The organism is Deferribacter autotrophicus, assembly GCF_008362905.1.
In the GTDB taxonomy this organism is placed as follows: Bacteria; Chrysiogenota; Deferribacteres; order Deferribacterales; family Deferribacteraceae; genus Deferribacter; species Deferribacter autotrophicus.
In genome coordinates this window covers 170495-285837 of sequence record NZ_VFJB01000004.1, presented here as the reverse complement: position 1 = coordinate 285837, position 115343 = coordinate 170495, and the positions used below count along the sequence as shown (strand labels likewise).

General features: G+C 34.1%; 115 protein-coding genes (2 of these 115 running past the window's edge). 56 read left to right on the top strand and 59 right to left on the bottom strand.

Going from position 1 to position 115343, the window contains the following annotated elements:
* The 3 genes from FHQ18_RS05495 to FHQ18_RS05485 all read left to right on the top strand — a co-directional run.
* Positions 1 to 2918: the 3' portion of an efflux RND transporter permease subunit gene (locus FHQ18_RS05495; RefSeq protein WP_149266164.1), read on the top strand. 358 nt of this gene lie to the left of the window's left edge; 2918 of the gene's 3276 nt are visible here — the last part of the coding sequence; its start codon lies off the left edge, out of view; it ends in the stop codon at positions 2916 to 2918.
* Between the two features lie 3 nt (positions 2919 to 2921).
* On the top strand, positions 2922 to 3113 hold the full coding sequence (locus FHQ18_RS05490; protein ID WP_149266163.1) for a YgaP family membrane protein: 192 nt from the start codon (positions 2922 to 2924) through the stop codon (positions 3111 to 3113).
* A 399-nt stretch (positions 3114 to 3512) separates the two neighbouring features.
* A complete protein-coding gene (locus FHQ18_RS05485; protein ID WP_149265152.1) occupies positions 3513 to 4526 on the top strand; it encodes an IS110 family RNA-guided transposase in 1014 nt (337 codons plus the stop codon).
* A gap of 330 nt (positions 4527 to 4856) precedes the next feature.
* On the opposite strand, the gene FHQ18_RS05480 is transcribed toward FHQ18_RS05485, so the two are convergent.
* Positions 4857 to 6173 carry a CCA tRNA nucleotidyltransferase gene (locus FHQ18_RS05480; protein ID WP_149266162.1) on the bottom strand — a complete coding sequence of 439 codons (1317 nt, stop codon included), beginning with the start codon at positions 6171 to 6173 and terminating at the stop codon, positions 4857 to 4859.
* A gap of 61 nt (positions 6174 to 6234) precedes the next feature.
* Here FHQ18_RS05480 and FHQ18_RS05475 point away from each other — a divergent pair, with 61 nt between their 5' ends.
* Positions 6235 to 6717 (top strand): metallophosphoesterase family protein, encoded by a 483-nt coding sequence (locus FHQ18_RS05475; RefSeq protein ID WP_149266161.1) that lies wholly within the window; start codon positions 6235 to 6237, stop codon positions 6715 to 6717.
* A 10-nt stretch (positions 6718 to 6727) separates the two neighbouring features.
* On the top strand, positions 6728 to 8071 hold the full coding sequence (locus FHQ18_RS05470; protein ID WP_149266160.1) for an NAD(P)/FAD-dependent oxidoreductase: 1344 nt from the start codon (positions 6728 to 6730) through the stop codon (positions 8069 to 8071).
* A 218-nt stretch (positions 8072 to 8289) separates the two neighbouring features.
* Here FHQ18_RS05470 and FHQ18_RS05465 read toward each other — a convergent pair whose 3' ends face one another.
* Together FHQ18_RS05465 and FHQ18_RS05460 are read right to left on the bottom strand one after the other, a co-directional pair.
* Positions 8290 to 8727, bottom strand: a complete 438-nt coding sequence (locus FHQ18_RS05465) for an ATP-binding protein (RefSeq protein ID WP_149266159.1) — start codon at positions 8725 to 8727, stop codon at positions 8290 to 8292.
* Positions 8717 to 9061 (bottom strand): STAS domain-containing protein, encoded by a 345-nt coding sequence (locus tag FHQ18_RS05460; RefSeq protein ID WP_149266158.1) that lies wholly within the window; start codon positions 9059 to 9061, stop codon positions 8717 to 8719. Before FHQ18_RS05460 ends, FHQ18_RS05465 begins: the two co-directional genes overlap by 11 nt.
* A gap of 136 nt (positions 9062 to 9197) precedes the next feature.
* Between FHQ18_RS05460 and FHQ18_RS05455 the strand changes: the two genes are divergently transcribed.
* Positions 9198 to 10859 carry a putative manganese-dependent inorganic diphosphatase gene (locus FHQ18_RS05455; RefSeq protein WP_149266157.1) on the top strand — a complete coding sequence of 554 codons (1662 nt, stop codon included), beginning with the start codon at positions 9198 to 9200 and terminating at the stop codon, positions 10857 to 10859.
* Positions 10860 to 11095: 236 nt separating this feature from the next.
* Positions 11096 to 11548, top strand: coding sequence for a universal stress protein (locus tag FHQ18_RS05450; protein ID WP_149266156.1), 453 nt, complete (start codon positions 11096 to 11098; stop codon positions 11546 to 11548).
* A 52-nt stretch (positions 11549 to 11600) separates the two neighbouring features.
* On the opposite strand, the gene FHQ18_RS05445 is transcribed toward FHQ18_RS05450, so the two are convergent.
* Together FHQ18_RS05445 and FHQ18_RS05440 are read right to left on the bottom strand one after the other, a co-directional pair.
* Entirely contained in the window at positions 11601 to 13634 is a 2034-nt protein-coding gene (locus tag FHQ18_RS05445; protein WP_149266155.1) for a TRAP transporter permease, read from the bottom strand.
* A 76-nt stretch (positions 13635 to 13710) separates the two neighbouring features.
* Positions 13711 to 14706 (bottom strand): TAXI family TRAP transporter solute-binding subunit, encoded by a 996-nt coding sequence (locus FHQ18_RS05440; RefSeq protein WP_149266154.1) that lies wholly within the window; start codon positions 14704 to 14706, stop codon positions 13711 to 13713.
* 192 nt (positions 14707 to 14898) lie between these two features.
* On the opposite strand from FHQ18_RS05440, the gene uvrC reads away from it, so the two are divergent.
* Positions 14899 to 16707, top strand: coding sequence for an excinuclease ABC subunit UvrC (uvrC, locus tag FHQ18_RS05435; RefSeq protein ID WP_149266153.1), 1809 nt, complete (start codon positions 14899 to 14901; stop codon positions 16705 to 16707).
* Between the two features lie 361 nt (positions 16708 to 17068).
* Positions 17069 to 18082 carry an IS110 family RNA-guided transposase gene (locus FHQ18_RS05430; RefSeq protein WP_149265152.1) on the top strand — a complete coding sequence of 338 codons (1014 nt, stop codon included), beginning with the start codon at positions 17069 to 17071 and terminating at the stop codon, positions 18080 to 18082.
* A 180-nt stretch (positions 18083 to 18262) separates the two neighbouring features.
* Here the strand turns inward: FHQ18_RS05430 and FHQ18_RS05425 are convergent, their stop codons facing one another.
* From FHQ18_RS05425 to FHQ18_RS05410, 4 genes are read right to left on the bottom strand one after another with little or no spacing between them, the layout of a single operon-like run.
* Positions 18263 to 19402, bottom strand: a complete 1140-nt coding sequence (locus FHQ18_RS05425; RefSeq protein WP_223144586.1) for a M20 family metallopeptidase — start codon at positions 19400 to 19402, stop codon at positions 18263 to 18265.
* Positions 19395 to 20951 carry a KamA family radical SAM protein gene (locus FHQ18_RS05420; protein ID WP_149266151.1) on the bottom strand — a complete coding sequence of 519 codons (1557 nt, stop codon included), beginning with the start codon at positions 20949 to 20951 and terminating at the stop codon, positions 19395 to 19397. The genes FHQ18_RS05425 and FHQ18_RS05420 overlap by 8 nt, the downstream gene beginning before the upstream one ends.
* Before the next feature lie 11 nt (positions 20952 to 20962).
* Positions 20963 to 22348 (bottom strand): ATP-grasp domain-containing protein, encoded by a 1386-nt coding sequence (locus FHQ18_RS05415; protein ID WP_149266150.1) that lies wholly within the window; start codon positions 22346 to 22348, stop codon positions 20963 to 20965.
* Between the two features lie 15 nt (positions 22349 to 22363).
* Positions 22364 to 23005 carry a GntR family transcriptional regulator gene (locus tag FHQ18_RS05410; RefSeq protein WP_149266149.1) on the bottom strand — a complete coding sequence of 214 codons (642 nt, stop codon included), beginning with the start codon at positions 23003 to 23005 and terminating at the stop codon, positions 22364 to 22366.
* 613 nt (positions 23006 to 23618) lie between these two features.
* On the opposite strand from FHQ18_RS05410, the gene FHQ18_RS05405 reads away from it, so the two are divergent.
* On the top strand, positions 23619 to 24833 hold the full coding sequence (locus FHQ18_RS05405; protein ID WP_246798654.1) for an ATP-binding protein: 1215 nt from the start codon (positions 23619 to 23621) through the stop codon (positions 24831 to 24833).
* Between the two features lie 58 nt (positions 24834 to 24891).
* Here the strand turns inward: FHQ18_RS05405 and FHQ18_RS12610 are convergent, their stop codons facing one another.
* The 15 genes from FHQ18_RS12610 to FHQ18_RS05340 all read right to left on the bottom strand — a co-directional run bounded on the left by FHQ18_RS12610 (position 24892) and on the right by FHQ18_RS05340 (position 36998).
* Positions 24892 to 25044: a hypothetical protein gene (locus FHQ18_RS12610; RefSeq protein WP_188020349.1), complete on the bottom strand. Its 153-nt coding sequence runs from the start codon at positions 25042 to 25044 to the stop codon at positions 24892 to 24894.
* A 33-nt stretch (positions 25045 to 25077) separates the two neighbouring features.
* Positions 25078 to 25212, bottom strand: coding sequence for an AAA family ATPase (locus FHQ18_RS12950; protein WP_425457883.1), 135 nt, complete (start codon positions 25210 to 25212; stop codon positions 25078 to 25080).
* Between the two features lie 9 nt (positions 25213 to 25221).
* On the bottom strand, positions 25222 to 25947 hold the full coding sequence (locus FHQ18_RS05400) for a septal ring lytic transglycosylase RlpA family protein (protein ID WP_149266148.1): 726 nt from the start codon (positions 25945 to 25947) through the stop codon (positions 25222 to 25224).
* Positions 25892 to 26974 carry a tRNA 2-selenouridine(34) synthase MnmH gene (gene mnmH / locus FHQ18_RS05395; protein WP_149266147.1) on the bottom strand — a complete coding sequence of 361 codons (1083 nt, stop codon included), beginning with the start codon at positions 26972 to 26974 and terminating at the stop codon, positions 25892 to 25894. The genes FHQ18_RS05400 and mnmH overlap by 56 nt, the downstream gene beginning before the upstream one ends.
* The gene (locus FHQ18_RS05390) at positions 26974 to 27867 is read right to left on the bottom strand and encodes a selenium metabolism-associated LysR family transcriptional regulator (RefSeq protein WP_149266146.1); all 894 of its coding nucleotides are present in this window, start codon (positions 27865 to 27867) and stop codon (positions 26974 to 26976) included. Before FHQ18_RS05390 ends, mnmH begins: the two co-directional genes overlap by 1 nt.
* Before the next feature lie 139 nt (positions 27868 to 28006).
* Positions 28007 to 29497, bottom strand: a complete 1491-nt coding sequence (locus FHQ18_RS05385; RefSeq protein WP_149266145.1) for a leucyl aminopeptidase family protein — start codon at positions 29495 to 29497, stop codon at positions 28007 to 28009.
* The gene (locus FHQ18_RS05380) at positions 29497 to 30333 is read right to left on the bottom strand and encodes a hypothetical protein (protein WP_149266144.1); all 837 of its coding nucleotides are present in this window, start codon (positions 30331 to 30333) and stop codon (positions 29497 to 29499) included. The genes FHQ18_RS05385 and FHQ18_RS05380 overlap by 1 nt, the downstream gene beginning before the upstream one ends.
* Positions 30330 to 30557: a hypothetical protein gene (locus FHQ18_RS05375; RefSeq protein WP_149266143.1), complete on the bottom strand. Its 228-nt coding sequence runs from the start codon at positions 30555 to 30557 to the stop codon at positions 30330 to 30332. Before FHQ18_RS05375 ends, FHQ18_RS05380 begins: the two co-directional genes overlap by 4 nt.
* Positions 30557 to 32200, bottom strand: coding sequence for an acetate--CoA ligase (locus FHQ18_RS05370; protein ID WP_149266142.1), 1644 nt, complete (start codon positions 32198 to 32200; stop codon positions 30557 to 30559). Before FHQ18_RS05370 ends, FHQ18_RS05375 begins: the two co-directional genes overlap by 1 nt.
* A gap of 40 nt (positions 32201 to 32240) precedes the next feature.
* The gene (meaB, locus tag FHQ18_RS05365; protein ID WP_149266141.1) at positions 32241 to 33149 is read right to left on the bottom strand and encodes a methylmalonyl Co-A mutase-associated GTPase MeaB; all 909 of its coding nucleotides are present in this window, start codon (positions 33147 to 33149) and stop codon (positions 32241 to 32243) included.
* A gap of 2 nt (positions 33150 to 33151) precedes the next feature.
* Positions 33152 to 33793: an enoyl-CoA hydratase/isomerase family protein gene (locus tag FHQ18_RS05360; protein WP_149266140.1), complete on the bottom strand. Its 642-nt coding sequence runs from the start codon at positions 33791 to 33793 to the stop codon at positions 33152 to 33154.
* Positions 33790 to 34194 carry a cobalamin B12-binding domain-containing protein gene (locus tag FHQ18_RS05355; RefSeq protein ID WP_149266139.1) on the bottom strand — a complete coding sequence of 135 codons (405 nt, stop codon included), beginning with the start codon at positions 34192 to 34194 and terminating at the stop codon, positions 33790 to 33792. The genes FHQ18_RS05360 and FHQ18_RS05355 overlap by 4 nt, the downstream gene beginning before the upstream one ends.
* Before the next feature lie 10 nt (positions 34195 to 34204).
* Positions 34205 to 34990, bottom strand: a complete 786-nt coding sequence (locus tag FHQ18_RS05350; protein ID WP_149266138.1) for an enoyl-CoA hydratase/isomerase family protein — start codon at positions 34988 to 34990, stop codon at positions 34205 to 34207.
* Between the two features lie 158 nt (positions 34991 to 35148).
* Positions 35149 to 36468, bottom strand: a complete 1320-nt coding sequence (locus tag FHQ18_RS05345) for a TRAP transporter large permease (protein WP_149266137.1) — start codon at positions 36466 to 36468, stop codon at positions 35149 to 35151.
* Positions 36465 to 36998: a TRAP transporter small permease subunit gene (locus tag FHQ18_RS05340; protein WP_149266136.1), complete on the bottom strand. Its 534-nt coding sequence runs from the start codon at positions 36996 to 36998 to the stop codon at positions 36465 to 36467. The genes FHQ18_RS05345 and FHQ18_RS05340 overlap by 4 nt, the downstream gene beginning before the upstream one ends.
* 179 nt (positions 36999 to 37177) lie before the next feature.
* Between FHQ18_RS05340 and FHQ18_RS05335 the strand changes: the two genes are divergently transcribed.
* The 15 genes from FHQ18_RS05335 (at position 37178) to FHQ18_RS05265 (ending at position 50633) form a co-directional block, all read left to right on the top strand.
* Entirely contained in the window at positions 37178 to 38899 is a 1722-nt protein-coding gene (locus FHQ18_RS05335; protein WP_149266135.1) for a proline--tRNA ligase, read from the top strand.
* Between the two features lie 144 nt (positions 38900 to 39043).
* Positions 39044 to 40642, top strand: coding sequence for an ABC transporter substrate-binding protein (locus FHQ18_RS05330; RefSeq protein WP_149266134.1), 1599 nt, complete (start codon positions 39044 to 39046; stop codon positions 40640 to 40642).
* A gap of 187 nt (positions 40643 to 40829) precedes the next feature.
* A complete protein-coding gene (locus FHQ18_RS05325) occupies positions 40830 to 41834 on the top strand; it encodes an ABC transporter permease (protein WP_149266133.1) in 1005 nt (334 codons plus the stop codon).
* Positions 41834 to 42700 carry an ABC transporter permease gene (locus tag FHQ18_RS05320; RefSeq protein WP_149266132.1) on the top strand — a complete coding sequence of 289 codons (867 nt, stop codon included), beginning with the start codon at positions 41834 to 41836 and terminating at the stop codon, positions 42698 to 42700. The genes FHQ18_RS05325 and FHQ18_RS05320 overlap by 1 nt, the downstream gene beginning before the upstream one ends.
* A 1-nt stretch (position 42701) precedes the next feature.
* Positions 42702 to 43676, top strand: a complete 975-nt coding sequence (locus FHQ18_RS05315) for an ABC transporter ATP-binding protein (RefSeq protein WP_188020348.1) — start codon at positions 42702 to 42704, stop codon at positions 43674 to 43676.
* Positions 43676 to 44632 carry an ABC transporter ATP-binding protein gene (locus FHQ18_RS05310; protein WP_149266130.1) on the top strand — a complete coding sequence of 319 codons (957 nt, stop codon included), beginning with the start codon at positions 43676 to 43678 and terminating at the stop codon, positions 44630 to 44632. The genes FHQ18_RS05315 and FHQ18_RS05310 overlap by 1 nt, the downstream gene beginning before the upstream one ends.
* 37 nt (positions 44633 to 44669) lie before the next feature.
* Complete coding sequence (locus FHQ18_RS05305; protein WP_149266129.1) at positions 44670 to 45026, top strand: gamma-glutamylcyclotransferase family protein; 357 nt, start codon at positions 44670 to 44672, stop codon at positions 45024 to 45026.
* Positions 45027 to 45050: 24 nt separating this feature from the next.
* The gene (gene gatB / locus FHQ18_RS05300; protein ID WP_149266128.1) at positions 45051 to 46487 is read left to right on the top strand and encodes an Asp-tRNA(Asn)/Glu-tRNA(Gln) amidotransferase subunit GatB; all 1437 of its coding nucleotides are present in this window, start codon (positions 45051 to 45053) and stop codon (positions 46485 to 46487) included.
* A gap of 86 nt (positions 46488 to 46573) precedes the next feature.
* Complete coding sequence (gene mce, locus FHQ18_RS05295) at positions 46574 to 46981, top strand: methylmalonyl-CoA epimerase (RefSeq protein ID WP_149266127.1); 408 nt, start codon at positions 46574 to 46576, stop codon at positions 46979 to 46981.
* On the top strand, positions 46965 to 47600 hold the full coding sequence (locus FHQ18_RS05290) for a carbonic anhydrase (protein WP_149266126.1): 636 nt from the start codon (positions 46965 to 46967) through the stop codon (positions 47598 to 47600). The genes mce and FHQ18_RS05290 overlap by 17 nt, the downstream gene beginning before the upstream one ends.
* A gap of 212 nt (positions 47601 to 47812) precedes the next feature.
* Entirely contained in the window at positions 47813 to 48247 is a 435-nt protein-coding gene (locus tag FHQ18_RS05285) for a hypothetical protein (protein ID WP_149266125.1), read from the top strand.
* A gap of 115 nt (positions 48248 to 48362) precedes the next feature.
* Entirely contained in the window at positions 48363 to 48833 is a 471-nt protein-coding gene (locus tag FHQ18_RS05280) for an RNA polymerase sigma factor (RefSeq protein WP_149266124.1), read from the top strand.
* Positions 48830 to 49402 (top strand): glycogen-binding domain-containing protein, encoded by a 573-nt coding sequence (locus FHQ18_RS05275; protein WP_149266123.1) that lies wholly within the window; start codon positions 48830 to 48832, stop codon positions 49400 to 49402. The genes FHQ18_RS05280 and FHQ18_RS05275 overlap by 4 nt, the downstream gene beginning before the upstream one ends.
* Complete coding sequence (locus tag FHQ18_RS05270; RefSeq protein WP_149266122.1) at positions 49402 to 49728, top strand: early set domain-containing protein; 327 nt, start codon at positions 49402 to 49404, stop codon at positions 49726 to 49728. Before FHQ18_RS05275 ends, FHQ18_RS05270 begins: the two co-directional genes overlap by 1 nt.
* A 56-nt stretch (positions 49729 to 49784) precedes the next feature.
* Positions 49785 to 50633 carry a hypothetical protein gene (locus FHQ18_RS05265; RefSeq protein ID WP_149266121.1) on the top strand — a complete coding sequence of 283 codons (849 nt, stop codon included), beginning with the start codon at positions 49785 to 49787 and terminating at the stop codon, positions 50631 to 50633.
* Between the two features lie 33 nt (positions 50634 to 50666).
* Here the strand turns inward: FHQ18_RS05265 and FHQ18_RS05260 are convergent, their stop codons facing one another.
* The 5 genes from FHQ18_RS05260 to FHQ18_RS05240 all read right to left on the bottom strand — a co-directional run bounded on the left by FHQ18_RS05260 (position 50667) and on the right by FHQ18_RS05240 (position 55949).
* Positions 50667 to 52145: a hypothetical protein gene (locus FHQ18_RS05260; RefSeq protein WP_149266120.1), complete on the bottom strand. Its 1479-nt coding sequence runs from the start codon at positions 52143 to 52145 to the stop codon at positions 50667 to 50669.
* Positions 52146 to 52244: 99 nt separating this feature from the next.
* Entirely contained in the window at positions 52245 to 53453 is a 1209-nt protein-coding gene (locus FHQ18_RS05255) for a rhodanese-like domain-containing protein (RefSeq protein WP_149266119.1), read from the bottom strand.
* Between the two features lie 124 nt (positions 53454 to 53577).
* Positions 53578 to 54375: a metal ABC transporter permease gene (locus tag FHQ18_RS05250; RefSeq protein WP_246798668.1), complete on the bottom strand. Its 798-nt coding sequence runs from the start codon at positions 54373 to 54375 to the stop codon at positions 53578 to 53580.
* Positions 54368 to 55147 carry a metal ABC transporter ATP-binding protein gene (locus FHQ18_RS05245; RefSeq protein ID WP_188020346.1) on the bottom strand — a complete coding sequence of 260 codons (780 nt, stop codon included), beginning with the start codon at positions 55145 to 55147 and terminating at the stop codon, positions 54368 to 54370. The genes FHQ18_RS05250 and FHQ18_RS05245 overlap by 8 nt, the downstream gene beginning before the upstream one ends.
* The gene (locus FHQ18_RS05240) at positions 55137 to 55949 is read right to left on the bottom strand and encodes a metal ABC transporter substrate-binding protein (protein ID WP_149266116.1); all 813 of its coding nucleotides are present in this window, start codon (positions 55947 to 55949) and stop codon (positions 55137 to 55139) included. Before FHQ18_RS05240 ends, FHQ18_RS05245 begins: the two co-directional genes overlap by 11 nt.
* Before the next feature lie 65 nt (positions 55950 to 56014).
* Between FHQ18_RS05240 and nikR the strand changes: the two genes are divergently transcribed.
* Positions 56015 to 56416, top strand: a complete 402-nt coding sequence (gene nikR / locus FHQ18_RS05235; protein WP_149266115.1) for a nickel-responsive transcriptional regulator NikR — start codon at positions 56015 to 56017, stop codon at positions 56414 to 56416.
* A 375-nt stretch (positions 56417 to 56791) separates the two neighbouring features.
* On the opposite strand, the gene FHQ18_RS05230 is transcribed toward nikR, so the two are convergent.
* The gene (locus FHQ18_RS05230) at positions 56792 to 57979 is read right to left on the bottom strand and encodes an IS110 family RNA-guided transposase (protein ID WP_149265355.1); all 1188 of its coding nucleotides are present in this window, start codon (positions 57977 to 57979) and stop codon (positions 56792 to 56794) included.
* 456 nt (positions 57980 to 58435) lie between these two features.
* Positions 58436 to 58930 (bottom strand): TlpA family protein disulfide reductase, encoded by a 495-nt coding sequence (locus tag FHQ18_RS05225; RefSeq protein ID WP_149266114.1) that lies wholly within the window; start codon positions 58928 to 58930, stop codon positions 58436 to 58438.
* A gap of 99 nt (positions 58931 to 59029) precedes the next feature.
* On the opposite strand from FHQ18_RS05225, the gene FHQ18_RS05220 reads away from it, so the two are divergent.
* Genes FHQ18_RS05220 through thiI form a run of 4 tightly spaced genes read left to right on the top strand, consistent with a single transcriptional unit; the run spans position 59030 to position 63235 of the window.
* Positions 59030 to 60706, top strand: coding sequence for a molybdopterin-dependent oxidoreductase (locus FHQ18_RS05220; protein ID WP_149266113.1), 1677 nt, complete (start codon positions 59030 to 59032; stop codon positions 60704 to 60706).
* Positions 60703 to 60960: a hypothetical protein gene (locus tag FHQ18_RS05215; protein WP_149266112.1), complete on the top strand. Its 258-nt coding sequence runs from the start codon at positions 60703 to 60705 to the stop codon at positions 60958 to 60960. The genes FHQ18_RS05220 and FHQ18_RS05215 overlap by 4 nt, the downstream gene beginning before the upstream one ends.
* Complete coding sequence (locus tag FHQ18_RS05210) at positions 60957 to 62063, top strand: cysteine desulfurase family protein (RefSeq protein WP_149266111.1); 1107 nt, start codon at positions 60957 to 60959, stop codon at positions 62061 to 62063. Before FHQ18_RS05215 ends, FHQ18_RS05210 begins: the two co-directional genes overlap by 4 nt.
* Complete coding sequence (gene thiI / locus FHQ18_RS05205) at positions 62060 to 63235, top strand: tRNA uracil 4-sulfurtransferase ThiI (RefSeq protein WP_149266110.1); 1176 nt, start codon at positions 62060 to 62062, stop codon at positions 63233 to 63235. Before FHQ18_RS05210 ends, thiI begins: the two co-directional genes overlap by 4 nt.
* 89 nt (positions 63236 to 63324) lie before the next feature.
* Here the strand turns inward: thiI and FHQ18_RS05200 are convergent, their stop codons facing one another.
* Together FHQ18_RS05200 and eno are read right to left on the bottom strand one after the other, a co-directional pair.
* Positions 63325 to 64254 (bottom strand): M23 family metallopeptidase, encoded by a 930-nt coding sequence (locus FHQ18_RS05200; RefSeq protein WP_246798652.1) that lies wholly within the window; start codon positions 64252 to 64254, stop codon positions 63325 to 63327.
* An 80-nt stretch (positions 64255 to 64334) separates the two neighbouring features.
* Positions 64335 to 65624, bottom strand: a complete 1290-nt coding sequence (eno, locus tag FHQ18_RS05195; RefSeq protein WP_149266108.1) for a phosphopyruvate hydratase — start codon at positions 65622 to 65624, stop codon at positions 64335 to 64337.
* 124 nt (positions 65625 to 65748) lie between these two features.
* Here eno and FHQ18_RS05190 point away from each other — a divergent pair, with 124 nt between their 5' ends.
* From FHQ18_RS05190 to FHQ18_RS05175, 4 genes are read left to right on the top strand one after another with little or no spacing between them, the layout of a single operon-like run.
* The gene (locus FHQ18_RS05190) at positions 65749 to 67044 is read left to right on the top strand and encodes a radical SAM family protein (protein ID WP_246798650.1); all 1296 of its coding nucleotides are present in this window, start codon (positions 65749 to 65751) and stop codon (positions 67042 to 67044) included.
* Between the two features lie 2 nt (positions 67045 to 67046).
* Positions 67047 to 67769 (top strand): hypothetical protein, encoded by a 723-nt coding sequence (locus FHQ18_RS05185; RefSeq protein ID WP_149266106.1) that lies wholly within the window; start codon positions 67047 to 67049, stop codon positions 67767 to 67769.
* Positions 67770 to 69320 (top strand): L-aspartate oxidase, encoded by a 1551-nt coding sequence (nadB, locus tag FHQ18_RS05180; protein ID WP_149266105.1) that lies wholly within the window; start codon positions 67770 to 67772, stop codon positions 69318 to 69320.
* Positions 69292 to 69987: a tRNA (5-methylaminomethyl-2-thiouridine)(34)-methyltransferase MnmD gene (locus FHQ18_RS05175; protein WP_188020345.1), complete on the top strand. Its 696-nt coding sequence runs from the start codon at positions 69292 to 69294 to the stop codon at positions 69985 to 69987. The genes nadB and FHQ18_RS05175 overlap by 29 nt, the downstream gene beginning before the upstream one ends.
* A 278-nt stretch (positions 69988 to 70265) precedes the next feature.
* Here FHQ18_RS05175 and FHQ18_RS05170 read toward each other — a convergent pair whose 3' ends face one another.
* Positions 70266 to 70748 carry a cyclic nucleotide-binding domain-containing protein gene (locus FHQ18_RS05170; RefSeq protein ID WP_149266103.1) on the bottom strand — a complete coding sequence of 161 codons (483 nt, stop codon included), beginning with the start codon at positions 70746 to 70748 and terminating at the stop codon, positions 70266 to 70268.
* Between the two features lie 62 nt (positions 70749 to 70810).
* Between FHQ18_RS05170 and FHQ18_RS05165 the strand changes: the two genes are divergently transcribed.
* Positions 70811 to 72190, top strand: a complete 1380-nt coding sequence (locus FHQ18_RS05165) for a class II fumarate hydratase (RefSeq protein ID WP_149266102.1) — start codon at positions 70811 to 70813, stop codon at positions 72188 to 72190.
* Positions 72191 to 72201: 11 nt separating this feature from the next.
* Complete coding sequence (locus tag FHQ18_RS05160; RefSeq protein WP_149266101.1) at positions 72202 to 73533, top strand: NAD-dependent malic enzyme; 1332 nt, start codon at positions 72202 to 72204, stop codon at positions 73531 to 73533.
* A 26-nt stretch (positions 73534 to 73559) separates the two neighbouring features.
* Here the strand turns inward: FHQ18_RS05160 and ppdK are convergent, their stop codons facing one another.
* Both ppdK and glyS read right to left on the bottom strand, forming a co-directional pair.
* Entirely contained in the window at positions 73560 to 76184 is a 2625-nt protein-coding gene (gene ppdK / locus FHQ18_RS05155) for a pyruvate, phosphate dikinase (RefSeq protein WP_149266100.1), read from the bottom strand.
* Positions 76185 to 76207: 23 nt separating this feature from the next.
* Positions 76208 to 78259: a glycine--tRNA ligase subunit beta gene (gene glyS, locus FHQ18_RS05150; protein ID WP_149266099.1), complete on the bottom strand. Its 2052-nt coding sequence runs from the start codon at positions 78257 to 78259 to the stop codon at positions 76208 to 76210.
* 446 nt (positions 78260 to 78705) lie between these two features.
* Here glyS and FHQ18_RS05145 point away from each other — a divergent pair, with 446 nt between their 5' ends.
* Positions 78706 to 79719 carry an IS110 family RNA-guided transposase gene (locus tag FHQ18_RS05145; protein ID WP_149265152.1) on the top strand — a complete coding sequence of 338 codons (1014 nt, stop codon included), beginning with the start codon at positions 78706 to 78708 and terminating at the stop codon, positions 79717 to 79719.
* Positions 79720 to 79953: 234 nt separating this feature from the next.
* Here FHQ18_RS05145 and leuD read toward each other — a convergent pair whose 3' ends face one another.
* A complete protein-coding gene (leuD, locus tag FHQ18_RS05140; RefSeq protein ID WP_149266098.1) occupies positions 79954 to 80556 on the bottom strand; it encodes a 3-isopropylmalate dehydratase small subunit in 603 nt (200 codons plus the stop codon).
* 72 nt (positions 80557 to 80628) lie between these two features.
* Complete coding sequence (gene leuC, locus FHQ18_RS05135) at positions 80629 to 82041, bottom strand: 3-isopropylmalate dehydratase large subunit (RefSeq protein ID WP_188020344.1); 1413 nt, start codon at positions 82039 to 82041, stop codon at positions 80629 to 80631.
* A 220-nt stretch (positions 82042 to 82261) separates the two neighbouring features.
* Here leuC and groES point away from each other — a divergent pair, with 220 nt between their 5' ends.
* Together groES and groL are read left to right on the top strand one after the other, a co-directional pair.
* On the top strand, positions 82262 to 82555 hold the full coding sequence (groES, locus tag FHQ18_RS05130; protein WP_149266096.1) for a co-chaperone GroES: 294 nt from the start codon (positions 82262 to 82264) through the stop codon (positions 82553 to 82555).
* A gap of 28 nt (positions 82556 to 82583) precedes the next feature.
* Positions 82584 to 84212, top strand: a complete 1629-nt coding sequence (groL, locus tag FHQ18_RS05125) for a chaperonin GroEL (protein ID WP_149266095.1) — start codon at positions 82584 to 82586, stop codon at positions 84210 to 84212.
* A gap of 808 nt (positions 84213 to 85020) precedes the next feature.
* Here the strand turns inward: groL and FHQ18_RS05120 are convergent.
* The 4 genes from FHQ18_RS05120 to FHQ18_RS05105 are packed head-to-tail and all read right to left on the bottom strand — an operon-like array spanning position 85021 to position 88779.
* Positions 85021 to 86250: an NAD(P)/FAD-dependent oxidoreductase gene (locus FHQ18_RS05120; protein WP_149266094.1), complete on the bottom strand. Its 1230-nt coding sequence runs from the start codon at positions 86248 to 86250 to the stop codon at positions 85021 to 85023.
* 1 nt (position 86251) lies between these two features.
* Positions 86252 to 86491 (bottom strand): hypothetical protein, encoded by a 240-nt coding sequence (locus FHQ18_RS05115; RefSeq protein ID WP_149266093.1) that lies wholly within the window; start codon positions 86489 to 86491, stop codon positions 86252 to 86254.
* 10 nt (positions 86492 to 86501) lie between these two features.
* Complete coding sequence (locus tag FHQ18_RS05110) at positions 86502 to 88298, bottom strand: aldehyde ferredoxin oxidoreductase family protein (RefSeq protein WP_149266092.1); 1797 nt, start codon at positions 88296 to 88298, stop codon at positions 86502 to 86504.
* Position 88299: 1 nt separating this feature from the next.
* Entirely contained in the window at positions 88300 to 88779 is a 480-nt protein-coding gene (locus FHQ18_RS05105; protein ID WP_149266091.1) for a 4Fe-4S dicluster domain-containing protein, read from the bottom strand.
* Positions 88780 to 88836: 57 nt separating this feature from the next.
* Between FHQ18_RS05105 and FHQ18_RS05100 the strand changes: the two genes are divergently transcribed.
* Positions 88837 to 89541, top strand: a complete 705-nt coding sequence (locus FHQ18_RS05100) for a hypothetical protein (RefSeq protein WP_149266090.1) — start codon at positions 88837 to 88839, stop codon at positions 89539 to 89541.
* A 76-nt stretch (positions 89542 to 89617) separates the two neighbouring features.
* Here the strand turns inward: FHQ18_RS05100 and rpsI are convergent, their stop codons facing one another.
* From rpsI to FHQ18_RS05020, 16 genes are all read right to left on the bottom strand, one after another.
* On the bottom strand, positions 89618 to 90007 hold the full coding sequence (gene rpsI, locus FHQ18_RS05095) for a 30S ribosomal protein S9 (RefSeq protein WP_149266089.1): 390 nt from the start codon (positions 90005 to 90007) through the stop codon (positions 89618 to 89620).
* 10 nt (positions 90008 to 90017) lie between these two features.
* Positions 90018 to 90443, bottom strand: a complete 426-nt coding sequence (gene rplM, locus FHQ18_RS05090) for a 50S ribosomal protein L13 (protein ID WP_149266088.1) — start codon at positions 90441 to 90443, stop codon at positions 90018 to 90020.
* Positions 90444 to 90457: 14 nt separating this feature from the next.
* Complete coding sequence (rplS, locus tag FHQ18_RS05085; protein WP_149266087.1) at positions 90458 to 90805, bottom strand: 50S ribosomal protein L19; 348 nt, start codon at positions 90803 to 90805, stop codon at positions 90458 to 90460.
* Between the two features lie 11 nt (positions 90806 to 90816).
* A complete protein-coding gene (trmD, locus tag FHQ18_RS05080) occupies positions 90817 to 92082 on the bottom strand; it encodes a tRNA (guanosine(37)-N1)-methyltransferase TrmD (protein ID WP_149266086.1) in 1266 nt (421 codons plus the stop codon).
* The gene (rimM, locus tag FHQ18_RS05075) at positions 92069 to 92581 is read right to left on the bottom strand and encodes a ribosome maturation factor RimM (protein WP_149266085.1); all 513 of its coding nucleotides are present in this window, start codon (positions 92579 to 92581) and stop codon (positions 92069 to 92071) included. Before rimM ends, trmD begins: the two co-directional genes overlap by 14 nt.
* Positions 92582 to 92620: 39 nt before the next feature.
* Positions 92621 to 92851 (bottom strand): KH domain-containing protein, encoded by a 231-nt coding sequence (locus FHQ18_RS05070; protein WP_149266084.1) that lies wholly within the window; start codon positions 92849 to 92851, stop codon positions 92621 to 92623.
* Between the two features lie 15 nt (positions 92852 to 92866).
* On the bottom strand, positions 92867 to 93145 hold the full coding sequence (rpsP, locus tag FHQ18_RS05065) for a 30S ribosomal protein S16 (protein ID WP_149266083.1): 279 nt from the start codon (positions 93143 to 93145) through the stop codon (positions 92867 to 92869).
* Positions 93146 to 93159: 14 nt separating this feature from the next.
* Complete coding sequence (ffh, locus tag FHQ18_RS05060) at positions 93160 to 94503, bottom strand: signal recognition particle protein (protein WP_149266082.1); 1344 nt, start codon at positions 94501 to 94503, stop codon at positions 93160 to 93162.
* A gap of 68 nt (positions 94504 to 94571) precedes the next feature.
* Complete coding sequence (locus FHQ18_RS05055; protein WP_149266081.1) at positions 94572 to 96116, bottom strand: ATP-dependent DNA helicase; 1545 nt, start codon at positions 96114 to 96116, stop codon at positions 94572 to 94574.
* Between the two features lie 9 nt (positions 96117 to 96125).
* Positions 96126 to 97310 (bottom strand): M24 family metallopeptidase, encoded by a 1185-nt coding sequence (locus FHQ18_RS05050; protein ID WP_149266080.1) that lies wholly within the window; start codon positions 97308 to 97310, stop codon positions 96126 to 96128.
* Entirely contained in the window at positions 97307 to 98212 is a 906-nt protein-coding gene (locus FHQ18_RS05045; RefSeq protein ID WP_149266079.1) for a sigma-70 family RNA polymerase sigma factor, read from the bottom strand. Before FHQ18_RS05045 ends, FHQ18_RS05050 begins: the two co-directional genes overlap by 4 nt.
* Positions 98209 to 98649 (bottom strand): TIGR00725 family protein, encoded by a 441-nt coding sequence (locus FHQ18_RS05040; protein ID WP_149266078.1) that lies wholly within the window; start codon positions 98647 to 98649, stop codon positions 98209 to 98211. Before FHQ18_RS05040 ends, FHQ18_RS05045 begins: the two co-directional genes overlap by 4 nt.
* Before the next feature lie 62 nt (positions 98650 to 98711).
* On the bottom strand, positions 98712 to 99314 hold the full coding sequence (locus FHQ18_RS05035; RefSeq protein ID WP_149266077.1) for a protein-L-isoaspartate(D-aspartate) O-methyltransferase: 603 nt from the start codon (positions 99312 to 99314) through the stop codon (positions 98712 to 98714).
* Entirely contained in the window at positions 99311 to 100192 is an 882-nt protein-coding gene (argB, locus tag FHQ18_RS05030; RefSeq protein WP_149266076.1) for an acetylglutamate kinase, read from the bottom strand. Before argB ends, FHQ18_RS05035 begins: the two co-directional genes overlap by 4 nt.
* 18 nt (positions 100193 to 100210) lie before the next feature.
* Positions 100211 to 101689, bottom strand: a complete 1479-nt coding sequence (locus FHQ18_RS05025) for a mechanosensitive ion channel family protein (protein WP_149266075.1) — start codon at positions 101687 to 101689, stop codon at positions 100211 to 100213.
* Positions 101682 to 102188 carry a nitroreductase family protein gene (locus FHQ18_RS05020; protein WP_149266074.1) on the bottom strand — a complete coding sequence of 169 codons (507 nt, stop codon included), beginning with the start codon at positions 102186 to 102188 and terminating at the stop codon, positions 101682 to 101684. Before FHQ18_RS05020 ends, FHQ18_RS05025 begins: the two co-directional genes overlap by 8 nt.
* An 89-nt stretch (positions 102189 to 102277) precedes the next feature.
* Here FHQ18_RS05020 and FHQ18_RS05015 point away from each other — a divergent pair, with 89 nt between their 5' ends.
* From FHQ18_RS05015 to def, 6 genes are all read left to right on the top strand, one after another.
* Positions 102278 to 103339 (top strand): DUF362 domain-containing protein, encoded by a 1062-nt coding sequence (locus FHQ18_RS05015; RefSeq protein WP_149266073.1) that lies wholly within the window; start codon positions 102278 to 102280, stop codon positions 103337 to 103339.
* Between the two features lie 542 nt (positions 103340 to 103881).
* Positions 103882 to 104196: a 50S ribosomal protein L21 gene (gene rplU, locus FHQ18_RS05010; protein WP_149266072.1), complete on the top strand. Its 315-nt coding sequence runs from the start codon at positions 103882 to 103884 to the stop codon at positions 104194 to 104196.
* Between the two features lie 10 nt (positions 104197 to 104206).
* Entirely contained in the window at positions 104207 to 104467 is a 261-nt protein-coding gene (rpmA, locus tag FHQ18_RS05005) for a 50S ribosomal protein L27 (protein ID WP_149266071.1), read from the top strand.
* A gap of 83 nt (positions 104468 to 104550) precedes the next feature.
* Entirely contained in the window at positions 104551 to 105564 is a 1014-nt protein-coding gene (gene obgE / locus FHQ18_RS05000; protein WP_149266070.1) for a GTPase ObgE, read from the top strand.
* A complete protein-coding gene (locus tag FHQ18_RS04995; protein WP_149266069.1) occupies positions 105551 to 106003 on the top strand; it encodes a DciA family protein in 453 nt (150 codons plus the stop codon). The genes obgE and FHQ18_RS04995 overlap by 14 nt, the downstream gene beginning before the upstream one ends.
* A gap of 48 nt (positions 106004 to 106051) precedes the next feature.
* Positions 106052 to 106570 (top strand): peptide deformylase, encoded by a 519-nt coding sequence (gene def / locus FHQ18_RS04990; RefSeq protein ID WP_149266068.1) that lies wholly within the window; start codon positions 106052 to 106054, stop codon positions 106568 to 106570.
* 2 nt (positions 106571 to 106572) lie between these two features.
* Here the strand turns inward: def and FHQ18_RS04985 are convergent, their stop codons facing one another.
* Entirely contained in the window at positions 106573 to 106917 is a 345-nt protein-coding gene (locus FHQ18_RS04985) for a response regulator (RefSeq protein WP_149266067.1), read from the bottom strand.
* A 69-nt stretch (positions 106918 to 106986) separates the two neighbouring features.
* Here FHQ18_RS04985 and FHQ18_RS04980 point away from each other — a divergent pair, with 69 nt between their 5' ends.
* The 10 genes from FHQ18_RS04980 to FHQ18_RS04935 all read left to right on the top strand — a co-directional run.
* Positions 106987 to 107592, top strand: a complete 606-nt coding sequence (locus FHQ18_RS04980) for a LolA family protein (protein WP_149266066.1) — start codon at positions 106987 to 106989, stop codon at positions 107590 to 107592.
* Positions 107593 to 107776: 184 nt separating this feature from the next.
* Positions 107777 to 108208 carry a 23S rRNA (pseudouridine(1915)-N(3))-methyltransferase RlmH gene (locus FHQ18_RS04975; protein ID WP_149266065.1) on the top strand — a complete coding sequence of 144 codons (432 nt, stop codon included), beginning with the start codon at positions 107777 to 107779 and terminating at the stop codon, positions 108206 to 108208.
* Between the two features lie 10 nt (positions 108209 to 108218).
* Positions 108219 to 108581: a TraR/DksA family transcriptional regulator gene (locus tag FHQ18_RS04970; protein WP_149266064.1), complete on the top strand. Its 363-nt coding sequence runs from the start codon at positions 108219 to 108221 to the stop codon at positions 108579 to 108581.
* 1 nt (position 108582) lies between these two features.
* Positions 108583 to 110106 (top strand): 2,3-bisphosphoglycerate-independent phosphoglycerate mutase, encoded by a 1524-nt coding sequence (gpmI, locus tag FHQ18_RS04965; RefSeq protein ID WP_149266063.1) that lies wholly within the window; start codon positions 108583 to 108585, stop codon positions 110104 to 110106.
* Complete coding sequence (locus FHQ18_RS04960; protein ID WP_149266062.1) at positions 110096 to 110761, top strand: ComFC family protein; 666 nt, start codon at positions 110096 to 110098, stop codon at positions 110759 to 110761. Before gpmI ends, FHQ18_RS04960 begins: the two co-directional genes overlap by 11 nt.
* Positions 110758 to 112095, top strand: coding sequence for a PAS domain-containing protein (locus FHQ18_RS04955; protein WP_149266061.1), 1338 nt, complete (start codon positions 110758 to 110760; stop codon positions 112093 to 112095). The genes FHQ18_RS04960 and FHQ18_RS04955 overlap by 4 nt, the downstream gene beginning before the upstream one ends.
* On the top strand, positions 112073 to 113071 hold the full coding sequence (gap, locus tag FHQ18_RS04950; protein ID WP_149266060.1) for a type I glyceraldehyde-3-phosphate dehydrogenase: 999 nt from the start codon (positions 112073 to 112075) through the stop codon (positions 113069 to 113071). Before FHQ18_RS04955 ends, gap begins: the two co-directional genes overlap by 23 nt.
* Positions 113072 to 113125: 54 nt before the next feature.
* Positions 113126 to 114277: a phosphoglycerate kinase gene (locus FHQ18_RS04945; protein WP_149266059.1), complete on the top strand. Its 1152-nt coding sequence runs from the start codon at positions 113126 to 113128 to the stop codon at positions 114275 to 114277.
* 116 nt (positions 114278 to 114393) lie between these two features.
* Entirely contained in the window at positions 114394 to 114816 is a 423-nt protein-coding gene (locus tag FHQ18_RS04940; protein ID WP_149266058.1) for a F0F1 ATP synthase subunit B, read from the top strand.
* Positions 114817 to 114825: 9 nt separating this feature from the next.
* A protein-coding gene (locus FHQ18_RS04935) for a F0F1 ATP synthase subunit B (RefSeq protein WP_149266057.1) crosses the window boundary here: on the top strand, positions 114826 to 115343 show its 5' portion. Its footprint extends 43 nt past the window's final position; only the first 518 of its 561 coding nucleotides appear in the window; it begins with the start codon at positions 114826 to 114828; its stop codon lies off the right edge, out of view.

The window sequence follows — 115343 nt, the reverse complement described above, 5'->3', positions numbered from 1 at the left end:
GTATGGTGGTTGTAAGGTTTAAAGTGGGTGAAGATGAAGAAAAAAGTATTACAAAACTAAAAACTAAAATAGATTACAACATGGACAGGATGCCGCAAGGGGTAATGCCACCTATCATTAAAAAACGCTCCATTGATGATGTGCCTCAGGTGGCATTGACTTTGTGGTCAAAGGAGTATGATTCTTATACACTTAGAAGAATTGCTGTGGAGGTGGAGCAGCAGCTAAAAGAGATTCCTGATATATCAGAAACGACGATTATAGGTGGATACAAAAGGGTTGTAAGAATTGAGCCTGATATTGTAGCACTCAAATCATACAATCTTGATCTGTTTAGATTGTATGGTGCTCTCAATATGTCAAATCAGTCTTTAAACTCAGGCGAAATCACTCACAATAACAAAACCTTTTATATTAAAGCAGGTGGTTTTTTCAAAGATGTGGAAGATGTAAAAAATCTTGTAGTGGGTGTTTATCAGGGGAAACCGGTTTATCTGAAGGATGTAGCTAAAGTAATGGATGCTCCTGAAGTGCCTGAAAATTACGTATTAATCGGTTTTAATGAAAAAATATCTCCTAACCTTTATAATGCAGTAACAATATCAATTTCTAAGAGAAAAGGGAGTGACTCGGTTGTTGTAGCTGAGCATATATTGAAAAAGCTCGAAGGTCTTAAAAAGACAATTATTCCTGAAAGTGTAAATGTAACAATAACAAGGAACTACGGTGAAACAGCTTATGATAAGGTGAAAACCCTTATTGAACACCTGCTTGGAGCTATTTTAGCGGTTATTATAGTAATGACCATTACTATGGGGTGGCGAGCAGGGTTAGTTGTGTTTGTGGCATTGCCTGTGACTTTTGCTCTTACCTTGTTTGTTTACTATATGTTTGACTATACATTGAATAGAGTAACTCTTTTTGCTCTTATATTTGTAGCTGGTTTGGTGGTGGATGACGCCATTATCGTTGTGGAAAATATGGAACGGCACTTTAAGATATCAAAGACTAATCTGTTAAAACGGGCAATATTAGCTGTTGGAGAAGTGGGTAACCCTACAATTCTTGCAACAATCACAGTAATTGTGGCCATTTATCCAATGGCTTTTGTTAGAGGTTTGATGGGACCATATATGAAACCTATGCCTATTGGAGCATCATTGGCAATGATTTTCTCACTGCTTGTGGCTCTTATCATCACTCCATGGCTATCGTACAAACTTCTAGCAGGCCATACCAAAGTAGAAAAGGATGTGGACGAAGAAGAATATATCAAGACCACAAAGCTGTATAAAATTTACAGTAACATACTTGTACCATTGATAGATAAACTTTCTTTGAGGATTTTGTTAGCGTTTGTGATGATTGGACTTTTTATCGGTGCATTTATGTTTATCCCAACAAAGCTTGTGGTAATGAAAATGCTTCCGTTTGATAATAAAAATGAACTACAAGTAATTATCGATATGCCTGAAGGAACACCTCTTGAGGAAACAACAAGGGTGGCATCAGAGATTGGTAATTATCTTGCAACGGTAAAAGAAGTGGAAAATTATGAAATTTATGCCGGTATTGCCGCTCCATACAATTTCAACGGTCTTGTAAGACATTACTTTTTAAGACGAGGCAACAATGTAGCGGATATTCAGGTAAATTTTGTGGATAAAACTGCAAGGAAATTAAAAAGCCATGACCTTGCGAAACTCATACGTGAGCCTATTCAAAGGATTGCCAAGAAATACAATGCAAATGTGAAAATTGCGGAAATTCCACCTGGTCCTCCAGTGTTATCTACTTTAGTAGCAGAAGTTTATGGACCAAATGAAAAGGCAAGGCTTGAGGTAGCTAAAAAAGTGAAAGAGATTTTCGAGAAGACCGAAGGCGTGGTGGATGTGGACTGGTATGTGGAAGATGATATGAAGGAGTATGTCTTTGAAGTGGATAAAGAAAAGGCTGCTTTAACAGGTATTTCTACGGAAATGATTGCAAAGACAATGTATATGGCATTGAAAGGGATGAAAGTGGGCAGAATCCATACCGGTTTTGATAGAGAAGATGTGGATATTGTATTGAAATTACCTGAGAGTGAGAAAAATATTCTGGAAAATATTAAAAATATTAATTTAATTTCAATGGCAGGAAAACCCGTGCCATTAATTGAGCTTGTTCATTTGAAAGAGAAAATAAAAGATAAAGCCATATATCATAAAAATCTTCAGCCTGTGGTTTATGTTACAGGAGATGTGGCAGGAAAAGAAGAGAGCCCTGTTTATGCGATTTTAAAGATGAATAAGGATATCAAAAATATTACTTACAATGGAGAGCAGGTTAAATTGCTTTGGACACATCAACCTGAGACTACAGATCATGTAAGTATTAAATGGGATGGAGAATGGCAGATTACTTATGAAGTGTTTAGAGATCTGGGACTTGCATTTGCTGCAGTACTGATAATTATGTATTTTGTACTTGTGGCATGGTTTAAGTCATTTATGACTCCAATAATTATGATGATACCTATTCCTTTGAGTTTGCTTGGTATAATTCCAGGACATTACCTTTTTGGAGAGTTCTTTACAGCTACAAGTATGATAGGATTCATTGCTCTTGCCGGTATTATGGTAAGAAATGCTGTGTTGCTCATCGACTTTACTGAGGCAGCCTTGGAGAAAGGAAAGAATATAAAGGAAGCGGTGGTGCAGGCAGGAGCCATCAGAACAAGGCCTGTGGTGCTTACCACAGTGGCAGTTATTACAGGTGCACTGTTTATGTTGCCTGACCCAATCTTTGCTGGGCTTGGGGTTTCTCTGATTACAGGTGCTGTGGTATCCACAGTATTGACTCTTGTAATTATACCACTTACCTATTACTTTTACTATAAAGTGTTTGAAAGATTTATAAAAAAAGCGGAGGTATAAAAAATGACTGTTAAAAGACTTATGAGAATTATCCCAGGGTTATTTGTTACAATTAGTGTAATTTTAGGACTTACGGTAAATAAGTGGTGGTTTGCTTTTACCTTATTTGTTGGTTTGAATCTATTTCAGTCTGGATTTACAAACTTTTGTCCTTTGGAGAAAATTCTTATCAAACTTGGTATCCCAGAAGAATAAAAAAAGCCCCGAAAGGGGCTTTTTTATTATTTATAACAGATTTATTTTCAAGCTTCTCCGCTACTGGAGTCACCCCATTTTTTTAAGCTTATAGAAAATTGTTTTTCATTATAAGGTAGTTATACTTACTTAGTTTAGGAAAAACATTTTTCTCATCGTATATTAGAAATATGGAATAAACAATTAACAAAGAGTTAAAAAAAGGTTATGTAATGTATGGAGCACTGAAGGTGAACAAGGACATTTTTCTCATTGGTTGTAAGAAACCGTTGAGAATGTTGTCCCCACCTTCAGCTTTCCAAATACTGGACGGAACATTAGGCTACGAGCCTGTATTATGTTGCGATGATAGTATAAAGGGAAGCAAAGCTCAAGAAAAAATATAGGAGACATTATAAAATGAGAAGATTTGAAAATGTGGTAGGTATTGATGTATCAAAGTCGACATTGTCAATAAGTTTTTATGATGGATCTACGCACAAGTATTACGAGACGAGCAATAGTGTAAGATCTTTTACTAAAGATTTTCTTAAGAAAGTAAAAGGAGTAGATTGGTCGAAAGTACTTTTTATGATGGAAAGTACAGGAGTATATCATTTAAAATTAGCCACCCATTTGAGTAGGGAGTTAGGTTACGAAGTAAGTGTAGCTAATCCGATGTCAATAAAGAAATATTCAGATATGAATTTAAGGAAGGCAAAGACAGACAAATCGGATTCCAAATTGATAGCGGAATATGGGCTGGAATATGGTTATAAATGGAGATTTAAACCTAAGGATGAATTATATTATGAGATAGATAGTCGTTTAAAAGCAATAGAGGATTTTCAATCTCAGATAAATAGATTGAATAATCAGATAGAGGGATTTAGCCAATTGCCATATGAACAAGAAGAGGTTATATCGTGTTATAAAGATGTAATTTCCGCCTATAAGAGCAAGATTAAGAAATTGGAGCAGGAACTAGAGGTTTTGTTGAAAAGTCGTTATAGAGAGGAATATGAGTTAGTTATGAGTATTCCTGGAGTAGGTATGAAGTTAGCGTCGATAGTGTTGGGCAAATTGGAGTGTTTTCGTAATTTCAAGAGGGCGAAGGAGGTTGTTAGTTATATAGGTTTGTGTCCTTCTATTAGGGAATCTGGGACATCTGTAAGGGGAAGGGGACATATATCAAGGAGAGGAAATGCTTATATAAGGAAGATATTGTTTGTATGTTCATTGTCAGCGATACGGTATAATAAATTTTGTTCAAATTTGTATAGAAGGCTTTTATCATCAGGTAAAGCGAAGAAATTGGCGATAATAGCAGTAGCGAATAAATTGATAAGGCAAATATTTGGTGTATTAAAAAACGGTAGGCCATATGATCCAGAATATTTAAAAAATTTAACAGAGGTTACAGAAAATGGTTGACAATTAACACGGAACATTCTCGCAAAACGTCCCGTTTTGCTCCGAGGCAGGTTTCTCAAAAATCGCCATCCATGGCGATTTTTTGGAAACCTGAAGCCGAAAAATGTTTTTCCTAAACTCTATAGAATTAGGATTTTGCAAAAAATGGGGTGACTCCAGTATCCGCTAATACAAAAGCAATCTTTAAAAGCAACAATTGAGATTGCTTCGCTAACGCTCGCAATGACGGAATACGGATAGTCATTGCGAGGAGCGAACGAAAGTGAGCGACGAAGCAATCTCAGGGAACAGAGTGCATCGACCAAAATGTACAACGTAAGCATTCGGTATTCAAGATTGTTTTTGTATAATATATTGAGATTTAATATATTTTATTGCTTCATCTTTGCTATTTAAAACACCTATTACCAGTTTTTCATGAACATCATTTAGGATGGTTGAAAACATTTTTTTGTCTTCTATAGGTAGTTGCATCAAATCGTGCCCTGTAATTAAATTTTTCCTTTCCCAGTGCATCAGTTTTGCAAACTCTCGAATTCTGATAATAGTTTGATAAATCGGTTCCATGGATTTTCCTTTGGTAAGGTTATCTGCCAATGTGAAAAGTATCAATTCTTCCAAATATGGATAATGTTTATAAATAAATTTTTTCAGGGTGTTGTCTCTTGCAGTTTCAGTGGAATAGATTCTTATTTTTGTGTGGTTTTCAATTAGAAGTAATATTGTGTTAATCTGATTTTTATTGATGGGGTATTTTGTTAAATACTTTTTTGCTATTTTAACGCTTTCTATTTCATGTCCAATAAAATTTTTATAGTTGTTTTTTTCACCGGTAAACCCTTTTCCTACGTCATGAAACAAGGCAGTAAGTAGGAGAATATTCTTTGTTTGGTCAGAAAGATTCAATTTTTCAGCCATAAATTGCATTAATTCTACTACTTTAAATGTATGTGTAAGAGCGCAATCTTTATGGTATTTCCCTTGGGGTAAACCTTCGATTTTTTTAAACTCCGGGTAAAGAATAAATAGAACTTCGCTCTGTTGCATCATTTTCAAGGCGTTGAAATTATAATTTCTTTTTAATAGTTTAATTATTTCGTCATAAATTCGTTCATTCGGTGCATTTTTAAGAAGCTCTTTTTCATGATATATTTTGTTCAAAGTTTCTATATCAATTTGAAAACCGAGCTGTGAGGCAAACCTGAAAGCTCTTAAAATTCTTATGGGGTCATCTTGGAAAACTTCTTCATACACATGTTTAATCAATCTCTTATCAATATCTGTTGTATCTCCGATGATATTGCCATTTTTATCCATTGCCAGGTTGTTAATGGTGAAATCTCTTTTTTGTAAATCATCTGATATGGTTTCTCCTCTTGGCTTTGATACATCAATAACAGTATTATTAACATAAAGTCTGACATTATCTTTAAAAGGTACTGCAGATGCATTTAGTTTTTTCTTCAAAATCTTTGAAAATTCTCTGTAATCGATTCCAAAAGGGACGATATCGATATCATGCGATTTAATGCCTAAAATCGTATCTCTGACACATCCTCCCACGAAATAAATATCTATGTTGATTTTTTTGGAAAATGAAATTATTTGATAAATTAAGTTGTCATTAAGGAATTTATTTAAATTCATTTTGATTTTTTAAACCAAAAAGCGATTGATTTCAATGGTTGAGTATATATAATACTTTTATATGAAAATTGTGGTGATTTCGGATACGCATACGGATGATATTGGTAAACTGCCATCGGCGTTGATTACCGAATTTAACGATGCTGATGCCATATTGCATGCTGGAGATATTGTGGGGTATAGACTTATACATCAAATTGAGCATATAAATCCAAATGTATACGCTGTAAAAGGGAATATGGATCCTTTTTTTGATGAGAAGCTGTTACCTAAAAAGAGGGTAATTAAGTTTGATGAGGTGAATGTGGGACTTATTCATGGATATGGAGCACCTTTTGGTTTAGAAAATAGACTTTTGTATGAATTTGAGGATGTGGATATTATTGTTTATGGTCATACTCATAAACCTTTTTGGGGTGTTTTGGGTGATGTTCACTTTTTAAACCCAGGCAGTTCAACTAATAATCGTTATACATTATTTAATTCGTATGCCCTTCTTTTCATAGAAGGTAAAAACTTTGATGCAAAAATAGTTCAAATTTAGGAGGCAAATAATGAAAGTAGCTATCATTGGTGCTGGAAGCGCCGGTATGTTTGCGGCTTACAAATTGATGCAAAATAAAAATATAACAATAGATATTTATGAAAAAGGTAAAAGTATTGTTGAAAGAACACGAAAAGATGTTATGAGTGGTTTTGGGGGTGCCGGTGCATTTTCTGATGGCAAACTAACTCTTACCACAGAATTTGGTGGCTGGCTTACTGATTATATCAGTGAAACAGAGCTTGAGAAACTCATTGATGAGGCAGACGATATATGGGTTAAGTTTAGCGGTGTGACTGAGCTTGATACAAAAAGAGATTATGAAAAGATAAAAGATCTTGAGTATCAGTGTAGTAGAAATAAACTTAGACTTTATGCTGCAAAAATAAGGCATCTTGGCACTGATAACTGTCTTTTGGCTATTAAAAAAATATTTGAAGTTTTTGAAAATGCTGAAAATGTAAATTTGTACTGTGAATCTCCTGTGGCAGATTTGATTGTGGAAAAAGATAAGGTTGTGGGGCTTGTTACGGATAAAGGTGAGAAAAGGTTTTATGATAAAATTATTGTCGCTGTAGGTAGAAGTGGAAATGCATGGATGCAGCAGATTGCAGAAAAATACGGTATTGACTCTGATATTAATCCTGTAGATATAGGGGTAAGAGTAGAGGTCCCAAGGGCTGTCACTGACCATTTTACTAATTACCTATATGAATTTAAAATCAAATATTACACTTCTGAGTTTGAAGATGAGGTAAGGACATTTTGTGTAAATCCAGGAGGTTTTGTAGCAATTGAGAGAAATGATGGAAATATTTTGACAGTGAATGGACACTCCTATAAAAATAAAAAGAGCAACAATACAAACTTTGCTCTTCTTGTTTCCACAAAGTTTACTGAGCCTTTCAGAGAACCTGTGAAATATGGACGTTATATTGCAAATCTAGCCAATATGCTAAGTGGAGGAAGTGTTATTGTGCAGCGTTTTGGGGATCTTATGAGAGGAAGAAGATCCACCCACAAACGAATTGAGAAAAACTTTGTGACTCCTACATTGGAAAATGCAATGCCTGGTGACTTATCATTTGTCCTGCCGTACAGATATATTACAGATTTGAAAGAGACAATCTTACAGCTTGATAAAGTAATGCCAGGAATGGCTGATCCTAATACACTGATGTATGGTGTGGAAGTGAAGTTTTATTCTCTTAGGATTAAAGTGGATAAAAATATGAGATCGCTCAATATTGATAATTTATACTGTGTTGGAGATGGTGCAGGTATCACAAGAGGTATTATCCAAGCTAATGCATCAGGTATAATTGCTGCAAATGATATTTTGACATTAATTTAGTTGTTTTTGAAAACTCCTTTTGTTTGTCGGCTGCTGGGTTTGTCAACTGGCAAGACGGAGAGACTTTGCCGTCTTTGAGCGTGATTGGCTGAATCCATCCGACCAGCTTGTTCGACGATGGTTGGAATGTTGGACACTGAAAAATTGCTGGTGGAATTTTATCTTTATTTTTTGGTGAAATACTTATTTAGTGATTAGTTAGCACTGAAAAGTGCTAACTAATTACAATTTTTAATAGGAGGTTTGGAGTTTTTAATATTTTTTTTGATAATAACTTTTTTGCGTTCATCTTTTTTTATATAAAGTTCATCTACAAGCTGTTTTACAAGATACAGCCCCTTACCACATTCCGTAAGAGGATTTAATTTCTCAGGGAGTTTTATGTCAAAAATTTCTCCTTCGTCAGACACTTCGATAATTAAAATGTTATTGTGTAGATGAACTGTTATATCGACAGTTTTATTTTTGTCATTATTATTACCATGAATTATAGCATTACTTACTAGCTCGGATAGAACAAGTTCTAAATAGAAATATTCCTCTGGAGTCTTATAAATATTTTTTTTCTTTAAAATAGTTGTAATATAAATGATAGTTTCTTGTAAAAGATTTAAATCTGATTGTATAGAGACATTAGCCAGTAAATTAGGTTGCATTACTTAATTCGTTGATTGCTTCTGTTAAATCTTTAGAAATCTCAAGGGCTCTTATCAATCCTGTGGTAATAAAAATGGATAATACTTTTTCGTTATTAGTCACAATTCTGAACTTCGCATTTTTCTTTAAAGCTTCTTTGTGAAAGAACACCAAAACACTTAATGAGGTACTATCCATATAATCCACTGAACTTAAATCAAGAAGTATTTTGGCTCCTTCTTTAATATCAGGTACTATTTTATCCTTTAAATCGTTTACATTTGTTGAGTCTATTCTAAAGGTATTTATTTTATAAATGATAAGATCATTCTTTACTTCTTTGCTAATTTTCATAGAATGCTCCTTTTTGTAACTTTTTGTTTAACTATCAATAATTATATCAGTTTATAGTACAATATTCAATATTAATTAGTCATGTAGTTGCGCGTGAAGCTAAAATGAATTAATATAGATTATTTAGGAGGTGTGTATGGAAAAAGTATATGTGATTGGTCATAAGAATCCTGATACGGATTCAATATGTTCTGCTTACTGTTACGCTAATTTAAAAAATCAGATTGATAAGCAATTTAAATATATTGCTGCAAGATGTGGTAATTTGAATAAACAGACGAAGTATATTTTTGAAAAGCTTAATATCGAGCCACCTATATTTTTAAAAGATGTTTATCCAAAGGTTTCTGATGTGATGACAAAGAATGTTATTTATTCTTTAGAAAATGACCCTATTTACAATGTAATGATGAATATTAACAAATTGAAGATTAGGCTAACTCCTGTATTAGATAACAATAGAAAGTTGAGCGGTATAGTAAGTATTCTTGAAATGACAGATTATTATATGGGTGAGGAGGATATTGATAAAAGGCCATCGTATCTTTTGAGATGTGAAAATATTAAGCAAATAGTTAAGGGTGAAACGATTCAAGATGGGGATAAAGATGAGTTCCTATCCTATTTAATTGTGGGAGCTATGCCATTTGACAGATTCAAAGAGCGCTTTGATAAGATGGACTTAGATAAAATTACCCTTATTGTGGGTAGAAGGGTTGATATAATTGAGTATGCGGCAGAAAAAGGTGTGCCAGCTATTATTGTTACAGGTTTAAAGAGTAAAGATGAGATGGCAGGCATTGATTTGGGAGATTATAAAGGGTTTGTTTATATGTCTTATCATGACACTGCCGAAACGTTGAGAAGATTGTTAATGAGTGTACCTGCGAAGTTTGTAATGAGTAGAGAGTTTCCTGTTTTGTCATCTGATACGTATCTTGAAGAGGCAAAGGACGTTCTAATTAATGAAAATAGAAGAGGTTTGCCAGTCGTTGACAGTGAAAAGAGATTGATAGGGATAATTACTAGGTCTGATATGTTGAAAAAATATAAAAACAAACTGATACTGATGGATCATAATGAACTTGAGCAGGCAATAGATGGTGCTGAAACTGCTGATATTTTGGAAATTATTGATCACCACAGGCTTGGCACTATTAAAACGAATACTCCTATTTTCTTTTATGCAAAGCCACTTGGTAGTACTTGTACCCTTGTTTACGAACTTTATAAGCATTATGGCATAAAAATTGATGAAAATATAGCTGTCCTTCTTCTGTCAGGGATTCTGTCAGATACTGTAATTTTGAAATCACCTACCACCACAAAATGGGATATCGATGCAGCAAATAATTTAGCTCAAATTGCTGGATTAGATATAAGTTCTTATGGTCAGGAAATATTTTCTGTAGCAGAGAGTCTTAAAACAAGGGATTTTAAAGAGGTTATTAATGCGGACTTTAAGGTTTATAATGAGTTTGGTGTAAAATTTGGTATTGGACAGGTGGAAGTGGTTACACTGGAAGACTATAAAGAGGTATATCGTGATTTATTAAATGAACTAGAAAAAACAAAGAATGATAAAAGGCTAGATTGGGCAATGTTACTTGTTACTGATATAGTAAGTGAAAACAGCTATCTTTTATCAACAGGTTTTGAACCGGTAGAAAAATTAATGATTTATAGGAAGATTATCGATAATACATTTTATCTTCCTAAAGTGCTTTCTAGAAAGAAGCAGCTCTTACCTGAGTTGCTTAGAGCATTAGAAGAATATCATTTGTCAATGAAAAAATAATTTTGGAGTCACCCCACTTTTTATTAGCTGGGGGATTATATTATGGTTGTCAATGGAAGTAAGAGTTGTAATGGTAAAAAGGGAGATAGGGAAGTAGAGTATGTTTGAATATTTCCTACTTCCCATTTTCCTATTCCTTTACTTTTCCTCAACTTATGTGAATAGGGTTGTTAGCGAAAATTGTGGTGACGCCAGAAAGATAATATGTTATATTATAAGTAAATTGGAGGTGTTATATGACAGAATGTATTTATAAACATATTTTGGTTATGACAGATTTCAGTGAAGATTCATTGAATGCTGTGAGGGTAGCAGCAAATATTGCGAAATTTTGTGGCAGCAAAATTACAATTTTACATGTAGCTCATGATGAAAGTCAGATAAAGCTGTATTTAAATACTTCTGAGTATGAGAAAGTAAGAGAAAAAATTGATATAGAAATCGAAGAACAGTTACAGGAAATTCATAAGGAAGTTCCAGCACTTGATGAGTTGAATGCAAAACATGTGATACGTAGGGGCATCCCTTATGTGGAAGGGTTGTTGGAAATTGAAAAAGGGGACTACGATTTAGTTGTTATAGGTTCACATGGTAAAACAAGTATTAAAAAGTTTTTTTATGGAAGTACAGCAGAGAAGATTGCTAGAAGAGCCCCTATAAGTGTCTTGGTAACAAGAATAAAACAGTAGTATTGGATATTTGTAGATAAAAAAAAAAGGGTGGTTTGTAACCACCCTTTTTTTATGCTAATTTTTCTCTAATTTTTTGCTCTATTACTACAAACATAAAGAGTGCAAGCCCTGGAATATACATATAATACTTATAAGCTGGGCTTAACTTTAAATAGTGAACAAGTATTTCTGGATTAAAAAGGATTAATGCTGATGCAAGTAAAAATGGAATTTCAAACCATTTATTACTTGTAATAAGCCATCCTTGAAGTACACTGGTAAATGCAAAAGCAGCAAATACGGCCATAACAAAGATTAAAATACCTAATGGCCAGCTATAAACTTGGTGTAAGATAAGATCTGGGTTAAACACAAACATAAAAGGTATAATAGCTGTTCTCATATCATAAAGGAATCCTTGCAAACCTGTTGGAATAGGTTCAGAATCTGCTAAAGCAGCTGCTGCGTATGATGCAAGTCCCACAGGTGGTGTATCGTCAGCGAGAATACCAAAGTAGAAACAGAAAAGATGTGCAGCCATTAATGGTACGAAGAATCCGTATTTAGCACCGACTTCTACTATAATAGGTGCTGTTAGTGATGCCATAACTATATATGTAGCAGTAGTTGGAAGTCCCATACCTAAAAGCAAACTTGCTATAGCAGTAATTGCTAATAGTAAGAAAATATTCCCTTGTGAAAGGTTTTCAACAATCTCGGTAATCATACTACCGATACCTGTATTAACAAGCCCCACGATGATGCCTGCTGAAGCAGTAGCAAGGGCAACTGATACCATGTTTCTTGAGCCACCTACAAAACCACTTTTAATTATATTCAATGCATTTTTAAGCCAATTTTTATCTTGACTATCTTTACTTCTAGATCTGAAAAATTCTTGAATAAAAATCATCACTGTAAGAACAATGATAGCTCTAAATGCTGCAAGTTCGGGTGAATGTCTTAATACAACTAGTTCATATACAAGCATACCGATAGGTATGGTGTAGTGTATACCGTTTTTTAATGTTTTAAAAAAGTTAGGCAATTGTTCTTTTGGTAATCCTTTTAAACCGAGCTTACTTGCTTCAAGATGTGTAACGAAAAATAGGGCGAAATATGAAACAAAAGCTGGTATAGCTGCAGCTTTGACAACCTCGATATATGGTACATTTACATATTCGGCGATAATAAAGGCTGCTGCGCCCATAATTGGAGGCATAAGCTGACCATCAGTACTTGCAGCTACTTCTGTGGCTGCGGCTTTTTTAGCCGGATAGCCAACACTTTTCATAAGAGGAATAGTAAACGTACCTGTGGTAACAATGTTAGCAATACTAGAACCTGAAACTAAACCTGTTAAAGCACTGGAAACAATGGCAGCTTTTGCAGGTCCGCCCTTATATTTACCGAGAAGAGAAACTGCTAAATCGATAAAAAATTTACCTGCTCCTGCTTTGTCAAGCATCGAGCCTAAAAGAACGAATAAATAAACTATAGAAGCGGATACTCCTAGAGGAATTCCAAAAATTCCTTCGGTTGATAATGATATCTGGTTTACATATTTGGTAAGTGAGACTCCTTTATAAGCAAGTACTTCCGGCATGTAAGGGCCCAAAAAAGCATAAAGGGAGAAAGCTATTGCAATCATTGATAGAGCAGGCCCGATAGAACGTCTAGTGGCTTCTAAAAGTAAAATTATTAAAAGTAAGCCAAATACAACATCTCTGGTAAGGGGGCTACCTGCTCTCATTGCTATACCATTATAATCGATAACTATGTATAGAGCAGCAATGATACCTGCAATTGTAAAAATATAGTCAATGAGAGGTATTTTATCAGTGACACTTAAAAATCTTAGTACTTTTTTAGGTTTTTTGAAAAAAGGTATTGAAAGAAATACTAAAGCTAAAGCAAATGCCAAATGTATAGCTCTAACGTAGGTGCTATTTAATATTAAAAAACTAGCTAAAGCTAGCTGGAAAAAAGCCCATCCAATAGCTATTGAGTCAAAAATTATTTTTTCGTGAGGTCTAAATTCCCTTAACTCACCTGTTTCTTCTTTTAATATTTCTTGTGCTTTTTTTATATTTTCTGAGCTCATGGTACCCCCATTTATACATAAAAATAGGAGAGGGGTTTACCCTCTCCTGTGTATTTTTGGCAAAAACTTGATGATACTACTGAATGAGGTCTTTTCTGATGTATTTTATTAAACCAGCTTCTTTGTAGTATTTTAAAGCACCTTTGTGAATAGGAGCTGTTAAACCTTGAAGCATGTTTTCTTTTGTAAGCACAGAGTATGCTGGGTGAAGTTTTTTAAACTTATCAAGGTTATCGAAAACTTCTTTAGTGATAGCATAAACTATTTTAGCGTCAACATCCTTTGATGTTACGAATGTAGCTTTAACACCAACAGATGGTACATCTTCTTTATTAACAGCATTTGGATAGAATTTTACAGGGATTATTGATTTTGCATAGTAAGGATACTTAGTAACAAGTTTTTCAGCACCTTCCCCTGCGATTGGAACTAGTTTTACCTTAATTCTACCGGATGTAGCTTCTTTAATATTACCGTTTGGATGACCAACTGTGTAGAAGAAAGCATCGATTCTTTCGTCTTGAAGAAGACCTGGTGCTTCAACAGCTTTTGCGTATTCAGCTTTTATATCATTTTCACTAAGACCAAAAGCTGCAAGAACGTCTTTTGAGTTTTGAAGCTGACCAGAACCTGGGTTACCAATGTTTACTCTTTTACCTTTAAGATCTGCAGGTGAATTAATTCCTGCATCAGCTCTAGCAATTAATGTAATAGATTCTGGGTGAATAGAGAAAACACTTCTTAAAGCTTTTTGTGGACCTTTGTCTTTCCATTCAGCAAGTCCATACCAAGCTTGATACTGTCTGTCAGACTGTGCGATACCGAATTCAAGGTCGCCGCTTAATACAGCGTTGATGTTGTAAACTGAGCCACCAGTGGACTCAACGGTTACTTTAAGACCATAAACTTTAGACTTTTTGTTAACAATACGACCAATAGCGCCACCTGTAGGGTAGTAAACCCCAGTTACACCACCGGTCCCGATTGTCACAAATTTCATCCTACTGAAAGCATCTGGTGAAAGTGATGCAACAAATAGAAAAATTGCAATAATTGATAAAAGTTTTTTCATACCTACCTCCATGGGAATTTTGAAATCAATATACATAATTTTGTTTGATTGTCAAGTTGGTGTTAACCATAGGTAAAATGAACAAATTTCAGTATCTTGAAATACCTAATAAATAAAGAGAATTGCCAAAGTAGGGCCGAACAAAAAAAGTTAATATTTACTTTTTAAGAAATTTTGTTAGTTTTTAACGCTATGAAAAAAATAAAATTAGATGTTATTCCTGCACTGCCTGGTGTGTATATTTTTCTTGATGAAAAGAACCAACCTATTTATGTGGGTAAAGCTAGAAATATCAAAAAGAGAGTGAGCTCTTATTTTACTAAAGGAACCCAGACTATAAAAACTAAACTGATGTTAGAAAAGGCAAAAGATTTAAAATTTATTGTTACATCCAATGAAGTAGAGGCATTACTACTTGAGGCAAATCTCATTAAAAATGAAAAACCAAAATATAATATTTTATTAAAGGATTCAAAGAGTTATCCATATTTGAAAATTACAACTCATGAATATCCAAAAATTATTATTTCAAGAAAAATTGATAAAGATGGTAAATATATTGGTCCATTTGTAAATGTGGGCGATGTTAGAGGGTTACTCAAAGAAATATTAAAGCTTTTTCCCATAAGGACATGTAGTGAGGCAACGTTTAAAAAGGGTAAAATATGCATAAATTATCAAATTAAAAGGTGTAGTGGCCCTTGCGAGAAACTTATATCTAAAAGTGATTATCTGAAGAATGTGGAGAATATAGTTAAGGTTTTTAGTGGGCAAATAAAAGAAGTAGAAGATTATTTACGGGAAGAAATGCTTAAGGCGTCAAAAAAGCTTGAATTTGAGAAGGCGGCTGAGTTGAGAGATAGAATTGAAGGGCTAAAAAAATTATCAGTGAAACAGATTGCTGTTCTAAATGAGAATGTAAATATTGATATTTTTTATTTTAAAAACATGAAAGAAAATATATTTGGAATAGCGTATATTTTTGTAAGAGGGGGAAAGATTATTGGAGTTGATAAGAATTTTTTAGAGGAGAATTTGGAAGAGGATGATATTATAAGTTTTGTGAGTCAATACTATTACAAAAAATGGAGCAAACCTGAGAAGTTTGTAGTTATTTTCAATAATGAGGTGGTTTATTCTGATGTCTTAGAATCTGCAATGAAATCACTTTTTGAAGATAGCAAAATAAAGATGATGAAGAGAATAAAAAGAGAGATAATAGGTTTTGCTGAAAGAAATATTGAGGTTGCTTTCAAAAACTTTTATGAAGCAAAGTTAACTGATAAAGATTTATTAAATAGGTTAGCTAAAAGGTTTAGTTTGTCAAAAGTTCCCAACTTAATTGAATGTGCTGATATTTCACATTTAGGTGGAGAGTATACGGTAGGTGTTTCTATCGCCTATGAAAATGGAAAATTTAATAAAAGTGGATATAGAAGATATAAAATCAAAACTGTAGAAAATGATGATTTTGCAGCAATGTATGAGCTTTTTTACAGGAAGGGGCTTAGAATTAAAGAAGGAAAAGAACCTTTAGCTGATTTGTATATAATTGATGGAGGAAAAGGGCAGCTTTCAAGTGCCATAAGAGGATTTGAAGATGCGGGAGTGCAAGGAAATTTTATCGCAATCGCTAAGGGTAGGTCAAAAAAAGAAGATTTAAAAAGTCTGGTTTCAAAAGAAGAAGTGTTTTTGCCCGAAAGAAAAAATCCGATTACATTTCAAAGGGATGACAGTATACTTCTTTTTGTGCAGAAATTAAGGGATGAAGCTCATAGGTTTGCCATTGAATATCAAAGAAAGTTAATGCTGAAGAATATTAAAGAATCACCTTTAATAACAATAGAAGGAGTTGGAGAAAAAACAGCAAAAAAAGTTTTAAAAGCTTTTCCTGATATATATGTTAATAAAAATATTTCTTCAGAAGATTTGATAAACAAGTGTAAAATTCCTCAAAAGATTGCGGAAAAAATAATCGATTTTGTAAGAAATAAATCTTAAGTATGGAAAAACATCTTTAACAAACTGGCGTCACCCCATTTTTTATGAATTAAAAGAAGATTATTTTAATTTATCAATTAGTTATAGTGTAATAGTTTAGGAAAAACATTTTTCTCATCGTATATTAGAAATATGGAATAAACAATTAACAAAGAGTTAAAAAAAGGTTATGTAATGTATGGAGCACTGAAGGTGAACAAGGACATTTTTCTCATTGGTTGTAAGAAACCGTTGAGAATGTTGTCCCCACCTTCAGCTTTCCAAATACTGGACGGAACATTAGGCTACGAGCCTGTATTATGTTGCGATGATAGTATAAAGGGAAGCAAAGCTCAAGAAAAAATATAGGAGACATTATAAAATGAGAAGATTTGAAAATGTGGTAGGTATTGATGTATCAAAGTCGACATTGTCAATAAGTTTTTATGATGGATCTACGCACAAGTATTACGAGACGAGCAATAGTGTAAGATCTTTTACTAAAGATTTTCTTAAGAAAGTAAAAGGAGTAGATTGGTCGAAAGTACTTTTTATGATGGAAAGTACAGGAGTATATCATTTAAAATTAGCCACCCATTTGAGTAGGGAGTTAGGTTACGAAGTAAGTGTAGCTAATCCGATGTCAATAAAGAAATATTCAGATATGAATTTAAGGAAGGCAAAGACAGACAAATCGGATTCCAAATTGATAGCGGAATATGGGCTGGAATATGGTTATAAATGGAGATTTAAACCTAAGGATGAATTATATTATGAGATAGATAGTCGTTTAAAAGCAATAGAGGATTTTCAATCTCAGATAAATAGATTGAATAATCAGATAGAGGGATTTAGCCAATTGCCATATGAACAAGAAGAGGTTATATCGTGTTATAAAGATGTAATTTCCGCCTATAAGAGCAAGATTAAGAAATTGGAGCAGGAACTAGAGGTTTTGTTGAAAAGTCGTTATAGAGAGGAATATGAGTTAGTTATGAGTATTCCTGGAGTAGGTATGAAGTTAGCGTCGATAGTGTTGGGCAAATTGGAGTGTTTTCGTAATTTCAAGAGGGCGAAGGAGGTTGTTAGTTATATAGGTTTGTGTCCTTCTATTAGGGAATCTGGGACATCTGTAAGGGGAAGGGGACATATATCAAGGAGAGGAAATGCTTATATAAGGAAGATATTGTTTGTATGTTCATTGTCAGCGATACGGTATAATAAATTTTGTTCAAATTTGTATAGAAGGCTTTTATCATCAGGTAAAGCGAAGAAATTGGCGATAATAGCAGTAGCGAATAAATTGATAAGGCAAATATTTGGTGTATTAAAAAACGGTAGGCCATATGATCCAGAATATTTAAAAAATTTAACAGAGGTTACAGAAAATGGTTGACAATTAACACGGAACATTCTCACAAAACGTCCAGTTTTGTTCCGAGGCAAGTTCCTCTAAAACCGCCGTCCATGGCGGTTTTATGGGAACTTGAACCCGAAAAATGTTTTTTCTAAACTTATTAAATTAAGGTTCTTGCAAAAAATGGGGTGACGCCAGTTAACAAATTGTTGAAAACTTTTATTGTTTTAAGTTACTATAGCATTTTAAAAGAGCGTTTGCGGTAAGTAAGATTCTATCTTTTAAAGAATCCTTTAAGATGTATTCTTTATCGCTGTGATCATTGCCACCGATGGGGCCAAAGCCATCCAAAACGGGCGTACCTACTTCTGCAATAAAGTTTGCATCGGATACGCCATTGCGAAATTCTTCTTTGACTTTCATTTTTATATCTGTTGTAGCTTCTGTAACAATTTGAAATAGTCCAATATTGTTTTTTCTTTCCATACAAGGGCGCTCAGATGTTTTTATCAGTTGAAATTTTACGCCTTCTACATGGGTTGTTCTTGCAATATCTTTTATTTTTTCATTCAACGCCTTTGCATCTTCATTACAGGTGTATCTAATATCAATAAGGATTTCACAGTAATCCGGCACGGTGTTGGCACCTGTTCCACCTGTTATTTTTCCTACATTACATGAGATGTTTTTTTGGGAATCATTAAGGTGTTCAAATTGTATAATTTTGTAAGCCATTTCTAGGACTGCGGACTTTTTACCTTCAATTATAAAAGCAGCATGTCCTGCTTCTCCTTGAGTAATTCCTTTTAGGCCTATTTTACCTTTTCTTCCCGTAACTATTTCACCGTTTATTCCTCCGCCTTCAAATACAAAGGCAAACAGAGCGTCTTTTGCCATTTCTTGAATGATTTTTTTAGAATTTAATGAACCGATCTCTTCATCAGAGTTTATTAGAAAACGAACCGGAATATCATTTAATAAGTCCATATTATGTAAAAATTTTAAAGCATAAAGGACAACAATAAGTCCGCCTTTCATGTCATAGGTGCCTGGACCTTTAATCAAATTTCCATCAATGATAAAATTTTGAAAGTGAGAACTTTCCGGGAAAACGGTGTCCATATGGCCCATTAAGAGAACATAATTCTTCTCAACCTTTTTATTGTAAAGTAAAAGACAATTGTTTTCCAAGTGTGTTGTTTCAAGAAAAGGTGAAGCAGTCTGTCCAAATAAATCAAGACAGGTTTTAATTCCGGTAGAATTATAACTGTAAGAATTCGTTTCCACTAATTGTTGAAAGAGCATGAGCATTTCCTGCTCATGCTCCGTGTAAAATTTTTCAAATTGTTCTCTATTCATAATATTTCTTGAATGCAAATTTATCGTCATTGTAATACATATCAGGATTTGCGTCAGGATATTTCACTTCTTCACCGCTCCAAGGTTTTCTCAGAATAATTTCACCATTAACTCTATCTACAACATTTGTCCTATGAAGAGGTATTTTTCCACCTGCTGTGGCTATATATCTTGGGATGGCATCACCTGAAATATTTCCGTACATACCTTCAATAATATCCTGTCCCACTTCTATTGGCACTCTCATATGAGCAAATTGTGGGTTTCTATAACTACAGTTAAATACATAATATGGCCTTACATATGCTTCCTGAATTGTTTCACAAAGTTTCCACATTTTTACTTTTGTATCATTGATTCCTTTGAGAAGCACTGCCTGATTTAATACAGCAGAAACTCTCTTTGAAATCTGTTTAAATGCTTCTCTTGAAACTGGAGTAATTTCTTGTGCAGTATTAATCTGTGTAACTACTCTGAGAGGTTTTTTATCATTACTTTCTTCTAAAATATCAAGCAATTCATCATCAATTCTTTGTGGTGTTGTAACAGGAATTCTTGTCCCAATTCTTTTCATTTTTACATGTTCAATACTATCAAGTTCATCCAAAAGCCATTTTAAAAGCTTATTGGGCAGTACAAATGCGTCTCCACCTGTGACAAGGACATCTCTGATGTACTTATTATTCCTTATATAATTCAGTGCTTCTTCGTAAGCCTGTTTATTATAAATTCTGTCTTTTTTGCCAATATGGGCAATTCTTAGACAGTGAGTACAGTACATTGCACACATATTTGTGGATTTAATGGTTACAACTCTTGGATAAAATTGGTCGATGAGTCTTGCGGGTGAGTGGTCAGCTGCTACTGGAGGTATTTCTACACCGACATTGTCCACCATCTCACCTGTTGGAACTGACTGCAGGAGAACTGGATCATTTATGTTACCTGGCATTATTAAACTTGCATAGTATGGGGTGAGTCTCATTCTATAGTTTTGAGTAACTCGAAGGACATCTTTTATAGCTTTTGCGGGCAAGTCGATTATCTTTGATAAAGTTTCCACATCTTCAATGGCGTATTTCAATTGTCCTGAATAAGTGTTCCATTCTTCATTTGATATTCCTAATATCTCTTGTATTTTTTTCTTGTTTTCAACAATTTGATCCCAAAGTTCTATACCGCTTGGAGCTTCTGTATCTTTTTTTGCAAGATATTCTGCAACTCTGCTGTTTGCTTCTTCTACAATAGGCAATGCTCTAAGAACTCTACCTCCAACAGTAACGCCGTGCTCATCAATTTGACGATGTTTTTCTGCCAATTCAAACAGTTGTTCTTTTGTAAAGCCGAAGGATTCGGCAGAAATATTATCCATTTCTCTGTATTTTAACAATTTTCTAAAAAGCTCTACGATAGGACCTGTAAAATTTTCTTCCTTAGCTTTCTTATAAAGTTCATCAATTTCAATTTTTAGGAAATTGTAAACAGACTTTTTTTCTCCACTAAAAAGTTTTTCAAAAAGCTCCTTGGTAAACGAATCTTGAAAATTCATTTTTTCCTCCTTCAAAGTATAAAAATTGTATTTTCTACAAGTTTTTTCCCAAAATCGATACCTTCGGCCATATCTTCCCTGTTTTGGGCTACAGAGACGATCCTTGCCAAAAATGTTCCTGAGGTAATGATGAAATCATTTCCGATATGCTCCAATACCACATAATCTTTTTTCAATTTTCCTTGAGCAACTTTCTTAAATACTTCTCTTTCATCTTTAAATTGCGGGATATAGCCATCTGTGACGGTATTGGAAGGTACTTTAAAATTATAAGTTCCCCAATGGATATCTTTACAGTCTCTTTTTTCCACAGTGTTTTCAGGGAATTTGTTGTGCAAAACTGCATAAAGTTCCAATTCCGGCAGGTTGGGTGCATCCTTTGGAAGGCAATTTTCCAAAGTACAGCAAAATTCCAAAGTTGTTCCCTGCTTTCTTGCATTGATTTCTACAAAGTAGATATTTTGAGAATCATCCACTATATAATCACAGCCAAAAATTCCACGGTAGCCATATTTTCCTAAAATTTTGCCAATAGTTCTGGTATATTCATAGAGTTTATCGATGATATCATCTGGTAAAACAGAAGGATAAGTGGAGCCAGTGAATCTTGTCCCATCCACAATTCTTTGGTCTGCAACACCAGCAATATAAATATCGTTTTCATTTCCTACCACACCTAACACTGTGGGATCGTACTGATGAGGAATATATCTAGACATGAGGTAGTTGGTGTCAAAGCCTTTGTATTTATTGAATAAATCTCTTTTTGTGTAAGAAACCACACTATTTGCACCACCGGCGCTGTATTCCAAAGTAACAAAAATACCTTCATCCCATTCATCACGTAAACTTTCTGTTTCTTCGATAAGCTGTGTGAAAGTATTACAGATTTTATGCTCAACTACTGGTATTAAATCTTTCAAAAGGGTGTACTGGAAGATTTTATTGTTAAATTTTTCTACTAAAAATGGATCTGGACCTATCAGATGGACATTGTCTCTCTCAATTAATGTTAAATAAGGTGAGCTTTCAAACATATATACGTAGAGTTCTTTTTGGTTTTCAATAATCTTGTTTATCAATGAGTGGACATATTCATTATGTGAAACTGCTGTGTAAAATTCTCTTGAGGTAATTCTTGAACTGATTTTTCTCTTGTTGTGAGATCTTTTGATGTAATTTTCAACTACTGGATTTATTACAATTATATTATCATAATCATACTGTTCAAATACATCAGGGACAATGGCGAAAAAATCTATTTCTTTATCGGGAAAGAGTTTTTGGAGAGCTTCTTTGAAAAATAAATTGATTCCATAGGTTTTAAGTTCTCCAACATATAGAAAATAGTGCTTGTTGGGATCATATTCAAAATTGGTAAATAAGACATGTTCCATGATGGTCTCCCAGAATTATATGATGAAGAGTGCTATCTTTTTTCCTGTTTCAAAATAATGTTCCCTAATAACCTCTTCCACTAACTTTCTGTTTTCACTTAAAAGGGATTTTATGATTAAATCATGTCTCTTTTTGATCTCATCTGGTGTGTATATTTCAGTCCAGTTTTGAGAAAAAAGTATGTGGGAACGAAAGCTCAGTTTTTTTGTTTCATGAACAAGGAGTGCGTTGTCGCATTTTGAAAAAAGCAGTTCATGAAATTTATCGCCGGCTTCGATTAAGACTTCATTTTCATTATTTTTTGCAGACGTGAACATGGTGAGTGTAAGATTTTTCAAAGTTTCAATATCTTCATCAGTGAGCTTGAACATAGATTCTGCAACTGCAAACCCTTCTAAGACACCTCGTGTAGTGTAAATATTTATAATCTCTTTTGGTGTTAATTTACGAAGAAAAGTTCCTTTGTGAGGGATATATTCAAGGATTCTGTCTACTATCAGTTCCCTCAATGCTTCCCTTACGGGAGCTCTGCTGATATTTAAAATCTCTGCTATGGTACTTTCTTTGATTTGGTCACCAGGAGAGTACTCTCCTTTTAAGATCATATCGTAAATAAATTTCTTAACTTTATCTTTATACGTTTCTCTATCTAACATAAACCACCTTGTCAACAGTCGATTGTCGACAATATATATGATTTTTAAAACAATATGTCAAGTCATTTTGGTTGGATTTTCAAAAAATTTTTTAAAAGAGGTGTTACTTAAAACTGGAGTCACCCTAATTTTTTATGAGTTGAAGGATTTTTTTATAGTTGTCAATGGGTATAAGGGTTGTAAATGTTCAACGTTCAAAGTTCAAGGTTCAATGTTCAATGTTCAAAGTTTAAGAGAGGTTGAGGTTAAGGAAATAAATTTCAAGGATATTGCACAAAAATCAGTTGTCAAATTTTCTAGTTTTTCTTTCATTTTTTAATTAATGGCTGAACACAGCAGCTAATTTCTACTGAAAATTTCTTTTGAACATATTGTATGGGGATACCTCCATACCTTTTATATCGCAAGGGGAAAACTTCACCCTGTACACCCTGAAAAGCCTTAAAAAAATAAGGGACGTCTTACAACTATCTTATTATATTTTCATTTTTGGGTTAAATTTAATAATGTGTTTTGTAGTTTTAAATTCTGTTGATAAGATGTTTTTGTAAATATTCTTGCTATAATATGAAATTTTCTTGTATTTTAGTATGAAAATATTATAATATGAAATATGAGATTGATTAAAAGAACATTGACTCAAAAATTGATGAAAGCGCTGGATTTATCTCCCGTGGTTTTACTGGTTGGAGCAAGGCAGGTTGGCAAAACCACGCTTGTGAGGAATCTTGATAGAAATTACATTGTTTTTGATGATGTCTTGCAGCTTAATGCGGCTATTAATGACCCTATCGGTTATATCAACTCAATAAAAAAACCGGTTACTCTGGATGAAATTCAAAAAGCTTCCTTTTTACTCTCTTCTATCAAGCTGTTTGTTGATAAGCATGGTGTCTTCGGAGATTTTCTTTTAACAGGTTCTGCCAATGTATTGAATTTAAAAAATAATCAGGAAACTTTAGCTGGAAGAATGGTAGAATTAACTTTATTTCCTTTTAGTGCAAAAGAAAAAAATCGCAAACCTGATGAAAATCCTATTTTACAACTATTTGATAGCAATATCACAGAGATTGAAGTTAATGGTACGACAGATTTGTTGTATAAATTTATTTTAGAAGGAGGTTATCCCTTATCTTTTTTCAAAGATTCTGCAGAGGATCGGTTTATCTGGTTTAATTCTTATATAAGCACCTATATTGAGAGAGATATAAGAACAATTGGAGAATTAAGAGATTTAGACAATTTTATTAGATTTTACAATGTGTTATTCCCTCGCAGTGCTACTTTGCTGAATAAATCGGAAATTGCCAAGTTAACCAGCTTGAATATGGAAACCGTGGAAAATTATATTTCCTTACTTGAGAAAGTTTATCAGATTGCTTTATTGAGGCCGTATTTTGCAAATGTAAGTAAGAGGTTTGTAAAAACACCTAAAATATATGTAACCGATTCCGGAATTTTTTGTCATATTATTGGCATCAGGACAAAAGAGGATCTTTTAAAATCGGATTACAAAGGAGCCGTTTTTGAAACATTTGTTTTTTCCGAGATAATAAAACATATATCTTATTCTGATAGAATAATTGACCTTTGGTTTTACAGGACTCATGATAAAAAGGAAATTGATTTTATTCTTGAATCTTACGGTCAAAAGATTGCCATAGAGGTGAAGGCTGCACAAACAGTTTACACTGAGGATTTTAAACATATCGTAGATTTTCAAAAACATATAGATCCTGGTACTATCGGAATTGTTTTGTATATAGGGGATTCGGTAGTTCCCTTCGGGAAAAACCTTTATGCAGTTCCTATTAATATTTTTCTATAAATTACAGAGAGTAATCCTACTCACTGCGCTTATTTTTTTGGTTATCTAAATTACCATATTAATAAGATTGATTAATCAAATTTTTTTCGTTTTCCATCATACAGGTTTTATAAAAATGAGCCAAGCTGTTTATTTGAGAATATGAAAGTTGACATGCAGCAATTTCTTCAATTATTGTTGCAGGCACATCTGATAATAATGCTTTTAACATTTCTTTTCTCGTTTTTTCAGCAGGTTGTTCGAATTATACTTTGAGATTTAAGCGGAGGATTAATAATGTGTCCAGTAAATTTATTCTGTTGGTTGTGGCTATGAAAATTTCTTCGAAATTGTCCAGATATTTTAAAAAAGAATTTAATGCCCTAGTCTCTTGAAAAATAAAGATTTGTTATTTCAGTGAGGTGATAAAAGCCCCGTGGTATTTGTACCTGATTTTAGCTAAATACTTGTTGGCTTTATCTAGAGAATTAAAACCAGTAAGCCATACTCTGTAGAATTTTACACCTCTAATATAAGCTGTGAGAATTTTTGCATTTTTGAACTTATTTTTTAATCTTAAAGCATTCTCATAACTTTTGAATGAACCAATCTGTATTGCAAAATCACCTTTATCAAAGTCTATTCTTTTCCCTTTAACTTGATAAAAATCAGGACTTTCTGACAGTAAAGTAATTTTTACTTTTGCTGTTCCTTTTCCTACAATGCCTATCTTTTTAGCTGCTGCATATGACAAATCTATGATTCTTCCAGAGACGAATGGTCCTCTGTCATTGATTCTTACGGTTACTTCTTTGCCATTTTCAAGGTTTTTCACATGAACAATGCTCCCTAAAGGGAGTAACTTGTGAGCTGCTGTTAAACTATACATATTAAATCTTTCACCACTTGCAGTAAGTTTGCCATGTTCTTCTATACCATACCATGAGGCTATCCCCACCTGTTCAAAATCTTTAACTTTGGTATATGGATAGTAGATTTTTCCCCGTATTATATATGGCTTACCGTAATAAACTCCTTTTGCGTTATAGCGTGGAGGGCGGTGTTTTTTTGCACAACCGTTAAATAGAAGAAGTAGAGCAGCTACCACAAATAGTACTGTATATTTCTTTGACATTTTTAAGTCCTTCTTCAATACTTTCATAGGTAATTATATAGTCAATTTTAGCAGGCAAAGATTTTTTATAAAGAGGGTCATAGTAATTCACAAGGAGATTGTAGACAAAGTCAGAGTATCGCTTTTGTTTATAATATTCAAAAAGCTCACTTACTTTTTGCTGACCTAGGTATTTTTTAATTTTAGAAAGAGCTATGGATATTGAATTTTCGTCAGAGTATGGGAGATAATTATCAAGGGTGTATTTTACTCTAAAATCGATACTGGGATTTACAAGAATGCTTATTCCTGTATTCATCATGTTAAATAAAGAATTTGGTATTGTGACTTTGCCGATTTTTTTACTTTCTCCCTCAAGTATAACAAAATTATTGTAATTTGAGTCATAAAAATCTTTCCATATTTTTGTTTCAAAATATTTTTGCGTAATATGAGGAAATTCTGGTTCTCCTATAAAACCAAATGATGAGCCTTTATGGGCAGCCCCACCTTCAAGGTCTATGATGGGGAAATCTTCTGATTTTAATGTTCTTAAAATAGTAGTTTTTGCTGAACCTGTGGGACCATAGATTACTATGGTTTTTGGTTTGTATGATGAACCAAGTTGATATTCAAAAAAGTTAAAAACAAACTTCCTAAAAGTCTTATAACCACCTTTTAGTTTACTTACGTTTAAGCCTGAAAGCTTTGAAAAGGCTACCATAGCTTCGCTTCTATCTCCACCGCGCCAGCAATACATGATTGTGTTTTTGTTATTCTTGGTAACTATATCTTTTACTTGATTCATCAGGGTAGGTAGTTTTGGGCTTACAATTTCGATCCCCTTAAATTTTGCTGTATGGGCTCCTTCTTTCTTGTAAATAGTACCAATTATTGCCCTTTCTTCATCATCAAGTATAGGGATATTGACTGCATTAGGAAGGTGGTCTTCTAAAAATTCTGAAGGTGATCTTACATCAATAAGATTAAAATTTGATAGCCCCTTATTTAAGACATCTTCAAGTATAACTTCCTCAATATATAGCATTATTTCTTGAGGTGTTTTAAAATTTCAAGAAATTGCTTTACAGAGTTTCTAAGGGTTTTCTTTTTACTGTGAACAAGGTAGATATCTTTTTCAACTACAAGATCTACAATAGGTACACCAATAACCTCATCGCTGCATATTTCATTTTTTAAAGCGTATTCGCTCATAAAGCCGATCCCAAGTTTCCTTTTTACACTATGTAATACAGCATGGGTTGTGCTTACTGTTGCAACCACATTTAAGGAATCGAAATCGTAACCCTTTCTTTTCAAAGCGTGTTCCACTGCTGCTCTTGTACCAGAACCAAGTTCTCTTATAATAAAATTCTCATTTAAAATTTCCTCTAGGAAGATGCTGTCTCTGGTGTAAAAAGGATGTTCTTTATGAACAGCAAGAATGATATTGTCTTTCAAATATGGGGTGTATTCTAGCCCTTTTTTTGGAATTTTTCTTGAAACAAGAGCAAAATCTAGTATTCCATCAAAAACTCTTTGAACAATAGTTTGGGAATTGCCAACATCGATAGTAAAATAAGTTTTTGGATGTTTTTCTTTAAACTGCTTTATGGCTGTAGGAAGGATAAATTCTGAAAGGATTGTACTAGAACCTATTCTAATATGTCCACTGATTTCATGTAAGAATTCTTTGATTGCTTCGTAGGCTCTTTCCCTCAAGTCAAGCATATCCACGGCGTAGGGGTAAAATATTTCACCAGCTTCAGTGAGCAAAACTTCTTTTGATAATCTTTCGAATAGTTTGACACCCAACTCTTCTTCTAGGGAGTTGATGTGTGTGGATACTGTAGGCTGGCTAAGTAGTAATTTTTCTGCCGCTCTTGAAAAGCTTTTATATTTTGCAACAAATACAAATGCTTCTATCTGTTTGAAATCCATAAAATCCTCTCTTCCTCTCTTCAAGTTATTTTTATAATACTTACAAATATTATTAAAAATATTATAGAAAAAATCAATAGTAAAATGACGTAAACATTAGTGTTAAATAAGACTTACGTTTAACGAAATATTAAGATTTTTATTGTGTGTAATATTTCTTTATAAATTGATACACAAGCCTTAATCCAAATCCTGTGGCTCCTTTTCCAAATATATGATGTTTATCTTCAATATAAGCAGGTCCTGCAATGTCCAGATGTATCCATGGATAATTATCTACAAACTGCTGAAGGAAAAGAGCAGCTATGATAGAGCCAGCTTCGCCTCTTTTTTTTGCAATATTGATAAGGTCTGATATATCCCCTTTTATCCTTTTTTCATAATCTTCAAAAAGAGGCAGTTCCCATATGTCTTCAGCTAGGTCATAAGAGAGATCTAAAATGTTTTTGGCTAGGAAACGTCTGTTTGAAAATAATCCTGCACAGTAAGAGCCAAGTGCTACAACACAGGCACCAGTGAGGGTAGCCATATCAATTATTACATCAGGGTCGGTTTGTGTAGCTTCATAAAGGGCATCAGCCAAAATCAATCTTCCCTCTGCATCGGTATTTAATATTTCAACAGTTTTACCGGATTTGGATTTTATTATATCGCCAGGTTTGTAAGAATTATTGCTTATTATATTTTCCACAAGTGGGAGATAGCAGTAAACATTTACTTTTTCCTCAAGGTCGTGTAACGTTTTAACAATTCCAAAAACTGTGGCAGCACCTGCCATGTCTGTTTTCATTGTCTCAATATGGCCAGTGGGTTTTAAATTCATTCCACCAGAATCGAAAGTAACCCCTTTGCCTACAAGAGCTATATTATCCTTACTCTCGGGTCGACCTTTATATTCGATTTTTACCAGGCATGGTTTATTTGCTCCACCTTTACCCACAGCCACAATCAGATTGAATTCTTCCTTAACCAAATCTTCATAATTAAGGATTGTTACTTTTAATCTATCAGTTTCAAAGCTTTTGATAAACTGTGCAAACTTTTCGGGATATAGATCTGAATGGGGAGTATTTACAAGGTCTCTTACTATATAAATGTTTTTAAAGATAGTATCCAATAATGGAAGTTCGCTATCGAAGATTTTTTTGGTTTTATTGCTATTGGTGATTATTTCAATCTCTTCAAGTTCATAATCATTGCTATCGCTTTTGTATTTATCAAACTCATAAAGACCAAAATATATTCCTTCTACAAATGATTTGGTGTAGTTAAAATCTTTCCTTTCACTATAAAGGTCTTCAAATGCAAGCATAGAAAAGGTGTATATCTTATCTTTTTTAACAATCTCTGCAAATTTGTTACCAAGTTTCATGTACTCTCTATATTCTTCAATTTCTTTTGGGATACTCATGAGGTAGATTTTTTTTAGCTTTTTATTGATTTCAAGATAAAAACTTTTAATCTCTGTCTCTTCAAAATTGAAAAAGTCAGAATCTAAAATCTTTTTTATCTCTTCGTCTAGTTTTTTACCAGTGAGAGGCTTTAATGTTTCAATATTTCTGAATACTGGGATAAGAATGGCTTCTTTTTTACTTCCAAGAGCGGTTTTTTTCCTACATACTATTTTCATCATATGACTCCTTGTGTCATAAATGTATTGACCTGCAATTTTTTATCTATTGGTTTATACATTTTTATATGATTGAATTCAACCCCTAAAGCTTCTTTCAGTACTCCATCATGTATTGCCCAACTTCTACCCCATACATTGTTCCAATATTCCTGTTTTCTGAAGATATTGGAGTTATCCAATTTCTTATATAAAAGACCTTCTGGATAAAATTCCTTATCAATTTTAAGCATAAGTTTTTTGCCATCAATATATCCAAACCCCTTTTTTTCATAAAAAATGGCACTGGCATAACCAAGAGGGTCTGTTTCAATGAGATGTTTTTCAGTGTATCTGCAAAAGGACTCAAGGTTTTCTAGTAAATTATCAAAAAGATTTAAACCTTTTCTTGATTGATGAGGGTATAGTCCAGCTTTCAAGGCTTTTGTTTCTTCTTCAATATTTCTTTCAGCTGTGGCAAAGTAATTTCTATGTCCGAATCTGTCGTGGTAGACATCAAAAAAAGGAGCATTTGGGTCCCCAATGACAATTAAAGACAGTTCAAGTTGGTAGTAAATGGTATCGGCAATTTCAAGAAGGAAAATCCAGTCTTTCTGATTTTTGTCTATTTTTATTTCGATTTTTACAAAGTCTGTGCCAGGTTCACAAAACAGTCTGAAATAATATTTATTTTTTAACTCATCAAAGTTTTTTATCCCAAGTATCTGATAAAGTTTTTCAGGGATGAAATGAGAGTATATTTTCTCTTTTTCTGCGTAAGAAAGTTGATTTATATCTGAGAGGTAGAGAAGATTTTCTTTTCTTAATTTTTCAAAGGTATAGTTTTGATTTATCATTGCGTATTTCTAATATTTATTTTTGATAAATGATGACATACATAATCATAACGAATGAGTGCCCTAATGTTGTTATCCTGAACGTCTTTGAAATAGTTGCACTTCATTTCTAAGATAGTTTTTTCTATTAACTTCAGAGAAATAAAAAGAATAGGTGCAAGCCCCTTTGAACCATAACAAAGATTTTGGTCCAAAGGGGCGCTGTTTTTGTTTATTATTATCATTAATTTTTACCAAGTTTTTTTTCTTCCTCCATTTTTCTGAGTTCAACCCTTCTGATTTTACCACTTACAGTTTTTGGAAGCTCTTTTACAAATTCAATTTCACGAGGATATTTGTAGGGAGCGGTTTCCTTTTTAACATGCTCCTGCAACTCTTTTATCAAGTCATCACTTGGTTCAACGCCTGGCTTTAAAACGATAAAAGCCTTTACAATGGTGCCACGTATTTTATCAGGTGAGCCCACTACAGCACTTTCTGCTACAGCTGGGTGACTTTGAAGTGCACTTTCCACCTCAAAAGGGCCAATCCTGTAGCCACTTGCTTTAATTACATCATCGGCTCTTCCTACAAACCAGAAATAACCATCTTCATCTTTATAAGCCTTATCTCCGGTGAAGTACCAGTCACCTCTAAAGGCTTCTTTTGTGGCTTCTTCATTTTTATAGTATCCTTTAAATACTCCAATAGGATGATTAGGTTTTACTTTTATTGCGATATGACCTACTTCGCCAGTTGGCAAAGGATTGCCATCATCATCTACTACATCCACATGAAAACCAGGAGTAGGTTTGCCCATAGAGCCTGGTTTTATTTTTAAACATGGGAAGTTGGCAATGGTATTAACCGTTTCTGTCTGACCATAACCATCATAAATTGTTGTACCGGTATGTTCTTTCCAGATTCTAATCACTTCAGGATTTAAAGGTTCGCCTGCACTGATGGAGTGTCTGAGTGCAGAAAAATCGTATTTTTTCAAATCTTGTAAGATCAGCATTCTATAGGCAGTAGGTGGTGCACAGAAGGTTGTTACACCATATTTTTCCATAATATAAAGATGCTTTTCAGGATCAAATTTATCAGCTGCATTGTGCATTAAAACGGTAGTACCAATTATCCATTGTCCAAACATTTTACCCCAAACTGCTTTACCCCAACCAGTATCACTCAACGTCCAGTGGAGATCTTTTGGTGTGAGATCTTGCCAGAATTTTGCGGTGATTAGGTGGGCGAGAGCATAAGAGTGTTCATGCATAACCATTTTTGGAAATTTGGTGGTTCCACTTGTAAAATATATAATCATTGGATCAGTACTTTTTGTAGGTTCAACATCTTCACGGGACAATTTGTAAGAAGCTTTTGCCATAAGTTCTTCAAAACTATCCCACCCTTCATATTTTCCACCAACAACTATTTTTTCTGTGAGGGAAGGAAGTTCTAGTTCATCAAACTTTTCAATGCTTTCAATATGAACAATTGCACCTTTTGCCTCAGCTGCATCGATCCTGTATTTAATATCTTTTGGTTGCAGGATTTTTGGAGCAGGCATAGGTATTACACCCACTTTGAAGCAGCCAAGCATTATAGAATACCAATCAGGTATTCTGGGCACCATTACATAAAGTTTATCTCCTTTTTTAAATCCTTTCGAAATTAATACATTTGCAAACTGATTTGACATCTTCTTTAAATCAAAGAAGGTGTATTTTTGATGAGTATCTCCGTCTGTATCTACCCATATTAACGCAAGTTTACTTCTATCCTCTGCCCATTTGTCTATAACATCAAAACCAAAATTATAGTAAACTGGAACATCCAATTTGAAATTCTTTACCGTTTCATCATAGTTTTCCATATTGTGTGCCATTATATCCTCCTCACTTTGTGTATTTTATATTCATCGGAGTTTAATCCCTAATATTTATTCCATTAGTTAAAGAGTTAAACATTTCTTCTACCAGGGAGTATGGGTCCCCATTAAGGTTTAGTTTAGCTATAATTTTTTCATAAGAAAAGATATTTTTTTCAATTTTTTCTATTAGATATTGTTTTGCAATAAAAAAAAGTCTTTCGGAGTGTTTTGAATTAAATTTAATTCTGTGACTTTCTATTTTTTCAACTAGCTCTGCAACCCCTTCACCTCTAGTAGCCACAGTTTTAACAATTGGTGGGGTCCAATCTTTCTTCTGCGATAGCTCCAACATCATTTCCAAATCTCTTGCTGTTCGGTGAGCTTCATCTTTGTCAGCTTTGTTTACTACAAATATATCAGCAATTTCCAAAATACCTGCTTTTATAGCCTGGATATCATCACCTAGTCCTGGGACTGTTACAACTATACATGTGTCTGAGACTGTGGAAATCTCCACTTCATCTTGGCCTACACCTACTGTTTCAATAATTATTACATCATAACCAGCAGCATCAAGAATCATAGCGATTTCTATAGCAGAACTTGATAATCCACCAAGATGCCCCCTAGTGGCCACACTTCTTATGAAAACACCTTCATCCTGTGAGTGTTCGGCCATTCGTATTCTATCACCTAAAATTGCTCCTTCGGAAAATGGGCTTGTGGGGTCAATGGCCACTACACCAACCTTTTTCCCAAGGTTTCTATAGTGTTTGATAATTTCGTTGGTAAGAGTGGATTTTCCAGCTCCTGGAGAGCCCGTTATGCCAATGAAGTGAGCTTTACCACATTTTGGTAGAATCTCTTTCATCTCTTTTTCATAGCCGTCGATTCTGTCATCTACAAATCTCATTAGTCTTGCAAGACTACGCTTATCTCCGTTTAATACTTTTTGATAGAGCATTTTTACCTCATTCTGTTAATCATTTGTTTTAAATAATAAAGGTGTAATCTATTTTTATTAATTATTTTTTCACAAAATTGAGTTACATAATCTCTCATTTCTCCTTTGGTTTCGAATATTTCCAATAGAAAGCCACCATCTTTCAAAAAATCTGCGTAAAACATGTCACCAAGTAAAAACAGTTGCTGGTAGTGACTATGTCTCATTACTCTAGGTATTCTTTGGGTGCCGCCAAAGCCTGTGATTATACCAAGCTTTGAACCGGGATGTGCAAATTTACTTTTTTTTGTGGCAAATCTAAAGTCAGATGCTGCAGCAAAGTCCATTCCACCACCCATACAGAAACCATCGATTTCTGCTATTACTACCTGTGGTAGTTCCTGCATAAGGTTGAATAGTCTGTTGCCAAGTATCGAAAACCCTTTTGCATCATAACCTGAATAGGAGAGCATGGTTTTAATATTTGCACCTACAGCAAAGGAGCCACCTTCTCCAAATATTCTTAAAATTTTTGCAGGTGCATCAAAAAGTTTCTTAATATTTTCTATTAAATTTTTTAAAGTATCAGTATTTAATATATTAAATTTCTCTTCAGGAGTTAGTGTTAAATAAGCTACTTCGCCGTCAATATCTAATTTTATCATGCAGCATCTTTTGGTTTTATCGTTTCTTTTATAAAGTCTATAATTTCTGAGGTTGGAGTCCCTGGCGTGAAAATTCTTTTTACGCCTTTGGATAGAAGAAATGGGATATCATCTTCAGGGATAACTCCACCACCAAACACGATAATATCATCAGCTCCTTTTTCTTTAAGAAGTTGAATAATTTTTGGAAAAACAGTATTATGTGCCCCGGAAAGGATGCTTATCCCTATGGCATCCACATCTTCCTGAATAGCAGTGTTTACTATTGCTTCAGGAGTTTGTCTAAGTCCAGTGTAAATTACTTCAAATCCTGCATCCCTTAAAGCCCTTGCCACTACTTTTGCTCCTCTGTCGTGACCATCAAGCCCTGGTTTTGCTATTAAAATTCTTATCTTTCCCATCACATCCTCCCTAAAGTTTTTTAAACTCTTCCCATCTATCTGTAAACTTAGGTTTTCTTTTTTCAATAAATGCGCTCATTCCCTCTCTTTTATCATTACTTGCAAAGGCTACTGTGAATGCGTTTTGCTCTAGTAATAACGCTTTTTCGAGATCTATCTCGATACCGTTGTTAATTACCTCTTTAGCAAGACCTATGGCAAAAACACTCCTTTGTTTTAATTTTTCGGCAAACTCTTCAAAGAAATTAGTCATTTCATCGTTGTTATCAAACAGTTTGGTAATTATTCCTTTTTCAAAAAGATTATCAGCGGTTACTTTTTCTCCGGTAAAAACAAGATATTTGGTAAATGTTTCATAAATTTTGCGAGACATAAGTTGAGTCCCACCAAATCCGGGTATTATGCCAAAATTTGTTTCTGGAAAGCCAAACATACTTCTTTTTGTAGCAAAAATAACATCTGAAGCTAAAACTATCTCAAAACCGGCACCTAGAGCATTACCATTCACTAGGGAGATAATAATTTTTTTCAAATTTCTCATTCGTTTAATTAGTCTCTGACCTAAAAAGGAAAAAATTTTTGATTCTGCTTCATTGTAATTTACTAATTCTTCTATGTTTACACCTTTGCAAAAAGAATCTGTTTCACTGCTAAAAGTAATGAGATCAACTTCTATATCATTTTCAAATTCATTTATTATGTGGTACAAATCTTTGAGGTTATCAGTCGTTAAATAAGAATTGTTTTTGAAAATAATTTTGCCAATGCGTTTTATTTTTTCTTTTGTAATATCCATTCCTTAAACCTCGATTGAATGCATGCTTGACAAATTTTAGCAATAATAAAACAATGTTAAGATAAAATCAAGAATTATTAGGGTTTATTCAAATTGGAAGAAATTGATTATATCAGTTAATGATTAATAGGTAAAAAAAAAGAGGCCGAAGCCTCTTTTTAATAACTGATAATTTTTGGAAGCCAGAGGACACTTTCTGGCCAGAAAGCAACCATTGCTAGAACTATTAGCTGGATAATAATGTACGGAATAATCCCTTTATAGATGTGCATTGTGGTTACTTCTGGTGGAGCTACACCTTTAAGGTAAAATAGTGAAAATCCGAATGGTGGAGTTAGAAAAGATGTTTGAAGGTTAACGGCAAAAAGAATTCCAAGCCAAAGAAGATTTACCCCAAAATGTTCAAAAATAGGAGCAACAACAGGGACTAAAATAAATGTAATTTCGATAAAATCTATGAAGAAACCTGCAATAAATACTACAAACATGACAAGGAAGGTAAACATACCTTTGCTTAAATTCGCATTGATAACCAGGTCTCTAATGTATGCATCGCCACCCATACCTCTAAAAACAAGACCAAAGGCTGTGGCGCCTACAAGGAGGATAAACACCATACATGTAAGATAGGTGGTTTCTTTCATTACTGCTTTTAGAGTGTTGAAATTTAATCTACCTTTTAGTGCCGTTAAAACAGTTGCAAAAAAAGCTCCAACTGCTGCAGCTTCGGTTGGGGAAGCAATTCCAGCGAAAATGGAACCCAAAACTGCAAGGATCAAGCCAAAGGGCATTAAAAATGCAGTAATTATTTTTTTGTACATTCCATCTTTGTGAAAGGCGTCCAATTCTTCTTTTGGCATGGCCGGACATGATTCAGGTTTTACGATGGCCATGATTACTATATAGATGATGTATAAGATCACAAGCATCAAGCCGGGTACAACAGCGCCAATAAACATGGAGCCGATATCCACATTCAAGATTGAGCCAAGAAGAACAAGGACGATACTTGGAGGAATAATTTGTCCTAAAGTACCTGATGCTGATATAGTCCCTGTGGCAAGTTCAGGTGAGTAGTTCCTTTTGAGCATAGTAGGTAAACTTAAAAGCCCCATAGTTACCACAGTGGCACCAACTATTCCTGTGGAGGCTGCAAGTAGAGCACCAACCACCACAACTGAGATGGCAAGACCGCCTCTTAATTTACCGAAAAGTAGAGCCATTGTTTCCAACAACTCTTCAGCAAGACCTGATTTTTCAAGCATTACCCCCATATAAACAAAAAGAGGAACAGCAATTAAAACCACATTGGTAATACGTCCCCAGATTCTTAAAGGGAGTAAATTAAAAAAATCTAAACCGAAAGTAGCAAGACCAAAAAATAAAGAAACACCACCTAAAGTGAATGCAACGGGATAACCGAGTAGTAAAAGACCGAAAACAGTTATAAATAGAATCAGAGGCATAGCTTCTGTCATTTTTGACTCCCTTCTAGATATTCTTTTTTACCTGTTAATATTAAGAAGTTGCGAATAAGTAATGATATTCCCTGAAGTAGAACAAGAAAGAACCCTACAGGGATGGCACTTTTTAAAATGAACCTGTAAGGTAATCCGCCGGGGTTAGGAGATCCTTCTTTAATAAGAAAAGAGTTGATGACGAAATTTTTAGATGTGTAAATTACTAAAATTGAAAAAGGTATTAAAAACAGAAGTGTTCCGATGATATCAATTACAGCTTTCTTTTTTTCAGTTAACTTATCGTAAAATACGTCCACTCTTACATGTCTGTCATGTTTTAAAGTGTAAGCAGCGCCCAAAAGGAAAAGAAAACCGAAAAGGTGCCATTCAAGCTCTTGCACGGCAACAGAACTTTTGTTAAAAACATATCTTGTGGTTACATCATAACAAACCACAAGTACCATTAAAGTAGAAATCCAGATTACAATATTACCAAACCACTCATTAAACATATCGATGATTTTCATGATTTTAGCGATTAACTTCAAGTTAACCTCCTGGGATTGATTTTTTAGCGCATATACGCTTTTTTTTTATAACAGTCAAGATTTAAAATTGGTTAAACAATGCTGAATAAAGTTAACGAACTATGTCATTAGGGTAGTTTTTTAATAATTGAAAATTTATTATTAGTTTGATAAAGTAAAATAAAAAATTGGGGGTTTAGATGAGATTAAAAAATTATTTTTTGCCAACTTTAAGGGAAAATCCAAGTGAAGCTGAAGTTGTAAGCCATAAATATATGCTTAGAGCCGGTATGATAAGGAAGGTGGCTGCCGGTATTTATAATTATCTGCCTGCAGGATTGAAAGTTATTAAGAAAGTGGAAAATATTGTTAGAAAGTATATGAATGAGGCTGGGGCCATTGAGGTTTTAATGCCAGCTGTTGTCCCTGCCGAGCTTTGGATGGAAAGCGGTAGATGGAATGTTTATGGTAAAGAATTATTAAGATTGAAAGACAGACACGATAGAGATTTTTGCATAGGGCCTACCCATGAAGAAGTGGTTACTGATATAGTGAGAAATGAGGTAAAATCTTATAAGCAACTGCCTTTAAATCTTTATCAGATTCAGACAAAATTTAGAGATGAAGTAAGACCTAGATTTGGTTTAATGAGAGGGCGAGAATTCATTATGAAAGATGCTTACTCTTTTGATGTGGATGATGCTGGGGCAGAAGCTAGCTATCAAAAAATGTATGATGCATACTGTAAAATATTTGAGGCATGTGGTTTGAAATATAAAGTGGTTGAAGCAGATTCAGGAGCGATTGGTGGTTCTTTTTCTCATGAGTTTATGGTAACAGCTGATACCGGAGAGGATTTTGTTATCAGCTGTACAAAATGCGATTTTGCAGCAAACATTGAGAAAGCCCCTGTCCTGGATGAAGGGGTAGTCCCTGATGAGCCTGAGAAAAAGTCAGAAATTGTAACCACAGAAAATATAAAAAGAGTAGTGGATGTAGCTGAGTACCTTGGGATTCCACCTCATAAACATGTAAAAACACTCATTGTTAAAGGTGATAATAAATTTTTTGCTATTCTTATTAGAGGTGATAGGGAGTTAAACCTTGTTAAAGTTAAAAACTTTTTCAACCTTTCTTATGTGGAGTTCGCTAATGAAGATGAGATTCTTAGAATTACAGGTGGACCTGTAGGATTTTCAGGACCAAAAGGACTTAAAATCCCAATTTATGCAGATTATGAAATAAAGTATATGAAAAATTTCGTCCTTGGTATTAATGAAAAGGATAAGCATCAGATAAATGCTAACCTTGGTAGAGATTTTGATGTGGATGGTTTTGGTGATTTCAGAAATGCTGTGCCTGGTGATAAATGTGCAAGGTGTGGAGAGGGCGAGTATCAGATTACAAAAGGGATTGAAGTGGGGCATATCTTCAAACTTGGGACAAAGTATTCTAAAGCGATGAACGCTTATTATCTTGATAAAGATGGTAAACAAAAATTGATGGTAATGGGGTGTTATGGTATAGGTATAGGAAGAACTGCAGCAGCGGCCATTGAGCAGAATCATGATGAAAAAGGGATAATTTGGCCTGTGCAGCTTGCTCCTTTTGAAGTGGTTGTAGTGCCTATAAATACAAATTCTGAAGATGTGGTAAATCTTTCAGAAACAGTTTATTTAAGGCTTCAAAAAGAAGGGGTTGATGTTTTGATTGATGATAGGGATGAAAGAGCTGGTGTTAAGTTTAATGATGCAGACCTTGTGGGATATCCTCTCAGGATAAATGTAGGCGCCAAATCTCTTTCTCAGGGTAATGTGGAGATTTTCATAAGAAAAACAGGTGAAATTGTTACTGTTAAAAAAGAGGATGTGATTGATAAGACATTGCAACTTTTGGATGAGTTAAGAGAAGGTAAAATATAATTGTTAAAAGCCCTGCCGTTATGCAGGGCTTTTTTTATGTATTCAAAAAAGTTTGTTTAAACTAAAATAATGTTATAATTTTTCTTGAGTTTTTATTCAAAATAGATAAATTTAGTGTGGTTAAACCCAAAAAAAGGAGGTCTTATGAAGAAGTTTTTGTTAGTTGTAACCGTTTTGGCTTTACTAATTACGTCAGCATTTGCAGAACCAAGGTATGGTGGAACCCTTGTATTTGGTAGGGGAGGTGATTCTGTAACAATGGACCCTGCCCATGCTACTGATGGTGAAACATTTTATGCAACAACTCAAATTTATGATAATTTGGTACAGTTCAAGTACGGTACAACCGAAATTGAGCCAGCATTGGCTGAGAGCTGGGAAGTGAGCAAAGATGGACTGGAGTATGTATTTCATCTTAGAAAAGGGGTAAAATTCCACAAAACAAAGTTTTTCAAAGAAGATGTAGAGTTTACAGCTGATGATGTTATCTTTTCATTAAAAAGACAGCTCGATCCAAATCACCCATACCACAAGGTTGGTGGTGCTTACGAGTATTGGCAAGCTATGGATATGAGCAATATAGTGAAGGATATTGTTAAAGTTGATAAATACACAGTAAAATTCATATTGAATAAGCCAGAAGCACCATTCATAGCTAACCTTGCAATGGATTTTGCATCTATCCTTTGCAAAAAATATGCCGACAAGCTTTTAAAAGAAGGGCGTCCTGAGGATATTGGAAGATTTCCAGTGGGGACAGGGCCATTTGTGTTTGTAAAGTGGATTAAAGATGACAGGATAATTTTTAAAGCAAATAAAGATTACTGGGCTGGAAGACCATATATTGATAAACTTATTCTGAAAGTTATCCCTAATAATTCTGTTCGTGCTGCAGAGCTAAAAACAGGTCAGATTCATATTATGGACTTTCCAAATCCTGAAGAGGTAGCAGAGCTTGAAAAAGACCCAAATATTAAACTTGTTAAACAGGAAGGCCTAAATGTAGGTTATCTTGCAATGAATACAGAAAAGAAACCTTTTGATAACCCATTAGTGAGGAAAGCTATATATCTTGCTATTAACAAGAAAGATATTGTAGATGCTGTTTATGCTGGTTTTGGTGTGCCTGCCAAAAACCCAATTCCTCCTACAATGTGGTCATACAATGATGATATAAAAGATTATGAATACAATCCTGAAGAAGCTAAAAAGTTGCTTGCTAAAGCTGGATATCCAAATGGTTTTGAAACAGATATTTGGGCAATGCCTGTGCCAAGGCCATATATGCCAAATGGTAGAAAAGTAGCTGAAGCTATTCAGGCTGATTTGGCAAAGGTGGGAATCAAAGCAAAAATAGTATCTTATGACTGGGGTACATATTTACAAAAAACAAAATATGGTGAGCACTCTATGGCATTATTGGGATGGACAGGTGATAATGGTGATCCAGACAATTTCCTTTATGTATTGTTGAGTTCAAAAGCTGCGGTAAAACCAGCTCAGAATATCGCATTTTATAGAAGTAAAGAGTTTGACTCATTGATAGAAAAAGCAAAAGTGATTACTGACAAAGAAGAAAGAACTAAGCTTTATAGAAAAGCTCAGGAAGTTTTCCACAAAGATGTACCTTGGGTACCAATTGCGCATTCAATAGTTGTGGAGCCTATGAGAAAAAATGTTATGGGATTTAAACTTGATCCTGTAGGTAAGAGAAGATTTCATAAGGTATGGTTAGATAAGTAAAGATTTTTATATTTGCAAAAAGAAACAAAGAGAACATAGCCGAGTCCCTGCTTAATGGGTGCTCGGCTCTTTTTATTTTGAGTATACAGATGTTTAAGAATGCTTAATACATTGAAACAAAAAGAAGCTTGACATTTGAAGATTTAAAAGTATATTTTCTTGGTTTTTAAATTAAAGGGTACTAAACATGCTTTACTATATTGTGAAAAGACTGTTTTGGGCTATTCCGACAATAATTGGTGTTTCCATATTAGTTTTCGCAATGATTCATTTAGCCCCAGGTGATCCTGCTCTTGTTATGTTGGGTGAACATGCCAGTAAAGAATCAGTAGAAAAGCTGAGAAAAGAAATGGGGTTGGATAAACCTCTTTATGTTCAGTACATTATCTTTGCAAAAAAAGCTCTAAAAGGGGACTTTGGTAAATCTATAAAAAGCAGACAGGATGTTATCAAAGAGTTTTGGGACAGATTTCCTGCTACTGTTGAGTTGACTGTTGTTAGTATGTTTTTTGCTGTAATTATTGGTATTGCAGCAGGTATAATTGCTTCTGTTAAAAGGTATTCTGTCTTTGATTATACCAGTATGGTGGGGTCACTAGCTGGTGTATCTATGCCTGTTTTCTGGCTTGGACTTCTTCTTATCTACTTCTTTGCTGTTAGACTTGAGTGGCTACCAGTATCAGGAAGGCTTTCCTATGAGTTTTATATTGATAAGATAACAGGTTTTTATCTAATAGATTCATTGATAGCTAAAGATTATGAAGCTTTCTGGGATGCGTTAAAACACCTTATTCTTCCCGGTTTTGCATTAGGTACCATACCTATGGCTATTATTGCAAGAATGACTCGCTCCAGTATGCTTGATGTTTTGAAGGAAGAATACATTAAAACTGCAAAAGCAAAAGGGTGTTCACCATTACGTGTGATAATGATACATGCTTTCAGAAATGCTTCCATTCCTGTTGTAACCATTATCGGCCTTATGTTTGGTACTCTTCTTGCAGGTGCCATCTTGACTGAGACAACATTTAGTTGGCCAGGTATTGGGAAATGGCTTGTTAATGCAGTTTATCAAAGGGATTTTCCGGTGGTTCAGTGTGCCACATTGATTATAGCCGTTATTTTCATTGTAATAAACCTTTTGGTAGATATTGTGTATGCATTAATTAATCCTAAAGTAAGGCTTGATTGATGAAAGAGTCGTTATTGAAAGAGTATATTCAAAGATTCAGAAAAAATAAATCAGCAGTTTTTGGCCTTATTCTTGTGTCAATACTTATTTTAATGGCTATATTTGCACCATTGATTGCTCCATATGATCCTACTGTTCAGGATTTAAAATCACGATTGCTACCACCTGTTTGGTCTGAAGCTGGCAAATGGCCACATATTTTGGGTACAGATGATTTCGGAAGGGATGTTTTTTCTAGGATTGTTTATGGTGCCAGGATTTCCCTTATGATAGGGACAATTTCAGTGGGGATTTCGCTTTTTTTTGGTTTGATTATGGGTTCAATTGCAGGTTTTTATGGTAAAAAAGTGGATGCTTTTATTATGCGTATTGTGGATATAATGTTTGCAGTACCGGCCATTTTACTTGCCATTGTAATTGTGTCAATGTTAGGGCCAAGCCTATACAATGCAATGATTGCTATTGGAGTGGTTGGGATACCATCTTATGCAAGGATTGTGAGGGCGTCTGTATTACAAGAAAAAGAAAAAGAGTATGTCATTGCATCTAGGGTGAATGGTTCATCTAATATGAGATTAATATTTAAAGTTATTCTTCCAAACTGTATGGCCCCTATTATTGTTCAGTCTACAATGGGTTTTGCGTCTGCAGTATTGGAAGCTGCAGGGCTTAGCTTTTTGGGGCTTGGTGCTCAACCACCCACCCCAGAATGGGGTGCCATGTTGTCCGACTCTTTGCAGTACATAATGAGAGCTCCATGGATGATTACATATCCAGGACTTGCAATATTTATGACTGTTTTAGGTTTCAATCTTGTAGGTGATGGACTGATGGATGTATTAGATCCAAAACAGAAGGATAGATAACATGTTGTTGTCAGTGAAAGAGTTAACCACTGTGTTTGATACTGATAAAGGTAGGGTTGTTGCAGTAAACGGTGTAAGTTTTGATATTGAAAAAGGGAAAACTTTGTGTCTTGTGGGGGAATCAGGTAGCGGAAAAAGCATTACTTCTTTATCTATAATGAGATTGATTGAAAAACCAGGGAAAATTATAAAGGGAGAAATTTTACTTAACGGTCAAAATTTGATGAATTTGACCGAGAAAGAGATGAGAAAAGTTCGTGGAAAGAAAATCTCCATGATTTTTCAGGAGCCAATGACATCTTTGAATCCTTCATATACAATCGGTTTTCAGATAAAAGAAGTTCTCAAGTTGCATCAGCCTGAGCTTTCTAAGAAAGAGATACATGATAAAGCTGTAGAATCATTAAAACTTGTAGGGATACCATCAGCTGAAGAAAGGCTTAAGGATTATCCTTTTAAACTGAGTGGTGGTCTAAGACAGAGGGTGATGATTGCTATGGCAATGGCATGTGAACCGGAATTATTAATTGCCGATGAGCCTACCACAGCTCTTGATGTTACCATTCAGGCTCAAGTGCTTGCACTTATGAAAGAGCTACAGGAGAAAAAAGGGACTTCTATTCTTTTCATCACTCACGATTTGGGTGTTGTCTATGAAATGGCCCACGATGTGGCAGTAATGTATACAGGGAATATTGTGGAAAAAGGTAGTAAAAAAACAATTTTTGATGAACCTAAGCATCCTTATACTCAGGGGTTGATTGCTTCTATCCCTTCAAGCCATAGAGGAGGAAGAAAAAGCCGCCTTTATTCTATTGAGGGTAATGTGCCAAGTTTATACAATTTGCCCAAAGGATGTACTTTTTGGCCTAGATGCCCTTTTGCAAAAGAGATTTGTAAAACTGAGAAGCCTAAATTAAAAGAGATAACAGATGGACATTTTGTAGCCTGTTTTAAAGCAGAAGGTGTGTTTTGATGGAGCTTTTAAAAGTTGAAAATTTAAAGAAATACTATGAGATAAAAAAAGGTAAATTTGGACAAAAAGCTATTTTAAAAGCCGTTGATGATGTATCTTTTATCGTTCATCGCGGAGAAACTTTGAGTATTGTGGGTGAATCGGGATGTGGAAAATCCACAACGGGAAAACTGATTTTAAAAATAGAAGAGCCCACATCAGGTAAAATTTTATTCAAAGGGGAAGATGTCACTAAAAAAGATAGACAAGAGTTAAAAGAGTATAGAAAAAGTGTTCAGATAATTTTTCAGGATCCTTATTCATCTTTAAATCCAAGATGGCGAGTTGGAGATATTATTGCAGAGCCTTTAAAATTGAATACAAATTTGAGTAACAAGGAAATCGAAGAGAAAGTTTACTTTCTTATGGAAAAGGTTGGACTTTTGAAGGAGCATTACTATAGATATCCACATCAGTTTTCAGGTGGTCAAAGACAGAGGATTGGGATTGCAAGGGCTTTGACTTTGAATCCAGAACTGATAGTTTGCGATGAGCCTGTTAGTGCCCTTGATGTAAGTATTCAATCACAGGTTTTGAATCTTTTACTGGATTTGCAGGAAGAGTTTAAACTTACGTATCTTTTTATATCCCATGATTTAAGTGTGGTTAGGCATATTTCAGACAGAATTATAGTTATGTATCTTGGTAAGATTATGGAAAAAGGAACGGTTGATGATATTTTTAATTCACCGATGCACCCTTATACTCAGGCACTTTTAGAGTCTGTTCCTGAAATAGGTAAAGAGAAAGAGAAAAAAATGGTTTTAACAGGAGAAATTCCAAGTCCCATAAATCCACCATCCGGATGTAGATTTAGAACACGTTGCCCTTATGCTAAGAGTGAGTGTGCTGAAATCTCTGGAGATCTTATCTCCATTTCAGATACTCATGAAACCGCTTGCCCTTTTAGAATATAATCTTTACAAAAGTGAAAAAAAATAATAAAAGTAGCACATGCTTATAGATAAGTTGTTTGTGTATGGCCTTTTGAAAATGGGGTATCCTAATTATTCATTAGTTGAGCCATATATAATTACTGAAATTGATGCATATACTATTGGGAGTCTTTATAAATTATCAAAAACCAATCAACCAGCATACATCAAAGATGGAAATTACAAGATTTATGGTAAACTTTACTATTTATTGAATACTAAAAAATTGTTCCCGGTTCTTGATTATATTGAACAAGGGTTTGAAAGGGAGCTTACATCTGTTTATGCAAAGGGAGAGGAACATATTGCTTGGATTTATGTATACAGGTTAGATTTAAAGGATGCTATACTTATAGAAAATGGTGTTTGGGAATAATAATAGTTAAAAAGAGGAGTTGTTATGAAATATGAAGCTGTAATTGGTCTTGAAGTACATGTTCAGTTATCAACAAAGAGTAAAATATTTTGTTCATGTTCTACTGAATTTGGAGCTGATGCAAATACGCATGTATGCCCTGTATGTTTAGGTATGCCTGGGGTATTACCTGTTTTAAACAGGCAGGCAGTTGAATACACGATTAAGGCAGGGTTAGCATTGAATTGTGAGATACAGAGAAAAAGTGTTTTTGCTAGAAAAAATTATTTTTATCCTGATTTGCCAAAAGGGTATCAGATTTCTCAGTATGAACTGCCTATCTGTTTAAATGGTTATATAGAGATTGAAGTAAATGGTGAGAAAAAGAAGATAGGGATTACAAGAATTCATATGGAGGAAGATGCCGGAAAATCAATACATGGAGAGAATCTTGGGTCACCTGCGCACAGTTATGTGGACTTGAACAGGACGGGTGTTCCACTCATAGAAATAGTTAGTGAACCTGATATCAGGACACCTGAAGAGGCAAGAGCTTATTTGCAGAAATTGAAAACAATACTTGAGTATATTGAGGTATCTGATTGTAATATGGAGGAAGGTTCTTTAAGGTGTGATGCAAATATCTCCTTGAGGCCCGTAGGTGAAACAAAGTTTGGAACTAAGACTGAAATTAAGAATATGAACTCATTTAGAAATGTGCAGAGGGCACTTGAGTATGAAATAAAAAGGCAGGCTAAAATACTAGATGAAGGTGGCGTGATAGTTCAGGAAACAAGGTTGTGGGATCCAAACAGAGGGATTACTCTTTCTATGAGAAGCAAAGAAGAAGCCCACGATTACAGATATTTCCCTGATCCAGATCTTGTGCCTCTTATAGTTGAGAAAGAGTGGGTGGATGAAGTCAGGGAGACATTACCAGAATTACCTGATGCCAAAAAAGAGAGATTTATAAAAGAGTATGGACTTCCAAGTTATGATGCTGAGGTATTAACGTCAAATAAAAGATATGCGGATTATTTTGAAAAGGCAGTAAAACATCATAGCAATCCAAAAGCTATAAGTAACTGGATTATGAGTGAAGTTTTGAGAGACGTGAATGAAAAAGGGTGTGATATCTTTGATTTGAATGTGAAGCCTGAGCATATAGCAGAAATAGTAAAATTGATAGATGAAGGAAAAATTTCAGGTAAAATTGGTAAAGAGGTGTATCAGTTAACCCTTGAAAGTGGTAAATCTCCATCAAAGATTGTGGAGGAAAAAGGGTTAATTCAGATATCTGATGAATCAGCCATAGAAGAGATTGTGAAAAAAGTTCTTGAGGCTAATCCTAAGGAAGTGGAAAGGTATAAAAATGGAGAGAAAAAGCTTCAGGGATTTTTTGTTGGTCAGGTTATGAAGGAGACTAAAGGAAAAGCTAATCCGAAGCTTGTGAATGAGCTTTTACAAAAATTGTTGAGCTGATACTTATAAATCTATTTTTGAGACATTGTGGGGAAGAGGGGGAGTCTTCCCCTTATTATCACTTTATGAGATAAGAGGAGGATGTCATGCTAAAAAAGATTGATCATATCGGAATTGCAGTAAAAAATCTTGATAATTCTTTGAAAATTTATGAGACAATTGGTGTAAAACCTTATCATTTTGAAGAAGTTGAATCCCAGAAAGTGAAAACGGCATTCATTAAGGTGGGAGAATCTAATATCGAGTTGTTGGAACCCACTTCTGAGGAGAGCCCCATTGCCAAATTTATTGAAAAGAAAGGGGAAGGGATTCATCACATAGCATACCTTGTGGACGATGTGCAATTAGCAATAGATACCCTTAAAAATGCTGGTTTCAAATTAATAGATGAGACTCCAAAACCGGGTGCACATGGAAAATTAATCGCTTTTGTCCATCCAAAGAGCACCAATGGTGTACTTACGGAATTGTGTCAGCATGCCGAAAAGCATTGATAATCTTTTAAAAGGTACCCTTAAGTTTAGAGAAGAAGATTTTAATAATCTTCAGCACATTTATGAAAAATTAAAGGACAAACAATCTCCTCATACTTTGTTTATTGGTTGTTCTGACTCCAGAGTTATTCCAAACTTAATTACAAAAACATTGCCTGGTGAACTCTTTGTTGTCAGAAATATAGCTAATATTGTGCCTCCTTATAGAGTAGCAAAGGATTATGCTGGTACAACAGCTGCCATTGAATATGCTGTAAATGTGCTGAATGTTGAGAATATTGTGGTTTGTGGTCACTCAAATTGTGGTGGGTGTAAAACACTTTTACAAGGGTTTCAACAACTCAATGATTTGCCAAATATAAGAGAGTGGCTTAAAATTTCTGCTTGTATTATTGATGAGATTAAAAAAATTGAAGTGCATCATGAAGAATATTTACAGCTTTTTGTTGAGCAGATGAATATTGTATGTCAATTAAAAAATCTTTTGACTTATCCGTATATTAGAGAGAGATACAAAGAGAAAAAGCTCAATTTACTTGGTTGGCATTATATTATATCTACCGGTGAAATCTACGCTTACAATTTTGAAAAACAAAAATTTGAACCTTTGAATTTTTGATTTATGTAAGTTGTATAGATTTTACACATATGTGTAAAATTTACACAGTTGATTTTACCCTGGTTGCAAATATTTCCAAGAATATCAAGCTTTTATGCCTTTAGTAAAGTTGGTATCATTTTTGTTTAATATCTTTTAAGTTTGCTGCAAAAAAAAAATTGTAACTTTTGAGTGGCAAATACGTTTAAGAATAAAAAAAATGGAGGTAAGAAATGAAAAAAGTAGTATTAGCATTAAGTGTATTATTTGTATTTTTGGTTGTTGACAGCTATGCAAGGGGTATGAGATCAGGTAGAGGCGGAATGATGGGTGGATATTCTAATTCAAACAGTTATAATTATCAGCAAAACTACAGGTATAATTATGGATCAGGTAGTAGTTATAATAACCAGTATAAGCACCAGTATAAATATCAGTACAAAGGTTCTAAGCAAGGTGCAGGAAGTGGTTCACAATATCAGAACAAGAATCAATATAAAGGCTCAAGATCTTCAAGCTCAAGTAACAGCAGGCAATATAAGAATTTAACAGAAAGAGGTTATAGTGTGAATAGTGATGGTTACATAGTGGATTCTACCGGTAGTTTGGTAAAAGATGCTAATGGAAATCCGGTTACTCCAGGTAGTGGCTTTTTTAGAAATAAATAAAATAAAAAGATGCTCGCTAAATCAAAATTGCGAGCATCTTTTTTTAACATACATATTTTTCTAATTTAATTCAAAAATTGTAACCTTCATTTTTTTATTACGTTATAATGGTAGGATGAGAGAATTAAAAGAGTTTTATAAAAACACGAAAGTTCCTTTCTTCAATTATTTATTAAAGCTAACCGGCGATTATGATTTGGCATCTGATCTTATGCAGGATGCTTATATAAAAATTTATGAAAACTATAAAGTTTATAATAAAAGCTTATTGTATAAAATAGCCTACAATTTGTATATTGATTTTTACAGAAAATCCAAGAAAAACAGCGAACTGAATGTAGAAGTGACTCTATCTATAACTGATGTAGAAGAATCTTTAATTGCAAAAGAAGATTATAAAAATCTGCTTAAAGCAATGCAGAAATTACCACTTGAAGAAAGACAGATACTGTCTTTAAAGGTTTCGGATAATTTGAGTTACAAGGAGATAAGTGAAATTACAGGCTTAAGTGTGGCAAATATCAAAGTTAAAATACATAGAGCGAGGCAGAAACTTAGGCAAATCCTAAAAGGAGGTTTAAAATGAGAGAGCTTTTAATAAGTAAATATATTGATGATGAACTTACGTTAAAAGAAAAAGAAATCTTTATTAAAGAGGTTATGAAAGATTCAACATTTGGCGAAGAGGTATTGGAATTTATTGGTCAGGAATATTTATTGCGTGATTATATTGAGCCTGAAAGAGAAGTTAATTTTGAACAAAGGAGAAAAATGAATTTTAGATTTGTTCCGGCAATAATGTCTGTTGTTGCATCGATATTAATAATTTTTGCGGTATTGAATTTTCAAAATTCATCTAATTCTGTCGCTTTGAAACCAAATGAAATGATAAAAGAATATAGATTTGTCATTTATAAACCAGATGCAAAAAAGGTTGAAATCGCTGGGACTTTTACGAATTGGCAAAGAATTAAGATGAAAAGGATTGATAATACCGGCTATTTTGAAGTTTCATTGAAATTGAAACCGGGTGAGCATAAATATAGTTTTGTAGTGGATGATAAGTACAGTACTCCAGATCCCACAATCATAGCGAAAGAAAGGGATGATTTTGGGAATGTTAATTCGATTTTAGAATTAAAGGAGGATGCATAATGAAAAAAAGTATAATTATACTTTTATCATTTTTATTTATATCTTGTGCTTCTCATTATGTTAAAAAGAAGGATGATAGTCTTCTTTTTTATTTGAGAGATGATTCATCTAAAAATATAGAATTATATGTTGATGTAGACGGTTTTGAGAAACACAAAGCTGAAAAAATTAAAAATGATATTTGGGTTGTGAAGATTAAACATCCTGCTTCAAAAGAGATAAAATATTTTTATAAAGTTGATGGTAAACTTTACATTCCTGATTGTGAGTTGAAAGAGAAAGACGATTTTGGTGGAGAAAATTGTATTTTTAAAAATTTTCCGTAACCTTTTTACCCACTTAATCGTTATATGGGTGAAAACGGTATCAAGGAGGTTTGGAGATGAAAAAGGTATTTTTGAGTTTAATATTGGTTTTAATGTTTGCGGTTATTAGTTTTGCAGTTACTGAAGAGGAATTATTAGAACAGACTCCTGTTCAGCTAAAAGCAAAAGTGCAAGAAATGTTGGCAGCAGGAATTAAATCAGAAGATGCTTTAAATATGGTAAAAAATATGCTTCAGCAGAGGGTTCAAACCAGATATGCGGCAAAAGTGATCGATGCAATTTTGGAAGCGAAAAAGCAGGGTTTGCCGGTAGGACCAATGGTGTCTAAAGTGAATGAAGGGCTTGCTAAAAATGTAAGTACTGAAAAGATTTATGAGGCATTAAACCAGGTCAGAAACAGATATGCATATGCTTATCAAAAGGTTGAGCGTATGAAGTTGAATGCTCAAATGAGAGCAAGAGTAGCCCAGAATATTGTAGATGCAATGGCCGCAGGTATGAAGAAAGAGCATATGGATGATATGATTAAGGCCTTGGAGCAGAAGATGGATAGGGTAAAAGAGAAGGAAAATTATGCCCTTGAGGTTACCGAAATGGCTAAAGAGATGGCTAGACATGGAGTAAGCTCTGATGAAGCGAAGGATGTGATAAATAATGCTATGAAACATGAATTTACAGCTAGAGAAATGAAAGAGATGCGAGAGGCTTTTATGGAACAGGCAAGAATGGGAGATCCTAAAGATATAGCAGAACAGATGAGTGAAAATATGGAACATGGAGCTAGAGGTGCGGATGTAGGACATGATGCTGGTAGTGCTGGAAGCACAGGTATGGATGCCAGTTCATCAGGAGGAATGGGTACCGATGGAGCAGGTGACCATGGTGGAGGTCATGGTAGATTCTGATAAATAAAAATGCCCCTTTTAAAGGGGCTTTTTTTATTGATTAATAGTTACAGGGTTTTCCATTCCCAGTTCTTTCCAGTTTATAACTGGATTGTTTCCATGGCAATCTTTACATGTTAAGGCTTCTTCTTTTGGAAGAACTCCATGGCTTACCATAAAGTATTCAGTAATTTTTTTGAATCCAGCTATAGGAGATTTTTTTATACCAGGATTTTCTGGTTTACCATTTAGGAATTTTCCAAGTTTTACACCAATAAGAGTAGCTTTTTCGATGTTATCAGGTATATTATTCCCATTTTCGTCTTTTCCGGGCCCCATTTTTGTGACAATACCAAGTTTATAAGGAAGCCTGTTTCCGTTTTTATCCACAGGAATAATCTGCTCAAATTTTTTAAACACATAGAGCTTGCTGTTTTTATCTTTAGGATCCCCTTGAGGGATAAAGGGTTCCCTTGCTTTTCCATCCCACCATTTATAAACTACAGGCACACTATGTTCGTCCTTTACTATTGTCTTGAATAGCCAGAAACCACTTTTTTTACTTTGATGCATTTGACTGAAATCTTTCATCATCAAACCACCTGTAGTTTTAATATGACATGTTACGCAGGCTACTTTACCATTACATCCTGCATCGTATCTTTTATCTTTATGTATTTTACCTGGATGACACTTTATGCACCCTTCTTCTTTTGTATAGTGATCATAGTTCCAAATATCCAATCCAAGACTTCTTACCATACCATGATCTTTTCTTGGCCTTGGAGTGTGGCAATCTACGCAAAGTAATCCTATAGCTGCATGAACATCCGTATCATCTGCATAATCAACACCACGCTTAAATAGAGGTCCTCCTCCTGCAGTATAGTGACATCTCATACAGGCTTCATTTGTAGGTCTACCCACAGATTGCAATGCCTTATCACTCATATCTTGTGTTAATCTCAAGATTGGTTTACCGTTTTTTTCTCCTACTTTTATAACTTTTCTTTTTGACATATCATACTCTTCAGCATGGCACAGAAGACATTCAATGGCGTTTTTTTGCTCAAACATCGCTTTTTTGAATTCAACTGGGGGATAACCACCACCAACGTGGCATTTACCACAACCTAATCCAATTTTTTTTCCATTTTTGTCTGGTAATATTCCTAAATAGTTTGCAAGAGGATATGCACCTGGACAACTACCAAGCTTGTATTTTTTACCGATTTCTTTGCCACCTGTGACAGCCTTGCCGTTTTCTATGAGATAGTTAGGTGGGAGTTTTCCTGCCCATTTGTAATGGATTGAGTTCATAACCTCTTCAATGGCACCAGGATGACATTTTTCGCAGTAAAATGCTCCAGTATAACCAGTGAGTTTTTTGTGGGGGTTAGCTTTTCTGGCACTTCTTGATTTGTACTTTTCGTAGTCTTTACTTTTGTAATACTCTTTTGGATCATAATATCCGTCGGCAAGTGCGATGGAAAAACTGAAGAAAATAATTAGTAATGCTGATAAATATCTCATGACAACCTCCAGATAAAATCAAATGTAAATAAAAAAAAAGGGTAAGACTGTCAGTCTTACCCTGATACGCTACATTAAGTTAGATTATTTTAAGATTAATTATTCTGTGATTTTGCATTTACCGCCTGAGAAGTCAACGTGAGCATCAAGGAAATATAATCTGTTCATCTCTTTGTAACTACAGTCTTCCAATAGGCCAAAATACATTTCTCCAGCTCTACCACCAGATGCGCACATAAAAATGATATAGCCATCTTTTGGTAATTTGTTGATTATATAATCACAACCCTTTTTGTACATATCATCTACTGGGATGTTAATGGCGCCTTTTACATGTCCTTCTGCAAATTCTTCAGGTGATCTAACATCTACTATATGGATGTTTGAAGGTCTATCATCAATTATAGCTTTAAAAAATTCTATAGCTACAGTTCCTTCATCTGGACCAGGCTTTATAGTGCCTACTGTTTGAGTAGAAACTGCTTTTTTGATTACTTTTGCTCCAGGAGCTGCAACAGCATATCCAAGCTGTTTCCATTCAGGTAAACCACCTGCGTAAGCATATACTTTATTGTATCCATATTTTTCTTTTAACAATCTTGCAACGTTATGTGATTTTACACATTTATAACCACCACAGAAAACTACGATAGGTGTGTTTTTATCTTGAGGCAATTTTGCAAGATATGGTTCAGGGTTTCTCATAAATTTTGTATCAGGAATATTGATAGCACCTGGGATAGTCCCTTTTTTCCATTTTCTATCAGGTCTAGCATCTATAAATAAAACCCCTTTATCCAGCAATTTTTTTGCATATTTATGAGTGATTTCTGCATAAGATTTTTTAGACCAATCTGGCATCCCTGCAAGATATACTTTAATGTTTTTGTAACCTTTATCTCTCAGATATTTTGCATCATGATAACTTTTAATACAATGAAAACCGCCACAATATGTAATAAGTAGAGTATCTTTTGTAATATTTAATTTTCCTAATTGTCCCACATATTGGTTGAACTTGGTGTCAGGGATATTGATAGCACCAGGTATATGCCCTGAGTCATACTTTCTTTCTGGTCTGGCATCAATTATTACCACTTTCTCAAACTTTCTTAAGCCGTTTCCTACTAATCCTTTTACATAATCGTAATCAACAATTTCGAAACCAGCTTCTTTAATTAGTTCTTTTACACTTTTCTTTGGAGTTTCAGCTGCTGCAGGTTTTTGTGCTTGTTTTGCACAACCAGCAAAGAATAAACTAAAGACTACGAATAGTGCTAAAATAAACCTTAAAAGATTTTTTTTCATGGGCCACCTCCATTAAATAAAATGTAAATATATAATATCAAATGCCCAAAACTCAGTCAATAAAAAAATCAATATTGACAAATATTTGAATATCCTGATATCCGTATATTCTAATATTTATAACTCAGTTTGATTTTATGATATGTACTAGAGTGAAAATGATTGTTCCAACCACAACAGTAGTGGCACCTGGTGGTAGGTCATAAAAATAGGCAAGAAAGAATGAGCCAGTAAAGATAATTAAGGATAAAATAGTTGATACAAGAATAGTTGCTCTATAGCTACTTGTAAAATTTAGTGCGATACTTGCTGGTATCGTCATGAAAGCAGTTAGAAGGATAATCCCTATAATTTTAATACCTGTAACTATAACCAGTGTTATACTAAATAAGATTATGTAGTTTATAAAATTTGTATTTATTCCAGAAACTTTTGCCACATCTTCGTCAAAAAGGGTGAATATAATATCTTTGAAAAATAAAAAATACACTGCAAAAATCAATATGCCAATAAATGCAGTTTTTATTAAATCTGATTTTGTTGATGATACTACACTTCCAAACAGGGTGGCGTTTAAATCAAATGCTCCATTATTGCTAAACTTTAAAAAAATTATTCCCAAAGCCATGGTGAATGCGAAAAATATTCCCAAAATAGTTTCAAATTCTATCACTGTTCTCTTTTTAATTTCAAACACAATTAAGGCTACTGAAAAGCAAAAGATATAAAGTATAGCATCACGGTTAAAATTTATTAATAATGCTAAGGCAAGTGCTCCAAATGCTGAATGAGATACTGCTACTGTTAAAAAAGAAAGTTTTTTCTCAACAATAAAAAAAGATAAAAAACCGCACAAGACACTGAGTATTAGTCCAGTGAGAAAGGAGTATTTTATTATGTCTATGGCAAAAAGATCATTCATCACTGAAACCTCTGCATGTGGCACAGCGGTGGTCATGAATGACAAACTGTATGTTTTTACCAAAAACCTTTTCTAAAATTTCTGGCTGTATACCATGTTCTGGAGGACCATGATAGTGTATTGTTCTGTTTAAACATGCTATCATATCTACATAACTGGAGATTACACCAATATCATGGGTTACCATAAGGATGGATATTTTTTCTTCTTCTTTAAGTTTATTAATCAATTCATAAAAATCTTCTTGTCCCACTACATCTAACCCAGTGGCTGGTTCATCAAATAGTAAGATTTTTGGTTTCATGGCTAAAAGTCTTGCAATTAAGACTCTTTGTTTTTGTCCACCTGAAAGTTTATTAAAAGGTCTGTTTAAATACCCAGACATACCAACTTTATCTAAGGCATCAAGACAGATTTCTTTATCTTTATCGGTGGTTTTTTCTAAAAATTTTTTTAATATTCTCCTTCCCATTAAAACAACATCATAAACCAGTATTGGGAAATTGTAATTAATCAAATCTTTTTGTGGAAGATATCCAATCAATCCTTTTGGAATTTTTTGAAATTGTTTTCCCATGATTTTTATAGTCCCTGCAGATGGTTTATAAAATCCCAATATGGTTTTTATTAATGTGGTTTTACCTCCACCGTTTGGGCCAACTATGGCCATAATTTCTTTTTCTTTTAGAGTGAGATTAATATTCTGAAGTATTAATTTGTTGTTTATTTTGACGTCTAAATTTTTTATCTCTATTACAAAGTTATTTTCCATATACCCCATTATATATTCTTCGTAGGTTTATTTCAAAGAGTGAAAATATGGAACTGTAAGGTGGATATCCACCTATGGATTCAAGGACTATTTTTTTTGCGTTTAAAACATTAGCAACTGTATCATTTATTTTGCTTTTATCGTTGGTTGAGCAAATTATAAATCTTACATTGTTTTTCTTTGCCTTTTTTAGGAGTGTTGAGAGAGATTTGATACTTGGTTCGTGTTCTTTCCCTTTCTTAATAAAACCAATAGATTTGATACCAACTTCACTTAAAAGCTTTGTCCATGCAGGATGGCACTCAATAACCGTAATATTTTGAAAATTGTATTTATTTTTTAAATCCAATAATTTGTTTTTTAAAAGGTTTGAATTTGTTTTGTAAATATTACAGTTAGATTTATCCAGATTACAAAGAGACCTAGTAATAATATCTGAAATTGCTATGAGGTCATTAAAAGAGAGCCAAATATGTGGGTTATCAGATTTTATAAAGTCATTTAAAAAAATTATTTTATTGCTTTTTATAATTTTATTTGCCCATCCATCAAATCTTCTATCTATGCCAAAATATATGTCAGCATTGTTCATCTTTTTTACTGTTTCGATGGTTGGTTCAAAATGATGTGGATTTTCTCCTGGTTTGATAACATATATTGTATCTGAGTTTGTCCCTGCAATTAGGTTGACAAGGTCATAAATAGGGAAAATGGGCGTTGCTATTTTTAGACAATATCCTTGAATTGATAGAATAAAAAGGATTGCTACAAAAATAAAAATAGCTTTAAATGTTTTTTTCATGTTGCAACCTCCTACTTGATTATATATTAAATAAAATAAATTACAATTTTTAATAAGGGGTATGTATGGGTGTAGTCAGGTTTGGAGTATCACTTCCAAGAGATATAGCACATCAGTTTGACGATGCAATAAAAAAGGAAGGTTATGAGACCAGATCAAAGGCAATTTATGATTTAATAAAAAAATATATTACTCAAAGTAAATGGCAACATGGGGAAAAAATTGCAGGAATAATTTCGATACTCTATGACCATCATGAAAAGGATGCAGTTAATACACTTTTGGAAATACAACATGAGTATCATGATATTATAATTTCATCACAGCATATACATCTAGACCATGATAACTGTTTCGAAGTTATAATTGTAAAAGGGAAAAGTAATGAGGTGGAAGGGCTTTATAGACGTTTAAAAACACTTAAAAATATCAAGGATACATCTTTAACGGTTGCAGATATTTCATAATTTAACGTTAATTAGTTGCCACTTTTTCAAGTGGCAACTAATTAATAGTTAATATGTTTTTCCTTATTATACTGATTGTTATCCATCAATTACTAAAATCTGTTATTTGATATAATTTATTGTAAACTCTAAACCTTTTCGGGGGTTCTAAAGGGGGCTTGCCCCCTAAATTAGTTTTCGTTAGAAAACTAATTTATGTAAAAAATAATAAATAAATTCTTATCCATTTTATTTTCTTTATAGGGGGTTCTAAAGGGGGCTTGCCCCCTTTAAGTATCATCTTTGCAAATATCACAAATGAATAATTTTCCATTTATCAATAAAATACACTTTTTCAGCAGTAACTAATTAGTCAACTATAAATATTAAAAATTATTAAGATAATTTAGGCATATGAAAAACCTCTTTTTTTGTAAGCATGGCATAAAGTACACGCACAAGTTTGTTACACAATGCAATCATAGCTTTTCTATGAGGCATACCTTCCTCCTTCTTTTTCAAATAATACGCTCTAAAATACTCATTAAACTTCATAACACCACTTGCCATAAGATAAAGAATACGCCTAAGGGACCGGGATCCTTTTTTACTTATTCTGCCGTTACTATACATACTTCCGGATTGTTTAATAGCAGGATCTATCCCGGCATAGGCAGCAAGTTTACCTTTGTTGGCAAATCTGTTTATATCTTTAATTTCTGCAAGAAAATGGGCAGCGGTAATATCATTAATTCCTTTGATAGAAGTAATAATCTCCATATCATCTTTTTTGGAAGATTTTATTTTATCAATAAATTCCTTCGTAATATTATCAAGTCGGCTATTAAGAAATATGAGCATTTCAACATCTTCTTTGATGACAGTAGCCCAGATATCAGAGGAAATACCAATGGAGGATTTAGCAAGGGATATGAGCTTCTGAGGGGTAATATTTGACTTATGTGCAAACTTCAATTCATCAAGAATCTTTTGAATATCATCTTCATTAGCATTCCTGATGATTTCAGCTGTAGGCATATGTTTAAGGATATGCAAAATGGATTGAGTAAATACATTGGCATTTGCCACAAGTTCAGGAAATACTACAGTAAGATGCTGTTTAAGCTGAGTCTTAACTCTTGCAATCTGCTGAGTAATATGTTCTCTCATCCTGGCAAGTGCGATAATATCATTGGACTCAGGAAGAGCAAAATAATTGAAATGTTCAATATTCTTAGCTATAAATTTAGCAATGATAACAGCATCAATTTTATCGGTTTTGGTTTTTCTGAGAGTAACGGATTGGGCAAATTTTTTGATGAGAGCTGGATTAATAAGACAGACATCTTTCTTTTTGGATACAAGGGATGCTAAGAGGTTAATGTGATAGCTGCCAGTAGATTCAAGAGCAATGATAGAGGAGTCATACTTTTTAATCAAGTCATAGAAGCTGTTAAAACCATCAATGTCCATTTGAAATTCAGCTTCTTTGAGAAGTTCAAGCTTATTGTTAATAATAGCGCAATTAAACTTATCTTTGGAAACATCAACACCTATAAAGAAAGCAAATTTGTCATTTTTCATGTCAAACCTCACTTAAAATATTTTAGTCCCGAATCCAAACTCCCGTTTGACAGTGGCTTGATAGCCAAATCAACCAATAGGGACTTTCGGGACGGGGGACAGACTAAATATGAAGCTTTTAAGCTTATTCCCACTGTAGTCCTCTGTCCCATTCTTAATTCATTACATAATATAATTTTCTTATACAACAAAAAAACGTAGGAGTTCTCACTGAAAAAGTGAGAACTAATTATTAAATAAAGATTTTTATGATTTTATAATATTTAAACTAGTTTCCTTTAGAAAACTAATTTACTAAAAATAATTAACAATCTTATCTTATTTTTCGGGGGTTCTAAAGGGGGTGCTAACCCCCTTTAAGTCCTGAAAAGTATTCAAAAATTGGAGGAATTTTTATGAGGTAATTAAAACAAATCATTTATTATTAATTAGTTGCCACTTTTCAGTGGCAACTAATTATTTGGATAGTAATTCTTTTACATAATTTTCGAGAGTTTTATCATCAATGTAGCCCACATGAAGATTATAAAGTTTTCCACCTTTTATATAAAAGATGCTAGTTGGAATGGTATTGATATTAAAATAGGATTCAAGTGAGCGGTCAGCATGGAAAACAGGATAGGTAATACCTATCTCATTAACGAATTTAATTGCATCAGCAATGTTATCATCAATGGAGAAACCAAGTATTACAAATCCACTATCCTTTAATTTGTTATATACTTTGATAAACCCTGGGGTTTCCTGTCTACAAGGTGGACACCAGGAAGCAAAGAAATTTACAAGGATTACTTTATCGCTGTACTGTTCTTTAAGTTTTTTAAATTCTGCTACATTTATATTTTTAAGTTCAGTGATTTTTTGAGAGGTTGAGGTTGCTTGGTTATTATTTTGATTACAACCAAAGAATGTTAAAAAAACAATAAGTATTAAAAATATAATTCTTTTCATGTTAGCCTCCTCAAAAGATTTTTAAAATAATTTTAAAAATTTTTCAACATATATAAGCAAAAACTTTACTCATAGATAAAAAATGTGTAATCTAGTTTTATGAAAAGAAAAAATTATTTTTGTTCAAAAGACTGTCCAGACTGTTGCCCCTTTGAGGTAGATGATAAATTTAATTTTAAATATGTAAATAAAGTAAATATTCCCACTCCGTTTGTCTGTAAAAAGCTAAAAGGATTTTATGAAAGGGAAGTGCTATCAGATGATTACTCGTATGTAGTTGAAGAAGGAAAAAGGGTTAGAAAAAGTTTTGATGAAGTATGCAAAGAGGTCGCAAACTTCTTATTAGAGAGCAGAAATAAAAATATACTTTATTTAAGAGGTAGTGGCAGTCTTGGATTATTTATGGGGTATTATGATTTACTTTTTGCAAATTTTGAGAATTTATATTTTGTGGAGGGGAGTCTCTGTGATGAAACAGGTCTTACAGCCCATGAGGAGGATTTTGGTTGTGTTGTAAATCCACCTCATGAAAACTTGAGAGAAGTAGATACCATCCTACTTTTAGGGAAAAACTGTAAGGCGGTCAGTCCCCATCTTTATGCTTATTTGAAAGAGTTAAAAAGGGATGGAAAAGAGATTATATACGTTGATCCAATTTATACAGAAACTGCTAAAATAGCAGATAGATATATTAGAATTAACCCTGCCTCTGATGGAATCTTAGCTGCTTCAATTCTGGATAATTTGAAATATAATGGATCGTTGAATACTAATAACTTATTTACTTATTGTGGGGTGTCTAAAAGTGATTTTGAATATTTGTTGTCATTGTTTAGAGAAAAGAAGGTTGGGATAATAACAGGATTCGGTTTACAGCGTTATTTAAACGGGAAAAATATAGTTAACTGGATTAATAGACTGGCAGTGGAAACAGATAATGAAAGATATCTATATTTTGGTAGGCCATCAAAGATCAATTTTGAAAAACAGAAAGCGGATAAAAAGAAAAAAATAAAAATTTATGAGATTCCAAATTATCTGAAAAAGGGTTTTTTTGATGTTTTTGTGATTGTGGCGGCAAATCCAATCATTACATATCCAGAATCTGGTGTTTGGCAGCAAGAGCTTTCAAATAAAAAAGTAGTTGTGGTGGATACCAATTTTACAGAGACAACAAAATATGCTGACTATTTTGTTAAAGTTGGTGGAATGTTTGCGCAACCTGATGCCATGGGAAGTTACTTTTTTAATTTTGATAATATTAGGAAGGAAAAGGTAATAGATTTACCAAATGACTTGGATGTTGTAAAAAACGTTGCAGAGTACCTTGAGATTTCAATTGATTTTAAAGAGATTGATGAAGTTATGATAAAAGAGAATACTGATGAAAGAGATTACAAGAAACGAGAGATTCCAATAATTTGTCCTTACAATGAGAAGGGGAGATTCAGACTTTTAACCATGTCAAATTATCATTATCTCAACTCACAGTTATCTGAAAATTATGAATACGGAAAGTTTGTTTATATAAATCCGACAGATGCAGATAGCCTTAAAATTTCTGATGGTGATACTGTAATTTTGAAAAATGAATATGGATATGTTGAAGTAAGGGCTAAAAAAGATAATAGAGTGTGTAACGGTGCAGTAATGATTTATAAAAACAGAAAAATAGGTAATTTTATTGTTAATACCTTGACAAAATCTATACCCACTGATAGTGATAATGGCGTTGCAATTTATGATACATTTGTAGAGGTGTGCAAGAAATTATGAAAAGATTTAATAAGTATTTTGGTGGAGAGTATTTAAAATACTGGTATGCAGCATTTATTGTAATAGTGATTATAATGTCGCTGATAAGTTTTAACAATCGTAGTGTAGATAGATATGAACTGTATATTTTTGATAACAATGGAAAGCTTGTGGAAAAGACAATTATCACAAAAGAAGAATATAAAAATCTTGAAGGTAGGCTACCTATAACTAAAGCATTAAAACCTATCAAGAAATTTAAATTTTTACCATGATTTATCTTGACTTTGCAGCTACATCACCTGTTTATGATAAAATTCTTGTTAAGGTAGAAGATTTATACAAGAACTACTTTTATAATCCATCATCTAAATATTCACCTGCAGTTCAAACTCAGAAGTTTTATGACATACAAAGGGAGCGAGTGGCTGAGATTTTGAAAGTAAAAAAAGATTCGATTATTTTCACTGCATCCGCTACAGAATCAAACAATTTAGTTTTAAAAGGGCTTAATTATAAAGACAGACAGAAAATTGTTGTATGGGCATTGGAGCACAAATCAATTACAGCTCAGTTTGAAACATTGAAAAAACTGGGAGCACAAATCATTTTAATTAATAATAAGAAGGGCGTTTTGGAAGAAGAAGATGTTTTGGATGTAATTGATAAAGATACAAAACTTGTTTGTATAATGGGAGTTAACAACGAAACTGGAGCTTTAAATCCCATTGAAAGGATAGCTGAACAGATTAAAAGATATGACAAAGATATTTTAATTATGACAGATATTGTTCAGGCTTTTAGCAAGGTAGATATAAATCTTGAGAACGTGGATTTTGCTACATTCAGTGGCCACAAGATTGGAGGTTTAAGGGGTTGTGCAGGCTTTTATGTGAAGGATAAAGAAAAGTTGCACCCTGTTATTGAGGGTGGTGGGCATGAGTTTGGTATTAGAAGTGGTACTGAAAATATAATAGGGGCTTATTCACTTGCAGAAGCTGCAAGGATAAGTAGAGAAAAATATAGAGAAAAATGGGATTATTTAACAGAATTGAAAGAAATACTTGTTAATTTTTGCAAAGAAAATAGATTTTTAATAAATTCCCCTGAAAAATCTGTTCCTTATATTTTTAATTTTTCAACAGGTAGATTACCTTCAGAGGTACTCATCAATTATCTTTCTGGAAAGGGGATTTATGTATCAAGTGGTTCAGCTTGTAGCAGGGGGAAAACCTCATCTGTTTTGAAAACAATGGGGCTTTCTGATATTATTGTAAATTCATCTATAAGGGTTTCGTTACATCCTGATACGAAAAAAGAGGATATTGAACATTTTTGCTATATGGTAAAAGAAGGAGTGGAAAAGCTTGCGTTATGAAAAAGGTACTGGTCTTTAATTACTCAGAAATATCACTGAAAAAGAAGAATAGAAAATATTTTGAAGATAAGGTTTTTGCTCATATTAAAAAGATTGCTGATTTTTACTCGCTTGGAAAAACTAAGTCTTTAAGAGGTCGCTTTTATATTGAAGTTCGCAATGAGGAAAATCTTGATAGTGCAACGGATAGATTTCAAAAGGTTTTTGGATTACAATCGGTATTTTTAGGATATAAAACAGAAAAAGAAGTAGAAAAGTTAGTTGAAACAGCATCAAAGTTGGTAAAGGAGCAGGACAACACGTTTAAAATAAAAGCAAAACGAACTGATAAGTCTTTTAAATTAAATTCGATGGAACTTAATCAGATTGTAGGAAGTAAAATTTTAGAACTTTTTCCAAAATTAAATGTGGATGTTCATCATCCTGATGCTGAATTGATTGTGGAGATCCATAAAGATTTTGCCTTTGTGATGAGAAAGCTATTTAGCTGTTCAAAAGGGCTACCTTACGCTTCATCAGGAAAAGTAGTTACTCTGTTATCAGGCGGAATTGATTCACCTGTTGCAACATGGATGATGATGAAAAGAGGGTGCGAAGTTATTCCTGTTCATTTTCACACTCCTCCTTACACAGGTGATTCGCTCGTAAAAAAGATTAAGGATATAGCTAAGGTTTTGAGCTATTATGCAAATGAGGAAATAAATCTTCATTTAGTTAATTTTACTGAAATTCAGGTTGCTATAAAGAAATTTGCTGATGATAAATTTACGACAATACTATCACGAAGGTTTATGCTGAAAATTGCAGAAGAGATTGCAGTTAAAAATGGTGCAAAAGGAATTGTTACTGGAGATGCTTTAGGACAGGTGGCAAGTCAGACGCTTGAAAATATTATGTGTATTAATGAAGTGGCAAAATTGCCGGTGTTGAGACCATTAATTGGGTTTGATAAGGATGAGATTGAGAACATTGCAAAAAAAATTAGAACTTATGAAATATCAATAACGGAAGGGATAGATTGCTGTCATCTTTTTTCACCAAAGAACCCTGAGACAAAAGGTAAAATTGATGCGGTTGTTGCAGAAGAGAGAAAAGTGATTGATGCATTGGGTGAGAAAATCCCTTACAATTATGAAATCGTAAAAATCAGCCCTTACGATACAACGTGTTAAGTGCTAAGAATTATAATAGTTCAGGATTTGACAAAGACAAAATAGGAAAAATTAACGCTTAAAATTTAATACTTAATACTATTTTCAGGTTACTGGTCGTTTGATGCTTCGTTGATAAATTCTATTGGATTTACGGGGATTCCATTTACAAGCACTTCATAGTGAACATGAGGCCCTGTGCTATGTCCAGAACTTCCAACCTTTGCTATTATATCACCTTTTTCGACTCTTTGACCTACTTTTACAAGAATCTTGCTGTTATGTGCATATCTTGTGACATATCCAAACCCATGATCGATGGTAACTAATTTACCGTATCCTGGTTTATAACCAGCATAAATTACAATCCCTTTTGCTGTTGCTCTTACAGGAGCACCATATCTTGCTGCAATGTCTATCCCTTCATGGAAAACCCTTTTGCCGGTGAAAGGGGAGAGTCTATATCCAAATTTGCTGGAAATCCAACCTCTTACAGGCCATACGGATGGGGTGGATAGCATCATAAGACGCTGTTCTTCTAGGAAATTGATAAGCTCGGAAAGGCTGTTTTGCTTTTTTTCAATTTCTGATGATAAAGATAAAAGTATATTGTTTAAATCATTAAAAAATTCGGTTTCTTTTCTTTCAGCTACAGCTGAATATTCTCTTAAAATATCTATTTCTTTACCGCCAATTGCAAGTTTTTTATTTTTTTCATCATTAAATTGTGCTAATTCTCTAACCTGTTTTTCTAAATTTTCTAAATATACTAGCTTACTTTCAATTTCGTTTACTTTTTTGGCGTATTCGGTCAATCTAATTTTTAACAACTCATTTTCACTTTTATAGCTGAGCATCTGTTTTCTTTCACTGTAGAGTTTGGATAGTAAAAATAAAGATACTATGGTGATGAAAAATATTGATATTAGAGAGATAATAGCGATTTTTATAGTTTTCTTCTTAATTGATAGAGACTTAATCTCTCTAAGTTGTGACTCATCAAAAACAAGAATGGTTAGTTTTTTATTATTTTTTGACATATTAATGGGGTAGTCTATTTATTTTTAATTGTCAATAAAAAAAGTTAGGGGGGAGGGTAATCTCCCCCATATTTGTATATTTATTTGCGCAAATTATAAAATGCAGCAAGACCTGGGAAATCAGCCTGGTCAAGGAGTTCGTCTTCAATTCTTAAAAGACGATTGTATTTGCATATTCTATCAGTTCTACATGCGGAGCCGGTTTTAATCTGTCCTGCATTGACTGCCACTGCAAGATCGGCAATGGTAGTATCCTCTGTTTCTCCTGATCTGTGAGAGATTATACATGTGTAACCAGCACGTTTTGCTATTTCAATAGCAGCAAGGGTTTCAGTGAGAGTTCCAATCTGGTTTAGTTTTATAAGGATGGAGTTGCCAATTTTCTCTTCAATTCCTCTTTGTAACCTTTCTGTGTTTGTAACAAAAAGGTCATCACCAACAAGCTGAACTTTATCTCCAAGAGCCTCAGTTAATTTTTTCCATCCTTCCCAATCATCTTCTGCTAATCCATCCTCAATACTAATTATTGGATATTTTGCTACAAGATACTTGTAATATTCAATCATCTCATCAACTGTTTTTTCGGGTTTTTTCTCTGCAGCTAGAATATATTTTCCATCTTTGTAGAGCTCACTGGATGCTACATCAAGAGCAATGTAGATATCTTCACCAGCTTTATAACCAGCTTTTTCAATAGCTTGTAATATAACTTCTATTGCCTCTTCATTGGATTGAAGATTTGGTGCGAAACCACCTTCATCACCCACAGCAGTGTTGTAACCTTTTTCGTTTAAAACTTTTTTTAGGGCATGAAACGTTTCAACCCCCATCCTTAATGCTTCTTTAAAGCTGCTTGCACCTGTAGGCATAATCATAAATTCTTGAATGTCTACGTTGTTATCAGCGTGGTTGCCACCATTTAAAATATTCATCATAGGAACTGGTAGCTGATGAGCAAAAGCTCCACCGATATATCTATAAAGAGGGATATCAAGGGCATTGGCAGCAGCCTTTGCACAGGCTAAAGATACTCCAAGGATTGCATTGGCACCAAGTTTTGATTTGTTTTTTGTACCATCTATATCGCATAGAATATCGTCAATAAGCTTTTGCTCTAAAACATCAATTCCTTCAAGTTCATCAGCAATTATTTCATTAACATTTTGAACAGCTTTTAAAACCCCTTTACCGTTGTATCTTTCTGGGTCACCATCTCTTAATTCAATTGCTTCATGCTCACCAGTGGATGCCCCAGAAGGGACAGCTGCCACTCCTACAAAGCCTCCGCTTGTGATCACTTCTACCTCAATTGTGGGATTACCACGTGAGTCCAGAATTTCCCTGGCATAAATTTCGATAATATCAGTCATTTTTTTTTACCCCCTAAAATTTTTATAAAATCTGTAAATTTGCGATATTTCGGTTTACATTTATTTATATTGAAAATTTCATAAAAAGACAATATTATTTGCTAAACTTTTAGATTTTAGAGGAGTGACATTGTACGAGATTCCAAATTTAGTTTATGCTGATAAGAATGGAAACATATATGACCACCCATCTTTAAAGATGGTGGTTAGAAGTGAAAATTACAATTTTGTTCCATACGAACTTGAGCTAATCGAAATTCCAGAGTGTACTACCTTTTATTATATGCCTGATTCCAATCCAATAGCCTATAATCCTGAAACTGCTACTTTAGAAGAATTTAGTAGAGGTTATGCAGTATCTGTTTTTTTACCTCCAGGGTACTTGAGACTGTTTTTGCCAGCTTATAAAAAAACATCATCTTTGATATATCCACTTTATGCATACACAGCAGTGGGATGGTTAAATGGAAAGTTTGTAGTTCCTGCCATAAAGGTAGATAAAGATAATAAATGGAATCCAAAGCTTTTTGACTTTACAGATAAATTTAGATTCAGGGTGGAAAAGCTATTATCGAAATATCCTAATAATAGATTATATAAACAACTCGCAAAATGTGCATTGGAGTATCACTGTACTGCAGCAAAAAATGTGTTCTATGGTAGATGGGAATGCCCTATGCCCACTTCCCCGGTTTGCAATAGCAGATGCATTGGCTGTATTTCTCTTCAACCAGCAGAGTGTTGCCCTTCACCTCAGCAAAGGATTGATTTTGTCCCTTCTGTAGAAGAGATTGTGGAAGTGGCGTTAAACCATTATGAAGTGGCAAAGGATCCCATTATCAGTTTTGGACAGGGGTGTGAAGGGGATCCGATAATGGTGGCTGATAGAATTGCAAAGGCTGTTTCCATAATCAAAAAGAAAGCACCAGAGCTTACCATTAATTTTAACTCCAATTGTAGTGATCCAGAGAAAATGAAGATGTTATTTGATGCAGGGCTTGACAGTATTAGGGTGAGTATTAACAGTTTTGTGGAGTCCACATATAATGCTTATTATAACCCTGTAGGTTATAAATTGGATGATGTTTTCAAAAGTATTGAGCTTGCTAACAAATATGGTGTGTATGTATCGCTGAATTATTTGATGATGCCTGGTATCAATGATAGGGAAAGTGAAGTAAACGCTCTCCTTGACTTTTTATCTGCTTACAAGGTGGAACTTATACAGTTAAGAAATCTTAATATAGACCCTGATTATCTTTTTGAGCGTATGAAATTTAAAGTGGAAGAGATCATGGGGATTAAAAATATGCTAAAATTGATTAAGAAGAAGTTTAAGCATATTAAGTTTGGTTACTTTAACAGACCGAAAAAAGATTTTTATAAAGATTTCGGGCTGCCTAACTTAAAGAGGAGGTAGTAATGAAAAAATTTTATATTTTGTTTTTTATCTTGCTTTTTTCAGTGGTAGGATTCGCAAAAGATTTGGAATTTTCACAGGAAATTCTTCAAAGTGAATTTGAGGATTTGTCCAAAGAGATAGGGGTAGCATTGCAATTTAATCCGATGTCACCTGCAGAGCCTTTAGGAATCACAGGGTTTGATGTGGCAGCAGAACTTGTTGTTACAGATATAAATGAGGGGAAAAAGTATTGGAAAGCAATATTCAATGATCAGGATCCATACTCATATATTTCTGTTCCAAGATTGCATATACAAAAGGGTTTACCTTTTGGAATTGATGTGGGTGGTATGTACACTTATGTGCCAGGAACAAATATCAGATTATGGGGTGTGGAGTTAAAATATGCCATATTGAAAGGGAATGTGGCGATGCCTGCTGTTGCAATCAGGGGTGCCTTTTCTAAGCTTGAGGGGGTTGATGAGCTTGATGTGAACACTCAGTCCTTAGATCTGCTTGTTAGTAAAGGGTTCTTAATGTTCACTCCTTATGCGGGGGTTACGGCTCTTAGAATACATACTAAAGAACACAGTGACCTTGTTGATCTTGATGATGTACGTAAAACGGTTTTTAGAGCCCTTGCAGGTTTGCAGTTTTCACCATTTCCTTTTTTTGTTATAAATGCTGAGGCAAGTATTGGGGTGGTTAATCAGTATGGGATTAAACTTGGATTGAGGTTTTAAATGTTAAAATATGATTTTCTTGTAATAGGTAGTGGTGCTGCTGGTTTGCGTGCTGCTGTGGAACTTGCATTCCATGGCAGTGTTGCAATTATTACTAAATCGGCAGTGGGAGAGGGTAGCTCTGAGCATGCACAGGGTGGTGTTGCTGTGGTGCTATCTGATGAAGATGATATAGTGCTTCATTATGAAGATACAATAAAAGCTGGTGATGGTTTGTGTGATAAGGATGCTGTGATGACTCTTGTGGATGAGGGACCAAAGTATATCAAAGAGCTCATAAAGTGGGGTGCTCAGTTCGATATGCACGGTGATCACCTTGATTTTACAAGGGAAGCAGCTCATTCGGTAAATAGGATTATTCATGCTCATGGGGATGCTACCGGGCGTGAAATTGTGAGAGCATTGAAAAGTTATGCGGAAAAATTAGAAAAAATTACATATTTACAAAATTATTTTGCTCTTGATTTACTTATGGCAAATGGAGAAGTTTTTGGAATAAAAGCTATTGATGAAGAGAAAAAAGAAATTGTTAATATTTTTTCAAAGGGAGTTATTCTGGCTACAGGCGGTGCAGGAAGGCTTTTTAAACGCACTACAAATCCTGAAGTTGCCACAGGGGATGGATTGTCGATTGCTTTTAGAGCAGGAGCTGTTCTAAAAGACTTAGAGTTTTATCAATTTCACCCTACAGCTTTGCATCTACCTGATACTCCAGCTTTCTTATTAAGTGAATCAATGCGTGGGGAAGGTGGCGTTTTAAGAAATATTAAAAAGGAAAGGTTTTGTTTTAATTATCACGAGAAAGGGGAACTTGCCCCAAGAGATGTGGTGAGTAGAGCCATATTTTTTGAGATGGAAAAAACTGATGCTGAATATGTGTATCTTGATATGACACATCTTGAAAAGGAATTTGTAAAAAATAGATTTCCCAAGATTTATTCAACCTTAAAAGAGTTTGGTCTTGATATTACGAAAGATTTAATCCCTGTAAGTCCTGCTGCTCATTATTATATGGGTGGCATTGAAACAGATGTGTGGGGGAGAACAAAGGTTAGTGGGCTGTATGCATGTGGTGAGTGCGCATGTACAGGTGTACACGGTGCAAACAGGCTTGCAAGCAATTCTTTGCTAGAAAGTGTCGTGTTTGGTGGTAGAGCTGCAAAAGCTGCTGTTATTGATTTAATGGATAAAGAAATTAATGAAATAAGCGATAACAATTTTAGCTATAAAGAGTGTTCTGCTAGTAATCAAATCAAAGAGTTGCAGGATATTATGTGGAAATATGTGAGTATCGCAAGGGATGAGAATGGGTTACTTAGTGCATTGGAATATGTTGATAGTAAATTGAGTGATTTTAGAGATGAAGTATCTGTGTGTAGAAATTGTATGGAGTATTACAATATGCTGCAGCTTGCAAAGATGATGATTTTGGCTGCTCTGACTAGAAAAGGGAGCAGGGGAGCTCACTATAGAAGGGATTTCCCTGAAAGAATTAAAGAAAACTGGCACATTGTGTTTGAAAATGCCGAATTTAATCCCATTATCAGGTAATAAGAAACCCTTTGCAACAGCTGATGGCTCTATAAGTTTTTATAATATCAGTTACAAAGAAGGGTATCACGCAAAGTCTATTGGTGCTTATACAGAAAGTTTGCATAAGTTTGTGATACCATCAGGTATTATAGAAAAATTATGTAAAAATGAAGAAGTTTGGCTGCTAGATATATTTTTTGGGCTAGGATATAATATTGTTGCAACTATTGAGGAGTTAGAAAAAAACAAAATTAAAAATAAACTCAATATTGTGTCCATTGAAAAGGATCCTACTCTGATAGAATTGGTAAAAGGGTATCCATTATTTTGGCCAAAAAGAGGGTATGATTATCTTAGAAAGCTTTTGGATGATGTAACATATAAAAATTATCAACTTTATATAATTCTTGATGATTTTTTTAGGGCAGTTCAGTATATCAATATACAGTTTGATGTGATTTACTTTGATCCATTCAGTAAATCAAAAAATCCTGAGATGTGGCAATTAAATGTTTATAAGATTTTATATAATCTTTTAAAAGAAGATGGTTGTGTCGTAACTTATTCTTGCAGGAATAGCGTAAGAAAGGAATTTTACAGGGCTGGTTTTATCCCTTATCAGACGAAAAAACTACCTGATGGCTTTCAGCCAGGAACTGTTTTCTATAAAAAATTGATACTTTAAGAAAAGTACAAATTATATAATTTGATGTCACCCCGATTTTTTATAAGCAGGAGAATTATTTTCATGGTTATCAACGGTCATAAGAGTAGTAAAGGTTTTAAAGGTAATAAGGGTTGTAAGAGTGATACTGGAAATTTATTCACTTAGCCTAAACCTAAACCTTAACCTTTTAAACATTGAACCTTGAACTTTTACTATTTTGCTATTTCTCTGTTTGCCTTTTACCTCTACAACCGTTACTAATAGGGTAATTTGCAAAAATTGGGGTGATGCCAGAACTATATAATATCTTTTATTAAGGACGCTTTTATTATAAGTTTTATTCTTTCTTCCACTTTGTACAAACGCTCAGCTAAAGTTACAGCGAATACGCTGTTTAATTTTGCAAACAGTAATTTATCTTCTCTCTTCAAGGTATCGTAAGCTGTTATATCAAAGGATAAAAGAGTGGTGTCAGTTTTTGCAAATACGTTTGCTGATCTTGGATGAGATGTAAGAATGGCCATTTCACCAAAAAAATCTCCTTCACTGAGGGTTGTTAGGAAGAAAACCACCTCTTCAGTAATGGCTTTACTGACCCCCACTTGCCCTTCTACAACAATGTAGAGTTTATCCCCTTTTTCTCCCTCTTTAATTATCATATCCCCTTTGTTGAACTTTTCTATTTTGCATGATGAGAGAAACTTTTGAAGTTCTTCTTTAGTAAAATCAATAAATTTTGGATTCATAGTTAGTTTAGATAGATATTTTATTGATTCCATATAAGACCTCCATATATAATAAAATTATACCTTATGATGTAAAATTTGAAAAGAGGTAACATATGAAATTTAGAGTGGAAAGAGATAGTATGGGAGAGATGAAAGTGCCCGAAACAGCTTACTATGGAGCACAGACTGCTAGGGCATTAGAGAATTTCAAAATAAGTGGTAAGGGGTTGCCAAAGGAATTTATATATGCTGTAGCTGAAGTAAAAAGGGGAGCAGCAGTTGCAAATTGTAAATTGGGGTTAATCAATGAAAAAGTCGCTGATGCAATTATAAAAGCAGCTAAAGAAATAATTGATGGGAAGTTTGACGACCAGTTTCCCATAGATGTATTTCAGACAGGCTCAGGTACATCCACAAATATGAATGTAAACGAGGTGATAGCTAACAGAGCTTGTGAATTGTTGGGAGGTCAAAAGGGGGATAAAAAATTGTGCCATCCAAATGATCATGTAAATAAAGGGCAGTCCAGCAATGATGTAATCCCCACTGCAATACATATATCTTCTGCATTATTAACGTACAAAAATTTGATACCTGCCCTTTTGAAACTGGAGAATAGCCTTTTAGAAAAGGAAAAAGAATTTAGAGACATTATTAAAATAGGTAGAACTCATCTTATGGATGCAGTGCCAATAACCTTAGGGCAGGAATTTTCTGGCTACAGAATGCAGATAAAAAAGGGATTGGAGAGGATAAACGAAAGTGTAAAGGGGTTGCAGGAGTTACCTCTAGGTGGAACGGCACTTGGAACTGGACTCAATACACATCCAGATTTTGCAAAGCTTGCCATCGATGAGATTAGTAAAAATACAGGGATAGAATTTAAACAAGCTGAAAATCTTTTTGAAGGTATTGCGGCTAAGGATGCTGTTGTGTATTTTGCAGGCGCACTTAATACTTTGGCAGTTTCATTGATGAAGATTGCAAACGATTTACGTTTATTGAATTCTGGACCAAGATGTGGTATAGCAGAAATTACATTACCATCACTTCAGCCAGGAAGCTCCATTATGCCAGGAAAAGTAAACCCTGTAATTCCTGAGGCAGTAATTCAGGTGGCTGCTGAGGTGATGGGAAATGTTCATACAATATCAATTGCTGGGAGTAGTGGGTTGCTTGATTTGAATGTTATGATGCCTGTTATTGCGGATAATTTGCTTTATTCTATCAAGTTACTTTCAAATGCTGCCACTTCCTTAGCTGAAAAATGTATTGATGGTATAGTGGCAAATGTTGATAGATGCAGTGAGCTTGTGGAGTGGTCAATGGCTCTTGTAACACCATTGGCATTGAAAATTGGCTATGATAAAGCTGCAGAAATTGCCTATGATGCATTTAAAAAGAAGGTGAAAATTAAAGATATTGTAAAAGAGAAAGGAGTGTTATCAGATGAAGAGATTGAAGAAATCTTTGACACTAAAAAAATGGTTTAGAGGGTGGAAATATGAGAATTGAGTATTCAGATAAGATAATTTGTACAGTTCGAATTAAAATATTTGATAAACCAGGTTTTTTGGGAAAAGTAGCAACCATTGTGGGGGATTATGGGGGAATGTTTGGTGAGATTAAAACTGTCCATATTGGTAAAGACTATAAAATAAGGGATCTTGATATTTACACAGATGATGAAAAAAAATTTGCTGAGATTGTTTCAGCTATTGATGCACTGGATGGTATAGAGATTTTAGAGATAAAAGATGTGGTAATGGAAGTGCATGAAGGTGGAAAAATCGAAGTAAGCACTCCTATTGAAATAGAGACCATGGATGACTTGAGTATTGTTTACACACCAGGTGTTGCTTCTGTCTGTAGAAAAATCTTTGAGGACAGGTCTCTGGCAGATAGATACACCACAATAAAAAAGAATGTGGCGATTGTAACAAATGGCACTGCCATTTTGGGACTTGGTGATATAGGACCAGTAGCTGGCATGCCTGTAATGGAAGGGAAGTCGCTGCTGCTTAGGATTCTAGCTGGTTTAAATGGTATCCCCATTCTTATTGATAGTAAAGATCCTAAAGTAATTGTTGACACTATTAAAAATATTTCACCTACCTTTGGAGCGATAAAGCTTGAAGATATTAAGGCTCCAGAATGTTTTGAGATTGAGAAAGAACTTGATGAGATACTTGATATACCAGTTATGCATGATGACCAGCATGGGACCGCAGTTGTGGTGCTTGCTGCATTGATAAATATTGGAAAATATACCTTTAAGAATATCAGAAAATCATCTGTAGGTATATTGGGACTTGGTGCTGCAGGAAGCGGTATTCAGAAGCTTCTCATGGCCTATGGAATAGATAAGATTTATGGTTTTGATATAAATGAGGAGATGGTTAAAAGATTTGTTCAAAGAGGTGGGTTTGAAACAGAGTCAGTGGAATCGCTGGTGAAATCTGTGGACATTATTATTGCGACCACTGGCTGTCCGGGGTTGATTAAAAAGGAGTGGGTAAAGAATGGGCAGATTATTCTTGCACTGACGAACCCTGATCCTGAGATTAAGCCTGAAGATGCTATTGCAGCTGGAGCACTTTTTGCTGCTGATGGTAAATCGGTCAATAATGCCCTTGCATTTCCAGGTATTTTCAAGGGAGCACTTGCTGCAAATGCCTATACAATAAATGATGCAATGAAGATTGCAGCTAGCGAAACTATTGCAAAATTTGCGATGGAAGGTGATTTGGTACCTAATATTTTAAATAAACAGGTACATGAAAGTGTAGCTCTTGCTGTGGAAAATGCAGCTTATAAAAGTAAAGCAGTAAAATAAAAAAAGGGGCTTAAAAAGCCCCTTTTTTATTCTTCCGTCAGCGCAGCGTGTGCTGCGGCAAGTCTTGCAACTGGGACTCTGTATGGTGAACAACTCACATAGTTGAGTCCAATTTTATGGCAGAAGTAAATTGACTCTGGATCACCACCATGTTCTCCACAAATACCTGTTTTTAAGTCTGGTCTTGTATTTCTACCTTTTTTCACGCCCATTTCAACAAGCTGTCCTACACCGCTTTGATCAATGGAAACAAAAGGATCCTCTTTGTATATTCCTTTTTCCACATAGTATGGTAAAAACTTTCCAGAGTCATCTCTTGAAAGACCAAGTGTTGTTTGGGTAAGATCGTTAGTTCCAAAGGAGAAGAACTCAGCATACTGAGCTATTTCATCAGCAGTAAGGGCTGCTCTTGGTAATTCAATCATTGTTCCTACTAGGTATTCCACCTCTACACCATATTGTTCCATAACTTCCTTTGCTACGTTATCAACCATTTCTTTTAGTATTGCCAGTTCTTTATAGTGGCCTACAAGAGGGATCATGATTTCAGGTTTTACATCAATTCCTTCTTTTTTACATTCGCATGCTGCTTCCATAATTGCATAAACCTGCATTTCATAAACTTCAGGATAGGTGAGTCCCAATCTACAACCTCTGTGACCGAGCATTGGGTTAAACTCTTTGAGTTCTTCCACTTTTTTCTTCAGAGCTTCTGTTGAGATACCTGAAGCTTTAGAGATCTTCTCAATATCTTCATCTGTGTGAGGTAAGAACTCATGAAGAGGTGGATCAAGTAATCTGATTGTTACTGGAAGACCATCCATAGCTTTGAAGATACCAATAAAATCTTCCTTCTGATAAGGTTTTATTTTTTCAAGGGCTTTTCTTCTATCCTCTTTTGTATCACTCAAAATCATTTCTCTTACAGCATCTATCCTATTACCTTCAAAGAACATATGCTCTGTTCGGCATAATCCAATACCTTCAGCACCAAAGCCCCTTGCAATTTCTGAATCCTTAGGAGTATCAGCATTAGTTCTTACTCCGAGCTTTCTAAATTCATCAGCCCACTTTAATATTTCAGCAAATTCACCAGATAGTTCTGGCATTATAAGTTTTACTTTACCAAGTATTACTTCGCCGGTTGAACCGTTTATGGTTATGAAATCACCTTCTTTTACAATCTTACCGTCTACTTCAAATTGTTTATTTTCTTCATCGATTCTGATTGTTCCACAGCCTGCAACACAAGTTTTCCCCATACCTCTAGCAACTACTGCTGCATGGCTTGTCATACCACCTGTAACAGTGAGGATACCTTTTGCTGCGTTCATTCCGCCGATATCTTCTGGAGAAGTTTCATTTCTTACTAAAATTACATCTTCGCCTCTTTCAGCCCATTGTTCTGCGTCTTCAGCAGTAAAAACTACTTTACCAACTGCAGCACCAGGAGAAGCAGGAAGACCTTTTGCCAACACTTCATATTTTTCATTTGGATCAATCATTGGGTGGAGAAGTTGATCAACCTGTTCTGGTTGAACTCTCAATACAGCAGTTTTCTTATCAATGAGTCCTTCTTTATACATATCGTAAGCAATTTTTACTGCAGCACGAGCAGTTCTTTTACCGCTTCTTGTCTGTAAAAGATAAAGTTTCCCTTTTTCAACGGTAAATTCTATATCCTGCATATCCTTATAGTGTTTTTCAAGTTTTTTATAAACCTCTTCCAACTGTTTGAAAACTTCTGGCATGTGCTCTTTAAGTTTTGCGATAGGCTCAGGCGTTCTGATACCTGCAACTACGTCTTCACCCTGAGCATTTATTAGAAATTCGCCAAAAAATTCTTTTTCACCTGTTGATGGGTTTCTTGTGAAAGCAACCCCTGTTCCTGAATCATTACCCATATTACCGAAGACCATTGCAACAATATTTACAGCTGTTCCCCAATCATCTGGAATTTTATTGATTTTCCTGTAGGTTATTGCTCTTTGGTTATTCCATGACTCAAATACTGCATTGATAGCGAGTCTCAATTGTTCCATTGTATCCTGAGGGAAGCTTCTTCCAAGCTCTTCTTCTACAAGTTCTTTATAAAGTTCTACAACCTCTTTCAAATCTTCAGCACCAAGGTCAGTATCAAATTTAGCACCATTATTTTCTTTTACTTTGTCGAGAACTCTTTCAAATTTGTTGTGTTCTATACCAAGAACAACGTCGCAAAACATCTGGATGAATCGCCTGTAAGAGTCATAAGCAAATCTTTCGTTGTTTGATATCTCAGCAAGCCCTTTTACAGTTTCATCATTCAATCCAAGGTTTAAAATTGTATCCATCATCCCAGGCATAGATACTCTTGCTCCAGATCTAACAGAAACAAGAAGTGGATTTGATGGATCACCAAATTTTTTTCCAACAGCTTCTTCAAGCCTTTTGAGAGCTTCTAAAGCCTGTTCCCACATCCCTTCTGGGTATTGCTTATTATTTTTGTAGTATTCAATACAGGCTTCAGTTGTAATGGTAAAGCCTGGAGGAACAGGTATTCCAAGATTGGTCATTTCTGCAAGCCCTGCACCTTTCCCCCCGAGGAGATCTTTCATATCTCCCTTGCCTTCAGCTTTACCATTTCCAAAAAAGTAAACGTATTTTTTCATTACTTTTACCCCCTAATTTTATGTTAATTAATATAACTTAAATCTCCTACTTTGTTAAAGATGTTTCTTAAAGATGCAAGAAGGCTTAGCCTATTGTTTTTAATGTTTTCATCCTTATCCATGACTAGGACATTATCAAAAAATTTATCTACAGGTTCTCTGAATTCCAGTAACACATTTATGGCTTTATCAAAATCTTCTTTATTAATATAATCTTCTATTTCTTTTCCTTTATTAATCATTAGAGAATGTAATTCTTTTTCAGCTTCTTCTTTGAAAAGTTCGGGATTATAATCAGTTATTTCCCAATTGTTTTTCTTCAAGATATTGGAAATCCTCTTGTAACTAGTAGAAAGAATTATAAAATCATCTTTCTCTCTAACTTCATTTAATGCTTTAGCAGCATTGAACATAACCACAATATCAGAGAAGTTGTTTGTAACTGCATCAAAAATATCACTTCTTACACCGTATTGTGAATGTGCTATTTGTTTGGATCTAGTGAGAATAAATTCTCTCACAAGTTTTAAGATTTCATCTTGGTCAAACTTAAGTTTTTCTTTATAATTTTCCATTGCTACATTGATTAGGTCATTTAGGTCTAATTTATAATTTTTATTTAAAATGATATTTATAATACCGATGGCGTTTCTTCTGAGGGCATAAGGGTCGTTATTACCTGAAGGGATAAGACCGATTATAAAACAGCCCACGATTGTATCGATTTTATCCGCTATAGATACAAAAGAGCCTTCATCAGTTTCGGGCAAATCGTCACCGGCAAATCGTGGCAGATAATGTTCATAAATAGCTTTTGCCACAATTTCATTTTCACCCTGTATAAGAGCGTATTCTCTTCCCATAATCCCTTGTAATTCGGGGAATTCATATACCATTTCCGTCATCAAGTCCCCTTTGCAAAGGTATGCAGCTCTATCGGTTGTTTCTTTTGCTGAGGGGTTCAATGCCATCGCAAGGTAATTTGCAATTTTTCTAAATCGCTGCATTTTTTCATAGGATGTCCCAAGTTTTTCCTGATAAATTACACTTTTTAACTGTTCTACCCTTTCAGATAGAGGGATTTTTTTATCATTTTCAAAGAAAAACATGGCGTCATTGAGTCTTGCTTTTAATACTCTTTCATAACCTGTTCTGATCAGAGAATCATCTTTTGGTTTTGTATTTGATATACCTACGAATTTATTGGTTATTTTACCGTTATCATCCACTACATAAAAGTACTTTTGATGACTTTTCATTGAAGTTACAAGTACTTCTTTGGGCAATTTTAGAAAGTCTTCTGGAAAGTGTCCCATAACTGGGTGCGGATATTCTACAAGGTTTGTTACAGTGTTAAGGAGTTCTTCGTCAATTACTACGTTACCAAAGGAGTTAAGGGCATCATTTATAATCTTTTTTCTTTCTTCAAAATCTATAATAACAAAGGCATTGTTTAATTTTGTTTTATAATCATCAAAATTTGAAATTATTATTTTTTCTCTGGCCATAAATCTATGGCCGTAAGTGTAATTTGATGCTTTAATTCCATCTATTTCAAAAGGTAATATATCTCCATTGTAAATAGATAAAAACCAGTGTACAGGTCTTGCAAATCTGAATTTTTTTGTTCCCCACTTCATGCTCTTTGGGAAGGGAATATTTCTGATAATCTTGACGATTAAATCAGGCAATATTTTTGTGGTCTCTTCACCAGCTACCTGTTTAATACCTGCAAGATATTCCCCTTTTTCTGTGGTTACTTTTTTTAAAGAAGCTATATCAAGACCTCTTGATTTTGCAAAACCTATACCAGCTTTTGTAAGATTTCCATTTTCATCAAATGCAATATTTGCAGGGGGACCAACTATTTCTTCTTTTAAATCTGCTTGTTTATCCTCAATACCATCTATGTAAAGATAAAGCCTTCTTGGTGTTCCGCCAGATATAATGCTATTGAATTTTATTCTGTTTTTTTCTAATTCTTCCGATGTTTTATTTTTCAAATAATCAGCTGCTGGATTGATGAATGAGGCAGGAATTTCTTCGGTACCGATTTCTAACATATAAAAAGACATAATACCCCCTATAAAAAAGTTTGAATTGTTATATATTAGAGAAAAGCAATTTTTCAAGGAAAAAATGCTTTTAATCTAGTAAAAATTTAAATTGTCAATAGTTAAATTACTGGTGTCACCCCATTTTTTCGGAGGCTGTTTTGAATTATAATTATATATCAATAAATTATGTTGAATTGTTTGTGGGAAAACATTTTTCTCATCGTATATTAGAAATATGGAATAAACAATTAACAAAGAGTTAAAAAAAGGTTATGTAATGTATGGAGCACTGAAGGTGAACAAGGACATTTTTCTCATTGGTTGTAAGAAACCGTTGAGAATGTTGTCCCCACCTTCAGCTTTCCAAATACTGGACGGAACATTAGGCTACGAGCCTGTATTATGTTGCGATGATAGTATAAAGGGAAGCAAAGCTCAAGAAAAAATATAGGAGACATTATAAAATGAGAAGATTTGAAAATGTGGTAGGTATTGATGTATCAAAGTCGACATTGTCAATAAGTTTTTATGATGGATCTACGCACAAGTATTACGAGACGAGCAATAGTGTAAGATCTTTTACTAAAGATTTTCTTAAGAAAGTAAAAGGAGTAGATTGGTCGAAAGTACTTTTTATGATGGAAAGTACAGGAGTATATCATTTAAAATTAGCCACCCATTTGAGTAGGGAGTTAGGTTACGAAGTAAGTGTAGCTAATCCGATGTCAATAAAGAAATATTCAGATATGAATTTAAGGAAGGCAAAGACAGACAAATCGGATTCCAAATTGATAGCGGAATATGGGCTGGAATATGGTTATAAATGGAGATTTAAACCTAAGGATGAATTATATTATGAGATAGATAGTCGTTTAAAAGCAATAGAGGATTTTCAATCTCAGATAAATAGATTGAATAATCAGATAGAGGGATTTAGCCAATTGCCATATGAACAAGAAGAGGTTATATCGTGTTATAAAGATGTAATTTCCGCCTATAAGAGCAAGATTAAGAAATTGGAGCAGGAACTAGAGGTTTTGTTGAAAAGTCGTTATAGAGAGGAATATGAGTTAGTTATGAGTATTCCTGGAGTAGGTATGAAGTTAGCGTCGATAGTGTTGGGCAAATTGGAGTGTTTTCGTAATTTCAAGAGGGCGAAGGAGGTTGTTAGTTATATAGGTTTGTGTCCTTCTATTAGGGAATCTGGGACATCTGTAAGGGGAAGGGGACATATATCAAGGAGAGGAAATGCTTATATAAGGAAGATATTGTTTGTATGTTCATTGTCAGCGATACGGTATAATAAATTTTGTTCAAATTTGTATAGAAGGCTTTTATCATCAGGTAAAGCGAAGAAATTGGCGATAATAGCAGTAGCGAATAAATTGATAAGGCAAATATTTGGTGTATTAAAAAACGGTAGGCCATATGATCCAGAATATTTAAAAAATTTAACAGAGGTTACAGAAAATGGTTGACAATTAACACGGAACATTCTCACAAAACGTCCAGTTTTGTTCCGAGACAAGTTCCTCTAAAACCGCCATCCATGGCGGTTTTATGGGAACTTGAACCCGAAAAATGTTTTCCCACAAACTCATTAAAACAAAGTTTTGTAAAAAATGGGGTGACTCCAGTTAAATTAGAAAAAATCTAAATTGCGAAGTTTATTGCTTGAAATAAGGAAAACAGCTGGATTTAAATCCAGCTGTTTATACAAATCTGTAAGGTAATGATTTTTCGAGTTTGATTACTTTATCTTTGTTTTGTAGCAGTTCAAAAAGACTATCGTAAGTGCCGGTTAGAAAAGCCTGTCTATTTGTTTCTTTTATTTCAAAACTGTAATTTTTACCGTCAATATTTAATGTTTTATTTTCCAAGTCAATGTGACACTCTGCTTCAGGGTTAGCTTCTACTATAGATTTTATTTCGTCAATTTTTTCCTCAGGGATGGTTATACATACAATCCCTAAGGTAGTGGCATTACCTAAAAATATTTCAGCAAAGCTCTCTGCAATAATAGCATCAAAACCAGCCCTTTTTATTGCTTGTGGAGCATGTTCTCTTGATGAACCGCAACCAAAATTATTACCAGACAAAATGATATTTGCCCCTTTGTATTTAGGATTGTCAATGGGGTGATTTAAACTTTTGCCATTTTTGTCAAACCGTTCATCATAAAATACAAATTCTCCAAGTCCATCAAAAGTAACGCATTTCAGGTATCTTGCAGGAATAATTCTATCTGTATCTATGTCATCACCCACAATTGGTACAATCCGTCCACTTATCTTTTTAATTGCACCCAAATTCATAACGATTCCTCCTTATTTTGAAATGAATGTGAAAGGTGAAAAAAAGGATGTAAGTAAAGAGTTTTTTCACTTTTACTCTCCACCTTCACTTCCACTTTTAATATTAAAAACTTCTCTTGCATCAGCCACTTCTCCGGCAATTGCAGCAGCTGCCACCATTACAGGGCTCATAAGTAAAGTCCTTCCTGTTGGTGAACCTTGTCTTCCCTTGAAATTTCTATTTGAGCTTGAAGCAGAAATTTGGTCCCCCACAAGCTTATCAGGGTTCATGGCAAGACACATGGAGCATCCAGGGTTTCTCCATTCAAAACCGGCATCCATAAAGATTTCATGTAAACCTTCTTTTTCTGCTTGAAGTTTTACCCCCATAGACCCAGGGACAATGAATGCCTTAACATGCTTTGCAACCTTTTTCCCTTTTATATACTTAGCTACTTCCCTCAAATCTTCTATCCTACCGTTTGTACAGCTACCGATAAATGCTACGTCAATTTTGACACCTTTGATAGGCATGCCAGGTTTGAATTTCATGTATTCAAGGGCTTCTTTCTCACCATCATTTTTAGGTTCTGGAATTTTTTCTGTTATTGATATGCACTGTTCTGGATTAATTCCCCAGGTTACCATGGGTTCAATATCATTTGCTTCAAACTGTTTTATATCATCATAATCTGCATCTGGATCTGATTTGATACTTTCCCAGTATTCTATTCTTTTTTCCCATTCATTACCTTTAGGGGCGTATTCTCTTCCTTTTAAATAATTATAGGTAGTTTCATCAGGGTTTATATATCCAACCCTTGCACCACCTTCGATGGCCATATTGCAAACAGTCATTCTCCCTTCCATAGAAAGGGACTCAATAGCACTTCCGGCAAATTCATAGGCATAACCTATACCACCTTTTACTCCAAGCTTCTTTATAAGATATAAAATGATATCTTTCGCATAAACACCAGGTTTGAGTGCTCCGTTTACTTCAATACGTCTTACTTTTAGCGGTGTCATAGCAAGGGTTTGTGTCGCAAGAACGTCTCTTACCTGTGATGTTCCTATGCCAAACGCAATAGCACCAAATGCTCCGTGTGTAGCAGTGTGAGAGTCACCGCATGCTATAGTCATCCCCGGCTGTGTTAAGCCTAATTCGGGACCTACAATATGAACAATCCCCTGTTTCCCTGTTTCTGGAGAGAAGAATTTTATACCAAACTCTTTTGTATTTTTTTCGATGGCTTGCATCATTTCTTCGGCAAGAGGGTCTTTAAAAGGCCTTGAGGTATCTTCGGTGGGTATGATATGGTCGCATGTGGCAAATGTTCTTTCAGGGAAAAGAACTTTTAAGCCCAGCTCACGTATCATAGAAAATGCTTGTGGACTTGTAACTTCGTGTATTAAATGCAAGCCTATAAATAATTGATCCCTGCCACCTGAAATTTCTGCCACCTTGTGGATTTCCCAAACTTTTTTCAATAGCGTTTTTCCCATTATTTTGACTCCTATTTAATTAGTGATTAATTAATGTATAAATCATATTTAAGATTATATCAATACAAAAGTTAAATTTGGCTGTATAAAGTTTAGCTAAATTGTAACCACGGTTTATTCTATAAAAAAACTCTTGATTTTTTTATTGCAGTTTATATATATAACTCTGCTAGCACTCGATAATGTTGGTTGCTAATAATAAAAAATAGAGGAGGTAACCATGGCAAACATCAAACCACTTCAGGACAGAGTTCTTGTAAAAAGGATCGAAGTAGAAGAAAAAACAGAATCAGGGATTATTATTCCAGATACTGCAAGAGAAAAATCACAAGAGGGTGAGGTAATTGCAGTGGGTCCTGGTAAAGTTTTAGAAAACGGTACAAAGATTGAGCTTACAGTAAAACCTGGCGACAGAATTCTTTTCAGCAAATATGCTGGTACTGATATCAAAATTGATGGTGAAGAATATCTTATCATGAGAGAAGACGATATTCTTGGTATCATTGAGAAGTAATTAATTAAGAATATAAGGAGGTGGTAATATGGCAAAATCAATCACATTTGGTGAAGAAGCTAGACAGGCAATTTTGAGAGGTGTTGATAAATTAGCAAATGCTGTAAAAGTAACACTTGGTCCAAAAGGTAGAAACGTAGTTATTGAGAAAAAATTTGGTTCTCCTCTTGTAACAAAAGACGGTGTAACTGTTGCAAAAGAAATTGATCTTAAAGATCCACTTGAAAATCTTGGTGCTCAAATGGTTAAAGAAGTGGCATCCAAGACAAGTGATGTTGCAGGTGACGGTACAACAACTGCTACTGTATTAGCACAAGCAATCTACAGAGAAGGTATGAAGAATGTTGTTGCTGGTGCTAACCCAATGGAAATCAAAAGAGGTATCGATAAAGCAGTTGATGCTGTTGTAAAGAAACTTCAAGAAATCTCTAAAACAATTCAAGATAAAAAAGAAATCGCTCAAGTTGGTACTATTTCTGCTAACAATGATGAAGAAATCGGTAACATCATCGCTGATGCAATGGAAAAAGTTGGTAAAGATGGTGTTATCACTATTGAAGAAAACAAAACTACAGAAACTGTACTTGAAGTAGTTGAAGGTATGCAGTTTGACAGAGGGTATTTATCTCCATATTTTGTAACTGATCCAGATAATATGGAAGCAGTTCTTGAAAATGCATACATTTTAATTCATGAGAAGAAAATCTCTAATATGAAAGATCTTCTTCCAATTTTAGAGCAACTTGCAAAACAGAATGCTCCATTCTTAATAATTGCTGAAGATGTAGAAGGTGAAGCTTTAGCAACATTGGTAGTAAACAAATTGAGAGGAACACTTAACTGCTGTGCAGTAAAAGCACCTGGATTTGGTGATAGAAGAAAAGAAATGTTGAAAGATATTGCTATCTTAACTGGTGGTCAGGTAATTAGTGAAGATCTTGGTTTGAAACTTGAAAATGTAAAACTTAGCGATCTTGGTAGAGCTAAGAAGATTGTAGTTGATAAAGAAAATACTACAATTGTAGAAGGTGCTGGTAAACCAGAAGATATCCAGGCAAGAGTAAATCAGATCAAAAAACAAATCGAAGAAACTACAAGCGATTATGATAGAGAAAAATTACAAGAAAGACTTGCTAAATTAGTAGGTGGTGTTGCAGTAATTAAAGTTGGTGCTGCAACAGAAACTGAAATGAAAGAGAAAAAGGCAAGGGTTGAAGATGCTCTAAACGCTACAAAAGCTGCTGTAGAAGAAGGTATCGTTCCTGGAGGTGGTGTAGCACTTATCAGAGCACTTACTGCTCTTGACGAATTGAAACTTGAAGGTGATGAGAAGATTGGTGTTGAAATTATCAGAAAAGCTCTTGAGTATCCTCTTAGACAAATTGCTGAAAACGCTGGTTTTGAAGGTAGCGTAGTTGTAAATAGAGTTAAAGAAGAGAAAGATGTAAACTTTGGTTTCAATGCTGCTACTGAAGAGTACACTGATATGATTAAAGCTGGTGTAATTGACCCAACTAAAGTTACAAGAAGTGCTCTTCAGAATGCTGCTTCTGTAGCAAGCTTAATGTTGACAACAGAAGCACTCATTACAGAAATACCAGAGAAGAAGGAAGCTCCTGCTGCACCAGGAATGGGCGGCGGCATGGATATGATGTAATATCTCCCTGTTTAACAGGGTTTTGAAAAGCCGGGCATCTGCCCGGCTTTTTTTATTTTAAGTACAGAAAATACTTAGTTCTCACTGAAAAAGTGAGAACTAAGTATCAATAATATCTTATAATTTTTAAATAAGTTTTCTAGCAAAAAGTTAAAAAAATGCAATACATATGAAAAACATGAAATAAGGTAAGGATATTGCACAACAGGAGTTCATTTATTTTTGTAACACATTGAAAAACAAAGAGATTGCTTCGTCGCTGACGCTCCTCGCAATGACGTTAATATTATCGTCATTGCGAGGAGCGTCAGCGAAGTAATCTCTTTATTATCAATATATTAAGTATATAGTTAATCTTCCGCATATTTATTTGTGCATTGTGCAACATCCTTAAGGTAATAATATAATTTTCATCCCCTAAATTGGTTTTCTTTTTAAGAAAACTAATTTATTAATAACAATTATTTACAGTATTATCCTCTTAACGGGGGTTCTAAAGGGGGTATTCCCCTTTAAGTTCGAGGGATTTAAAGGGGGTTTACCCCCTTTATGTCCTGTATAAATTACCAAAAAACTGGGGGAATTTCTATGATAAAATTAAAATAAATCATTTACTATAAATTAGTTGCCGCTTTTTTAGCGGCAACTAATTAAAAATTTGTATGACTTATTTAAAAGCACTTGATGCTATAATTGGAATTCAAAACCAAATCATTGAAAAACATTAGAATATAATACTTAATTTATGAAACTAAAGAAAATTATTTCTATAAAAAAGAGGGCTAGGCCCTCAAAAAATAGATATGTATTATTTTAAATAAGTTGTGGCGTAGTGGATTTTTGAAAAATTGTGAAATTTGTTCGGTTTGTAAAAATCGTTAAATTTAACTCTTCTTTTTACGAGTCCATAGTATATGCCTGCATCATTAGTCTCATTTATCATTGTGCAGCCAATTATGGTATCGTCATCGTCTAAAAATATTTTTCTAAAAATATTTCCCTGTTTATTGTAATAGGTGACAGTCTTTACATCTTCTTTAAAATAACCTACTACTGCTACCTCAACACCAAATACCTCAGTGGTGTTGTTTTTTAGGCTACCTTCATATGCTTCATTTAATCTCACTATATGTTTTGCGGCAATTTCTCCGTGTTCTACTGCTGTAATCCAGTTACCCTGAGTGGTATCTTCTTTTGTAATAAAATCAAAATCTTGAGCAATATCTCCGCCGGCATAAACATTTTCTATATTTGTCCTGCAATATTTATCGATTTTGATACCCCATCCGATTTCAAGAGGAGTATTTTCGAAAAGTTTAATATTTTGCGAAACACCTTTTCCTATGATAGCAAAATCCACATCAATGGATGTTCCTGATTTAAGAGTAATGTTTATTTTGTCATTTTTCTCGTTTGCAGAAACTATGTCATCCTTTTTATAGATTTTTACCCCTGCTTTTAACATGGCATCTTCCACAAATTGAGAGGCTTCTTTATCTAAAACCCTTGAAAAGACCCTATCGGATGAGATGATGAGGTGTTTTTCAATTTCATCTTTCATATGCGAGAGCAGGGGAATTGTGACAAGCCCGGCGCCAAATCCTGCCACCGATTTTGCATTGTTAAAAAAATAGTGGAGCTTATCAGCATCGTCCAAATGTCTGAGGTTTAAGATTTTATCAGATTCAAAGCCCGTTCTTTTAGCTTCTGCTCCCAAACCGATAAAAAGATAGTTGTAAGTGATTTCGTTCCCTTTATCAGTAGTAACAACTCTTTTTTCAAAATCTACATTTATAACTGCTTCTCCAAGAATTGTGTCTACGTTAATTTTTGAATAATATTCTTTATCAACAATGAATATTCCATTTCTATCCGTTTTCCCCGAAATATAATAGGGGGTAAGTACTCGTGAGTAAGCGGCATATTCTTCTCTGTCTATCAAAAGTACGGATAGGGGTTTATTATATTTTCTTATTGTATTAATGAAACTTAAGCCTGCTGCGCTGTTACCTAAGACTACAATATCGTATTTTTTCATTTCATCCTCCGGGATATCCTGTACCACCAATAATATATAGTGTAATAATATCGTTTTGATTAATGTGCAAACTTAAATCTTTTGTGTATTTCCCATTAACTAGTATTTGAAGATATTCGTTTTCCATATCTTCTTTTTCCATAATACGTTGCAAAATGAGGCTTAACTTACCCTCATAATTAAGAAAAATTTTTTCACCATATTTTTTTTGAAGTAAACCAATAAATTTTAAAAGGGGCATAGGGGGTACCCTATGCCAAATCCAATTCTTTTAATTTTTCTTCGGTTGGAATACCATCCTTTGACCAACCGCGGACTTCATAATATTTTGGTAACATTTCGGAAAGTTTTGCTACACTACCTTTATGAGGGCCGTCAGATACAGGTTCTTCAAGAATTCTCTTTGGTAGTGTATCCTGCTTTGGATCAATCCCTGCTTTTAGATTGAAAAGTCTTTCAAGGTTCCATACCCTTTCGCCACACTGGACGTAGTATTCTTCTGGATAGTCAAATCCAATTGCTGCATTGAGGAAGTCTGTCACCTGAGTTGCTGTGATTGCAAAGGTTGTGAAAAGACAGATACCGCTGGAATCCACTAAAGATGTTACATCTTGAAATGCTTTACACCATTCGGCTTTTCCATCAGTGGATGTTGGATCGAGTTTTTCGGGGATACCCAATATTTCCGGAGATATGAGGTATCCTCTTACGTGACAAGCACCTCTGTTATTTGTAGCATAGTTTATTGCCATACCTTGAGCCACTCTTCCGTCATAGGCAGGGAACTCAAGTTTTTTTACAGACATAGAATAATAAGTATCACCATACATCTCAGATAACTTATAAGAACCTTCTGCTAATTTATCACCAAAACCTTCCCTTTTAGCCATCTTTTCTATCATAGTAACAAGAACTTCTGGGTCTCCAAAGCGCAAAGGCATATCAACATCAGCATCAGGGATAAGCCCCTTTTCGTACATTTCCATAGCACATGCAAGGGTGGCTCCTGCTGTTATAGGGTCCATACCGTATTCGTTACAGATATAGTTTGCTTTTGTTACGGCTTTAAGGTCACTGACTCCACAATCAGCACCCAGTGCCCAGATAGTTTCATACTCTGGACCTTCTTTAACCACTTCTCCCACTAATTGTGTTACTCTACCGCAACCTATAATACAACCCATACAGGCTTTGTTTCTCTTAAGATAGGTTTGAGCCAATTTTTCACCGGAAATATCTTGGGCACCTTCAAAGGTATCAAACTGGAAGTTTTTTGTAGGTAGAAGACCGTTTTCATTAATCACGTTAACAAGTACGGCAGTACCGTACAATGGAAGACCTTGAGAAGTGACAGGAGCTTCTTTCATCAGTTTATAAGCGTTGAAAGCTGCATTTCTGAACTCATCATTTTTGGCAATTTTCACTCCGCCGGTACCTCTGATGGCTACTGCTTTTAGGTTTTTGCTTCCCATTACTGCTCCCACACCACTTCTACCTGCAGCTCTGTGTTTATCGTTCATAACACAAGCAAATTTTACAAGCTTTTCACCTGCAGGGCCTATGGAAGCTATTTTTGCATCACCATGAAATTCTTCTCTGATGATATCTTCCACTTCATCTGTGGTTTTTCCCCAGAGGTGTGAAGCATCCCTAATTTCAACATTTTGGTTATAGATAGTTACATAAACAGGCTTATCAGCTTTACCTTCAAATATTATCATATCAAAGCCTGCATACTTCATTTCGGAAGGGAAATATCCACCTGAGTTTGATGAGGCGATGGTACCTGTTAAAGGTGCTTTTGTAATTACCATATATCTTCCGTTTGCCGCACCATACGTTCCAGTTAGTGGGCCTGTTGCCATAATGAGCTTATTTTCAGGCGATAAAGGATCCACATCCGGAGATACCTCTTCAGTAAAATATTTTACTGCAAGGCCTCGTCCCCCGATAAATTTCTTAGCCCAATCGTAATTTAGGTCTTCAATTTTGTAGCTTTTATCAGTTAAATTTATTCTTAATATTTTACCAGTCCATCCACCAAACATATTACACCTCCAAGTTCCCTTCTTTTAATACGTTTAAAAATTTCTTTATTTTGGTTCTTGTAGGAGTGTCTTCTTCGGAATATGTGAGACAACCTGTCGGACAAAAAGCTACACATTCAGGGTAATCGTCACCACAAAGGTTACATTTGTCAACTTTCTTTTTCCATGGAGCGTATTTTATCATTCCGAATGGACATGCGCTAACACATGTTCTACATCCAACACATTTATCGTCAACTACAGTCACCACACCAGTAATGGCGTCTTTTTCAATGGCACCTTTTGGACAGGCTTTAAGACACCAAGGATCGTCACACTGCATACAGGTGGCTGTAATGAATATCCCTTCTTCAAGAAAAACTTCATTCACAATTCTTGATTTTGATGGAGAAAATTCGCCTGTGTGCTTGAATGAGCATGCCAGTTCACAGGTCTTACAGCCTATACACTTTTCTGGTTCTACTCTGATTAGTTTTTGCATAAAAAACCTCCTATTGACAAGAGTTAAAAAAATCTTAATTATAACTATAGCATAAAAATGGTAAGTTTGCTATCGTTTAATGAATATTTTCAGAAAAATGTTTTAAAACATATAGAATATTTTCTATGTAGTAATAATTATTATTTTTATAAACATTTAGAAAGTTATTTTTATTGTACTTTTTACAAATATAATTTGGTGACATCATATTTCTTAGTTAAAATTTTTAGTAAAATTAAACTTTTTCCATCTCAGGTTGGTGTTTTGATAAGGCAAGAGTATGTTAGATATACATATTTTCCTTTATGTTGGGAGAATACCGTTTTTTTAAAAAGAATATTAACGCCGTTTAAGAAAAAAAGGATTTATGAATTAGCGGCAGGAAACGGTTGGGTGAGCTATTATTTAAACAGAATGGGATTGAAGATTGATAAGGTTGTGGATGATTTTTCATGGGAAAAATTGACTGAAACGGAAAAGCCTATAAAAGTTTATAAACAGGATGCTATTAAAACAATAAAAGATGAGAATCCTGATGTGGCACTAATAAACTGGCCGCCGCCTGAAGATAATTTTCTTATAAATTGTTTTGATGTGATGAAGAAAGGGAATTACCTTGTAATCATTGCGGATAAAGATCCAAATGTATCTGGGAATGTAATTTTTTTTAAAAATTATGAAAAATATTTATTGATAAAAAAATACCTTCCTTACTCTTTCCCAGATTTCCAAGATATTATTTATATTTATCAGAAAAAATAGGGTGTTGTCAGTATAATTTGTCAAAAAAAATGTGGTTGGCACTTTGTAAGTGCCAACCTGTATAAAAATAGATTTTTTAACGTTTGGAGAATTGAGGGCTCTTTCTTGCTTTTGGTTTTCCGTATTTCTTTCTTTCCACCATACGTGGATCTCTTGTAAGAAAACCTTTTTTCTTCAATGGTGATCTGAAATCTTCATTGTAAGCCAAAAGAGCTCTTGCTATTCCGTGTCTTACTGCTCCAGCCTGTCCTGATTTACCTCCACCTTTTACTGTGATGTAAAAATCAAATTTACCTAGCGCATTCACAGTTTCAAGTGGCTGAAGAATAATCATTTTAAGGGTAGGACGCTCAAAGTATTCGTCTAAAGTTTTACCATTAACTGTAATATTACCGCTGCCTGGTTTTAAAAATACTCTTGCAACGGATGTTTTTCTTCTTCCTGTTCCGTAGTAATATTCAGCCATTTATTGCCTCCTAAAGCTCTATCTTTTCTGGTTTTTGAGCTGCGTGTGGATGCTCGCTTGAAGCATAAATTTTGAGTTTTTTGAGCATTTTTCTGCCAAGTCTATTTTTAGGGAGCATCCTTTTAACAGCAAGTCTTAAAACTTCTTCAGGTTTTTTATCAAGCATTTCTTGTAATGTTCTTTGTTTTAAACCACCAAGATATCTTGAGTGTCTGTAATAGATTTTATCAGTGAGTTTTTTTCCTGTTACATGAATTTTGTCAGCATTGATAACTACAACAAAATCTCCAGTATCGATAAAAGGTGTATAGATAGGTTTGTTTTTCCCCATTAAAATTTTTGCTATCTTGGATGCCAATCTTCCAAGGGTTTGTCCTTCAGCATCCACAAGATACCATTTTTTTTCTACATCTGGTTTTGCCCAAGTTGTCTTCATCTTCAACCCCTCTATTATCTTCTCTCTTTAATTCTTGCAGCTTTACCTCTAAGGGCTCTTAAGTAGTAAAGTTTAGCCCTTCTTACTCTACCTTTTCTAATTACTTCCAACTTTTCAATTCTCGGAGAATAGTAAGGGAAAGTTCTTTCAACACCAACATTACCTGTAACTTTTCTTACAGTAAAAGTGCTTGATACACCATTTCTGTGAATGCGAATTACAACGCCTTCAAAAGGTTGAACCCTTTCTCTGTTCCCTTCTACGATTCTGAAATATACCCTTACAGTATCACCAGGCCTAAACTCTGGAAGCTGCCTTTCAGTATATTCTTGCTCAACAGCTTCTATAAGCTTATTTTTCATAATGTATCCTCCTAATTTATATTTAATCTATTCAATATTATCGCTACTGCGCTTCTTACAGATAAATGGTTAAAATCATCAAACCCTTCAATTCTCTCCAACACATAATCACATATGTCAAACATGTCATCTGCAAAACCCCAACCTGTGCCAAATAGCAACAGGACAGGTTTTTGAAAAGTAAGACTTTTTAAATTATCAAAACTGATTGCATTTTCCACTTTTCTTGCAGTGGTTGCAACCAGCACCGGTTTTTCACCTTCTCTTTTTTCTATCTCATCTATCACTTCAATGAGGCTTTCCTTTACATCAGTAACTTCAAAAGCCTCTTTTCTGTTCACATTATAAGTTGCGCCAAAACCTTTTTTCCAGTGTTTCAAAACCCTCTTAGCAATTTCCCGTTGAGCTTCAAGAGGGTTTACAACATAATATTTTTTTACCCCAAAAGTACGACAACTCCTTGAAATATCGTGTAAATCCATATTTGTTATGGCAGTGGCTACAATATTTCTTTCCTTGTCGTACATGGGGTAATGTAGCAAACCCACGTACAGACGACGCAAACTTTTAATTCTGGACAAAACATTACTATCCAGAGCAGACTTTTTTAACAAATCAACTCTGTTTTGTAAAGTGATTTTTATAGATTTTTCTAGTCTCCACTCATTAATTTTTTGATGATGTCCTGAGACGAGTACTTCAGGTACCTTTTTCCCTTCAAATTCATAAGGTCTAGTGTAGTGTGGATATTCTAAAAGTCCTGAGGTAAAAGATTCTTCTACAGGTGAGCTCTCATCACCCAATACACCTGGAATTAACCTTGCAACAGCATCAATGATTACCATTGCAGCAAACTCACCACCTGTAAGAATAAAATCCCCGATAGAAATCTCTTCATCCACTACAAGCTCTCTAACTCGCTCATCTACACCTTCATACCTTCCACAGATAAAGGTGATGCTGTCATGTTTCAGCAGTTCTTCAGCTTTTTTCTGGTTGAAGGTTTTACCTCTTGGGTCGAGCAGTACAATGTGAGAATTTTCTTTTTCTTTTAGATATCTTGCAGCTTTTACAATGGGCTCAGGTTTCATTACAAGGCCAGCGCCACCACCATACTGATAATCGTCAGTCATTTGGTGTTTATCTTCAGCAAAATCACGCAGGTTTATAGGGTTTACTTTAAAAAGAGAGTTTTCAATCCCCTTTGATAAAACACCGAGCTCAAAGGGTGATTTAAACATACTGGGAAATATGGTAAGGATGTTAAATATCTTCACTTACAAGCCCATCCCTGTTAATAATTATTCTTTTTTTATTTTTATCCATTTTTAAAACATGTTCTTTATTGTTTGATATCATATAGTAGGTACTTTCCCCTTTTATTATGAATGCTTCAGCGGTACCTGTTTCTTCATAATCCACAAGTGTTCCTATAAAATTATCCTCTGTGTCATAAACTTCCCACCCTTCAATTTCAAACCAGTAGTATTCATTTTCATCTAATTCAGGTAAAAGATGGATGGGATACATTATTTCGAGGCCGCTTAAAGTCTTTGCCGTTTCTTTATCATTAATATTTTCCAACTTTATTAAATAGTATTCATTGTGTGTTCTTATATCTTCCACTCTAAGTGACTTAACAATTTCACCTTTTTTTGATAACAGTAATACATCCAGTGTCTCAAATAATTCTGGATGCTCCGTTATGGGCAATACTTTTACTTCGCCATCTAAACCGTGTGAATTTTTTATAACGCCAATTTTTATATATTTCATAGTGAAAAAATAAAGCCCTCTTTGCGAGGGCTTTTGTTTTTATTCAAGGATTTCTAAAACTACTCTTTTGCCTCTCTTGATACCAGCTGCACCAAGAATTGTTCTGATTGCTCTTGCAGTTCTACCCTGTCTTCCGATTACTTTACCAAGATCAGCAGGGTCAACTTTCAATTCGATAACAGTAGTCTTTTCACCTTCCACTTCTTCAACAACTACCTTGTCAGGATTATCAACGAATGACTTAACAATAAATTCTACTAACTCTTTCACATTACACCTCCACTATTAGCTTTTCTTTGGGAATTTGTATTCATGGAACTTAGCCATAACTCCCGCTTTTGACAATAGGCTTCTTGCCGTATCAGTTGGTATTGCTCCTTTTTTTAACCACTCTAACGCTTTTTCAGCATCAATTTTAATTTCAGCAGGGTTTGTGAGTGGATTGTAATAGCCGAGAGACTCAATATATGCACCATCCCTTTTTGCCCTGCTATCAGCCACTACTACTCTGTAAAATGGCCTCTTTTTTCTTCCCATTCTCATTAATCTAATCTTTGTTGCCACTAAAGCACCTCCTTTTATCTAAAAAGATTTTTTAGCATGTTTTTGTCAAGTTTATTTTTACCAGCAAATTGTTTTTTGAATCTTTTCATCATTTTATTCATTTGCTGTAATTGTTGAACCAGTCTATTTACTTCAGCAACAGATGTACCACTACCCCTTGCAATCCTTCTTTTTCTGCTCGCATTAAGTATTTTATAATTTGTTCTTTCTTGAGGGGTCATGGAATTGATAATGGCTTCAATTCTTTTTAATTGAGAGTCATCAACGTTGATTTGCCCCATACCTGAAAAACCAGGTAATAGTTTTAATATACTTTCGAAGGATCCCATTCTTTTTATCATTTTCATCTGTTGAAGCATATCGTTAAAATCAAGCCCTTTCTTCTGGATCTTATCGGCAAGTCTCTCAGCTTCTCCCTCTTCAATGGCATCCTGGGCCATTTCCACTAGGGTAACTATGTCTCCCATACCGAGGATTCTTGAAGCCATCCTGTCTGGGTAAAACTGTTCAAATGCGTCGAGTTTTTCTCCAGTACCGACGAATTTTATTGGTTTACCGGTGACTTCTCTGATGGAAAGAGCAGCACCACCTCTGGCATCGCCATCAAGTTTTGTGAGAATGACACCAGTGATGCCAAGCATCTCGTTGAAAGTTTTGGCAACATTGACAGCATCCTGTCCTGTCATTGCATCAGCCACAAAAAGGATTTCATCAGGCTGAATACTATTTTTTATATTTATAAGTTCATTCATCAAATTTTCGTCTATGTGTAAGCGACCCGCAGTATCGATAATAACTACATCTTTAGCAGCAGATTTGGCATATTTTACAGCATCATTGGCAATGGTAACAGCATCATTCTTTTCTCTATCAGCAAAGACATCAACTTTGAGCTGTTTTCCAAGAACTTCCAACTGATCAATAGCGGCTGGACGGTATATATCATCTGCAACAAGCAGGACATCTTTTTTATTTTTTTGGAAAAAACGGGCAAGTTTACCTGCTGTGGTGGTTTTACCAGAACCTTGTAAACCCACCAGCATGATTTTTGTGGGAGGTATGGGGTTTAGTTTTATCTTGGCTTCTGATTCATCACCGCCAAGAATTTCAACAATTTCGTCATGAACTATTTTTATGAAAATTTGATCGGGGGTAAGGCTTTTTAATACTTCTTCGCCAAGGGCTTTTTCCTGTACGGCTGAAACAAATTTTTTTACAACTTTATAATTAACGTCTGCTTCAAGGAGGGCTAATCTGACCTGCTTGACAGCATCTCTAATGTTATCTTCTGTAAGTCTTGCTTGTCCTTTAATCTTTCTGAAGACAGCATTCAACTTCTCATTTAGTGTAGCAAACATAAAACTCCCATCACCTGCCACTTATTAAATTTTTGAACTGCTTTATTTATAGTAGTGTGCTTTATTTGTCAATCAAAATTTTTGTATGTTTCTTCTTTTATTTCTAGAATTCTATCTACTCGAAAAACTCTTTCATCTTTTCTTAAATGGCAAAAAGCTCGTAAACCGAGAAATTTTTTACTTGAATATTTCATTTCTCCCACAGAAAGTGGTGTGACGACTCTTTTACTTTTTTCATCTTTCGTTTTCAGATAAACAATTTCTATGGGTTGTTTTTTTGTAATCATTTTTTCTAAAAATTTACGTTTTTCTTCTAGAGGGTATTTTTTTTCGGATAGTTGATACTGGAAAGATGTCATAAAGTTTATGACTTTTTTATCGAGCATTACATGCCCTTTTTTGATTGGCTTTTTAAGTACAATCCCTTCCAAGCTTGTGCATCTGCTCAGTGCAACGTAAAGCTGGCCGGGGGAAAAAATGCCGCGGCTAAGGTCTATAATGACTTTGTCAAAGGTTTTACCCTGACTTTTGTGGATTGTGATGGCATAAGCAAGCTTTATGGGAAATTGAATGAATGAGCCAGTTATTTGAGTTTTAATTTTGTTTTCATCTTTATCATAGTAATATTGATACATATTCCATCTGAATGGTTCTACCATTACTCGGTTTCCGTTTAATAACTCTACTTCTATCAATTCATCATCTTCAAATACGTTCACAATATAGCCAATTGAACCATTTACCCATCTTCCATCAGAATCATTGTTTAACAGCATTACCTGAGCGCCTTTTTTAAGTGTCAAAAGTTTTGCTGTAGGTAAATTTTCTTCTGTAAAACTTCCATTTATAATACCTTCAAATTGGTAGTTTTTTCCTTTAAGTTTTTTTAGCTTTTCATTATTTATTTTCTCGGCAAGATCGTTTGTAGAAGTAAGATAGATGTATCCATCATCATCCTTGAAATAGGGATTAACCCTTTTGTTCAGAATTGCAAGGTCATCTTCAGTAATGGTGTTGTTTCTTACTTTATTTAAAATTTCCACAAAATAATCATCTTTTTGCCTGTATATTTTTGTAAATTCTATAAATTCAAGGTCAAGTTTTTTAAAAACCTTTGCATCGAAAAAATAAGGGCTTTCGTATTCTTTTAAAAAGGCTTCCTTGCTGCTGGAAGTGAGTACCGGTGGAAGTTGATAAAGGTCGCCAATGAAAATCATTTTTGTTCCACCAAAGGGTCTATCTTTATCTTTAAAGCGTCTTAAAAAGATATCCATGCAATCGAGTAAGTCTGCTCTTACCATGGAGATTTCATCCACGATTATTGTCTCAATACTTCGATAAATTTCAGGATTTTCCACCCATACATTATTCACGTTGTGGGGTGAGATGTTTGGCTGGAAATTGAAGAATGAGTGGATTGTTTGCCCTTTGACATTAAGTGCAGCTACTCCTGTGGGTGCAAGAACAACAAAATTGTTTTTGTAGGTATCAATTAAATACCTTAAAAAGGTGGATTTACCGGTACCAGCTTTTCCTGTAATAAACAAGGATTTTGCAGAGTTTGTGGCCAGCTCGTAGGCTTTTTTGAAGTCTTCGTTAAAATCGAGTGACATACTATTCGTTTAGACGTTAATTATTTCGTGATTATCACCAGTGAGGCATATCCCTCCTTTTTCAGTTACCAGAAATGTATTTTCAATTCCTACCATACCTATACCTACGATACTTTTTTTCGGCTCCACTGCAATAACCATATTTTCTACAAGAGGGATGTCAAAACCCTTTGCGATGGCAGGGTATTCATCCACATGAAGGCCAATACCATGCCCCAGAAATTTCACCTGATTTGATTTGTATCCCATAAATCCAGGTAAAAATTCTTCTTCAATCTCTGACATAACTTTTTCATAAATTTCTGAGGGGGTATTACCCGGTTTTAAAAGCTCAGCTACCCTGTTTTGAATTTCAACACATTTTTTATGTTCATCATAAACATGTTGAGGCAGGTTACCCGTAGCATAAATTTGAGTTTTATCGGTATAGTAACCCATATATCCACATGCGGTATCAACATGGATGAGCATATTCTTTTCAAGTATCGTGTCGGGATTGCCAAAGAGGGGAACAGCAGGGCAAACCCCTTTAATACCGCCAGGGCCATCAAATGAGTTGTAATAGTTGGAGTTTTCACCAAAACAAATATTTCCAAGGTAAAGTTCACCATTGTAACTTCTAATGCGAGTGACACCATGATGCCCAAGACGAAGCATTTGATTGAGCAGTTCTCTTGCAAATTCAAATTCACTCATACCAACCGCTAGAATTTTTGGGACAATTTCTTCCTTTGTTATTCTGTGAATTTCTCCAGCTTTTTTTATAAAATTAAGCTCATAATCGCTTTTCACAGCCCTTGTGTAGTTGATAGCAAGGTCACATGATTTGATATTTTTGAAATTGAAATATTTGTTGAATCTTTCAAAAACAATTATAGGCAAAGTTTCTTTTGCAATGTATACTGATTCTGGAAATGATTTAAAATATGAAAAGATGTCTTTGAAACTCTTTACGGGATATAGGTTTTCAAATTCAGATTCCTCTTTTGCTCTATCGAAATTTCTTCTTACGAAAAAATGAGCACCATTATTTTTAAAGATAAAAAGGACTCCATTTTGCATGGTACCAGTGAAATAAAAGATATTTATTTTATCAAAAAGAACAGCTAATTCCCATTCTGGATCAATTTTTGACATTGTGGAGATAAAAAGATTTAATCTTCTGTTTAGTTCGTCCTTGGGGGTTTTGATCATAAAAGCTCCTCCAGATTTATGTTTTTAGTTTTTAGATGGTTTCTCAGTTTTGAGAGTATTCTTTTTTCAATTTGTCTCACTCTTTCTCTTGTAATTCCAAGCCTTTTTCCAATTGTCTCTAGAGTTTCTGCATCACCTCCATGAAGGCCGAATCTTCTGGTAATCAATTCTTTTTCTATGGGGGTGAGACACTCTATCCAGTTTAAAATTAGCTCTCTGTTTTTTTCAATTAAAACCTTTTTAAAAGGATCACTTTTTTCTTCATCCATAGGAATAATATCATGAAGTGTGCTTGTATCATCTTCACTTAAAGTGTTATCAATGGAGGTATCCTGAAACATAGCATCAAGGGTTTTTTGAATCGCAAGAAGGGACATTTTACATTCAGTGGAGAGTTCAAGAAGGGTGGGTTCTCTTTTCAATTTTTTCCTAAGTTTTTCCGTAGCTTTTTTAACTTTGTTAATATTTTCGTTCATATGAACAGGGATTCTCACCATTTTTGACTGATTTACAATAGCTCTTTCAATAGCCTGTCTTATCCACCATGTGGCATAAGTGCTAAATTTAAAACCTTTTCTATAGTCAAATTTCTCTACAGCTTTGATTAGACCTATATTACCTTCTTCTATCAAGTCTATTAAAGGTAAACCACGATTATTGTATTTTTTTGCAATAGAGACTACAAGTTTTAGGTTACATTTTATCATAAAATCTTTTGCTGTTTTATCACCTGCTTCTATTTTTTTTGCGATTTCTATTTCGTCATCTTTTGTGAGAGCAGGAAACTGTACTATCTCTTTAAGATATAAAGAGATACTTTCAAGCTCATCCGAGCTTAATTCTTTTTCAATATTTTCTAAATTATCCAAGTTATCAAATTCGTTATCAAACTCTAAGCTCATAATAACCCTTTTATTTTATTTATAAAGGTATCTACGTCCATAAAGTTGTTTTCATGGTTTATGGGGGATTTGTAGCTTATTACATGCTTATTGAGCTTTAAAGCTATTGCAATTTCACTGGTTGTGCCATATTCACCACCAACGGAAACAACAATATCGCCTGATGAAACAACCAAAATATTTCTTGCATGCCCCATGCCTGATGGAATTACTATGTCGCAGTATTTATTAGCTTCACTTTTATTGTAAGAAGGGATTATCCCTATGGTGAGCCCATTCTCTTTTTTTGCTCCTTTAAAGGCATATTCCATGATGCCACCAAGACCGCCAGATATAATGGCAAAACCTTTTTTGGCGAGAATAGAGCCAACTGTTTCGGCAACAAAACAGAGATGAGAATCAAATTTAGCAGTGCCTATAACAGATACACTTTTCACAATAATGATTATTTATTATTTTTTAAAGATTTAGTCAACAATAAAACGGTTTTTTGAAGAGATTAGGTAACAAATTTGACGAATTTACATTCAGATACTGCTTCTTCAATCAGATCAGCATCTTTTTTTGTAAATACTTTTAGAATTCCTTTTATGGGGATGACCATTTTCCCATTATTTTTTAACTGTAATAGAAGCTCATCAGGAAAATTTTCAGCCTCTGCAGTAACAATTATTTTGTCAAAAGGAGCATTTTCTTCCCATCCTATTTTTCCGTTATCGATTTTAAAGCGGACGTTGTTAATAAATAACTTTCGAATGGTACTGGATGCTCTTTTATACAATCCAGAAATCCTTTCCACAGTAAAAACTTCACTGGCTAATTTTGAAAGGATAGCTGCTTGAAAGCCTGAGCCTGTACCTATTTCCAAAACTTTATCGGCGGGTTTAGGGTCTAAAAGAAAGGTCATTTTTGCTACAGTGGAAGGCTTTGAAATGGTTTGTCCAAAACCGATGGGAAGTGCTTCATCTTTGTAAGCTAATTTATGTAGTGCTTCATCCACAAAGTAGTGTCTTGGTATTTTTATAAAAGCTTCGGCTATTCTTTTATCATAATTGCAAGAGGGTAATATGATTTTTTGAATATAATCTTCAGGTATTTTCATCCTGCCACAACCTGTGTACCTATACCTGAATCAGTAAAAATTTCTAAAAGGACAGAGTGCTTAATTCTGCCATCAATTATGTGGGCTTTGTTGACACCTCCAAAAACGGCATCTGCACATGCATCGATTTTTGGAATCATACCCCCTGTGAGTGTTTCATCCTTTTTAAGTGATTCAATCTGTGATGTTTTTATACTGCTTATAAGATTTTTGTTTTTATCAAGGACGCCCGGAACATCGGTTAATAGAATAAGCTTTTCAGCTTTTAAAAACTTGGCTACGCTTGCAGCCACCAGGTCAGCATTTATGTTGTAGGTCTCAAAATTATCATCTACTCCTATAGGGGCAATTACGGGTATGAAGTTTTCCATCATACTTTTCAATACGTTTATATTGACACTTTCAACAGTTCCAACATGGCCAATGTCAATTATTTCTGACGTTTTTACAAAATCATCCTGTTTGGTAATCAAAAGTTTTTTTGCCTTTATTAGATTTCCATCTTTTCCTGACAAACCGATTGCTTTGCCACCATGTTTATTTATGAGCTTTACGATTTCCTTGTTAACACTACCGGCTAGGACCATCTCTACAATATTCATTGTTTCTTTATCAGTGACTCTCATCCCTGAAACAAACTTGCTATCAATACCTAATTTTTTGAGCATTTCACCGATTTGAGGACCACCACCATGGACAACTACAACATTTATTCCTACATACTTAAGTAAGATAATGTCTTCGGCAAAGCTACTTTTTAACGCTTCATCCACCATAGCATGGCCGCCATATTTTATAACAATGGACTTACCGTAAAATTTTCTGATATAAGGAAGAGCTTCAATTAAAATGTTTGCTTTTTCAATCATTCTTTCCATTTTCAGCTCCGTCAATTCTTAATTAAGATTGAATAATTTTTTAAATTTTGCAAATAAATTTTTTTCTATTTCTTTTATATCCTTAGATGTTATTCGGTTTTTCTTCAAATCAGCAATACGTTGTTGAAAAATTTTATTTACTGCATCCATTAGTTTTTTATCTTTTTCCAAAAAGACTTTGAAAACGGGTCTTGATATTTCAACAATCTTGCATTCAGATTTTGTTACTACTGTTGCTGAGCGCCTTTCACCTGTTAAAAGGCTCATTTCACCAAAGAAATCTCCACTTTTAAGTTCTGAAAGTTTTTTATTGTCTTTAAATACTTCAACAAGCCCATCTAAAATTATAAACATGCTCTCACCTTGCTCATTTTCTTCTATGATAATAAAATTTTCAGGATATGTATGAATATTTGAGAATCTTATAAGATTTTCAATGGTGGTTTCAGAAAGGGTATTAAAAATTTCTAACTTTTTAAAATCAGACACCAGATTTTTATCTATTTTGCTTTCGATTTGAGTTGGTTCTTTATTGATAATTGTTCTGATAGGGAATGGTATTTCAATACCGGCCAGTTTAAACTCATACCAGAGAGCTGAATAAATTTCATCTCTGGCTTCTCTTGTAAATTTGTATTCCTTTATCCAAAAAGCTATATCATAATCTATGCTGAAATCGTTATATCTTTTTAAATAAACATTTACATCTTTTGATTTATCCACATGAATGGATGATAATAAAACCTTTTTTACCACACTTTTTAGTTTATCTGGCGGAGTATCGTAACTTACTCCTATTTCTAATAGTATTCGCATTTCTTTTTCCGGTCTGTTGTAATTTAAAAGATTTCCTGAAGAAATATTGTTGTTAGGAATAATTAGAAAGATATTATCCAAAGTTTTTAATTTGGTATATCGCCAATTAATCTCTGTAATTTGTCCAACATAATCATCTATCTTTATCCAATCACCTACATCAAAGGGTTTTTCAATTTGAATAATAAGCCCGGATATGAGATTTCCTATGGTATCTTTCATGGAAAGACCAATTATTGCAGTAAGAATAGCTGAAGGGGTGAGTATTGTAATCAAATCTACTTTGAAAACTGTTCGCAAAATTGTGAGAATGAAGATAGTTAAAAATACAAGTTTTATTATGTCTATCAAAATATGCTTTATCTGCTTACCTTTGTAATGTATCAGATAATCCTTGATATAAACATTAATTATCAGGTTGTAAAAAATAAATATTATTAGAGAAACTTCGATAAATATACTGACGGTGTCAAGAAGAGGTGAGAGTGCAATTTTGGGTTTTGTAAACTCTATGATTATGATTATAAAGGTGTAATTTAAAACCCTTCCAATAGATTTGTTTAAATTAAAGCGCTTTGTAAATTTTGAAATAATTAATTTAAAAAAGAAAAAAATAATTACAATGAATGCAATTATTAAAATATCACTGTAGTGTGATTTAAGCCAGTTAATATCAAACATGGACTATTATTTCATTTAACTCTTTTCTTTTGCGTGGTCTTGTGACTCCATCTTTTGGATACCCAAGAGGTGTTATTAAAAATGGAATTTCATTCTCAGGTAATTTCAATGCATCTATAACCTTCTTTTCATCAAATGCTGCAATATAGCATGTTCCAAGTCCTACTTCAGTAGCTGCAAGGATAAAATAGTCAGCGATTATGGTAACATCACACATGAGATAATTTTTTCCATCGCTTCTTATCCAGTTGTTATCTGTGATTCCAGTGAAGACAACAATAATTGGAGCCTCAATTAGCCATTCTCTTGGATAAGCTTCTGCAAGCTTTTTTCTTACTTCATAATCTTTGACTAGATAGATTTTCCAGGGTTGCCTGTTTGCAGCACTGGGTGCAAGATTTGCACATTTTAAAATATAATCGATTTTTTCCTGCTCTACTTCTTTGTCAAGATAGCCTCTAAAGCTGTACCTTTTATTTACCAGTTCTAAGAAACTCATTTTACCCTCCAACAAAAGTTGATAATTATAAAAACAACAGTATAATTATATATATTAAATAAAGTTATGTAAAGCATAAGGGGGTATTAATGTCAGTTGTTTATTTTTCAAGTTTGAGTAACAAGAAATTGAATTCACCTTTGAATAAAATTAAAAAACTTTTCAAAAAATTATCGCCTGAAAAATATTTCGGTAAAAATAAGCTGGTTGCAGTAAAAACGCATTTTGGTGAATTTGGCAACACTGCCTTTATCAGACCGATTTATTTGAGACCTATAATTGAGGTACTAAAAGATTTAAAAGCAAAGCCTTATCTAACCGATACAAATACACTTTATGTTGGAATGAGAACAAACAGTGTGGATCATCTTCATAATGCTTTTTTAAATGGTTTTAATTATTCTACTCTGCAGGTGCCTGTAATTATCGCTGATGGTCTTAGGGGTGAAAATAGTGTGGAAGTTTCTATTGATGGTGAGCTTTTAGATAAAGTAAAACTTGCTGCAGATATTGTACATGCAGATGGGATGGTTTGTGTAAGTCATTTTAAGGGGCATGAGGTATCAGGTTTTGGTGGAGCCATAAAAAACCTTTCCATGGGTTGTGCCTCAAGAGAAGGTAAACTGGAGATGCACTCAGTTACCCGTCCAAAGGTGCACAAAGATAAATGTACAGCTTGTGGCTATTGCAAAGTTGCATGCGCTGCAGATGCCATTGAAATAAAGGGTTTTGCCGTGATTACTGACAAATGTACCGGTTGTGCAAGGTGTATTGCTGTATGTCCTGAGGGGGCAATTGGGATAAACTGGGATGAAACGGCAGAAAATACATCATTAAAAATGGCTGAATATGCCTATGGGGTACACAGGGCTTTGAGAGGAAATATTCTTTATGTTACTATTGCTACAAATATTTCACCTGCTTGCGACTGTTATCCTGGAAATGATAAGCCGGTATGTGAGGATATAGGTTTTTTTGCATCAACAGATCCGGTGGCTCTGGATAAAGCTTGCTATGATATGGTGTTAAAAAGAGTAGGTGGGGACCCTTTTAAAAGTATATATGATTATATTGATCCGATAGTTCAACTTAAGCATGCTGAAAAACTTGGTTTGGGAAGTTTGGATTATGAGTTAAAAGAAATAAAGTGATTTTGCAAAAGATAGATGGTGGTATGTAGTTATCTTTATTTTACTTGTTCAAGGTTCAAGGTTGAGGCTTAGGTTGAGGGAACAGAAAATATGAGGAAACGTTAGAACGTTGACACGTTAAAACATTAGAGTGCTGAACATCTACTATCAACCATACAACTAAATATACTCATCTACTTGTCAAGCATTACGCATAACGACCTATTACACTTCCACTCACACCTACACTTACACGTTTTTTCCCAAGTCGTGATTTACGCTTTACGCATTACCCATTACGTGTTACGATATAAGAAAATGTGAGAACGTTGAACTTTTTCTACCTTCCCATTTCACCAGTTACCGAATGACTATGATGTTTACAAAAATTGGGGGTGATGCCATAAAAAGAAAGTATTGCAAAACCTCTTTTTCTTTGGTAACTTTATTTTGATAGATATATTTATACCTATATGTAAAGTTTTTCAAAATTTTTGTTGACTTGATGTGTTAAAATGTTATATAAACCTCTTCCCAATGTGCTAATATGGAGGTGATAATAGATGTTTGCTATATTAAAGACAGGTGGTAAACAATATACAGTTAAGGTTGGAGATGTATTGAAGGTTGAAAAGCTCAATGCTGATGAGGGTGCAACTCTTGAGCTTGAGGAAGTACTTGCTGTGGCTAAGGACGGAGATCTTATTTTAGGTGCTCCAAAAGTTGAAAATGCTAAAGTTGAAGTTGAGATTCTTGAGCACGGTAAAGATAAAAAGATATTGGTTTTCAAGAAGAAAAGAAGAAAAGATTACAAAAAGAGGTATGGCCACAGGCAGCATTATACCAAAATAAGAGTAAAAGATATTAAAGTTGGTTAGGAGGATATAGATGGCTCACAAGAAAGCTGGTGGTAGTACTAAGAACGGTAGAGATAGCCATAGTAAAAGACTTGGTGTTAAAAAATTCGGTGGCGAGTATGTAAAGGCTGGAAATATAATTGTGAGACAGAGAGGAACTAAGTTTAAGCCAGGCAGAAATGTTGGATTGGGTAAAGATTATACAATATTCTCTTTGATAGAAGGCTATGTGAAGTTTGAAGATAAGGGGCGAATGGGTAAGTTTATATCAGTTTATCCTGAAAGAGTATAACATGTACAGCCCCTGAAAAGGGGCTTTTTTTATACCCTCTGGAAGTATCAAAAATTAATTTAAACCGAGATAGGTAAAATCATATGAAATTTATCGATATTGCCAAAATACATGTTAAAGCAGGTGATGGTGGAAACGGTTGTGTGAGTTTTCGCAGGGAGAAGTATGTCCCCAGAGGTGGTCCCGATGGTGGTAACGGGGGCGATGGTGGAGATATAATAATTGAAGGGGATGAAGGCAAATCAACCCTTTTAGATGTCACTTTCAAGTCTATATATAAAGCTAAAAGAGGAGAGCACGGTAGGGGGAAGGATCAGCACGGTAAGAAGGGTGATGATGTAATAATAAAAGTTCCAGTTGGTACAGTAATAAAAGATTTTGAGACTGGTGAAATAATTGCTGATATTACAGAGCATAAACAGAGGGTAGTTGTGGCTAAAGGGGGGAAAGGTGGAAGAGGGAATATGATGTTTGTTTCCCCTACACATAGAGCTCCAATGTATGCTGAAGAAGGGAAGCCTGGAGAAGAGAAGGTTTTATTACTTGAGTTAAAACTGATAGCAGATGTGGGAATTATAGGATATCCCAATGCTGGTAAATCAACTTTTATTTCAGTAGTTTCTGCTGCAAAACCCAAGATTGCTGATTATCCATTTACCACTATTACTCCGAATTTAGGTGTTGTGAAAGGCTCTTATGGAGAAAGCTTTGTTCTTGCAGATATGCCTGGCTTGATTGAAGGGGCACATGCAGGAGTTGGGTTAGGGACACAGTTTTTAAGACATATTGAAAGAACCAAAATACTTCTTCATTTTATAGATTCATCCTTTAATGAAGAATCTATGATAACTAGATATGAAAAAATCAGAAAAGAGCTTGAAAAGTATTCGAAAGATTTAGCTAAGAAAAAAGAAATTGTTGTGGCTACAAAGGTTGATTCGAAAAATGAAGATGACCTATTGCAATTTAGAGAGTATGTAAAAAATCTTGGAAAAGATGATATTTATTACGAAATTTCTTCCATTACTAAAGATGGCGTGAAAGATTTGTTGTTAAGGATTGAGCAGGAATTAAAGAATATAAATGAAACGGGTTAGCGATATTTTAGAAAGCGCTTTTTCAAAATCTGTTTATAACACTTTAGCTATATCAAAAAGCTGGAAGTGTGTTGTGGGAGATTTTATAGCATCTTCAACTATTCCAACGATGATAAAAAATAAAGTTTTGTATATAGGAGTTTCGGATCATATTTTAAAAAATGAGCTCTATTATATGAAAGATGAAATAATAGAAAAATTGAAAGTGAAAGGTTTTGATGTTGATGATGTAAAGTTTTTCCTAAGCTATAACATACCAGTAGACAAAGTGAGAAAAGTTAGTAGGGAGATTAGTGATAAAGAACGTGAAGTGGTAGACCGTTATTCGAAGATTATTAAAGATGAAGGTTTAAGGGAAAAATTTAGAAATGCAATGTTGGGTTTTTTTAGCAGATATTCTCTTGCTGATTTTATAAATGATAACTTGGATATTGAATAATTCTAAATTAAGAATATTATTATATCAATGTGTTAAATGGAGGAATTGATGATTTTGAAAATTGTTAAATTTCCAAATCCAATTTTGAGAAGAAAAAGTGTTGAAGTAAAAAATATAGATGGAAGAATAGTAGAGCTTTTAAACAATATGGTGGAAACAATGTATGCAGCACCTGGAGTAGGCCTTGCTGCTCCACAAGTAGGGGTTAATGAAAGATTGTTGGTAATAGATCCTACTGCAGGAGAGGATAAGAGCCAGCTGATTAAAATTATTAATCCTGTTATCGTGGATGCTGAAGGCGAGGTCATTGAGGAGGAAGGATGCCTCAGTATCCCTGGTGAATATGCTAATGTAAGAAGGGCAGCAAAGGTTTTGGTAAAAGGGTTGGATGAAAACGGCAAAGAATTGGAAATCGAAGCTGAAGGTTTACTGGCAAGAGCTTTTCAGCATGAAATAGATCATTTAAATGGTGTTCTGTTTCTTGATAGACTTTCACCCACTAAAAGAGAAACAATTCATAAGCATATTAAAAAAAGAATTGCTGCAGGGGATTACGTCTTAGATTAATACTATTTTTTTATCTTTTTCAGAATTTCTGGCAGTTTGATTACTAGTTTATCCTTTTCAATATATCCATCTACCATCTTTTCATATGATAATCTTTTTGAAAAGTCGCTTGTAAATAAATAACATAATGTGTTTGGCGAATGATCTTTGATAAAGGTTATAATTTGGTCACCACTACAGGTAGGCAGGTTTATATCTATTAATGCAATATCAATGAAATGTTCTTCAATAATATTTTTAGCTTTATTTAAGTCACTGCATAAAAATGAGTTAAAATCAAGCTGCTTGGCTAATATATTTAAAATATGATGAAAAGATTTTTCATCATCAATCAACAAGATATTCATTTTATTACCCTATTGAATGTTTTATAATTGTATAGTATTAGTACTAACATAAAAAGTGAGGTAAAGTAAATGAAAATTATTAAAATTCTAGAAATACTGTTTTTTTGTTTAATAATGGTTTTTAATGTTTTTTCCAAAGATATATCCATTGAGTCGGTATTGGAAAGTTATTCTAATATTAAAACATTTCAGGCAGATTTTGTTCAAAAAACAACGATTCAAGGATTTGGCGATGATTATTATGAAGGGAAAGTTTATTTGATTAGAGGGGAAAAATTAATGTGGGATTATAAAAAACCTTATAGACAGTATTATCTCTTTGAAAAAGATAAAATGGAGTATTACGACAGTAGTGCGAAGCAGCTAATAAGGCAGAAAATTAGTTTAGAGGATAATGTCGTTTTACAGATAATTATGGATATTTCAACAATTGGTAAAAATTTTAAGATTATTTCTTTGGATAAAGATAGAGTAAGGTTAATTCCAAAATCTTTTATAAATTTAAAATATATTGACCTTTTATTAGGGGATAAATTTATAAAAAAGATTATAAGTGAAGATGGCGCAGGCAATATTACTGAAATTATTTTCAAAAATAGTAAAATCAATGAGTTGATAGAAGATAAAGTTTTTAAACCGATTGTTCCTTTAGATACGGAAATTTTTAACTATTAAAGAGTCTATTAACAAATCATTATCTTGTTTAAAGTTTGCCCTTAAAACACCATTTGTATCTATCTAATATGGTAAAAATAGCTATAAGAATATGTTAACACTTTAAAAAAAAAGATTTTGGGGTAATGTCAGAGTCAATAATCATTGACATTGTGATGTCGTTAGTTTATAGAGACTTCAACTTATGAAGATAAGAATTATAATGGGTTCAAAAATTAATAATAGATGTTTAAAAGATATGGTCAATGAATATGCTAAGCGGTTGAGTTCTGTGATGGAAATTGAAATAATTGACTTTAAATCAACTGGGAATGATGTGAAAGAATATGAGAAATTTATAAAATTATCAGAAGGTTTTTATAGAGTAGCATTGGCTGTAGAAGGAAAGCAGCTTGATTCGGAGTCTTTTGCTAAATGGTTTGAAGGTAAGCAGAACAAGAATATAGCTTTTTTAATAGGTGGAGCTAAAGGATTAAGTGAGATATTGAAAAAAAAGTGTAATGAACTATTTTCTTTATCAAAATTAACTTTTGCTCATGAACATGCTTTGCTTTTACTAAGTGAGCAGATATATAGAGCATATACGATTATACAGGGACATCCCTATCATAAGTAGGAGGTAACTTATGGAAAAAGAAAAATTAGAGTATCATAAAAGTAAATTGCTGAAGATGAGAAATGAACTGATAGATAGATTACAAAAGAAATATCAAGAAGCTATCGATTTGGGGAAAGGGGAAGGGCAAGATTCAGCTGATCAAGCTTATAAGATTTACAATAGAAATCTTATGCTTGGAAAAGTAGAGACAGATGCATTAAAATTAAAACTTGTTGAAGATGCTTTAAAAAGAATTGAAAAAGGTACATATGGGATTTGTATAAGCTGTGAAGAAAAGATAGATGAAAAGAGATTGGAATATGTACCATTTGCAAGATATTGTACAGAATGTAAGACAGAATTGGAGAAAAAAGGTCTTATAAGGATGTAATGTGGAAAGGAAGAAGTTAATTCTTCTCATTTTAGATGGATGGGGTTATAGAGAAGAGAAGAAAAATAATGCCGTTTTGCTATCAAATCCTAAAAACTTTCTTTATTTATGGAATAACTATCCCCACACTCTTTTAAATGCCAGTGAAGAATGGGTAGGATTACCTAAAGGGCAGATGGGTAATTCTGAAGTTGGTCATACAAATATAGGAGCTGGTAGAGTTGTTTATCAGGATATTGTAAGGATTAATAAAGCACTGGAAACCGGTTCGATAAAGGATAATAAAAATATTTTAAAGTTTTTTGAGTTAGTTAAAAAGGATTCTGGTAGAGTACATTTTTTTGGGCTTGTGAGTGACGGAGGGGTTCACAGCCATATTGATCAACTAAAAGGTTTAATCAGGTTAGCTAAAGAGAATGGTATTAAAGAAGTGTTTGTTCACGCTTTCATGGATGGTAGGGATACTCCACCCAAAAGTGGGATTGATTATATAAAGGAACTGGATAGCTTCTTAAAAGGCTTAAATTTCGGTAAAATTGCCACAATATCTGGTAGATACTATGCTATGGATAGAGATAAACGCTGGGATAGGGTAAAGAAAGCTTTTGATGCGATACGTCATGGAGAGGGAATTGAGATTAATGATCCAATTGAAGCTGTAAAGGATGCATATGATAGGGGGGAGACAGATGAATTTATTATACCAACAGTTGTTGATAAAAAGGGTATTGTAAAGGATGGTGATGGAGTTTTCTTTTTCAATTTTAGGGCTGACAGGGCTCGTGAACTAACCATGTCTTTTATAAACAAGGATTTTGAATATTTTGATAGAAAAGGGATTCCCTCTGTTCATTTTATAACTATGACTAAATATAATAAAGATTTTGATGTTTTGGCGGCATTTCCACCTGAAAATTTAAAGAACATTTTTGGAGAGGTAATCAGTAAAGAAGGGTTGAGGCAACTCAGAATTGCAGAAACTGAAAAGTATGCTCATGTTACATTCTTTTTCAATGGTGGTAGGGAGCTTGTTTTTGAAAATGAGGAGAGGATACTTGTTCCATCACCGAAAGATGTTCCTACATACGATTTGAAACCTGAAATGTCTGTATTTGAAGTGGTGGATAGATTTGAAGAAGTCTTTACAAAGGGTGATATTGATGTTGTGATAATGAACTTTGCTAATCCTGATATGGTGGGACATACAGGAGTGGAGGAGGCTGCCATTAAGGCATGCAAAGCGGTGGATGAAGCTTTAGGTAAGGTTGTAAGTATTGCTGATAAAATGGATGCAGTATTAATTGTTACTGCTGATCATGGTAATTCTGAACAGATGTGGGATTATGAAAATAATCAACCTCATACAGCTCACACATTAAATCCAGTACCTTTTATAGTTTATAATTATGATTGTAAGTTAAAAGATGTTAGAGGAGAACTTGCCGATATTGCACCAACAATGTTGGAAATCCTGAATATTGAAAAGCCTGAAGAGATGACAGGTGAATCATTAATTGTTAAGTGAAGTTTTTTATTCTGAATGTTTATTTTGCAAACAAAAGATTAGTTTTACAGATTTAATATGTGAAGTTTGTTTTAATAATTTCGAACGGATAACTTTTTCATGCCATAAGTGTGGTTATCCGTTAGAGTCAGATTACATTATCTGTCGAAATTGTTTTCAGGCTAGATTTTATGAAAAGATTATGGTCTCGTACTGGTATAACTATGAGATGAGAACTTTGTTAAAATATTATAAATTTCATTATGGTTTTAAGAACTTGAAAATTTTTGAAAGATTACTAAGTGGTTTATGTATAGAAGACAATTATCATATTGTGACTCCGGTTCCTGTATATATATCAAGAAGACTTGTGAGATTAATCCAACCAGCATACTATTTATCGAAAATTATTTCTAAAAAGTTTGGAATACCGTACAAGACTTTATTAAAAAGAGTTAGATTTACTGAATATCAATGGAAATTAAAAAGAAATTTAAGAATAAAAAATATAAAGGGTGCTTTTGAATGTATGGATGACGTAAAAGGTTTGAAAATATTGCTTGTGGATGATATAATCACTACCGGAGCTACAATTAATGAATGTGCAAGAATTTTAAAAAAGTCTGGGGCTAAAAGAGTCGATATATTTTGTCTCAGTAAAGGGATGTTTTTATGACAATGGAAGAATTTATTGATTTAGTAAGACAATATTTTCACCACGTATTTTTTTTCTATAACAGGGAAAGTGATTTATTTTATAAAGTAACGGAAGATAAAATTGAGAATATTCAAATACCGGAAATATTAAAACCGTATTTATTAGAAAATTTTTCAGGGGCAAAGTATTTTGCAAAGAAGGATAAACAAATAGTATTTTTATTTGTTCAGGTTACACTATCTAATGGCGAAGGTGTCTTGATTTTATATGATACGAAAAATCTTAAAAATTTGGCAAGTTTTTTAGGTGTATTCTTCGAAAAATATATGAAGTTGCAAAACAATGCTGCGCAGTTTGAAAAAGAAGTGGAATTTTTAAGAGATGAACTGAATGAATGTGAAACAACTGTTAGTAAATTGGATGGGCAGGTTAAAAGATTAGAGTCGTTGATTGATGACTACAAGCTTCAAATTGAAGGGTTAGAGGAAAGTGTACAAATTTTGAGAAAAAGTAGAAAAAAGATGTTAAAACTTATCGATGGGATGAAGAATCCTCTTTTTTCTATAGATTTGAATTATGAATTAAACAATGTAAATGAAGCGCTAGGTAGGTTTACAGGTGTTGATAGTTTACCAAAATTTATTGGCAGTAAATGTTTTAAGACAATATTTAATTTTGAACAACCTTGTAAGTGGTGTAAGATAAATGAGGTAGTTGATAGCAAAATTAGTGTGAGTCAGCACATTTCGGTAAATAAGGGTGATAAGAAAATTTGGTTTGAACAAACTATGTATCCTATCTTTGATGAAGAAGGTAGAGTTATTGAAGTCGGAGAAATTTTGCAAGATATTACAGAACAATATGAACTTTTAGAAGATTTGGAAAAAACACAAGATAAAATAAAAAAGATATCTAAAGATAGAATTCATGCACTAAATGAGGTTAATCAGCTTAAAAGTGAATATCAAAAGTTATTGGAAGGGTATAATTCTTTGGTAGAAAGAAATCAAAAACTTACGAATGTAATTGAGAAATTATTAAAAGAAAGTCATGTGGGACAAATTATAGATTTAAAAAAAGAGAATAATGCTTTAAAGGTAAAATTGGAAAAATTACATACGATAATAGAAAGATTGAAAAGTGAAGTTGAAAATCTTAGAAAAAAAGAACGGGAAAATATAAAAAAATCTATATACAGTATTGACAGATTGTTTAATATGATTACAAAAAGAGGGGATTTTAAAAAGGAAGAGTACGAAAAAGTTTTTAACTTTATTAGTACTCAATTGGAATCTATTAAAAACAAATTGGGTATAAAGGAGGACGGTAATGGCAGTGAAAGTAGCAATTAACGGATTTGGTAGGATTGGTCGTTGTGCGTTTAGAGCAGCAGTGGAAAGAGGGCTTGATATCGATTTCGTAGCAATTAATGATTTGACAGATGCGGCTACATTAGCTCATTTGTTAAAGTGGGATTCAGTACATGGGAAAAGTGGTTTTGATGTGGATGTAGATGGTGAATATTTAGTGGTAAATGGTAAAAAAATAAAAGTTTATGCTGAAAAGGATCCTGCGAGTTTACCTTGGAAGGAATTGGATGTAGATGTTGTAATAGAGTCTACTGGTTTGTTTAGAAAAAGAGAGCAGGCATCAAAGCATTTGGAAGCAGGAGCTAAAAAAGTTATTATTTCTGCTCCAGCGGAAGATCCTGATATTACAGTAGTTTTAGGTGTAAATTTTGATAAATATGATAAAGAAAAGCATAATATTATATCCAACGCTTCTTGTACTACAAACTGTCTTGCTCCTGTTGCAAAAATATTAAATGATAAATTTGGTATTGTAAAAGGGGTTATGACTACAGTTCACTCATATACAAATGATCAACGTATTTTGGATTTGCCTCACAAAGATTTAAGAAGAGCAAGAGCTGCAGCAGTTTCTATGATACCAACTTCTACTGGGGCTGCTAAAGCTGTAGGACTTGTTTTACCAGAATTGAAAGGTAAACTTGATGGTCTTGCTATCAGAGTTCCAACTCCAAATGTATCCATTGTTGATTTAACATGTGAGCTTTCAAAAAATGTAACTGCTGAAGAGGTAAATAATGCCATTAAAGAAGCTGCTGAAAATGAAATGAAGGGTATCTTGGAATATGTGGAAGAGGATTTAGTGTCTATTGATTTTAACGGCAATCCTCATTCAAGTATTTTTGATGCAAAATTGACAAAAGTTGTTGAAGGAAATTGTGTAAAGGTTTTTAGTTGGTATGATAATGAGTGGGGTTATTCAAATAGGATAGTTGAGCTTGCAACTAAAGTTTTTTAACTTTATAAAGGGGAGGTTCCTCCCCCTTTTTTATTAGTCAACAGGAGGAATCATATGGTGAAAAAGGTAACTGAACTTGATTTATCGGGTAAACGTGTCTTTTTGAGAGTTGATTTTAATGTTCCTATAAAAAATGGTGAGATTTTAGATGATACAAGGATAAAGGAAGCGCTTTCAACAATAAATTTTATCAAAGAGAAGGGTGGAAAAGTAATTCTTGCAAGTCATTTGGGTAGGCCAAAGGGGGAGAGGAAACCAGAGTTTTCATTGAAGCCTGTGGCAGATTATTTAAATGTGCCTTTTTTGAGTGATTGCATAGGTGAGGAAGTTGTTAATTATACAAAAAGCATGAAAAACGGTGATGTGGTTTTGTTGGAGAATCTGAGGTTTTATAAAGGTGAAGAGAAAAATTCTGATGATTTTGTAAATGAGTTGAAAAAACTTGGGGATGTTTATATAAATGACGCTTTTGGAACATGTCATAGAAGGCATGCTTCGGTTTACGGTTTGCCCAAGGTTATGGAAGAGAAAGGGGCTGGATTTCTCATTGAAAAAGAAGTGCAGTATTTCGAAAAGTTGTTAAAAGCGCCGGAAAAACCTTTTACAGCGATTATTGGTGGTGCTAAAGTTAGTGATAAAATAGGAGTATTAAAAAGTTTGATAAATCTTGTGGATAATATTTTAATCGGTGGAGCCATGGCTTATACTTTTCTAAAAAGTCAGGGCCATAACGTGGGGAATTCTTTAGTAGAGGATGATTATCTTGAATTGGCGCAAGAAATCTTAAAATTAGCAAATGACAAAAATGTTTCCATATTGCTGCCTCAAGATCATGTAGTGAGTGATTCGCTTGATGGAGAAGCGGAATATCTCGACTCGATAGATATTCCCGATGGTAAAATGGGGCTAGATATTGGGCAAAAGACAATAAAATCTTATATTGAGATTTTAAAGAAAAGTAAAACAGTGTTATGGAATGGTCCAATGGGCGTATTTGAAAAATCACAATTTTCTGAAGGGACATTCAGTGTTGCTAAAATACTTGCTAGCATAGATGCTGTAACTGTAGTTGGTGGTGGTGATTCTGTCAGTGCCGTTAAAAAAGCTGGAGTTGCGGAAAAAATTGATCACATTTCTACAGGTGGAGGAGCATCATTAGAATATATAGAATTTGGAAGTTTACCAGGGATAGATGTATTAAAATGACGTTTTAATAAGCAGTAAAAAAAGGTTGACAATAAGTGTTAGTTTTGATATGAAAGCCATGGGTTCTAGTAATTGTGTACAGTATACAATCTAATTAAGTTAAATTAGGAGGCAAAATGATAAATGTAGATGCAACTGTATTTTTGCAAATGATTAATTTTTTGCTTATACTTTTTATTGGCAAGAAAATGATTTATGATCCAATGCTTTCAACAATGGAAAGTAGGGATAGGAAAATTAATGATTTGAAAAAATCTGCAGAAGCGATGCGTGAAGAGCTTGATAGGCTTAAAAAGGAATACGAAGAGAAGATGGCTAACGTAAAGAAAGAAATTACTGAATATCAAAATAATATCAGGCAAAAAGCAATGTCTGAAGCAAGCGAAATGGTTGCTAAAGTTAAGGCAGAGCTTGATGAAAAGATAGAGAATGCAAGGAAAGAGATAGAGATTGAAAAAGAGAAAGCTAAGATCGCACTTGAAAAAGAGGCTGAGATCTTAGCAAATATTATAGCTGAAAAAATAACCAAGGCTGCATAGGAGGTCTGTGTGTATAAAGTTTTTGCTTTTATATTGATGTTAATCCCTTATATCGCTTTAGCTGAGGAAGCTGGTCATGGTGGTGGCCCTGATGTTAGAGGGTTTGTATGGAGATTAATTACTTTTGCTGTTTTTGTTTTTATTGTTGTAAAACTACTCAAAAATCCACTTAAAAAACTTTTAATAAATAGAACAGATGAGATTAAAAAATTAATAGATGAAGCTACAAAGGCAAGAGAGGAAGCTGAAGTAGAGCTGACAAACTATAAACATAAGCTTGAAACAATGGAACAAGAATTAGAAATGATGAAGAAAAGGGCTTTTGAAGCAATAGAGACAGAAAAGGAACAGATACTGCAGGATGCTGAAAAAAATATTGAAAAGCTAAAAAAGTTTGCTGAAAATCTTATAGAATCAGAAGTTGCGAAAGCAAAACAAGAGCTAAAGGAAAAAACTGTTGAGCTTGCAATGAAACTAACAGAAGAGAAACTAGATGTTTCTCTTGATAAAGCAGCTAAAGAGAAACT

Bases quoted from the DNA above. Each gene is read 5' to 3' on its own strand.
- FHQ18_RS05310 (WP_149266130.1), top strand. From the start codon at position 43,676: ATGGAGCTTTTAAAAGTTGAAAATTTAAAGAAATACTATGAGATAAAA.
- FHQ18_RS05470 (WP_149266160.1), top strand. From the start codon at position 6,728: ATGAAAGTAGCTATCATTGGTGCTGGAAGCGCCGGTATGTTTGCGGCT.
- FHQ18_RS05255 (WP_149266119.1), bottom strand. From the start codon at position 53,453: ATGAAAAAAAATCTTTTAAGGTTTATTTTAGCACTATTCGTAGTCTTT.
- FHQ18_RS05420 (WP_149266151.1), bottom strand. From the start codon at position 20,951: ATGAATTTTCAAGATTCGTTTACCAAGGAGCTTTTTGAAAAACTTTTT.
- leuC (WP_188020344.1), bottom strand. From the start codon at position 82,041: ATGGGAAAAACGCTATTGAAAAAAGTTTGGGAAATCCACAAGGTGGCA.
- FHQ18_RS05115 (WP_149266093.1), bottom strand. From the start codon at position 86,491: ATGCCCCTTTTAAAATTTATTGGTTTACTTCAAAAAAAATATGGTGAA.
- FHQ18_RS05320 (WP_149266132.1), top strand. From the start codon at position 41,834: ATGAAAGAGTCGTTATTGAAAGAGTATATTCAAAGATTCAGAAAAAAT.
- FHQ18_RS05480 (WP_149266162.1), bottom strand. From the start codon at position 6,173: ATGAATTTAAATAAATTCCTTAATGACAACTTAATTTATCAAATAATT.
- FHQ18_RS05305 (WP_149266129.1), top strand. From the start codon at position 44,670: ATGCTTATAGATAAGTTGTTTGTGTATGGCCTTTTGAAAATGGGGTAT.
- FHQ18_RS05325 (WP_149266133.1), top strand. From the start codon at position 40,830: ATGCTTTACTATATTGTGAAAAGACTGTTTTGGGCTATTCCGACAATA.
- FHQ18_RS05400 (WP_149266148.1), bottom strand. From the start codon at position 25,947: ATGTCAAAGAAATATACAGTACTATTTGTGGTAGCTGCTCTACTTCTT.
- FHQ18_RS05415 (WP_149266150.1), bottom strand. From the start codon at position 22,348: ATGGAACATGTCTTATTTACCAATTTTGAATATGATCCCAACAAGCAC.
- FHQ18_RS05465 (WP_149266159.1), bottom strand. From the start codon at position 8,727: ATGCAACCTAATTTACTGGCTAATGTCTCTATACAATCAGATTTAAAT.
- FHQ18_RS05405 (WP_246798654.1), top strand. From the start codon at position 23,619: ATGAGATTGATTAAAAGAACATTGACTCAAAAATTGATGAAAGCGCTG.
- FHQ18_RS05330 (WP_149266134.1), top strand. From the start codon at position 39,044: ATGAAGAAGTTTTTGTTAGTTGTAACCGTTTTGGCTTTACTAATTACG.
- rimM (WP_149266085.1), bottom strand. From the start codon at position 92,581: ATGAAATATATAAAAATTGGCGTTATAAAAAATTCACACGGTTTAGAT.
- FHQ18_RS05380 (WP_149266144.1), bottom strand. From the start codon at position 30,333: ATGATAAATCAAAACTATACCTTTGAAAAATTAAGAAAAGAAAATCTT.
- FHQ18_RS05290 (WP_149266126.1), top strand. From the start codon at position 46,965: ATGCCGAAAAGCATTGATAATCTTTTAAAAGGTACCCTTAAGTTTAGA.
- FHQ18_RS05360 (WP_149266140.1), bottom strand. From the start codon at position 33,793: ATGATAAAATTAGATATTGACGGCGAAGTAGCTTATTTAACACTAACT.
- FHQ18_RS05200 (WP_246798652.1), bottom strand. From the start codon at position 64,254: ATGTCAAAAAATAATAAAAAACTAACCATTCTTGTTTTTGATGAGTCA.
- FHQ18_RS05445 (WP_149266155.1), bottom strand. From the start codon at position 13,634: ATGAGCTCAGAAAATATAAAAAAAGCACAAGAAATATTAAAAGAAGAA.
- FHQ18_RS05275 (WP_149266123.1), top strand. From the start codon at position 48,830: ATGAGAGAGCTTTTAATAAGTAAATATATTGATGATGAACTTACGTTA.
- FHQ18_RS05280 (WP_149266124.1), top strand. From the start codon at position 48,363: ATGAGAGAATTAAAAGAGTTTTATAAAAACACGAAAGTTCCTTTCTTC.
- nikR (WP_149266115.1), top strand. From the start codon at position 56,015: ATGGGTGTAGTCAGGTTTGGAGTATCACTTCCAAGAGATATAGCACAT.
- FHQ18_RS12610 (WP_188020349.1), bottom strand. From the start codon at position 25,044: ATGTTAAAAGCATTATTATCAGATGTGCCTGCAACAATAATTGAAGAA.
- FHQ18_RS04940 (WP_149266058.1), top strand. From the start codon at position 114,394: ATGATAAATGTAGATGCAACTGTATTTTTGCAAATGATTAATTTTTTG.
- FHQ18_RS05055 (WP_149266081.1), bottom strand. From the start codon at position 96,116: ATGTCACTCGATTTTAACGAAGACTTCAAAAAAGCCTACGAGCTGGCC.
- leuD (WP_149266098.1), bottom strand. From the start codon at position 80,556: ATGAATTTGGGTGCAATTAAAAAGATAAGTGGACGGATTGTACCAATT.
- FHQ18_RS05215 (WP_149266112.1), top strand. From the start codon at position 60,703: ATGAAAAGATTTAATAAGTATTTTGGTGGAGAGTATTTAAAATACTGG.
- groL (WP_149266095.1), top strand. From the start codon at position 82,584: ATGGCAAAATCAATCACATTTGGTGAAGAAGCTAGACAGGCAATTTTG.
- gap (WP_149266060.1), top strand. From the start codon at position 112,073: ATGGCAGTGAAAGTAGCAATTAACGGATTTGGTAGGATTGGTCGTTGT.
- groES (WP_149266096.1), top strand. From the start codon at position 82,262: ATGGCAAACATCAAACCACTTCAGGACAGAGTTCTTGTAAAAAGGATC.
- FHQ18_RS05015 (WP_149266073.1), top strand. From the start codon at position 102,278: ATGTCAGTTGTTTATTTTTCAAGTTTGAGTAACAAGAAATTGAATTCA.
- FHQ18_RS05240 (WP_149266116.1), bottom strand. From the start codon at position 55,949: ATGAAAAAAACATTTAAAGCTATTTTTATTTTTGTAGCAATCCTTTTT.
- FHQ18_RS05335 (WP_149266135.1), top strand. From the start codon at position 37,178: ATGAGATTAAAAAATTATTTTTTGCCAACTTTAAGGGAAAATCCAAGT.
- FHQ18_RS05490 (WP_149266163.1), top strand. From the start codon at position 2,922: ATGACTGTTAAAAGACTTATGAGAATTATCCCAGGGTTATTTGTTACA.
- FHQ18_RS05350 (WP_149266138.1), bottom strand. From the start codon at position 34,990: ATGGATATTACAAAAGAAAAAATAAAACGCATTGGCAAAATTATTTTC.
- FHQ18_RS05220 (WP_149266113.1), top strand. From the start codon at position 59,030: ATGAAAAGAAAAAATTATTTTTGTTCAAAAGACTGTCCAGACTGTTGC.
- rplS (WP_149266087.1), bottom strand. From the start codon at position 90,805: ATGAAAAATAAGCTTATAGAAGCTGTTGAGCAAGAATATACTGAAAGG.
- FHQ18_RS05265 (WP_149266121.1), top strand. From the start codon at position 49,785: ATGAAAAAGGTATTTTTGAGTTTAATATTGGTTTTAATGTTTGCGGTT.
- rplM (WP_149266088.1), bottom strand. From the start codon at position 90,443: ATGAAGACAACTTGGGCAAAACCAGATGTAGAAAAAAAATGGTATCTT.
- def (WP_149266068.1), top strand. From the start codon at position 106,052: ATGATTTTGAAAATTGTTAAATTTCCAAATCCAATTTTGAGAAGAAAA.
- FHQ18_RS05185 (WP_149266106.1), top strand. From the start codon at position 67,047: ATGAAAAAATTTTATATTTTGTTTTTTATCTTGCTTTTTTCAGTGGTA.
- FHQ18_RS05145 (WP_149265152.1), top strand. From the start codon at position 78,706: ATGAGAAGATTTGAAAATGTGGTAGGTATTGATGTATCAAAGTCGACA.
- FHQ18_RS05410 (WP_149266149.1), bottom strand. From the start codon at position 23,005: ATGTTAGATAGAGAAACGTATAAAGATAAAGTTAAGAAATTTATTTAC.
- FHQ18_RS05110 (WP_149266092.1), bottom strand. From the start codon at position 88,298: ATGTTTGGTGGATGGACTGGTAAAATATTAAGAATAAATTTAACTGAT.
- FHQ18_RS05390 (WP_149266146.1), bottom strand. From the start codon at position 27,867: ATGGATTTCAAACAGATAGAAGCATTTGTATTTGTTGCAAAATATAAA.
- mnmH (WP_149266147.1), bottom strand. From the start codon at position 26,974: ATGCTATATATTGAGGAAGTTATACTTGAAGATGTCTTAAATAAGGGG.
- FHQ18_RS04970 (WP_149266064.1), top strand. From the start codon at position 108,219: ATGGAAAAAGAAAAATTAGAGTATCATAAAAGTAAATTGCTGAAGATG.
- FHQ18_RS05045 (WP_149266079.1), bottom strand. From the start codon at position 98,212: ATGAGCTTAGAGTTTGATAACGAATTTGATAACTTGGATAATTTAGAA.
- FHQ18_RS05025 (WP_149266075.1), bottom strand. From the start codon at position 101,689: ATGTTTGATATTAACTGGCTTAAATCACACTACAGTGATATTTTAATA.
- FHQ18_RS04980 (WP_149266066.1), top strand. From the start codon at position 106,987: ATGAAAATTATTAAAATTCTAGAAATACTGTTTTTTTGTTTAATAATG.
- glyS (WP_149266099.1), bottom strand. From the start codon at position 78,259: ATGTCTTTTTATATGTTAGAAATCGGTACCGAAGAAATTCCTGCCTCA.
- FHQ18_RS05160 (WP_149266101.1), top strand. From the start codon at position 72,202: ATGAGAATTGAGTATTCAGATAAGATAATTTGTACAGTTCGAATTAAA.
- FHQ18_RS05375 (WP_149266143.1), bottom strand. From the start codon at position 30,557: ATGATAATAATAAACAAAAACAGCGCCCCTTTGGACCAAAATCTTTGT.
- FHQ18_RS04945 (WP_149266059.1), top strand. From the start codon at position 113,126: ATGGTGAAAAAGGTAACTGAACTTGATTTATCGGGTAAACGTGTCTTT.
- FHQ18_RS05020 (WP_149266074.1), bottom strand. From the start codon at position 102,188: ATGAGTTTCTTAGAACTGGTAAATAAAAGGTACAGCTTTAGAGGCTAT.
- FHQ18_RS04985 (WP_149266067.1), bottom strand. From the start codon at position 106,917: ATGAATATCTTGTTGATTGATGATGAAAAATCTTTTCATCATATTTTA.
- FHQ18_RS05165 (WP_149266102.1), top strand. From the start codon at position 70,811: ATGAAATTTAGAGTGGAAAGAGATAGTATGGGAGAGATGAAAGTGCCC.
- FHQ18_RS05450 (WP_149266156.1), top strand. From the start codon at position 11,096: ATGACAGAATGTATTTATAAACATATTTTGGTTATGACAGATTTCAGT.
- uvrC (WP_149266153.1), top strand. From the start codon at position 14,899: ATGAAAAAAATAAAATTAGATGTTATTCCTGCACTGCCTGGTGTGTAT.
- FHQ18_RS05100 (WP_149266090.1), top strand. From the start codon at position 88,837: ATGGTAAGTTTGCTATCGTTTAATGAATATTTTCAGAAAAATGTTTTA.
- rplU (WP_149266072.1), top strand. From the start codon at position 103,882: ATGTTTGCTATATTAAAGACAGGTGGTAAACAATATACAGTTAAGGTT.
- FHQ18_RS05175 (WP_188020345.1), top strand. From the start codon at position 69,292: ATGCCGAATTTAATCCCATTATCAGGTAATAAGAAACCCTTTGCAACA.
- ffh (WP_149266082.1), bottom strand. From the start codon at position 94,503: ATGTTTGCTACACTAAATGAGAAGTTGAATGCTGTCTTCAGAAAGATT.
- FHQ18_RS05455 (WP_149266157.1), top strand. From the start codon at position 9,198: ATGGAAAAAGTATATGTGATTGGTCATAAGAATCCTGATACGGATTCA.
- FHQ18_RS05440 (WP_149266154.1), bottom strand. From the start codon at position 14,706: ATGAAAAAACTTTTATCAATTATTGCAATTTTTCTATTTGTTGCATCA.
- nadB (WP_149266105.1), top strand. From the start codon at position 67,770: ATGTTAAAATATGATTTTCTTGTAATAGGTAGTGGTGCTGCTGGTTTG.
- FHQ18_RS05370 (WP_149266142.1), bottom strand. From the start codon at position 32,200: ATGGCACACAATATGGAAAACTATGATGAAACGGTAAAGAATTTCAAA.
- gatB (WP_149266128.1), top strand. From the start codon at position 45,051: ATGAAATATGAAGCTGTAATTGGTCTTGAAGTACATGTTCAGTTATCA.
- rpsI (WP_149266089.1), bottom strand. From the start codon at position 90,007: ATGGCTGAATATTACTACGGAACAGGAAGAAGAAAAACATCCGTTGCA.
- FHQ18_RS05225 (WP_149266114.1), bottom strand. From the start codon at position 58,930: ATGAAAAGAATTATATTTTTAATACTTATTGTTTTTTTAACATTCTTT.
- FHQ18_RS05485 (WP_149265152.1), top strand. From the start codon at position 3,513: ATGAGAAGATTTGAAAATGTGGTAGGTATTGATGTATCAAAGTCGACA.
- FHQ18_RS05315 (WP_188020348.1), top strand. From the start codon at position 42,702: ATGTTGTTGTCAGTGAAAGAGTTAACCACTGTGTTTGATACTGATAAA.
- FHQ18_RS04975 (WP_149266065.1), top strand. From the start codon at position 107,777: ATGAAGATAAGAATTATAATGGGTTCAAAAATTAATAATAGATGTTTA.
- FHQ18_RS05250 (WP_246798668.1), bottom strand. From the start codon at position 54,375: ATGAATGATCTTTTTGCCATAGACATAATAAAATACTCCTTTCTCACT.
- FHQ18_RS05345 (WP_149266137.1), bottom strand. From the start codon at position 36,468: ATGACAGAAGCTATGCCTCTGATTCTATTTATAACTGTTTTCGGTCTT.
- FHQ18_RS05170 (WP_149266103.1), bottom strand. From the start codon at position 70,748: ATGGAATCAATAAAATATCTATCTAAACTAACTATGAATCCAAAATTT.
- FHQ18_RS05105 (WP_149266091.1), bottom strand. From the start codon at position 88,779: ATGCAAAAACTAATCAGAGTAGAACCAGAAAAGTGTATAGGCTGTAAG.
- argB (WP_149266076.1), bottom strand. From the start codon at position 100,192: ATGGAAAGAATGATTGAAAAAGCAAACATTTTAATTGAAGCTCTTCCT.
- rpmA (WP_149266071.1), top strand. From the start codon at position 104,207: ATGGCTCACAAGAAAGCTGGTGGTAGTACTAAGAACGGTAGAGATAGC.
- FHQ18_RS05425 (WP_223144586.1), bottom strand. From the start codon at position 19,402: ATGAATAGAGAACAATTTGAAAAATTTTACACGGAGCATGAGCAGGAA.
- FHQ18_RS04995 (WP_149266069.1), top strand. From the start codon at position 105,551: ATGAAACGGGTTAGCGATATTTTAGAAAGCGCTTTTTCAAAATCTGTT.
- FHQ18_RS05245 (WP_188020346.1), bottom strand. From the start codon at position 55,147: ATGGAAAATAACTTTGTAATAGAGATAAAAAATTTAGACGTCAAAATA.
- FHQ18_RS05230 (WP_149265355.1), bottom strand. From the start codon at position 57,979: ATGAAAAATGACAAATTTGCTTTCTTTATAGGTGTTGATGTTTCCAAA.
- FHQ18_RS05035 (WP_149266077.1), bottom strand. From the start codon at position 99,314: ATGAAAATACCTGAAGATTATATTCAAAAAATCATATTACCCTCTTGC.
- FHQ18_RS05475 (WP_149266161.1), top strand. From the start codon at position 6,235: ATGAAAATTGTGGTGATTTCGGATACGCATACGGATGATATTGGTAAA.
- FHQ18_RS05120 (WP_149266094.1), bottom strand. From the start codon at position 86,250: ATGAAAAAATACGATATTGTAGTCTTAGGTAACAGCGCAGCAGGCTTA.
- FHQ18_RS04955 (WP_149266061.1), top strand. From the start codon at position 110,758: ATGACAATGGAAGAATTTATTGATTTAGTAAGACAATATTTTCACCAC.
- FHQ18_RS05355 (WP_149266139.1), bottom strand. From the start codon at position 34,194: ATGGGAAAGATAAGAATTTTAATAGCAAAACCAGGGCTTGATGGTCAC.
- FHQ18_RS05460 (WP_149266158.1), bottom strand. From the start codon at position 9,061: ATGAAAATTAGCAAAGAAGTAAAGAATGATCTTATCATTTATAAAATA.
- mce (WP_149266127.1), top strand. From the start codon at position 46,574: ATGCTAAAAAAGATTGATCATATCGGAATTGCAGTAAAAAATCTTGAT.
- FHQ18_RS05210 (WP_149266111.1), top strand. From the start codon at position 60,957: ATGATTTATCTTGACTTTGCAGCTACATCACCTGTTTATGATAAAATT.
- FHQ18_RS05260 (WP_149266120.1), bottom strand. From the start codon at position 52,145: ATGAGATATTTATCAGCATTACTAATTATTTTCTTCAGTTTTTCCATC.
- obgE (WP_149266070.1), top strand. From the start codon at position 104,551: ATGAAATTTATCGATATTGCCAAAATACATGTTAAAGCAGGTGATGGT.
- eno (WP_149266108.1), bottom strand. From the start codon at position 65,624: ATGACTGATATTATCGAAATTTATGCCAGGGAAATTCTGGACTCACGT.
- ppdK (WP_149266100.1), bottom strand. From the start codon at position 76,184: ATGAAAAAATACGTTTACTTTTTTGGAAATGGTAAAGCTGAAGGCAAG.
- FHQ18_RS05430 (WP_149265152.1), top strand. From the start codon at position 17,069: ATGAGAAGATTTGAAAATGTGGTAGGTATTGATGTATCAAAGTCGACA.
- meaB (WP_149266141.1), bottom strand. From the start codon at position 33,149: ATGCTCTATCAAAAAGTATTAAACGGAGATAAGCGTAGTCTTGCAAGA.
- thiI (WP_149266110.1), top strand. From the start codon at position 62,060: ATGAAAAAGGTACTGGTCTTTAATTACTCAGAAATATCACTGAAAAAG.
- FHQ18_RS05050 (WP_149266080.1), bottom strand. From the start codon at position 97,310: ATGATCAAAACCCCCAAGGACGAACTAAACAGAAGATTAAATCTTTTT.
- FHQ18_RS05285 (WP_149266125.1), top strand. From the start codon at position 47,813: ATGAAAAAAGTAGTATTAGCATTAAGTGTATTATTTGTATTTTTGGTT.
- FHQ18_RS05270 (WP_149266122.1), top strand. From the start codon at position 49,402: ATGAAAAAAAGTATAATTATACTTTTATCATTTTTATTTATATCTTGT.
- FHQ18_RS05385 (WP_149266145.1), bottom strand. From the start codon at position 29,497: ATGAAAATAGTATGTAGGAAAAAAACCGCTCTTGGAAGTAAAAAAGAA.